This is a genomic window from Micromonospora sp. NPDC048835 (assembly GCF_040649995.1).
Classification (GTDB): Bacteria; Actinomycetota; Actinomycetes; order Mycobacteriales; family Micromonosporaceae; genus Micromonospora.
This window is the reverse complement of sequence record NZ_JBEZGM010000012.1, coordinates 1,550-115,489: the sequence shown is the minus strand read 5'-3', so window position 1 is coordinate 115,489 and position 113,940 is coordinate 1,550. Positions and strand designations below refer to the sequence as shown.

The 113,940-nt window shown below is 71.4% G+C and carries 108 protein-coding genes and 1 pseudogene (1 of these 109 running past the window's edge); 49 read left to right on the top strand and 60 right to left on the bottom strand.

Annotation, left to right across the window (positions count from 1 at the left end):
• On the top strand, nt 1-2 hold a 2-nt sliver of the coding sequence (locus AB0C15_RS16830) for a S8 family serine peptidase (protein WP_357352747.1). Its footprint begins 3,295 nt before the window's first position; only 2 of the gene's 3,297 nt are visible here; the start codon falls outside the window, past its left edge; the stop codon is cut by the window's left edge — 2 of its three bases fall inside, at nt 1-2.
• Nucleotides 3-115: 113 nt separating this feature from the next.
• On the opposite strand, the gene AB0C15_RS16825 is transcribed toward AB0C15_RS16830, so the two are convergent.
• Nucleotides 116-550, bottom strand: coding sequence for a hypothetical protein (locus AB0C15_RS16825; RefSeq protein WP_357352745.1), 435 nt, complete (start codon nt 548-550; stop codon nt 116-118).
• Between the two features lie 40 nt (nt 551-590).
• On the bottom strand, nt 591-1,577 hold the full coding sequence (locus tag AB0C15_RS16820) for a 4-hydroxy-3-methylbut-2-enyl diphosphate reductase (RefSeq protein WP_238661615.1): 987 nt from the start codon (nt 1,575-1,577) through the stop codon (nt 591-593).
• Nucleotides 1,578-1,730: 153 nt separating this feature from the next.
• Between AB0C15_RS16820 and xseA the strand changes: the two genes are divergently transcribed.
• Both xseA and AB0C15_RS16810 read left to right on the top strand, forming a co-directional pair.
• The gene (gene xseA, locus AB0C15_RS16815) at nt 1,731-2,963 is read left to right on the top strand and encodes an exodeoxyribonuclease VII large subunit (RefSeq protein WP_357352743.1); all 1,233 of its coding nucleotides are present in this window, start codon (nt 1,731-1,733) and stop codon (nt 2,961-2,963) included.
• 45 nt (nt 2,964-3,008) lie between these two features.
• Nucleotides 3,009-3,230: an exodeoxyribonuclease VII small subunit gene (locus AB0C15_RS16810; RefSeq protein WP_357352741.1), complete on the top strand. Its 222-nt coding sequence runs from the start codon at nt 3,009-3,011 to the stop codon at nt 3,228-3,230.
• A gap of 58 nt (nt 3,231-3,288) precedes the next feature.
• Here the strand turns inward: AB0C15_RS16810 and AB0C15_RS16805 are convergent, their stop codons facing one another.
• Together AB0C15_RS16805 and AB0C15_RS16800 are read right to left on the bottom strand one after the other, a co-directional pair.
• On the bottom strand, nt 3,289-4,140 hold the full coding sequence (locus AB0C15_RS16805; RefSeq protein WP_357352739.1) for a hypothetical protein: 852 nt from the start codon (nt 4,138-4,140) through the stop codon (nt 3,289-3,291).
• Between the two features lie 205 nt (nt 4,141-4,345).
• Nucleotides 4,346-4,993: a DUF4245 domain-containing protein gene (locus AB0C15_RS16800; RefSeq protein ID WP_357352737.1), complete on the bottom strand. Its 648-nt coding sequence runs from the start codon at nt 4,991-4,993 to the stop codon at nt 4,346-4,348.
• A gap of 159 nt (nt 4,994-5,152) precedes the next feature.
• Here AB0C15_RS16800 and glpX point away from each other — a divergent pair, with 159 nt between their 5' ends.
• Together glpX and AB0C15_RS16790 are read left to right on the top strand one after the other, a co-directional pair.
• A complete protein-coding gene (glpX, locus tag AB0C15_RS16795) occupies nt 5,153-6,184 on the top strand; it encodes a class II fructose-bisphosphatase (RefSeq protein WP_357352735.1) in 1,032 nt (343 codons plus the stop codon).
• Nucleotides 6,185-6,213: 29 nt separating this feature from the next.
• The gene (locus AB0C15_RS16790) at nt 6,214-7,152 is read left to right on the top strand and encodes a DMT family transporter (protein ID WP_357352922.1); all 939 of its coding nucleotides are present in this window, start codon (nt 6,214-6,216) and stop codon (nt 7,150-7,152) included.
• Between the two features lie 274 nt (nt 7,153-7,426).
• Here the strand turns inward: AB0C15_RS16790 and AB0C15_RS16785 are convergent, their stop codons facing one another.
• The 6 genes from AB0C15_RS16785 to AB0C15_RS16760 all read right to left on the bottom strand — a co-directional run bounded on the left by AB0C15_RS16785 (nt 7,427) and on the right by AB0C15_RS16760 (nt 12,754).
• The gene (locus AB0C15_RS16785; RefSeq protein WP_357352920.1) at nt 7,427-8,395 is read right to left on the bottom strand and encodes an NAD(P)/FAD-dependent oxidoreductase; all 969 of its coding nucleotides are present in this window, start codon (nt 8,393-8,395) and stop codon (nt 7,427-7,429) included.
• A 106-nt stretch (nt 8,396-8,501) separates the two neighbouring features.
• The gene (locus AB0C15_RS16780; protein WP_357352733.1) at nt 8,502-9,155 is read right to left on the bottom strand and encodes a rhomboid family intramembrane serine protease; all 654 of its coding nucleotides are present in this window, start codon (nt 9,153-9,155) and stop codon (nt 8,502-8,504) included.
• A 105-nt stretch (nt 9,156-9,260) separates the two neighbouring features.
• Nucleotides 9,261-9,938, bottom strand: coding sequence for a lytic transglycosylase domain-containing protein (locus tag AB0C15_RS16775; RefSeq protein WP_357352731.1), 678 nt, complete (start codon nt 9,936-9,938; stop codon nt 9,261-9,263).
• A 277-nt stretch (nt 9,939-10,215) separates the two neighbouring features.
• The gene (locus tag AB0C15_RS16770) at nt 10,216-11,631 is read right to left on the bottom strand and encodes a PhoH family protein (protein ID WP_357352729.1); all 1,416 of its coding nucleotides are present in this window, start codon (nt 11,629-11,631) and stop codon (nt 10,216-10,218) included.
• Between the two features lie 411 nt (nt 11,632-12,042).
• A complete protein-coding gene (locus AB0C15_RS16765; RefSeq protein ID WP_030328854.1) occupies nt 12,043-12,378 on the bottom strand; it encodes a hypothetical protein in 336 nt (111 codons plus the stop codon).
• A 31-nt stretch (nt 12,379-12,409) separates the two neighbouring features.
• Nucleotides 12,410-12,754: a hypothetical protein gene (locus AB0C15_RS16760; protein ID WP_354995764.1), complete on the bottom strand. Its 345-nt coding sequence runs from the start codon at nt 12,752-12,754 to the stop codon at nt 12,410-12,412.
• A gap of 264 nt (nt 12,755-13,018) precedes the next feature.
• Between AB0C15_RS16760 and AB0C15_RS16755 the strand changes: the two genes are divergently transcribed.
• From AB0C15_RS16755 to otsB, 3 genes are all read left to right on the top strand, one after another.
• The gene (locus AB0C15_RS16755; protein ID WP_357352727.1) at nt 13,019-13,462 is read left to right on the top strand and encodes an XRE family transcriptional regulator; all 444 of its coding nucleotides are present in this window, start codon (nt 13,019-13,021) and stop codon (nt 13,460-13,462) included.
• A gap of 162 nt (nt 13,463-13,624) precedes the next feature.
• Complete coding sequence (locus AB0C15_RS16750) at nt 13,625-13,978, top strand: hypothetical protein (RefSeq protein WP_357352725.1); 354 nt, start codon at nt 13,625-13,627, stop codon at nt 13,976-13,978.
• A gap of 67 nt (nt 13,979-14,045) precedes the next feature.
• On the top strand, nt 14,046-14,870 hold the full coding sequence (gene otsB / locus AB0C15_RS16745) for a trehalose-phosphatase (protein ID WP_357352723.1): 825 nt from the start codon (nt 14,046-14,048) through the stop codon (nt 14,868-14,870).
• A gap of 44 nt (nt 14,871-14,914) precedes the next feature.
• Here the strand turns inward: otsB and AB0C15_RS16740 are convergent, their stop codons facing one another.
• The 4 genes from AB0C15_RS16740 to AB0C15_RS16725 all read right to left on the bottom strand — a co-directional run bounded on the left by AB0C15_RS16740 (nt 14,915) and on the right by AB0C15_RS16725 (nt 20,138).
• Nucleotides 14,915-15,685: an isoprenyl transferase gene (locus AB0C15_RS16740; RefSeq protein WP_357352721.1), complete on the bottom strand. Its 771-nt coding sequence runs from the start codon at nt 15,683-15,685 to the stop codon at nt 14,915-14,917.
• A gap of 31 nt (nt 15,686-15,716) precedes the next feature.
• Nucleotides 15,717-16,859, bottom strand: a complete 1,143-nt coding sequence (locus tag AB0C15_RS16735) for a geranylgeranyl reductase family protein (protein ID WP_357352720.1) — start codon at nt 16,857-16,859, stop codon at nt 15,717-15,719.
• Nucleotides 16,860-17,398: 539 nt separating this feature from the next.
• On the bottom strand, nt 17,399-18,256 hold the full coding sequence (locus tag AB0C15_RS16730) for a hypothetical protein (protein WP_357352719.1): 858 nt from the start codon (nt 18,254-18,256) through the stop codon (nt 17,399-17,401).
• A 37-nt stretch (nt 18,257-18,293) separates the two neighbouring features.
• Nucleotides 18,294-20,138, bottom strand: coding sequence for a phosphoenolpyruvate carboxykinase (GTP) (locus AB0C15_RS16725; RefSeq protein WP_357352717.1), 1,845 nt, complete (start codon nt 20,136-20,138; stop codon nt 18,294-18,296).
• Between the two features lie 135 nt (nt 20,139-20,273).
• On the opposite strand from AB0C15_RS16725, the pseudogene AB0C15_RS16720 reads away from it, so the two are divergent.
• From AB0C15_RS16720 to AB0C15_RS16710, 3 genes and pseudogenes are all read left to right on the top strand, one after another.
• Nucleotides 20,274-21,112 (top strand): annotated as a pseudogene (locus AB0C15_RS16720) (GtrA family protein).
• A gap of 63 nt (nt 21,113-21,175) precedes the next feature.
• Nucleotides 21,176-21,883, top strand: a complete 708-nt coding sequence (locus tag AB0C15_RS16715) for a GtrA family protein (RefSeq protein ID WP_357352715.1) — start codon at nt 21,176-21,178, stop codon at nt 21,881-21,883.
• The gene (locus AB0C15_RS16710; protein WP_357352713.1) at nt 21,880-22,635 is read left to right on the top strand and encodes a MaoC/PaaZ C-terminal domain-containing protein; all 756 of its coding nucleotides are present in this window, start codon (nt 21,880-21,882) and stop codon (nt 22,633-22,635) included. The genes AB0C15_RS16715 and AB0C15_RS16710 overlap by 4 nt, the downstream gene beginning before the upstream one ends.
• A 44-nt stretch (nt 22,636-22,679) precedes the next feature.
• Here AB0C15_RS16710 and AB0C15_RS16705 read toward each other — a convergent pair whose 3' ends face one another.
• Nucleotides 22,680-23,252: a PH domain-containing protein gene (locus tag AB0C15_RS16705; RefSeq protein WP_357352711.1), complete on the bottom strand. Its 573-nt coding sequence runs from the start codon at nt 23,250-23,252 to the stop codon at nt 22,680-22,682.
• A gap of 173 nt (nt 23,253-23,425) precedes the next feature.
• Nucleotides 23,426-24,301 (bottom strand): biotin--[acetyl-CoA-carboxylase] ligase, encoded by an 876-nt coding sequence (locus AB0C15_RS16700; RefSeq protein WP_357352709.1) that lies wholly within the window; start codon nt 24,299-24,301, stop codon nt 23,426-23,428.
• An 84-nt stretch (nt 24,302-24,385) separates the two neighbouring features.
• On the opposite strand from AB0C15_RS16700, the gene AB0C15_RS16695 reads away from it, so the two are divergent.
• Complete coding sequence (locus tag AB0C15_RS16695; protein WP_357352707.1) at nt 24,386-25,969, top strand: acyl-CoA carboxylase subunit beta; 1,584 nt, start codon at nt 24,386-24,388, stop codon at nt 25,967-25,969.
• Between the two features lie 221 nt (nt 25,970-26,190).
• Here AB0C15_RS16695 and AB0C15_RS16690 read toward each other — a convergent pair whose 3' ends face one another.
• From AB0C15_RS16690 to AB0C15_RS16675, 4 genes are all read right to left on the bottom strand, one after another.
• Entirely contained in the window at nt 26,191-27,045 is an 855-nt protein-coding gene (locus AB0C15_RS16690; protein WP_357352705.1) for a hypothetical protein, read from the bottom strand.
• Entirely contained in the window at nt 27,038-27,538 is a 501-nt protein-coding gene (locus tag AB0C15_RS16685; protein WP_357352703.1) for a SigE family RNA polymerase sigma factor, read from the bottom strand. Before AB0C15_RS16685 ends, AB0C15_RS16690 begins: the two co-directional genes overlap by 8 nt.
• A 61-nt stretch (nt 27,539-27,599) precedes the next feature.
• A complete protein-coding gene (locus AB0C15_RS16680) occupies nt 27,600-28,583 on the bottom strand; it encodes a 2-dehydropantoate 2-reductase N-terminal domain-containing protein (protein WP_357352701.1) in 984 nt (327 codons plus the stop codon).
• 161 nt (nt 28,584-28,744) lie between these two features.
• Nucleotides 28,745-29,488: a M50 family metallopeptidase gene (locus AB0C15_RS16675; RefSeq protein ID WP_357352699.1), complete on the bottom strand. Its 744-nt coding sequence runs from the start codon at nt 29,486-29,488 to the stop codon at nt 28,745-28,747.
• 101 nt (nt 29,489-29,589) lie between these two features.
• On the opposite strand from AB0C15_RS16675, the gene AB0C15_RS16670 reads away from it, so the two are divergent.
• Nucleotides 29,590-30,141, top strand: a complete 552-nt coding sequence (locus tag AB0C15_RS16670; protein ID WP_357352697.1) for a Uma2 family endonuclease — start codon at nt 29,590-29,592, stop codon at nt 30,139-30,141.
• 124 nt (nt 30,142-30,265) lie between these two features.
• The gene (locus AB0C15_RS16665) at nt 30,266-31,018 is read left to right on the top strand and encodes a GH25 family lysozyme (protein ID WP_357352694.1); all 753 of its coding nucleotides are present in this window, start codon (nt 30,266-30,268) and stop codon (nt 31,016-31,018) included.
• An 84-nt stretch (nt 31,019-31,102) separates the two neighbouring features.
• Here AB0C15_RS16665 and AB0C15_RS16660 read toward each other — a convergent pair whose 3' ends face one another.
• Nucleotides 31,103-31,330 carry a hypothetical protein gene (locus AB0C15_RS16660; protein WP_357352692.1) on the bottom strand — a complete coding sequence of 76 codons (228 nt, stop codon included), beginning with the start codon at nt 31,328-31,330 and terminating at the stop codon, nt 31,103-31,105.
• Nucleotides 31,331-31,395: 65 nt separating this feature from the next.
• A complete protein-coding gene (locus AB0C15_RS16655) occupies nt 31,396-33,435 on the bottom strand; it encodes a serine/threonine-protein kinase (RefSeq protein WP_357352691.1) in 2,040 nt (679 codons plus the stop codon).
• Nucleotides 33,436-33,526: 91 nt separating this feature from the next.
• Between AB0C15_RS16655 and AB0C15_RS16650 the strand changes: the two genes are divergently transcribed.
• Complete coding sequence (locus AB0C15_RS16650; protein ID WP_357352689.1) at nt 33,527-33,721, top strand: acyl-CoA carboxylase subunit epsilon; 195 nt, start codon at nt 33,527-33,529, stop codon at nt 33,719-33,721.
• A gap of 91 nt (nt 33,722-33,812) precedes the next feature.
• Nucleotides 33,813-34,271, top strand: a complete 459-nt coding sequence (locus tag AB0C15_RS16645; protein ID WP_357352687.1) for a hypothetical protein — start codon at nt 33,813-33,815, stop codon at nt 34,269-34,271.
• A gap of 74 nt (nt 34,272-34,345) precedes the next feature.
• Here the strand turns inward: AB0C15_RS16645 and AB0C15_RS16640 are convergent, their stop codons facing one another.
• Nucleotides 34,346-34,630, bottom strand: a complete 285-nt coding sequence (locus AB0C15_RS16640; protein WP_357352685.1) for a hypothetical protein — start codon at nt 34,628-34,630, stop codon at nt 34,346-34,348.
• A gap of 1,049 nt (nt 34,631-35,679) precedes the next feature.
• On the opposite strand from AB0C15_RS16640, the gene AB0C15_RS16635 reads away from it, so the two are divergent.
• The 3 genes from AB0C15_RS16635 to AB0C15_RS16625 all read left to right on the top strand — a co-directional run bounded on the left by AB0C15_RS16635 (nt 35,680) and on the right by AB0C15_RS16625 (nt 38,514).
• Nucleotides 35,680-36,810, top strand: a complete 1,131-nt coding sequence (locus tag AB0C15_RS16635; RefSeq protein ID WP_357352683.1) for a S8 family serine peptidase — start codon at nt 35,680-35,682, stop codon at nt 36,808-36,810.
• 302 nt (nt 36,811-37,112) lie between these two features.
• Nucleotides 37,113-37,790, top strand: a complete 678-nt coding sequence (locus AB0C15_RS16630; RefSeq protein ID WP_357352681.1) for a Maf family protein — start codon at nt 37,113-37,115, stop codon at nt 37,788-37,790.
• A 70-nt stretch (nt 37,791-37,860) separates the two neighbouring features.
• A complete protein-coding gene (locus AB0C15_RS16625; protein ID WP_357352679.1) occupies nt 37,861-38,514 on the top strand; it encodes an O-methyltransferase in 654 nt (217 codons plus the stop codon).
• A gap of 158 nt (nt 38,515-38,672) precedes the next feature.
• Here the strand turns inward: AB0C15_RS16625 and AB0C15_RS16620 are convergent, their stop codons facing one another.
• The 3 genes from AB0C15_RS16620 to AB0C15_RS16610 form a co-directional block, all read right to left on the bottom strand.
• Nucleotides 38,673-39,428, bottom strand: a complete 756-nt coding sequence (locus AB0C15_RS16620) for an ABC transporter permease (protein ID WP_354995437.1) — start codon at nt 39,426-39,428, stop codon at nt 38,673-38,675.
• A gap of 18 nt (nt 39,429-39,446) precedes the next feature.
• Nucleotides 39,447-40,406 carry an ATP-binding cassette domain-containing protein gene (locus AB0C15_RS16615; protein WP_357352677.1) on the bottom strand — a complete coding sequence of 320 codons (960 nt, stop codon included), beginning with the start codon at nt 40,404-40,406 and terminating at the stop codon, nt 39,447-39,449.
• A gap of 122 nt (nt 40,407-40,528) precedes the next feature.
• Nucleotides 40,529-41,140, bottom strand: coding sequence for a PadR family transcriptional regulator (locus tag AB0C15_RS16610; RefSeq protein ID WP_357352918.1), 612 nt, complete (start codon nt 41,138-41,140; stop codon nt 40,529-40,531).
• Between the two features lie 150 nt (nt 41,141-41,290).
• Here AB0C15_RS16610 and AB0C15_RS16605 point away from each other — a divergent pair, with 150 nt between their 5' ends.
• Nucleotides 41,291-43,042 (top strand): biotin carboxylase N-terminal domain-containing protein, encoded by a 1,752-nt coding sequence (locus AB0C15_RS16605; protein WP_357352675.1) that lies wholly within the window; start codon nt 41,291-41,293, stop codon nt 43,040-43,042.
• 28 nt (nt 43,043-43,070) lie between these two features.
• On the opposite strand, the gene AB0C15_RS16600 is transcribed toward AB0C15_RS16605, so the two are convergent.
• A complete protein-coding gene (locus AB0C15_RS16600) occupies nt 43,071-43,964 on the bottom strand; it encodes a LysR family transcriptional regulator ArgP (protein ID WP_357352673.1) in 894 nt (297 codons plus the stop codon).
• A gap of 70 nt (nt 43,965-44,034) precedes the next feature.
• On the opposite strand from AB0C15_RS16600, the gene AB0C15_RS16595 reads away from it, so the two are divergent.
• From AB0C15_RS16595 to AB0C15_RS16575, 5 genes are all read left to right on the top strand, one after another.
• Entirely contained in the window at nt 44,035-44,631 is a 597-nt protein-coding gene (locus tag AB0C15_RS16595; protein WP_357352670.1) for a LysE/ArgO family amino acid transporter, read from the top strand.
• Between the two features lie 208 nt (nt 44,632-44,839).
• Nucleotides 44,840-46,279: a GuaB1 family IMP dehydrogenase-related protein gene (locus AB0C15_RS16590; RefSeq protein ID WP_357352668.1), complete on the top strand. Its 1,440-nt coding sequence runs from the start codon at nt 44,840-44,842 to the stop codon at nt 46,277-46,279.
• Between the two features lie 216 nt (nt 46,280-46,495).
• Entirely contained in the window at nt 46,496-46,978 is a 483-nt protein-coding gene (locus tag AB0C15_RS16585) for a MarR family transcriptional regulator (RefSeq protein WP_357352666.1), read from the top strand.
• Nucleotides 46,972-48,705 (top strand): ABC transporter ATP-binding protein, encoded by a 1,734-nt coding sequence (locus tag AB0C15_RS16580; protein WP_357352664.1) that lies wholly within the window; start codon nt 46,972-46,974, stop codon nt 48,703-48,705. The genes AB0C15_RS16585 and AB0C15_RS16580 overlap by 7 nt, the downstream gene beginning before the upstream one ends.
• Before the next feature lie 191 nt (nt 48,706-48,896).
• Nucleotides 48,897-50,816, top strand: a complete 1,920-nt coding sequence (locus AB0C15_RS16575; protein ID WP_357352916.1) for an ABC transporter ATP-binding protein — start codon at nt 48,897-48,899, stop codon at nt 50,814-50,816.
• Nucleotides 50,817-50,820: 4 nt separating this feature from the next.
• Here AB0C15_RS16575 and thrS read toward each other — a convergent pair whose 3' ends face one another.
• Complete coding sequence (thrS, locus tag AB0C15_RS16570) at nt 50,821-52,038, bottom strand: threonine--tRNA ligase (protein ID WP_357352662.1); 1,218 nt, start codon at nt 52,036-52,038, stop codon at nt 50,821-50,823.
• A gap of 508 nt (nt 52,039-52,546) precedes the next feature.
• On the opposite strand from thrS, the gene AB0C15_RS16565 reads away from it, so the two are divergent.
• Entirely contained in the window at nt 52,547-53,176 is a 630-nt protein-coding gene (locus AB0C15_RS16565; protein WP_357352660.1) for a DedA family protein, read from the top strand.
• Nucleotides 53,177-53,310: 134 nt separating this feature from the next.
• Nucleotides 53,311-53,961 carry a DUF998 domain-containing protein gene (locus AB0C15_RS16560; protein WP_357352658.1) on the top strand — a complete coding sequence of 217 codons (651 nt, stop codon included), beginning with the start codon at nt 53,311-53,313 and terminating at the stop codon, nt 53,959-53,961.
• 40 nt (nt 53,962-54,001) lie between these two features.
• Here the strand turns inward: AB0C15_RS16560 and AB0C15_RS16555 are convergent, their stop codons facing one another.
• Entirely contained in the window at nt 54,002-55,405 is a 1,404-nt protein-coding gene (locus tag AB0C15_RS16555; protein WP_357352655.1) for an NAD(P)H-quinone dehydrogenase, read from the bottom strand.
• A 106-nt stretch (nt 55,406-55,511) separates the two neighbouring features.
• Between AB0C15_RS16555 and AB0C15_RS16550 the strand changes: the two genes are divergently transcribed.
• Complete coding sequence (locus AB0C15_RS16550) at nt 55,512-55,967, top strand: gamma-glutamylcyclotransferase (RefSeq protein ID WP_112588201.1); 456 nt, start codon at nt 55,512-55,514, stop codon at nt 55,965-55,967.
• Nucleotides 55,968-56,042: 75 nt separating this feature from the next.
• On the opposite strand, the gene AB0C15_RS16545 is transcribed toward AB0C15_RS16550, so the two are convergent.
• From AB0C15_RS16545 to AB0C15_RS16525, 5 genes are all read right to left on the bottom strand, one after another.
• Nucleotides 56,043-56,324, bottom strand: coding sequence for a GNAT family N-acetyltransferase (locus AB0C15_RS16545; protein ID WP_357352653.1), 282 nt, complete (start codon nt 56,322-56,324; stop codon nt 56,043-56,045).
• On the bottom strand, nt 56,264-56,623 hold the full coding sequence (locus AB0C15_RS16540) for a hypothetical protein (RefSeq protein WP_357352651.1): 360 nt from the start codon (nt 56,621-56,623) through the stop codon (nt 56,264-56,266). Before AB0C15_RS16540 ends, AB0C15_RS16545 begins: the two co-directional genes overlap by 61 nt.
• A 16-nt stretch (nt 56,624-56,639) precedes the next feature.
• Nucleotides 56,640-57,374: a hypothetical protein gene (locus tag AB0C15_RS16535; protein WP_357352649.1), complete on the bottom strand. Its 735-nt coding sequence runs from the start codon at nt 57,372-57,374 to the stop codon at nt 56,640-56,642.
• A gap of 104 nt (nt 57,375-57,478) precedes the next feature.
• Entirely contained in the window at nt 57,479-58,486 is a 1,008-nt protein-coding gene (locus tag AB0C15_RS16530) for a hypothetical protein (RefSeq protein WP_357352647.1), read from the bottom strand.
• Nucleotides 58,487-58,490: 4 nt separating this feature from the next.
• The gene (locus AB0C15_RS16525; RefSeq protein ID WP_357352645.1) at nt 58,491-59,123 is read right to left on the bottom strand and encodes an MBL fold metallo-hydrolase; all 633 of its coding nucleotides are present in this window, start codon (nt 59,121-59,123) and stop codon (nt 58,491-58,493) included.
• Between the two features lie 93 nt (nt 59,124-59,216).
• Here AB0C15_RS16525 and AB0C15_RS16520 point away from each other — a divergent pair, with 93 nt between their 5' ends.
• A complete protein-coding gene (locus AB0C15_RS16520) occupies nt 59,217-60,176 on the top strand; it encodes a DUF4349 domain-containing protein (protein ID WP_357352643.1) in 960 nt (319 codons plus the stop codon).
• On the opposite strand, the gene AB0C15_RS16515 is transcribed toward AB0C15_RS16520, so the two are convergent.
• On the bottom strand, nt 60,133-61,392 hold the full coding sequence (locus AB0C15_RS16515) for an amidohydrolase (protein ID WP_357352641.1): 1,260 nt from the start codon (nt 61,390-61,392) through the stop codon (nt 60,133-60,135). The genes AB0C15_RS16520 and AB0C15_RS16515 overlap by 44 nt on opposite strands.
• 457 nt (nt 61,393-61,849) lie before the next feature.
• On the bottom strand, nt 61,850-63,433 hold the full coding sequence (locus AB0C15_RS16510) for a methylmalonyl-CoA mutase family protein (RefSeq protein ID WP_357352639.1): 1,584 nt from the start codon (nt 63,431-63,433) through the stop codon (nt 61,850-61,852).
• Nucleotides 63,434-63,639: 206 nt separating this feature from the next.
• Between AB0C15_RS16510 and AB0C15_RS16505 the strand changes: the two genes are divergently transcribed.
• Nucleotides 63,640-65,703 carry a serine/threonine-protein kinase gene (locus tag AB0C15_RS16505; RefSeq protein WP_357352637.1) on the top strand — a complete coding sequence of 688 codons (2,064 nt, stop codon included), beginning with the start codon at nt 63,640-63,642 and terminating at the stop codon, nt 65,701-65,703.
• A 48-nt stretch (nt 65,704-65,751) separates the two neighbouring features.
• Complete coding sequence (locus AB0C15_RS16500; protein ID WP_357352635.1) at nt 65,752-67,419, top strand: phospho-sugar mutase; 1,668 nt, start codon at nt 65,752-65,754, stop codon at nt 67,417-67,419.
• Nucleotides 67,420-67,593: 174 nt separating this feature from the next.
• Here AB0C15_RS16500 and AB0C15_RS16495 read toward each other — a convergent pair whose 3' ends face one another.
• Both AB0C15_RS16495 and upp read right to left on the bottom strand, forming a co-directional pair.
• Nucleotides 67,594-68,271: a GPP34 family phosphoprotein gene (locus AB0C15_RS16495; protein ID WP_357352633.1), complete on the bottom strand. Its 678-nt coding sequence runs from the start codon at nt 68,269-68,271 to the stop codon at nt 67,594-67,596.
• A 54-nt stretch (nt 68,272-68,325) separates the two neighbouring features.
• Nucleotides 68,326-68,958 (bottom strand): uracil phosphoribosyltransferase, encoded by a 633-nt coding sequence (upp, locus tag AB0C15_RS16490; protein ID WP_357352631.1) that lies wholly within the window; start codon nt 68,956-68,958, stop codon nt 68,326-68,328.
• A gap of 133 nt (nt 68,959-69,091) precedes the next feature.
• Between upp and deoC the strand changes: the two genes are divergently transcribed.
• From deoC to AB0C15_RS16440, 10 genes are all read left to right on the top strand, one after another.
• Nucleotides 69,092-70,051 (top strand): deoxyribose-phosphate aldolase, encoded by a 960-nt coding sequence (gene deoC / locus AB0C15_RS16485; RefSeq protein ID WP_357352629.1) that lies wholly within the window; start codon nt 69,092-69,094, stop codon nt 70,049-70,051.
• A 6-nt stretch (nt 70,052-70,057) separates the two neighbouring features.
• Nucleotides 70,058-71,488 (top strand): aldehyde dehydrogenase family protein, encoded by a 1,431-nt coding sequence (locus tag AB0C15_RS16480; RefSeq protein ID WP_357352627.1) that lies wholly within the window; start codon nt 70,058-70,060, stop codon nt 71,486-71,488.
• Nucleotides 71,481-72,305, top strand: coding sequence for an aldehyde dehydrogenase family protein (locus AB0C15_RS16475; RefSeq protein WP_357352625.1), 825 nt, complete (start codon nt 71,481-71,483; stop codon nt 72,303-72,305). The genes AB0C15_RS16480 and AB0C15_RS16475 overlap by 8 nt, the downstream gene beginning before the upstream one ends.
• Before the next feature lie 332 nt (nt 72,306-72,637).
• Complete coding sequence (locus AB0C15_RS16470; RefSeq protein ID WP_357352623.1) at nt 72,638-73,111, top strand: BlaI/MecI/CopY family transcriptional regulator; 474 nt, start codon at nt 72,638-72,640, stop codon at nt 73,109-73,111.
• A 10-nt stretch (nt 73,112-73,121) separates the two neighbouring features.
• The gene (locus AB0C15_RS16465; RefSeq protein WP_357352621.1) at nt 73,122-74,027 is read left to right on the top strand and encodes a M56 family metallopeptidase; all 906 of its coding nucleotides are present in this window, start codon (nt 73,122-73,124) and stop codon (nt 74,025-74,027) included.
• A gap of 911 nt (nt 74,028-74,938) precedes the next feature.
• Nucleotides 74,939-76,192 carry a cytochrome ubiquinol oxidase subunit I gene (locus AB0C15_RS16460; RefSeq protein ID WP_357352619.1) on the top strand — a complete coding sequence of 418 codons (1,254 nt, stop codon included), beginning with the start codon at nt 74,939-74,941 and terminating at the stop codon, nt 76,190-76,192.
• Nucleotides 76,193-76,202: 10 nt separating this feature from the next.
• A complete protein-coding gene (locus AB0C15_RS16455; RefSeq protein ID WP_357352617.1) occupies nt 76,203-77,210 on the top strand; it encodes a cytochrome d ubiquinol oxidase subunit II in 1,008 nt (335 codons plus the stop codon).
• Complete coding sequence (gene cydD, locus AB0C15_RS16450; RefSeq protein ID WP_357352615.1) at nt 77,207-78,883, top strand: thiol reductant ABC exporter subunit CydD; 1,677 nt, start codon at nt 77,207-77,209, stop codon at nt 78,881-78,883. The genes AB0C15_RS16455 and cydD overlap by 4 nt, the downstream gene beginning before the upstream one ends.
• Entirely contained in the window at nt 78,880-80,685 is a 1,806-nt protein-coding gene (gene cydC, locus AB0C15_RS16445; protein ID WP_357352613.1) for a thiol reductant ABC exporter subunit CydC, read from the top strand. Before cydD ends, cydC begins: the two co-directional genes overlap by 4 nt.
• Before the next feature lie 71 nt (nt 80,686-80,756).
• Nucleotides 80,757-81,449, top strand: a complete 693-nt coding sequence (locus AB0C15_RS16440; RefSeq protein WP_357352611.1) for a permease prefix domain 1-containing protein — start codon at nt 80,757-80,759, stop codon at nt 81,447-81,449.
• Nucleotides 81,450-81,566: 117 nt separating this feature from the next.
• Here AB0C15_RS16440 and AB0C15_RS16435 read toward each other — a convergent pair whose 3' ends face one another.
• Nucleotides 81,567-81,905: a helix-turn-helix transcriptional regulator gene (locus AB0C15_RS16435; RefSeq protein WP_112680778.1), complete on the bottom strand. Its 339-nt coding sequence runs from the start codon at nt 81,903-81,905 to the stop codon at nt 81,567-81,569.
• 158 nt (nt 81,906-82,063) lie between these two features.
• Between AB0C15_RS16435 and AB0C15_RS16430 the strand changes: the two genes are divergently transcribed.
• Nucleotides 82,064-83,017 (top strand): DNA primase, encoded by a 954-nt coding sequence (locus tag AB0C15_RS16430; protein ID WP_357352609.1) that lies wholly within the window; start codon nt 82,064-82,066, stop codon nt 83,015-83,017.
• Nucleotides 83,018-83,056: 39 nt separating this feature from the next.
• The gene (locus AB0C15_RS16425; protein WP_357352914.1) at nt 83,057-85,525 is read left to right on the top strand and encodes a transposase; all 2,469 of its coding nucleotides are present in this window, start codon (nt 83,057-83,059) and stop codon (nt 85,523-85,525) included.
• Nucleotides 85,526-85,796: 271 nt separating this feature from the next.
• Here AB0C15_RS16425 and AB0C15_RS16420 read toward each other — a convergent pair whose 3' ends face one another.
• The 4 genes from AB0C15_RS16420 to AB0C15_RS16405 all read right to left on the bottom strand — a co-directional run bounded on the left by AB0C15_RS16420 (nt 85,797) and on the right by AB0C15_RS16405 (nt 90,943).
• The gene (locus AB0C15_RS16420; protein WP_007455465.1) at nt 85,797-86,390 is read right to left on the bottom strand and encodes an ATP/GTP-binding protein; all 594 of its coding nucleotides are present in this window, start codon (nt 86,388-86,390) and stop codon (nt 85,797-85,799) included.
• Between the two features lies 1 nt (nt 86,391).
• Nucleotides 86,392-86,769, bottom strand: a complete 378-nt coding sequence (locus AB0C15_RS16415) for a DUF742 domain-containing protein (protein ID WP_030329021.1) — start codon at nt 86,767-86,769, stop codon at nt 86,392-86,394.
• Between the two features lie 98 nt (nt 86,770-86,867).
• On the bottom strand, nt 86,868-87,272 hold the full coding sequence (locus AB0C15_RS16410) for a roadblock/LC7 domain-containing protein (RefSeq protein WP_030329023.1): 405 nt from the start codon (nt 87,270-87,272) through the stop codon (nt 86,868-86,870).
• Nucleotides 87,269-90,943 carry a nitrate- and nitrite sensing domain-containing protein gene (locus tag AB0C15_RS16405; RefSeq protein ID WP_357352606.1) on the bottom strand — a complete coding sequence of 1,225 codons (3,675 nt, stop codon included), beginning with the start codon at nt 90,941-90,943 and terminating at the stop codon, nt 87,269-87,271. The genes AB0C15_RS16410 and AB0C15_RS16405 overlap by 4 nt, the downstream gene beginning before the upstream one ends.
• 502 nt (nt 90,944-91,445) lie before the next feature.
• Between AB0C15_RS16405 and AB0C15_RS16400 the strand changes: the two genes are divergently transcribed.
• The gene (locus tag AB0C15_RS16400; RefSeq protein WP_231392511.1) at nt 91,446-91,739 is read left to right on the top strand and encodes a hypothetical protein; all 294 of its coding nucleotides are present in this window, start codon (nt 91,446-91,448) and stop codon (nt 91,737-91,739) included.
• Nucleotides 91,740-91,741: 2 nt separating this feature from the next.
• On the opposite strand, the gene AB0C15_RS16395 is transcribed toward AB0C15_RS16400, so the two are convergent.
• The gene (locus AB0C15_RS16395; protein WP_357352604.1) at nt 91,742-92,815 is read right to left on the bottom strand and encodes an adenosine deaminase; all 1,074 of its coding nucleotides are present in this window, start codon (nt 92,813-92,815) and stop codon (nt 91,742-91,744) included.
• 9 nt (nt 92,816-92,824) lie between these two features.
• Entirely contained in the window at nt 92,825-93,289 is a 465-nt protein-coding gene (locus AB0C15_RS16390; RefSeq protein WP_357352602.1) for a PPOX class F420-dependent oxidoreductase, read from the bottom strand.
• A gap of 57 nt (nt 93,290-93,346) precedes the next feature.
• Between AB0C15_RS16390 and AB0C15_RS16385 the strand changes: the two genes are divergently transcribed.
• Nucleotides 93,347-93,835, top strand: a complete 489-nt coding sequence (locus AB0C15_RS16385) for a MarR family transcriptional regulator (protein WP_357352600.1) — start codon at nt 93,347-93,349, stop codon at nt 93,833-93,835.
• A gap of 1 nt (nt 93,836) precedes the next feature.
• Nucleotides 93,837-94,739: a putative RNA methyltransferase gene (locus tag AB0C15_RS16380; protein WP_357352598.1), complete on the top strand. Its 903-nt coding sequence runs from the start codon at nt 93,837-93,839 to the stop codon at nt 94,737-94,739.
• A gap of 2 nt (nt 94,740-94,741) precedes the next feature.
• On the opposite strand, the gene AB0C15_RS16375 is transcribed toward AB0C15_RS16380, so the two are convergent.
• The 9 genes from AB0C15_RS16375 to AB0C15_RS16335 all read right to left on the bottom strand — a co-directional run bounded on the left by AB0C15_RS16375 (nt 94,742) and on the right by AB0C15_RS16335 (nt 104,702).
• Entirely contained in the window at nt 94,742-95,422 is a 681-nt protein-coding gene (locus AB0C15_RS16375; protein ID WP_091394559.1) for a DUF4272 domain-containing protein, read from the bottom strand.
• Between the two features lie 110 nt (nt 95,423-95,532).
• The gene (locus AB0C15_RS16370) at nt 95,533-96,813 is read right to left on the bottom strand and encodes a thymidine phosphorylase (RefSeq protein WP_357352912.1); all 1,281 of its coding nucleotides are present in this window, start codon (nt 96,811-96,813) and stop codon (nt 95,533-95,535) included.
• 82 nt (nt 96,814-96,895) lie between these two features.
• Complete coding sequence (locus AB0C15_RS16365; RefSeq protein ID WP_357352596.1) at nt 96,896-97,600, bottom strand: cytidine deaminase; 705 nt, start codon at nt 97,598-97,600, stop codon at nt 96,896-96,898.
• Between the two features lie 139 nt (nt 97,601-97,739).
• Nucleotides 97,740-99,020: an ABC transporter permease gene (locus tag AB0C15_RS16360; protein WP_357352594.1), complete on the bottom strand. Its 1,281-nt coding sequence runs from the start codon at nt 99,018-99,020 to the stop codon at nt 97,740-97,742.
• Between the two features lie 3 nt (nt 99,021-99,023).
• Entirely contained in the window at nt 99,024-100,400 is a 1,377-nt protein-coding gene (locus tag AB0C15_RS16355) for an ABC transporter permease (protein WP_357352592.1), read from the bottom strand.
• A 22-nt stretch (nt 100,401-100,422) separates the two neighbouring features.
• Nucleotides 100,423-101,970, bottom strand: a complete 1,548-nt coding sequence (locus tag AB0C15_RS16350; protein ID WP_357352910.1) for an ABC transporter ATP-binding protein — start codon at nt 101,968-101,970, stop codon at nt 100,423-100,425.
• Between the two features lie 250 nt (nt 101,971-102,220).
• Nucleotides 102,221-103,288, bottom strand: coding sequence for a BMP family ABC transporter substrate-binding protein (locus tag AB0C15_RS16345; protein WP_357352908.1), 1,068 nt, complete (start codon nt 103,286-103,288; stop codon nt 102,221-102,223).
• A gap of 278 nt (nt 103,289-103,566) precedes the next feature.
• On the bottom strand, nt 103,567-103,908 hold the full coding sequence (locus AB0C15_RS16340) for a hypothetical protein (protein WP_357352590.1): 342 nt from the start codon (nt 103,906-103,908) through the stop codon (nt 103,567-103,569).
• Nucleotides 103,909-103,979: 71 nt separating this feature from the next.
• Entirely contained in the window at nt 103,980-104,702 is a 723-nt protein-coding gene (locus AB0C15_RS16335) for a glycosyltransferase family 2 protein (RefSeq protein WP_357352588.1), read from the bottom strand.
• 171 nt (nt 104,703-104,873) lie between these two features.
• On the opposite strand from AB0C15_RS16335, the gene AB0C15_RS16330 reads away from it, so the two are divergent.
• Together AB0C15_RS16330 and AB0C15_RS16325 are read left to right on the top strand one after the other, a co-directional pair.
• Entirely contained in the window at nt 104,874-105,920 is a 1,047-nt protein-coding gene (locus AB0C15_RS16330) for a LacI family DNA-binding transcriptional regulator (protein ID WP_357352586.1), read from the top strand.
• A gap of 32 nt (nt 105,921-105,952) precedes the next feature.
• Nucleotides 105,953-107,584, top strand: a complete 1,632-nt coding sequence (locus AB0C15_RS16325) for a glycoside hydrolase family 13 protein (RefSeq protein WP_357352584.1) — start codon at nt 105,953-105,955, stop codon at nt 107,582-107,584.
• A gap of 145 nt (nt 107,585-107,729) precedes the next feature.
• Here the strand turns inward: AB0C15_RS16325 and AB0C15_RS16320 are convergent, their stop codons facing one another.
• The 6 genes from AB0C15_RS16320 to AB0C15_RS16295 all read right to left on the bottom strand — a co-directional run bounded on the left by AB0C15_RS16320 (nt 107,730) and on the right by AB0C15_RS16295 (nt 112,615).
• Nucleotides 107,730-108,167 (bottom strand): hypothetical protein, encoded by a 438-nt coding sequence (locus AB0C15_RS16320; protein ID WP_030486628.1) that lies wholly within the window; start codon nt 108,165-108,167, stop codon nt 107,730-107,732.
• Between the two features lie 114 nt (nt 108,168-108,281).
• Nucleotides 108,282-108,668: a GntR family transcriptional regulator gene (locus AB0C15_RS16315; RefSeq protein WP_357352582.1), complete on the bottom strand. Its 387-nt coding sequence runs from the start codon at nt 108,666-108,668 to the stop codon at nt 108,282-108,284.
• Nucleotides 108,668-109,594: a YhjD/YihY/BrkB family envelope integrity protein gene (locus AB0C15_RS16310; protein ID WP_357352580.1), complete on the bottom strand. Its 927-nt coding sequence runs from the start codon at nt 109,592-109,594 to the stop codon at nt 108,668-108,670. Before AB0C15_RS16310 ends, AB0C15_RS16315 begins: the two co-directional genes overlap by 1 nt.
• A 185-nt stretch (nt 109,595-109,779) precedes the next feature.
• Complete coding sequence (locus AB0C15_RS16305; RefSeq protein WP_357352906.1) at nt 109,780-110,349, bottom strand: 2'-5' RNA ligase family protein; 570 nt, start codon at nt 110,347-110,349, stop codon at nt 109,780-109,782.
• A gap of 25 nt (nt 110,350-110,374) precedes the next feature.
• Nucleotides 110,375-111,400 carry a tryptophan--tRNA ligase gene (trpS, locus tag AB0C15_RS16300; RefSeq protein WP_357352578.1) on the bottom strand — a complete coding sequence of 342 codons (1,026 nt, stop codon included), beginning with the start codon at nt 111,398-111,400 and terminating at the stop codon, nt 110,375-110,377.
• A gap of 33 nt (nt 111,401-111,433) precedes the next feature.
• Nucleotides 111,434-112,615 carry a hemolysin family protein gene (locus AB0C15_RS16295; protein ID WP_357352576.1) on the bottom strand — a complete coding sequence of 394 codons (1,182 nt, stop codon included), beginning with the start codon at nt 112,613-112,615 and terminating at the stop codon, nt 111,434-111,436.
• A gap of 249 nt (nt 112,616-112,864) precedes the next feature.
• On the opposite strand from AB0C15_RS16295, the gene galE reads away from it, so the two are divergent.
• Nucleotides 112,865-113,794, top strand: a complete 930-nt coding sequence (galE, locus tag AB0C15_RS16290; RefSeq protein WP_357352904.1) for a UDP-glucose 4-epimerase GalE — start codon at nt 112,865-112,867, stop codon at nt 113,792-113,794.
• Nucleotides 113,795-113,940: the final 146 nt, after the last annotated feature.

The window sequence follows — 113,940 nt, the reverse complement described above, 5'->3', positions numbered from 1 at the left end:
GATCACCGCGTGACAGAGGCAGGAGCCCGTCCCCGGATCCGGGGACGGGCTCCTGTTCGTCAGCGCGAGGGGTTGCCGGTCAGGACACCGCGGGCCCGGGCCGCGCCCAGCGGCCTCAGGATGGTTGGGCGGCCGAGACGACGAGCGGGGTGCCCTGCTGGCAGGTCGTCATCATGCCGGGCTCCACCCGACCGGTGACCTCGACCCGCGCGCCGGGCTTCAGCACGTCACGGGGACCGCCGATCAGCAGGTAGCCGTCGAGCAGTACGCAGCCGGGCTCCACGCCGCCCTGCACGGTGCCGCTGAGGGTGGTGGCCCGGACGCCCGGCGGGGTGCTCGGGCCGCCCGGCTTCGGAGTCTTCCCACCGGGCGGGACGGTGGGGGTGACGGTCGCCGGCGCGGGGGTCGGGTCGGGCGTGGGCTGGCTGGTCACCGGCTGCGCTCCCGTCGGGGTCGGGGTGGGTGTGCCGTCCCCGCCGCCCTGGCCGCCGCAGGCGCTCAGCGCCACGCAGACGGCAAGCGCGGGGACGGCGAGCCGAAGAGTCCTCATGCCAGATCTGACGTACGCCGGCCCGGGTTCGTTCCCGTGCTCAGCCGCGCGCCGCGGCGGCCTTCATGTCCCGCTTCAGCTCCTGCGGAAGCGAGAACGTGAGCCGCTCGTTTGCGGTGGTGATCTCCTCGACGTCGGCGAAGCCGCGCGCGGCGAGGTGCACCAGCACCTCCTGGACCAGGTCGTCCGGGACGCTCGCGCCCGAGGTCAGGCCGACCGTCGTGGCCCCCTCCAGCCAGGCGTCGTCGATCTCGTGCGCGAAGTCGACCAGGTGGCCGGCGCGGGCGCCGGCGTCCAGGGCGACCTCGACCAGGCGGACCGAGTTGGAGGAGTTCGTCGAGCCGACCACGATCACCACGTCACAGTCGGCGGCGATCTCCTTGACCACGTGCTGGCGGTTGGAGGTGGCGTAGCAGATGTCGTCACTTGGCGGGGACTGCAACAGCGGCAGCCGCTGCTTGAGCCGGGCCACCGTCTCCAGCGTCTCGTCGACCGAGAGCGTGGTCTGGGAGAGCCAGACCACCTTCTCCGGGTCACGTACGGTGATCTTGTCGGCGCCGTCCGGGCCGTCCACGAGTTGGATGTGCGCCGGCGCCTCACCTGCGGTGCCGATGACCTCTTCGTGCCCCTCGTGGCCGATGAGCAGGATGTCGTAGTCCTCGGCCGCGAAGCGCCGCGCCTCGTGGTGCACCTTGGTGACCAGCGGGCAGGTCGCGTCGATCGCCTTCAGCGAGCGCGCCTTCGCCTGCTCGTAGACCTCCGGTGCCACGCCGTGCGCCGAGAAGATGACCGTGGCGCCCTCCGGCACCTCCTCGTTCTCCTCCACGAAGATCGCGCCTTGGGCCTCGAGGGTCTGCACCACGTGCTTGTTGTGCACGATCTGCTTGCGCACGTAGATCGGTGCGCCGTAGAGCTTCAGCGCCTCCTCCACGGTCTGCACCGCGCGGTCGACACCCGCGCAGTAGCCGCGGGGCTTGGCCAGGAGCACGCGCTTGCCGGTCCGGTGAGTCGCCTGAGCCTCAGTCACCACCCCATCGTACGTGCCACCCCACCACCCGCCACCGGGCCGCAACCCACCCCTCACAGCGTTGATCATGAAGTTGTTGCCTCGACACGCCGACGCAGAGGGCAATAACTTCATGATCGACGGGCCAGGTGGGGTGGGTCGTAGGGTGGGCGGGTGACTGAGGGTGGGCGGGTGGGCGGGGGCGGGGCCAGCAGCGCGGAGGAGCCCTGGCCGGTGCGGGTGGTCAGCCAGAAGGTGGGGGCCTGGATCGCCAAGCTCGGCTGGGTGTGGGTGGACGGGCAGGTGGCCCAGATCAGCCGCCGCCCCGGGGCGAGCACCGTCTTCCTCACCTTGCGTGACCCGTCGGCGGACCTGAGCCTGACCGTCACCACGAACCGGGACGTCCTGGACGCCGGTGCGCCGGAGCTGCGCGAGGGCGCCCGCGTGGTGCTGCACGCCAAACCGGAGTTCTACGCCGCCCGGGGCACGCTGAGCCTGCGGGCCGACGAGATCCGCCAGGTGGGGCTCGGGGAGTTGCTGGCCCGACTGGAGAAGCTCAAGAAGCTGCTCGCCGCCGAAGGGCTCTTCGACCGCGCCCGCAAGCGTCGACTGCCGTTCCTGCCCGGCCGGGTCGGGCTCATCACCGGTCGGGCGTCGGCGGCGGAGCGCGACGTGCTGACGAACGCCCGACGGCGCTGGCCGGCGGTGGAGTTCCGGACGGTGAACGTCGCCGTGCAGGGCCCGTCCGCGGTGCCGCAGATCGTCGACGCGCTCAAGGTGCTGGACGCGGACCCGAGCATCGACGTGATCATCATCGCCCGGGGCGGTGGCGGCATCGAGGACCTGCTGCCCTTCTCCGACGAGGCGCTCTGTCGAGCGGTGTTCGGCTGTCGTACGCCGGTGGTCAGCGCGATCGGCCACGAGACGGACGCGCCTCTGATCGACTACGTCGCCGACGTCCGCGCCTCCACGCCCACCGACGCGGCCAAGCGGGTCGTCCCCGACCTCACCGAGGAGGTACGCCTCATCGGTCAGGCCCGGCACCGCCTCGAACGGGCGGTGCGCAATCTCGTCGACCGGGAGACACACCGGCTCGACGGGCTGCGGTCCCGCCCGGTGCTGTCCCGACCCCAGGTGATGGTGGAGCATCGGGCGACCGAGCTGACCGCGTTGCGGCAGCGGGCCGGCCGCTGCCTGGAGCATCGGCTCGCCGCCGCCGAGGACGACCTGCGGCACACCCTCGCGCGGCTGCGCGCGCTCTCCCCCGCCGCCACCCTCGACCGGGGGTACGCGATCGTGCAGCGCGCGGACGGTCACGTGCTCCGCGCGGCGACGGAGGTGGGCAAGGGCGACCCGTTGCGGGTACGACTTGCCGACGGTGAGCTGGCCGCCACTGTCGATGGCTGAGTGGCGACGCGGTGCGGTGGGGAGTGGTGTGCTGAGATGAACGCGATGACTGACGACACGAAGGCCGGGCCGGACGAGCGGCTCAGTTACGAGCAGGCCCGCGCCGAGTTGGCCTCGGTGGTGGAGCGGCTGGAGGCCGGCGGCACGTCCCTGGAGGAGTCGCTGGCGCTCTGGGAGCGCGGCGAGGCGCTGGCGGTGATCTGTCAACGCTGGCTGGATGGTGCGCGGGCGCGGATCGACGCCGCCCGGCAGCAGCCGGCTTCCTGACCGTCGCCGCGACGATCGTGATCGGGTGGGGCGGCTCGGGCCGCCCCACCCGCGTACCTCAGTTGAACAGGCTGTACAGCTCGGCGGGCGCCTCGACGACCTGGTCCGCCGGCGGCTTCTGCGCGGCGGTGGCGGCGCCGTAGTCGGAGTACGTCATCTTGACCTCCTGTGCGGCGGTCTGCCCGGCGGCCGGCAGTTGCAGCACCAGCTCGCTGAGCCGGCCCTGCGGGTCAACCTTCGCGGTGAACGGGACGGTCTTCGCCTGGGTGCCGAGCGCGGCGATCGTGGCGGCGTTCAAGGAGCCCGCCTCGGCGGCCTTGGTCACGTCGATCGTGCCGGCGTACGCGCCGGTGCCGGTGCTGCGGACCTCGGTGATGCCCTGGGTGAGCACCGCACTGCCGGCCGGGTCGACCTTCTCGAAGTCGAAGCCGAGGCTGCGGTTGCCCTTGATCCGGGTCTGGTCGAGGTGCTGGTACTTGCCCAGGTTGAGCTGCTTGATCGCGGGCAGGCTGTTGGCGGTGGGGCCGCTCAGCTCCAGCTTGACCCAGCTGTCCGGCTTGAAGTGGATCACATCGAGCTTCATCGCCAGGTCGGACGAGGGGCCACCGATCGAGATCTTCATGGCCGCGCTCTGGCTCGGCTGGTGCACCAGCCCCTCCGCCGTCGAGCCGGCACCGGCGAGGGTGAACCGGAAGTTCCCGTTGCTGATCTCCTTGGTGGAGTCGAGCAGGGCCTGCTTGGCGTCGCCCGCCACCGGGGCACCGGACGGGCTGGCCGCCCCGGACGCGGTCACCGTCGGGGACGGCGTCGACCCGGCGGTGCCGGTGCCGGTTCCGCTGGCGCAGGCGGCAAGTGCGGGCGTGATCAGGGCGGCGGCTACCAGGCCGGCGCCGAGTCGTCGAACAGTCATACGTGTCTCCCAAGGGGGTCACCCGACGACCTGGTCGGCGCCGGAAACTCCGGCGACGCAGCAGCACCGTCGGCTGCGTCGCGCGATCCGGGCCGAACAGCGCGCCAGGATCACCCCCTCTCTGTTCCCTGTCGACGCGTCGGACAATCACCCTTCGGGCCGGTTGCCCAGATTCGCCGCCGACGGGCCCCGACTCCCGGTCCGGTCAGCCCAGCGAACCGGCCAGTTCGCGGAGTTCGTTGTCCCGGGCGTCGCCGATGACGATCACCGTGCGGGTCGGCTCCAGCAGGACCAGCGCCTGCTGGTTGCCCCGGGCCGTGTAGAGCTGCCAGGTGCGCCCGGCCAGCTCGGTGGGGCCCTGCGGCTGACCCTGACTGGTCAGCTCGGCGGGGAGCAGCCGGTCCGCCGGGACGCTGCTCTGCAGCAGCTGGACGCCGCGCCCCTCCGGCGTGAGGTAGCCGAGTCGCAGGTTCGCGCCGCCCTCGACGGTCTGGTAGCGGGCGCTGACAGTCGTCCAGTCGGAGCTGAGCCCCCGCGGCTGGCTCACCGGAAAGACGTTCGCCGACCGGGCCTGCTCGATGGCGGGCGCCGGGTCGACGGTGGTGGCCTGGTCGCCGCCGAGGAATCCCCGGTAGAACGCCAGCAGGAGCGCGATCGGGACGAGCAGCACCAGCAGCGAGATCGCCATGTCCTTCGGCGACCGTTCGGACTTGCCGGACCCCGTCGGCGGCGGTGGGGTCGGCTCGGTCGCGGCGGGCTCACCACCAGGGCCGGCGGGGACGTCGGCCGGCGGCTGACCGTCGGGCGGCGTGCGGTCGGCGGGTACGCGATCGGCTGGCTGTGCGGGTTCCACCCCTCCATCTTCGCAGCCGCCCGACCGGCGGTATCCGGGCCATCACCGCCCCGCGCCGACGCCCGGTCGGCCATCGTGTGAGGATCAGCGACAAAGCCGGCAGTGGGGGCCTCCCTGCCGCCGGTCGTCCCCGCACCGTCGCGAGGAGGAGTAGCCGTCATGACGAACACCAGGACGCGGATCCCGCAGGATCTCGACCGAAACCTTGCCCTCGATCTGGTCCGGGTCACCGAGGCTGCCGCGATGGCAGCCGGCCGGTGGGTAGGGCGGGGCGACAAGGAGGGCGGCGACGGGGCCGCGGTCGACGCGATGCGCAAGCTGATCAACTCGATCCAGATGCGCGGTGTGGTGGTGATCGGCGAGGGCGAGAAGGACAACGCCCCGATGCTCTTCAACGGCGAACACGTCGGTGACGGCACCGGCCCGGAGGTGGACGTCGCGGTCGACCCGGTGGACGGCACCACCCTGATGAGCAAGGGCATGCCGAACGCCGTGGCGGTGCTGGCCGTCTCCGAACGGGGAGCGATGTTCGACCCCAGCGCGGTGTTCTACATGGAGAAGCTCGCCGTCGGGCCGGCGTACGCCGACGTGATCGACATCAACGCCGGCGTCGCCGAGAACCTGCGCCGGATCGCCAAGGTCAAGGGCACCGACGTCTCCGAGGTGACGGTCTGCGTGCTGGACCGCAGCCGCCACGACGATCTGGTGACGCAGATCCGCCGGACCGGGGCGGGTATCCGGTTCATCTCCGACGGTGACATCGCCGGCACCATCGCGGCGGCCCGGGGCGAGTCCGACGTCGACGTGCTGATGGGCATCGGCGGCACCCCGGAGGGCATCATCTCCGCGTGCGCGCTCAAGTGCATGGGCGGTGCCATGCAGGCCAAGCTCTGGCCGCAGGACGACCAGGAACGGGAGAAGGCGATCGCCGCCGGGCACGACCTGGACCGGGTGCTGGCCACCGACGACCTCGTCACCGGCGACAACTGCTTCTTCGTGGCGACCGGGGTCACCTCCGGCGACCTGCTGCGCGGGGTGCGGTACCGGGCGGGTGGCGCGTACACCCAGTCGATCGTGATGCGCTCGAAGAGCGGCACCATCCGGGTAATCGACTCGTACCACCGGCTGGAGAAGCTGGCCCTCTACTCCGCTGTCGACTTCGACGGTCGTCCGCTGGCCGAGCAGGAGTGACACCAACCGACACGGCGACCCCACAGATCCTGTCGGCCACCCGCCGGATCACCGGCGTCGCGCTGGCGTCGGCCTCCGGGGTCGCGGTGGCGGTGCAGTCGCGAATCAACGGCGAGTTGGGGGTACGCCTCGACGACGGCTTCGCCGCCGCGGTGGTCTCGTTCGGCATCGGCCTGCTGGTGCTGCTGGTGCTGGTACCCGCGACCCCCGGCGGCCGGCGCGGGCTGATCGCGACCCGGCAGGCGCTGCGGACGGGCGCGCTACGGCCGTGGCAGTGCCTCGGCGGAATGTGCGGGGCCTTCCTGGTGGCCACCCAGGGGCTCACCATCGGCACGCTCGGCGTGGCCGTGTTCACCGTGGCGGTGGTGGCCGGCCAGACCGGCAGCAGCCTCGCCGTGGACCGGGCCGGGATCGGGCCGACCGGCCGACAGCCGATCACCAGGCAGCGGATGGCCGGCGCCGTGCTCACCGTGCTGGCGGTCGGCTTGGCGGTCGGGGACCGCTTCGGCGACCTGGGCGCGCTGGCGCTGGCCCTGCTGCCGCTGCTCGCCGGGGTGGGAATCGCCTGGCAACAGGCCGTCAACGGCCGGGTGCGGGCAGCCGCCGACAGCGCGTTGACCGCCACCCTCGTCAACTTCGGCGTCGGCACGCTCACCCTCCTCGTCGCGTTCGCGATCGACATCGCCGTACGCGGCTGGCCCACCGGTCACCTACCGACCGAACCGTGGCTCTACCTCGGTGGCCCGATCGGCATCGTCTTCATCGCGATCGCCGCCGCGATCGTGCGCTTCACCGGTGTGCTGCTGCTCGGCCTGGCCACCATCGCCGGTCAGATCGTCGGCGCCGTCCTGCTGGACCTGATCCTCCCCACCGCGGCCTCGCACCCCGGGGTGAACACCCTGCTCGGTGCGGCGCTGACCATGGTCGCCGTACTGATCGCCGCCCTGGCACCCCCAGCCCGCCGCTAACCGCCCCCGCCCCCACTAACCCGCCCCGCCCCCGCGCCCCCGCGCCCCCGCGCCCGCCCCCGCCCCCGCCCCCGCGCCCGCGCCGATCTTGCATTTAGTGCTGCGGCAATTCGGACCTAAAGGCGCGTTTCGACAACACAAAGTGCAAGATCGGCGCGGGCCAGGGCCCCGCGGGGCAGGGGCCGGCGGGGCAGGGGCCCGCGGGGCAGGGGCGGCGGGAGCCGGGGCGGCGGGAGCCGGGCCGGGGCCGGGGCCGGGGCGAGAGGCTCGACGGTCAGCCGGCGTCGGAGGAGTGGCCGGGGAAGAGGTGTGCGCTCGGGTCGATCGCCACGGCGGCGTTGTTGACGGCCGTGGCCGCCTCGCCGAAGCCTGTCGCGATCAGTCGGACCTTGCCCGGGTACTCGGTGATGTCGCCCGCCGCGAAGACCCGCGGCAGGTTGGTGGCCATCGCGCTGTCCACCAGGATGTGCCGGCGGTCCAGCCGGAGCCCCCACTCGGCGAGCGGGCCCAGGTCGGCGGTGAAGCCGAGGGCGGCGACCACGACGTCCACCGGCAACGTCTCGGTCGCGCCGCCGCGTACGGTCACCTCGACGCCGGTCACCGCGCCCTCCCCGAGCAGCCTGGTGACCTCCGCGTTGACCACCACCCGCACCGGCAGCGAGAGCACCCGGGCGACAGTCGAGGCGTGGGCCCGGAACTTCTCCCGTCGGTGCACCAGGGTCACCGACCGGGCCAGCGGTTGCAGGGCCAGCGCCCAGTCGAAGGCGGAGTCGCCGCCACCGACGATCAGCACGTCCCGACCGGTCAGCTCGGTGGGCTCGGTCACGAAGTAGACGATCCCGGAGCCGGGGGCCCCGTCGGCGCACGGCAACGGCCGTGGGCTGAAGCTGCCGAGGCCGCCGGTGACCACGACCGCGCCGCACCCGAGTTGCTCGCCACCGGCCAGGCCGAGCACCGGGCGGCCGTCGGCGTAGGCGAGCTTCTCGGCCCGGGTGCCGAGCAGGTACTGCGGATTGAACGGGGCAGCCTGCGCCACCAGATTGGCCACCAGGTCACGGCCCTTGACCGCGGGGAAACCAGCGACGTCGAGGATCAGCTTCTCCGGGTACATGGCGGTGACCTGGCCGCCCGGCTCGGGCAACGCGTCGATGAGCGCCACCGACAGCCCCCGGAACCCGGCGTAGTACGCGGCGAAGAGGCCAGCCGGACCGGCCCCGATCACGGCGACATCGACCTCGCGCATGGCGTACCGTCGCTTTCCGCTCACGGATCAACGCGTGCTGATCTCGACCGTAGGCGGGCGGCGACGGTCGGGCAAGCACGTCCCAGGGGCGCGCCGGAGAATCGGGTCAGGGCAGGCTGAGCGTCGAACCGGTGTAGTCGGGGCCGTCCACCGCCGGTCGCCGCCGACGGAACAGGATCGCCGCCACCACCCCGCCGAGCAGGCCGAACAGGTGACCCTGCCAGGAGATCCGCTCGTCGGTGGGGAGGATGCCGACCAGTTGCCAGCCGTAGAGCAGACCGACCAGGAGGAAGACCGCGAAGTTCCACCAACTGCGCTCGACGATGCCCCGGGTCAGCAGGATGCCCAGGTAGCCGAAGATGACGCCGCTGGCGCCGACCACCACCGAGTTGGGTGAGCCGGTGAACCACACGCCGAGCCCGCTGACCAGGATGATGACCAGGGTCGACCAGAGGAACCGGCGGGCGCCGGCGGCGAGGACGAAGGTGCCCAGCAGGATCAGCGGGATGCTGTTGCTGTAGAGGTGGTCGAAGCCGTGGTGCAGGAACGGGGAGAAGAACACCCCGTCCAACCCGTCGATCCGTTGCGGGATGATGCCGGCGGTGGCGTCCAGGCCGAACGCGAGCCCCTGGTCGACGGCCTCGATGAGGAAGAGGAACGGGACCACCGCGCACATGGCGACGAAGGCCCGGCCGAGCGAGGCGTAGAACGCCTCGGTGCCGAACCGGAACGGGTCGCCGCTTGGCGGGTGCAGGCTCACTCCACAACTGCTATCAGCAAAAGCGGCCGACCGCCACTCACGTCCCGTCCGGGTACGCGCGAAGGCGGGGCGGGTGGTCATCACCCGCCCCGCCTTCGGACGCCGTCAGTAGTGGCCGTTGTTCTGGAAGTAGGTCCAGGCGCCACACGGTGACTTGTACTTGCCCTTGATGTAGCCCAGGCCCCAGATGATCTGGGTGGCCGGGTTGGTGCGCCAGTCGGACGCGACCGTGCCCATCTTGCTGCCCGGCAGGGACTGGGGGATGCCGTACGCCCCGGAGGACGAGTTGCTGGCCTTGTGGTTCCAGCCGCTCTCCTTGGTCCAGAGCTTCTCCAGACACGGGAACTCGGCGATGGCGAAGCCCTTGTCGATCATCAGGGCGCAGCCGACCTTGCGGTTGCCGCTGAACTCGGCGCAGGACGCCGGGATCTTTCCGGTGTACGGCTTGGCGGCCGCGTTGGCCGCGTCGCGCTCGCGCTTACGGGACGCCGCTGCGGCCTCGGCCTTGCGGGCCCGCTCGGCGGCTTCCTTGGCGGCCTGGGCCGCCCGCAGCTTGGCCTGGTACTCGGCGGCCCGCTGCTTGGACGTCTGCACCTGGTGGGCGGCCTGCCGCTCGCGTAGGTACGCGAAGTCGGCGCGGTCGACCTCGACGCTGACCTTGTCGGTCAGGCCCTGTTGCTGGGTTTCCCGGTCTTCGCCCAGGTAGAAACCACCGGCAACGCCCACGGACAGCAGCGCTACAGCAGCCGTACGGGCACCCAACCGGCTCCACAGCCGACTCACGAAGTGGTCCCTTCGTCGGGAGCAAGGACGTGGCGCGGCGCGGCCACCGTCGGGCCGTCAGCCGTGCCACGAGCGCCCCGACCGGATGCCGGTCGCACCGACGCACCGACCGGCGCCGATGTCGTTCGTCGCGGAACGAACGATTACCGACGATTCCAGTGGTGCGTGGGCGCTCGTGGGACACGATTGCGCACAGTGAGTCTGTTGGGAAACCGACCAGCCTGATTGTGATTTGGGCCACATCAAGAATCAGGACAAAGGCCCCCAAATCATCCACTCAGCTCGGGATGTCCTCCAGGAGATCGGTGACCATGGCGGCGATCGGCGAGCGCTCCGAACGGCTGAGGGTGACGTGCGCGAAGAGCGGATGACCCTTCAGCGCTTCGATGACGGCCGTCACCCCGTCGTGCCGGCCCACCCGCAGATTGTCCCGCTGGGCCACGTCGTGGGTGAGCACCACCCGGGAGCCCTGCCCGATCCGGGAGAGCACGGTCAACAGCACTCCGCGCTCCAGCGACTGGGCCTCGTCCACGATCACGTAGGCGTCGTGCAGACTGCGCCCCCGGATGTGGGTCAGCGGCAGCACCTCCAGGATGCCCCGCGAGGTGACCTCCTCCAGCACGTTCTCGTGCACCACCGCGCCGAGCGTGTCGAAGACCGCCTGGGCCCACGGCGACATCTTCTCCGACTCCGAGCCCGGCAGGTAGCCCAACTCCTGGCCACCGACGGCGTACAGCGGGCGGAACACGATCACCTTCTTGTGCCGACGGCGCTCCATCACCGCCTCCAGCCCGGCGCAGAGCGCCAGCGCCGACTTACCGGTGCCGGCCCGACCACCGAGCGAGACGATCCCGATCGACTCGTCCAGCAGCAGGTCGAGAGCGATCCGCTGCTCAGCCGAGCGGCCGTGCAGCCCGAACGCCTCCCGGTCGCCCCGGACCAGACGCACCGACTTGTCCGGCAGCACCCGACCGAGTGCGGAGCCACGCCCCGAGTGCAGCACCAGGCCGGTGTGGCAGGGCAGCCCGGCCGCCTCGTCGAGGTCGAGCGTCTCGCCCGCGTACAACTGGCCGATCTGCTCCTCGCTCAACTCCAGCTCCGACATACCGGTCCAGGTCGGGTCGCTGGCCTGGCCGTGCCGGTACTCGTCGGCGCGCAGACCCACCGAGGCCGCCTTGACCCGCAGCGGCATGTCCTTGCTGACCAGGGTCACCTCCCGCCCCTCGGCGGCGAGGTTGAGCGCGACGGAGAGGATCCGGGCGTCGTTGCTCTCGGTGCGGAACCCGGGCGGCAGGACGCCGTCGTCGGTGTGGTTCAGCTCCACCCGCAGGGTGCCGCCGACGTCGTTGGCCGGCACCGGCCGGTCGAGCCGGCCGTGCCGGACCCGCAGGTCGTCGAGCATCCGCAGGGACTGCCGGGCGAACCAGCCCAGCTCCGGATGGTGGCGCTTGCCCTCGAGTTCGGTGATGACCACCAGAGGCAGCACCACCTCGTGCTCCGCGAACCGGTGGAACGCCGCCGGATCGGAGAGCAGCACCGACGTGTCCAGGACAAATGCCTGGCCGGCTGGTCGTGGCTCCTTGGGGTCGGCCGGCTCGGCGGCCGCCGAGCGGCGGCTCCTGGTGGCGCGGCGGGTCGTGGCAGTCGCGGCCGGGGTCTGGTCGGCACCGGCAGGGGTACGGCGAGTCGTCACAGGCCTGCTCCGACGGATGGGCACCCGCCACCCGCGTTCCGCCTCCTCCGGTGCCCGGGGACACGGGGTCGGATGCGGAACCCCGTGCGCGAGGTCGCAGATCCGGGCGGACCGGCTGGCTCGGGAGAACCCCGTGCCATGCCTAGACGCTAGCCCCGCCGGACCCGTCCGGCTAGAGGCCGAACGTGGATCTCCGCAGTCGGATGCGCGAACAGCCGCCCGCCGTGGCTGTCACCAGCGCTTCCGTCGTGGCGGGCCGGTGTGAACCGGCCGGGATGCATGCCCCCTGCGCGCATCCCGGCCGGTGGGGCCACCGTCACCGGTCTGACGTGACCCCGACGGTGCGTGTCCGCCGCGGACGACGCACCGCGTTCGTGGCGCCGGTCGGCGGGCGTGACCCGCCGCCCGACCTCACCCGGTACGTCGGACGAGCGTGCCGGTCGGGTGCCGCCCGGTGATCGGGGCGGCCGGCGCGCTGAACGACGAGCCGGTGTACGTGGTGCCGGGGCGGGCGACCGCACCGGCGGAGCGGACCACCCCGGCCGGCGAGACCGACAGGGCCGAGGCGATGGCCGCCTGGGCGTCCCGACGACGTCGGTTCCAGGCGCCCCGGTCACCGTCGAAGTAGCCCTGTCGGTAACCGAAGCGGTAGCCGATGCGGTAGCTGAGCTGGCCGTGCAGCCGCCCGGCCGCGTAGCTGGTGGCCCCGAGCACCAGCACGAGGAACACCGCGAGGAACGGGCTCATCGGGCAGCTCCGGCCCAGCCCGGACGCCAGGTCATCGCTCCTCCGGCTCGATGGTGGTGGGGTCGGCGACGAGTAGCCGGTCCAGGTCGTCGGTGCTGACCTCCTCGACCAGTTCGACGCTGATCCGGCAGCCGTCGAGCACGATTTCGGCGACCGAGGACCGGCGGATCTCACCGCCGGCGTCGTAGACCCGGACGCTCAGCTCCGGGCAGCCGAGATGGGTACGCCAGGCGTTCCACTCGGCACGGTCGCCGACGCTCAGCGACAGGTAGCGGCAGCCTCGGGCGAGGTAGAGGCGCCAGGGGGCGGTGAGCCCTGCGGCGACCCCCTCGGCGATCAGCCCGAAGGCCTGGGCGCGGGTGGCGAGCTCGGTCACCTCGACCCCCCGGCACCGGGGGCGTGACGCACGCGAGCACCAATCGTCTCATGCACGTGACACACCGTAGATTGTCCCATGGGCGTGACAGTATCAGCTTTTCGTCCGCTTACGTTTGCCACTACGTTCATCTATTCTGCCCGCGTGACACCCCTCAACAGTGACACTGACTCGTTTACCGGAAATCCGAAGCCTTCGTCACGTCCGCGTGACAGTGGCGAGCCGGGGCGCGCAGCCGCAGTCGGCTGGCCGTACCGTCACGGGGTGACCGAGACGGCCAATGCGCGGAAGATCGCCTTCGCCACCTTCGTCCGACGGGCCCTGGACGAGGCACGGGCGACCCGAGCCTGGAGCGGCACCGAGGTGTCCCGGCGTACCGGCGTCTCCCGGCAGACCATCAACCGCTGGGTCCGCGGCGACTGGGCCAGCGACCCGGAGGCCGAACGGGTGGTCGCCTTCTGTGAGGGCCTGGGCCTCAACCCGGCCGCCGCCTTCGCCGCGCTTGGCTGGGACCGCACCGCCGCCGGCCCGCGGACCGGCCAGGCCGCCCCTCCGATGGACCCGGACGTGGAGGCGTTGCTGCGCCGGCTGATCGATCCGCAGGTGTCGGATGCGGAGAAGTTCCACATCCGCGAAACCATTAGATACCTCGCATACCGCCCAACGTTGCCGGTCGATGTCCGAAAAAGGGGCAATCAGGCAGGCTAGTTCCTCAGATGGCGAAAGAACGCCTGGTCAGGTTCATTCGTTTGCCTCCGGGGTCGGAACGGGCACGCTAGCGTCCCTATTCGTACTGCTTGGGCTCGTCATCGGCGGGGGGACGGGACAAGGCCGAACCCAGCCCTGCGGGACAGAAGGAGGGGTCTGTCCATGACCCTGAAGTGGTTGGCAGTCGTGGTCGCAACGGTGTCGTTGACACTCTGGGCGACCGGCAACACAGTGACCTTCGCGGTCGACGGCGGGCAGCTTCCGCTGCTCGTCAACCTCTTTGCGCTCATCACCGCCGGCACCGCGGTCGTCCTGGCCGTCGTCGCCGAGCTGCACGAGCGTCTGAACAACCGGCTCAGCGCGCTCACCGAGTTCCTGGTGGCCCGGCTCAACGAGATCGAGAACCACACCGGCGATCGCAACACCGGGTTCGTCGAGGGTTACCTGTTGAGCCACGGCCAGGAGGCGGCTGTGGTGCCGTTCGGCCGGCGCGGACGAGGAGCCGCCGAACGCTGATCGCGTACCGCGAAACGGGTTCACTCGGCCAGGAATGAGCCTGGATCGCCGGGGTACGCTGACGCGCGTGCCGCCGTTGAATCTGGGCAATCAGCAGCCGAGGACCCCGTTGAACGCCGACCACGCCTGGCGGATAACCGCCAGTCGGGCGGCCGGAACCGTGCTCTTCTTCGACTTCGACGGCACGCTCGCGCCAGTCGACGACGATCCGACCGCGGTCCGCGCGGCGCCCTCGGCGTTGGCTGCGATCGAGGCACTCGCCCCGGTCGTGCAGCGGGTCGCGATCGTCTCCGCCCGACCCGTCGAGTTCCTCCGGGACCAGCTCGGCGGGCTCGTCGGCGTGGACCTCTACGGGCTCTACGGGCTGGAGCACAGCCACTCCGGTGGCGAGACGGTCACCGAACCGGCCGCGCTGCCCTGGGTGCCAACCATGGAGGAGCTGGCCGACCTGGCTCGGGCGGAGCTGCCGCCCGGCACGCTCGTGGAGTACAAGCGGCTCTCCGTCGCGCTGCACTGGCGTACCGCCCCGCAACTCGGCGCGACCGTGCAGCAGTGGGGGCAGGCGCAGGCCGACCGCCTGGGGTTGCGCTCGCAGGCCGGGCGGATGGTGCTGGAGCTCAAGCCACCTGTCGACCGGGACAAGGGCATGGTGATCGGCGAGGCGATCAAGGGCGCCACCGGCGCCTGGTACTTCGGCGACGACGTCTCCGACATCAAGGCCTTCGCCGCGCTGCGCGCCCGCGCTGCCGCCGATCCGGACTTCCTCGGCGTCTGTGTGGCGGTGGCCAACCCGGAGACCGGACAGGAAGTGGCCAACGCCGCCGACCTGACCATCGAGTCGCCGGCAGCCTTGGGCGACTTCCTCACCCGGGCGCTGACCCACCTGCCCTGACCGACCTTGACCGGCGGCGACAGACGGACGACGTCGCCGCCGGGTCAGGCGCCGTAGCGGCGTTGTCTGGTGGCGTACGAGCGCAGCGCCCGCAGGAAGTCGATGTGCCGGAAATCCGGCCAGTTGAGCTCGCAGAAGTAGAACTCCGAGTGCGCGGACTGCCAGAGCATGAAGCCGGACAGCCGCTGCTCACCACTTGTGCGGATGACCAGATCCGGGTCGGGCTGACCTCGGGTGTAGAGGTGCTCGGCGATGTGCTCGACGTCGAGCACCTCGGCCAACTCCTCGAGCGTGCCGCCGGTGGCGGCGTACTCCAGCAGCAGCGACCGGACCGCGTCGGTGATCTCCCGGCGACCGCCGTAGCCCACCGCGATGTTGACCTCCGCGCCACCGGTGCGGTCACGGGTGCGCTCCTCGGCGCCCTTGAGCGCCGTGGCGGTCTGTGCCGGCAGCAGGTCGAGCGCCCCGACGATGCGCAGCCGCCACGGGTTGCCCTCCTCGGACAACTCCACCACCAGATCCTCAATGATCTTGAGGAGTGGGTCCAGCTCGCTCGCCGGGCGACGCAGGTTGTCGGTGGCCAGCAGATATAGGGTCACGTGCCCGACACCGGCCTGGTCACACCAGCCGAGGACATGCTTAATCTTCGCCGCGCCGACCCGGTGCCCGTCGTTCGGGTCGACGAAGCCCATCTCCCTCGCCCAGCGACGGTTGCCGTCACACATCACCCCGACGTGCCGGGGCACCGGCTTACCCGCGAGCTTCGCCGTGAGCCGGCGCTCGTACACGGAGTAGATAAGGTTCCGCAGCGTCATCACCTAGCAGCGTAGCGACCCACGCCCCAGTTCACTGCCTCGGAGCCCCATCCCCGCCGCGCAGACCGATGCCGATCATCGCCAGCGTACGTCCGGTGAGCCGGCCGTCACCCAGACCCAGCTCGACCACGTCGTAGAACACCCGGTCGTCCCGACGGGCGGCCCGGACCGCCGCGTCCACCACCCGACGCCGCCGGGCCAGCCAGGCCGCGACCGAACTGTGCCGCAGGTGGGTGCCGAGGCGGCGACGCAACCCGTTGGCGTATTGCCCGGCGGCGCTCTCGGGCGAACGGGCCGCCGCCGACCCGGCCAGCGCGCCGGAGAGCAACGCGTAGAAGATCCCCTCGCCGGTGAACGGATTGATCAGAGACAGCGCGTCCCCGGCCAGCAGGGTGCGCCCCCGCCCCGGCGTCGGCCGGTGGGTGGAGAGCGGCAGATGATGGGCGCGCAACGCGGTCACGGTCGCCAGGTCGGTGCCGGGCAGCAGCGCGGCCAGCCGGTCCAGCAGGTACGCGCGGCTCAGCGGCTCACCGCGCAGCACCTCCCCGTACCCGACGTTCGCCCGACCGTCGCCGATCGGGAACGACCAGGCGTACGCCGGCCAGCGTGCCTTCGACGTGACGATGAGCTGCTCGGACGGGCCCGGCAGCGCCGGAGCGTAGCCCCGGATGGCAAGCGCGAGATGCCGGTCCGGGTTCTGCTGGTGGCCGAGCGCCCGACGTACCACGGACCCGGCGCCGTCCGCGCCGATCACCACCCGGCCGGACACCTGCCCGTCGAGCACCACCCGGTCGGCGCGCGGCTCGACCTGGCGCACGGTGTGCCGACGCAGCTGCGCGCCCGCTGACACGGCGGCCGCCACCAGCCGGGCGTCGAAGACCTCCCGGGGCACGGTGTACGCGGGCCGGGGCAGCGCCCGAGCCACCGCACCGCCACCCGGCGCGATCATGCGTAACGCCGGCAGCGGCGCGTACCCCGCCACGGCCTCGGTCACCCCCAGCTCGGCGAGCACGTCCACCGAGTGCGCGGCGATCCCGTCACCACACGCCTTGTCCCGGGGAAAGTCGGCCCGGTCCAGCAGTAGCACGCTGGCCCCCGCCCGGCGTGCCGTCAGCGCGGCAGCCGCCCCTGCCGGCCCCGCCCCCACCACCACCACGTCGAACTCGTCGTCCACCGCGCGCCTCCCTCCGGTCCGACGCGGCGCGGCCGCTCCCGTCGAGCGGTCCGGTCGGCCCTCCGGCCGCCCGCCCGCCGATCTCCGAAGCCGCCCCGACGCCGAGCGCTGTGACCGGCGCCACCCGCCATCCTGCCCCCTGCCCGCCTGTGAAGGCCGCTGCCGCACGGGACCGAAAGGACTGACGACCGCCCTTTGCTCTGCACCCGCATACGCGACGGTTACCGTCCGTGACCGTCGCCTATATGGGTGCAGAGCAAAGGGCGGTGCAGAGCAAAGGGGTGGCTGGGCAGGGGCTGGTCAGGGCCCGGGCTGGTCAGGGCCCGGGCTGGTCAGGGCCCGGGCTGGTCAGGGCCCGGGCTGGTCAGGGCCCGGGCTGGTCAGGGCCCGGGCTGGTCAAGGCCCGGCTGGTCAAGGCCCGGGCTGGTCAAGGCCCGGGCTGGTCAGGGCCGGGCCCCGCGCGGGGTGCCGGGCTGGGTCGGCCGCCGGGGCGCCGGCCAGTGGCATCGATGGGGTCCCCGCCCGGTCAGGGTTGGGGTTCAGGCTGGTGTGGCGTCGGGGGTGCGGGCGGCTCGGCGGAGGCCGTAGAGGGCCAGCCCAGCGGCCGCCACCAGCGGGGCGCCGTCGCGGATGAGGCCGTCCACGCCCAGCAACCACCAGCACAGCGGCAGATCCACGGCGAGTACGACCACAGTGACGACGACAAGCAGGCGGCGCGCCCAGTCCTTGCCTCGCATCAGGAACGCGGTACAGAACAGCACGGCGTAGCTGGCCGTGATGCCCGCGCCGAACCAGAGGAGCACGGCCGGCACCGCGGTCAGTCGACCGTCCAGGATGGACCCACCGGCGACCAGGGCCGGCACCAGCATCAGCGGGCTGTAGGTGAAGGCGGCCACCCGGCTGGTCAACAACCAGGCGCTGGCCTGTGGTCGGCGTGGTGGGGTTTCCCGCCAGGAGATGCCGTCGGAGTCGATGACGAGGCGTGGACGGTGCCGGACCAGGTGCCCGGCCAACGCCGACGAGCGGTAGAGCAGCCAGACCACCGCGACACAGAGGGCCGTGAGGATGGCGAAGCCGAGCAGGCCGGGCAGCGGCGGCACCCCCTGCCGGGGCACGATGAGCCGGCCGACCGCGAAGATCGTGGTGACCGCGAGGATCAGCCCGAACGGGCGGGCCACCGTACGACCCCGTCGGACATGCCCGATCAGCAGCAGGAAGCCGAACGAACGCAGCATGGCCCAGCCGGTGCGGACGGCCAGCCCGAAGCCCTGCTCTGGGGCGTACCACCAGTTGAGCAGCTCGACCACGACGGTGGCCGCCGCCGTCGTCGCCAGCAGGATGGTGAGCACCCGGACGGCGGACGGCCGCCGGACCTGGGTCTCGGCGGCCGTCGTCATGACATCCGATGTTGCCCGCGAGGGGGCTCGTTCACACCTATCGCTGCGGTTGCGCGGCGTCCAGGCGTGCCCGCAGCGCGTCCAACTCGGCCCAGAGCACGCCGGGCAGCTTGTCACCGAACTTCTCGAACCACTCGGTGATCATCGGCAGCTCGTTGCGCCACTCGTCCGGGTCGACCTTCAGCGCGATCCGCACGTCCTCCGGGGTCATGTCCAGGCCCTCGACGTCCAGGGCGTCCGGCGCGGGGACCATGCCGACGGGCGTCTCGACGGCGTCCGCCGTGCCCTCGATCCGCTCGACGACCCACTTGAGCACCCGGGAGTTCTCCCCGAAGCCCGGCCAGAGGAACGAGCCGTCCGGGTCCTTGCGGAACCAGTTGACGTAGTAGATCTTCGGCAGCTTCGACTCGTCGCCGTCGGTGCCCTTGCCCATCTCGATCCAGTGCCGGAAGTAGTCCCCGGCGTGGTAGCCGATGAACGGCAGCATCGCCATCGGATCCCGCCGGACCACGCCGACGGCGCCGGACGCGGCGGCGGTCGTCTCCGAGGAGAGCGTCGCACCCATGTAGACGCCGTGCACCCAGTCGCGGGCCTCGGTGACCAGCGGGACGGTGTCCTTGCGGCGGCCGCCGAAGAGGATCGCGTCGATCGGTACGCCGTTGGGGTCGAAGTACTCGTCGGCGAGGATCGGGCACTGGGTGATCGGGGTGCAGAACCGGCTGTTCGCGTGGGAGGACAAGCTGTCGCTCTCCGGCGTCCAGTCGTTGCCCTTCCAGTCGACCAGGTGCGCCGGCGGCTCACCCATGCCCTCCCACCAGATGTCGCCGTCGTCGGTGAGGCCGACGTTGGTGAAGACGGAGTTGCCCCGGTCCAGGGTGCGCATGGCGTTGGCGTTGGTCTTCCAGTCGGTGCCGGGCGCGACGCCGAACAGGCCGTACTCCGGGTTGACCGCGTAGAGGCGGCCGTCCGGGCCGAACCGCATCCAGGCGATGTCGTCGCCGATGGTCTCGACCTTCCAGCCAGGAATCGTCGGCTCCACCATGGCGAGGTTGGTCTTGCCGCAGGCGGACGGGAACGCGCCGGCGATGTGGTAGACCCGCCCCTCCGGCGAGGTGATCTTGAGGATCAGCATGTGCTCGGCGAGCCAGCCCTCGTCCCGGCCCATCACGCTCGCGATCCGCAGCGAGTAGCACTTCTTGCCCAGCAGCGAGTTACCGCCGTAACCGGAGCCGTACGACCAGATCTCCCGGGTCTCCGGGAAGTGCGAGATGTACTTGGTCTCGTTGCACGGCCAGGCGACGTCCTGCTGACCGGGCGCGAGCGGCGCGCCGATCGAGTGCAGGGCGTGCACGAAGTCCGCGTCGTCGCCCAGGGCCTCGAGAACCCGGGTGCCCATCCGCGTCATGATGCGCATCGAGGCGACCACGTACGGGCTGTCGGTGATCTCGACACCGAACATCGGCGACTCCGCCTCGACCGGGCCCATCACGAACGGAATGACGTACATCGTGCGACCGCGCATCGAGCCCCGGTACAGATCCGTCATCGTCCGCTTCATCTCGGCCGGCGCCATCCAGTTGTTGGTGGGGCCGGCGTCCGCCTCGTCGACGGAGCAGATGTAGGTGCGCTCCTCGACCCGTGCGACATCGGACGGGTCGGTACGCGCGTAGAACGAGTTCGGCTTCTTCTCCGGGTTGAGCCGGATCAGCGTGCCGGCCTCGACCAGCTCGTCGGTGAGGCGACGCCACTCCTCGTCGGAGCCGTCCACCCAGACGACACGGTCGGGGGTGGTCAGTTCCGCGACCTCACGGACCCAGGCGAGCAGTTTCGGATGGGACGTCGGGGCCTGATCAATACCCCGCACAACAGCCGGAGCAACCATGACACATCTCCTTGTGGTCGACGCTGACCGATCTATGGGATGCACGAGACTCGGCGGCGCTATGCGTCGCCTTCGTGGAACCTGGGATTGGCCTCAGCGTAAACCGGGCAGCCTTCCGAGTCAGTGGGACAGGTTGTGAAGAACTGCACAAGCTACGGCCTCGCTGCGGCATCACGAGCTGATACCCGCTTTCCCGCGCAGTTTCACGCAAATCTTGTTGTGCACCCCGGCGGACGCTTGTTGCGGTCGGGCCGTGGACCTGCCCCGCCGACCGATGCGGGGATTCCCGTTCCGTGCCGGCTCAGTCCTCCCAATTGGCTACGCTCTGTGCAACGGTTACGCACGTGGCGCTGGGCTCTTCGGGAGACCACGCCCGCTTGCCGTTGCTACCCCTGCGACTGGCCGGCAGCCGGTAGGCTCCCTCCGTGGCCGCCACGATGACCGGGGAGCAACCGGGTCCCCGGCAGACCCGACGGGGTCTCGTCGGCATGCTGCTCGACCGCTTCGGTCACCTGCTCCGCGAGATGAGCAAATTCGCCACCGTGGGTGGCTTCGCCTTCCTCGTCGACTTCGCGCTCTTCAACTACCTGACGAGCAAACACGGCGTCGAGGAGCTGACCGCCAAGACGATCTCCACGGTGATCGCGGCCACTGTCGCCTTCGTCGGCAACCGGTTCTGGACCTGGCGGCACCGCCAGCGCAGCAACGCGGCCCGCGAGTACGCTCTCTTCTTCTTCTTCAACGCGGTCGGGCTCGGCATCACGGTCGCCTGCCTCGCGCTCAGCCGCTACGGTCTCGGAGCCATCTGGCCGGCCGTGTTCCAGACGCGCCTGGCGGACAACCTCGCCAGCTACATCGTCGGCACCGGCTTCGCCACGCTGTTCCGATTCTGGTCCTACCGGCGGTTCGTCTTCGTCGAAGCGGGAACCCCGACCGTTCCGCAGGTGAATCCCGACCCTGACCACAGGGCGTGACCTGCCGCCCATCTCGTTCGGCCGGTGATCGCCGGCCGCACCGACTGCCCTAAGGTGTTTCGCATGCGTCTTGTCCGTCTGCTGCCTGAGCGCTGGCAGAAGTTCATCCACGAGGCGCTCAAGTTCGGCATCGTCGGCGGCATCAACACCGTCATCAATTACGCGGTGTTCAACGCCCTCGCACTGACGGTTTTCGTCAATGGGCAGTTGAAGGCGACGGTGATCGCGACCATCGTCGCCACGATCACGTCGTACCTCATGAATCGGCACTGGACGTACCGTGATCGCCCGAAATCAGCGCTTCGCCGGGAATATCTCCTTTTCTTCCTTTTCAACGGCGCTGGTCTGCTCATTGAGCTGGGTGCCGTGGCGGCGGCCAAGTACGGCCTCGGCGTACACGGTCTGCTGGCGCTGAATCTGGCCAAGACCGTCGGCGTCCTGCTCGCCACGCTGTTCCGGTTCTGGTCGTACCGGACCTTCGTCTTCCAACCCGTCGCACCGCCCCAGGACGAGGCCGCCAAGCCCGAGGACACCTGGCACAGCATTCCGCGGGACGAGTGGGACACCATGGCCGAGATGGACCCGGTCGCCGAGTTGGCGGAGTCCGTGTCCGAATTGGAGGAGTCGGAGTCCGCGCAACGCGCCGACCCTCCACCCGGCGCACCCACTCAGGGCCGACCCACCCGACTGAGCGTCAGCCCCGCCGCCGATCTGGACGCGGAACTCGCCGCGGAGCTTCGCGTCAGCACCCGCCGCGTGCCCCGCCGGTGACGACGCCCGACACCCGCTCCGGCACGGGGCGACCGGCAGAGCTGTTCTTCGAGGACCTCGTCCCCGGGCTCACCGTCGACCTCGGCGTGGTCACCGTCGACGCCGACGAGATGGTCGCGTTCGCCCGCCGCTTCGACCCGCAGTGGTACCACGTCGATCCCGATCTGGCCGCGGCGAGCCGACACGGCGGTCTGATCGCCAGCGGGTTCTACACGGTCAGTCTGTTCATGCGCGCCTACGTCGACCACCTGCTGTCCCGGGCCGCCGCCGACGCGTCCCCCGGTCTGGAGGAGCTGCGCTGGCTCGCCCCGGTGCGGGCCGGCGACCGGCTCGCGGTCCGGGTGGACGTGATGGGCGCTCGACCGTCGACCGCCCGCCCCGGGCTCGGCACCGTCAGCCTCACCGGCACCATGCTGCGCCTCGGCCCGGACGACCGGCCCGAGCAGGAGGTGCTGCGGACCCGCTTCCGTGGCTGGTTCGCCGTGCGCCCGGTCGAGGCGGACCCCGCCGAGGCAGACCCCACCGCGGCAGATCCCGTCGAGGCAGACCGCGCCGAGCCCGGCCCCGCCGAGCCCGGCCCCACCGAGCCCGGCCCCACCGAGGCCGGTTCCGCCGAGGCCGGTCCCGCCGACACCGCCGGTGCTGCCCCGACCGACGCTGACCAGCTCGACAGCGGCCCGCTCGCGGCGGAGCCGTCCCCCGTCGGTTCGTCCGACGGCAGCCCGACCGGCCGCAGCGGCTCACCCGGCTGACCCGCCCCCGGCCTCGCGGCAGGGGCGGGTCCTTACCGGCCCGTTCAGCTCGTGGTGTCGCGCAAGGACTTGCCGTCCTGCATGTCGGCGAGCATGTCGCGCATCTCGCCGTCGCCGAGCGAGTGCTTGTCGTGCTGCGCCTCGACCAGCTCGTACAGTTTGGTCTGCACCCTGCCGACGTCCGGCACGTCGGCGAGCACCGACTGGCCGCGCTCACCTGCCGACTCGATGGTGAGCGTCCCGCAGCCGAGCAGGCGCTCGACGAAACGCTGGTTCATCGAGTGGTCATTGACCCGGGCGAGCGGGAGGTCCCGCCGGTCCCGGGAGAAGACACCCTGCTGGAGCAGGACCCGCTCGTTCGTGAACAGGTAGTGCGTGGTGCGCCAGACCAGGAACGGCCACAGACCGAGCCAGAGCACCGCGACCAGGGCGACCGCCCCGATCACGGCCAGCGCGATCGAACCACCGCCGCTCTGGGGCAACAGGAGCACGCCGACCACCACCGCGGCGATGGCCAACACCAGCACCGCGATCGGCCGTATCAACGCCTTCCAGTGCGGGTGCAGGTGCAGCACGACATGCTCATCCTCGGTGAGCACGTCTTCGGGAAACGCCACGGGAACCTCCAACGCGATTTTCTGGACGCGCAGACGGTAAACCCCCCACTCCCCCGCACAACATCCGCCACGCGGCCCCACCCGCTGTCCGTGATCCTGCACTTGCGGTGGTCGTTGCGCGGCCTTCACCCGATCCGCCGGGACAGCGACCGCAAGATCGCGGGGTGGGATGGTCAGCGGAGGTGCAGGACGTCACCGGCGGCCAGGGTTCGGGTGCCGGTCGGAGTGGTGACCATCAGTTGGCCGTCCGGGTCCACCCCGGTGGCGGTGCCAGTCAGCGAGTCGCCGTCGGGCAGCAGGACGCGTACCTCCCGGCCCACCGTCGCGCAGGCCGCCAGGTAGGCGTCGCGCAGGCCGCTGGCCACCGCGTCGCCGCCCGCCGAGCGCCAACGGTCGTACCAGTCGGCGACCGCCCGCAGCAACGCCCGCAGCAGCGGATCCCGATCGGTGGCCACCGCACCGGCAAGCTGGAGTGAGGTGGCCGGCAGCCCGGTCGGATTCACCGGTAGCTCATCGGCGCGCAACGTCACGTTCAGCCCGATGCCCAGCACGATCGCCGGCGGTTGGTCGGGCGACCGTCCGGGCACCGCCTCGGCCAGCACGCCCGCGCACTTCGCGTCGTCGATCAGCAGGTCGTTCGGCCACTTGAGGGTGGCTTCCAGCTCGGCCAGCCGGGCCACCGCCTCGACGAGCGCCACGCCGGCCAGCAACGGCAGCCACCCGTACCCCGTGGGGGCCGCCGGCAGCCAGCCGCGCTCCGGCACGGCCTCGCCGGGCCGCAGCAGCACGCTCGTCGCGATGCCGGCCCTCGCCGGCGACTGCCAGACCCGACCGCGCCGGCCACGCCCCGCGGTCTGCCGCTCGGCGACCACGACCAGGCCCTCGGGCTCGTCGGCGCGGGCGGCCTCGGCCACGTCGGCGTTCGTGGAACCGGTCTCGGCGTGCAGCTCCAACCGGGCCCAGGGCCCGTTCGGCGCGACCAACGCGCGGCGCAGCCGGGCCGCCGACAGCGGCGGGCGGTTCAGATCGGTGTACGGGGAGCCCGGCATTCCGCCAGCCTACGGCGGTGCCCCGGTCGACACTGAGGCGTACTGCACAGCGGCACCCACCTGAACCATCGTTATATTCCCTGGGTGACTACCGAGACCGGGACCAACATGCACAGCACCGCGGGCAAGCTGGCGGACCTGGAGCGCCGGGTCGACGAGGCGGTCCACGCCGGGTCGGCCCGTGCCGTGGAGAAGCAGCACGCGCGCGGCAAGAAGACCGCCCGCGAGCGGATCGAGATGCTGCTCGACGAGGGCTCCTTCGTCGAACTCGACGAGCTGGCCCGGCACCGGTCCACCGCCTTCGGGCTGGAGCGCAACCGCCCGTACGGCGACGGCGTGGTCACCGGCTACGGCACGGTGGACGGGCGGCAGGTGTGCGTCTTCGCGCAGGACTTCACGGTCTTCGGTGGCTCACTCGGCGAGGTCTTCGGCGAGAAGATCGTCAAGGTGATGGACCTGGCCATGAAGATCGGCTGCCCGGTGGTCGGCATCAACGACTCCGGCGGCGCACGCATCCAGGAGGGCGTCGTCTCGCTCGGCCTCTACGGCGAGATCTTCTTCCGCAACGTGCGGGCCTCCGGCGTCATCCCGCAGATCTCACTGGTGATGGGGCCCTGTGCCGGCGGCGCGGTCTACTCCCCGGCGGTCACCGACTTCACCGTGATGGTCGACAAGACCTCGCACATGTTCATCACCGGCCCGGACGTGATCAAGACGGTGACCGGCGAGGACGTCGGCATGGAGGAGCTGGGCGGCGCGCGGACGCACAACTCCCGCAGCGGCAACGCGCACTACCTCGCCAGCGACGAGGAGGACGCGGTCGACTACGTCAAGGCGCTGCTGTCGTACCTGCCGTCGAACAACCTCGACGAGCCGGTGGTGGTCGAGGCAGCCGCGTCGCTCGAGGTCAGTGACGAGGACCGCGAACTGGACACCCTGATCCCGGACTCGGCCAACCAGCCGTACGACATCCGCACGGTGATCGAGCACGTCCTCGACGACGCGGAGTTCCTGGAGGTCCAGCCGCTCTACGCGCAGAACATCGTGGTCGGCTACGGCCGGGTGGAGGGGCGACCCGTCGGTGTGGTGGCCAACCAGCCGATGCACTTCGCCGGCACCCTGGACATCGCCGCCTCGGAGAAGGCCGCCCGGTTCGTGCGCACCTGCGACGCGTTCAACATCCCGGTGCTGACCTTCGTGGACGTGCCCGGCTTCCTGCCCGGCACCGGTCAGGAGTGGGACGGCATCATCCGCCGCGGCGCCAAGCTCATCTACGCGTACGCCGAGGCGACAGTCCCCAAGGTCACCGTGATCACCCGCAAGGCGTACGGCGGGGCGTACGACGTGATGGGCTCCAAGCACCTCGGCGCGGACCTGAACTTCGCGTGGCCGACCGCGCAGATCGCCGTGATGGGCGCGCAGGGCGCGGTGAACATCCTCTACCGCTCCGAGCTTGCCGACGCCGAGGACCCGGCGGCGGTCCGGGCCGAGAAGATCGCCGAGTACGAGGACACCCTGGCCAACCCGTACGTGGCCGCCGAACGCGGGTACGTCGACGCGGTGATCCCGCCGCACGAGACGCGCAGCCAGATCGTGCGGGCACTGCGCGTCCTGCGGACCAAGCGGGAGACCCTGCCGCCCAAGAAGCACGGCAACATCCCGCTGTAGAGCGCTGCCCAGCCCGCCCGCCCTGGCCTGCCCGCCCTGGCCTGCCCTGGCCTGGCCTGCCCTGTGGCCTGGGTCTTGTCCGCGCCTGGTCCCAGCAACATCGGATCATGGCCACCAGGCGGGGCCTCCGCCGCGCGGGCGGGCCTCCGCCGCGCGGGCGGGCCTCCGCCGCGCGGGCGGGCCTCCGCCGCGCGGGCGGGCCTCCGCCGCGCGGGCGGGGGTCAGCAGGGCGGGTTGGCGGCGGCGCACATCCGCGCCGCGGAGACCACGGCGAGCTGCACGAGTTCCGCCTCGGTGCCCCCCGTCCAGGGGTGGAGCACCGAGACGCTGTCGCCGACCCGGACGACCGCCAGCAGGATGGGCGACGGATCGTCGGCGAGCGCCTGCCCGGTCTGCACGTCCCGGGGGGCGCTGAGCGAGTCCCGCAGGATGGCGGCGTCGTCCCCGGCGAAGTCCCGCTGCACCACCGCCCACCGGTGGACCGCCTCCATCGTGCGGATGCCCTCTGCCGTCTTCACCGGCCCGACGCTGCGCCACTCGGCGCAGGGTGCGACCAGTTCGTCCAGCTCGGCGAAGAGCTGCGTGGCCGCTTCGGGCACCATCCGGAAGAGATCCTGCGTGAACACGCCTTTGCTTTGCGTGGCAACGCTCGGAGACTGCTTGTGCACCAGGGTCTGCGAGCGGGACAGGATGGACATCTTCCGGCCGTCCGAGCGCCCCTGGCTCGTCCGGCAGTAGTCGAGGCCGTGATCCAGTTGGACCGGCTCACCGAGCCCGGACTGGCTGAGCTGCACATCGACCTGCTGCGGCAGGTCGGCTGGCTGGAGCAGGGCGTCGGTGCTGATCTCGTGCCGGGTCGGCGAGGCGGACGCGACCGGCAGGGCCGGCGACGGGGAGTTCCGCGGAGCCGCGACCGCGACGGCGGAGGCACCGGTGAGCGCCAGCACGACGGTGGCCACCACGATCCTGCGCTGGCTGCGACGACGGCCCCGGGCGCGGATCTCCTCCGGGCCGAGCCAGCGCACGTCCTGCAGGTCCCGCTGGATCTGTTCGACGAGGGTCGGATCGTCACGCATCGGTAGCCTCCTCCAGGTCAGAGACGGCGAGCAGACCGGCGAGCGCGGCACGCCCCCGGGAGAGACGGGCCTTGACCGTGCCCACCGGGGCCGCGGTCTCCCGCGCCACCTCGGCGACCGGCATACCCATCAGGTAGTACAGGGCAATCGCGACGCGTTGCTCCTCGGGCAGCAGACGCAGCGCGGCGACCACCTCGACGGTGTCGGTGCCCGGCCCGGGAACCGACTCGGTCGCACCGTGCCGCAGGTAGGCACGGGCCCGACTGCGCAGGCTGCGCCACCGGCTGACAGCGATCCGGCTGGCCACCACCCGCACCCACGCCTCCGGGTCGTCGTACGCGCTCACCGTCGACCAGCGCTGCCACGCCCGGACGTACGCCTCCTGCACGGCGTCCTGCGCCTCGCCCCGATCGCCGGTGAGGGCGTAGACGAACCCGAGAAGTCGTTGCCGGCTCCCCCGGTAGAACTCGTCGAACCCGTCGACGTCCGGCACCCGAACCTCCCCGTGTCGGTCGCTGGGAACACGCACCGGACCGGGTCGCCGGTTGCCCCGATCAGGCGATCATCTTCTCCAACTCGGTGCGCGGGAACGTGCCGGCGGCGATCCGCTCCCGGACCGCCAGGCGTACCGCGTGCTGCACGGCGACGTTGGCCGGCGTCGGCACGCCGTGCAGCCTGCCGAGCAGCGCGATTTCCCCGTTGAGGTGGTCGACCTCGGTGGAGCCGGTGCCCCGGGCCAGGCTCTGCCAGGTGGAGCCGCCGGAGCGGGCCTCGCCGTCGACCGGGCGCTGCCCGACCAGATCGCCCCGTTCGGCCTTCTCCTCCTCCGGCGAGGTGTGCGCGATGCCAGCGGCGGCGAGCGCGGCGACACCCTCGGCGCGTACCCGCTGGACAAGCGCGTCCGGGATGTCCCGGCCGAGCAGCGCCTGTAGGCCGTTGCCGAGGTTGCTGAGCAGCTTGCCGTACTTCCAGCGCAGCACGTCGGTGCGGACCGGGGCGACGAAACCGGCGGCGGTCAGGTCGGCGGCGACCGCCCGGTCGGTGTCGTCGACGCCACCCGGGTACCTACCGATGTGGAGCATCCCGGGGTGCGGGTACCCGTTGGCGACGACTACGCCTGGGTCCAGGTGGGTGGCCGGCAACCAGACGCAGACCGGGTGCACGTCGGCGAAGAGCCGCAGCGCGGCCCGCTCGTTGGCCACCCCGTTCTGCGCGGTCACCAGTGGCAGGCGCTCGCCCGCCGTGCCCCCGCCGACCACCGGGGCGTCCACCCAGGCGGCCAACGCGGCGGCGGTGTCCTGCGACTTCACGGTGAGGACCAGCACGGTGTCCGGCGGCAGTGGCTGGTCACCGGGTCGGTCCACCGCCGCGAGCCGGGCGGTGATCTCACCGTCGGGCTGTCGCAGGGTCAGACCCCGCGCGCGGATCGCGTCCAGGTGAGCACCGCGGGCCACCACTGTCACGTCCCGGTCGGCCTCGGCCAGCCGCACGCCGATGGTCCCGCCGACCGCGCCCGCCCCGATGATCACGTATCGCATGACCCCATTCTGCCCGCCCGCACCCCGCCGGCCCTTGCCGTGCCCGTCCCGCCGCCCCGCGTCGTCGATCATGGAGTTGTGGTGCCCGAATGTATCCGAATTAGGGCTTTTGCGGCCCACCACAACTCCAAGATCGACTGAGAGGGGAAGGAGCGAGAGCCTCAGACGGTCGGGCCGGTTTCGGGGAGGAACGGGCCGGCGAGCAGGAGCGCGCCGGCGATCAGCGCCGCCACGTTGACCAGGGCGAAGACCCCCACCCAGAACAGCGGCGGGAACGGGGTGAGCCCGGCGAGCTGGTCGGCGTCGGAGGCGGGCATCCGGCCCCGCGAGCGCAGTCGTTGCAGCTCGACCACCGGCCGCACCCCACCGAGCAGCAGGAACCACACCCCGGTGTACGCGAACGCGGCCTGGACCTGTGGCGTCGCGTACCACGAGACGGCGAACACCAACGCCCCGGTGACCAGCAGCGACACCACCCCGAAGGCGTTGCGGATCAGGACGAGCATGGCCAGCAGCAGCGCCACGGCCACCCAGAGCAGCAGGGTGATCCGGTTGCCGCCGAGCAGCCAGGCGCCGGCCAGGCCGACAAGCGGCGGCGCGACGTACCCGGCGAGCAGCGTGAGGATCATGCCCGGCCCGGTGGGGCGGCCGGCGGAGAGCGTCAGCCCGGACGTGTCCGAGTGCAGCCGGATGCCGCGCAGCTTGCGGCCGGTGAGCAGGGCGACCAGGGCGTGCCCGCCCTCGTGCGCGATGGTGATGGCGTTACGGGCGATCCGCCACGGCAGCCGGGTGGAGACCACCACGAGCGCGACCACCCCGGTGATCAGCACCAGTAGCGCGGGCGGGTCCGGCTGCGCGCCGAACAGCGTGTCCCACAGGTCGCTCAGCCCGTCGATCGACATCATGGGGCGCGAGCCTACCGGCGGCGTTCCGTGTCGCTCCCGAGGCACCGGCTCGTATCCTGTGAAACTGATCGGGTGGCGAGTGAAGCGGGAGGTGAACGTCGGTGAGCACTGCACCTCTGGAGCCGCACATCGGTTTGTGGACCGAAGCCGACTACTTCGCCCTGGGCGAGACGCCGGACCGGATCGAACTGCTCGACGGGAGCCTGCTGGCGAGCCCTGCCCCGAGCCGACGGCACCAGCGGGTGTCGCGCCGGCTGGCGAACAGCATCGAGGCCGCAGCAGAGCCTCGCGGCTTCCTGGTCTACGACGCGATCAACGTTCGGCTCGGCATCGACCGGGTCGTCATCCCGGACCTCGTCGTGACCGACGACGACGAGGAGGGCACCTTCCTCGACGCTGACCGGGTGCGCCTGGTCGGGGAGGTCGTCTCGCCGGGTAACGCCGCCGCCGATCGTCTGCTCAAGATGCAGCTCTACGCCATCGCGCGAATCCCCTGGTATCTGCTTGTCGAGCAGGACGGGGAGGGGCACTCGTTGCGGCTGTACCGGCTGGACGGTGAGCACTACGTCGAGGACCAGGTCGCCAAGGCTGGCGAGACGTTGAGCATCGTGGAGCCGTTCCGCTGGCAGCTCGACCCGGCCACCCTGCGCTGATCCGTTCCGCCTCGGCAGGGTTTCTGCACGCCCCACTGTTGAAGCTTTTTTCAACCGCACTTGCGATCTAGGGCACTTACCTCCAAAGATGGATGTCGATAGAGCGACGTCCTTGGAGGCACTCATGGCCCGTACCTCATCATCGCTGCGCCGCGCGCTCGCGGCCGGCCTCACCGCCCTCGCCACCGCGGCGGCGGCCCTGGTCGCGACCGCCGGACCGGCGGCCGCCGCCACCACCGCAGGCATCGACGTGTCCCGCTACCAGGGCAGCATCAACTGGACCAGCGTCCGCAACGCCGGCATCGAGTTCGCCTTCATCAAGGCGACCGAGGGCACCAGCTACAAGGACCCGAACTTCAACGCCAACTACGTCAACTCGTACAACGCGGGGGTCATTCGCGGGGCGTACCACTTCGCCCGCCCGAACATCTCCGCCGGCTCGACCCAGGCCGCCTACCTGGCCTCCAACGGTGGCGCCTGGTCGGCGGACAGCCGCACCCTGCCCGCCGCGCTGGACATCGAGGCGAACCCGTACAGCGGCGGCTACTGCTACGGGCTCAGCACCACCGGCATGCGCAACTGGGTGCAGGACTTCCTGAACACCTACCGCTCCCGCACCGGCAGGTACGCGGTCATCTACACCACCACCAGTTGGTGGAACCAGTGCACCGGCAGCTGGACCGGCCCGTGGGCGAACCACCCGCTCTGGCTGGCCCGCTGGTCGAGCACGCCCGGCGCGCTGCCGGCCGGGGCTTCGGTGTGGAGCTTCTGGCAGTACACCAGCACCGGCGTGGTCTCCGGGATCAGCGGCAACGTGGACCGCAACTACTGGAACGGCGACCGGAGCCGCCTGATCGCGTTGGCCAACAACACCTGACCGGGCCGTTGGCGGCAGCGGGATCGACGGTCACCAGCACGGTCGACAATCGGTCCGGCTGCCGCCACACCACCGGGGTACGGGTCAGGCCCGTCGCCGGCTCAGGGCCGGCACCACAGCGTCCTCACGAGCCAGCGTGCCCCTGCGGGTCAACCGCCAGGCGGCCACACCAAAGCCGGCAACCATCACGACGCCGAGCAGTGCGACGAGCACCGAAACCCCCGCGCTGACCAGCAGCAGGATCGCGTCGCCGAGCGCCACGAGCATCCACAGTGCCAGCCGGGGCCGAGCGTCCCTCCGTCGGTAACCCATGTCGTGCCTCCTTCCGTCGTCGAAGGTCAATTACCCACGACGACGGAAGGTCATGCGAATGAGTTTCAGTCCTTACGGTCCGGCACGAAGCCCTTGGCGATCCGGTCGAAGTTCGGCAGGTTGGCCTGCCAGTCCTTCTCCGCGATCTCCCAGCGCAGGGCGTACCCCCGGTTCTTGGCCGTCACGAACCCCCGGTTACGGACGTGGATCCGCTGCCCGTCCCGAGTTTCCAGCCACTCCCAGTCCGCACAGGTCTTCCAGAAGGTGCAGCGCACGATGCCGATCTTCTGGTAGTTGACGACTTCGTTCTTGCGGCCGCCCTCGATGCTCAACCAGTCGGCGTATGCGTCCTTCTTCGGCGTGGGGGTCCACTGGACGAGCAGCTCCCCCGGCCCGTCGGACTCGTCGAAGACGACAGTGTTCCGACCAGCGTCGCGGCGCACCCAACCATCGGGAATCGGCAGGGAGAAGCCTTCGGGGTCCTTGTGCAGCTTCCAGCCCGCCGGCAGCGCGTTCGGGTCGACCGAGGGGGTGGCCGAGGCCGACGGGCTGGGCGCACCGGTGGTCGGCGGCGGCGGTGCCGCCGCAGCGGAGGTCGGCGCGGCCCCCGAGGTCGCGCCGGCCCCGGTCGGGTTCGCCTGCGGGCTCTTGTCGTCGTCCTTGGTCAGCATCGGCACGACCACCACGAGGCCGATCAGCAGCAGGGCGACCACCGCCCCGATCAGCACGTTGCGGCGGGTGTTGTTCGGCTTCGTGCCATCCGACGGCGGCACCGGCGCACGACCCGCCGGGCTCAGCGGCGGCATCAGCGACGTCGGCGTGGTCGGCTTGCGCTGCTCCGGAGCCACCGGCGGGCCGTCGACAACCGTCGGCTCGTCGTCGACGTTCGTCGTACCGTCGCCGCTCGTGTCGGGCGCGGCGGTGACCTTCGCGGTCGGGTCGGCCTCAGACGACTGGGCCTCGGACGACTCGGCCTCGGACTGACGGTCGATCGTGGCGGTCGGCTCGGCCGGCGCCGCTGCGGTCGACCCGCCCGACACCAACGCGGTCGGGTCGGCGGCCGCACCGGAGGAGACCACGGCCGTGGGCGTGGCATCGGCGGCGGGAGTCGCGGCAGCGGAGGTCGCGGCGGCGGAGGTGGTCGCGGCGGCGGCCGGCGGTGGCGACACCGGCCGGTCGACGCTCTCGGCGGGTCGCGGGGCCGGCACCACCGGTGGGCGCGGCTCGCGCGGGCCGTTCGGCCCCGGCCGGCGTACGCCATCGAGCAGTGAAATGCCGCGCGACCGCTTGCCCCCGGCGCGGCGCAGCAACCGCTCCGCCACCTCGGCGGTGATCCGCTCGTTCGGGTCCTTACGCAGCAGCCCGTTGAGGACGGCCTTCAACGGACCGGCGTTCTTCGGCGGCGGAATCGGCTCGGTGGCCAACGCGGCCAGGGTGCCGATCGCCGACGGCCGGGCGTAGGGCGACTTGCCCTCGACCGCCGCGTAGAGCGTCGCGCCCAACGACCACAGGTCGGCCTCCGGCCCGGCGGTGCCGTCCCGAGCCCGCTCCGGCGAGATGTACGCGGGTGAGCCGAGCACCATGCCGGTGCGGGTCACATTGGGGTCGCCGGGGATCGTGGCGAGACCGAAATCGGTAAGCACCACCCGGCCGTCCTCGCCGAGCAGCACGTTGCCGGGCTTCACGTCGCGGTGCATGACGCCCGCCTTGTGCGCGGCGCTGAGCGCACCCAGCACACCCAGGCCGATCTCCACCGTGCGGGCAACCCCCACCGGGCCGTCCTCGGCGAGAGTGTCCTGCAACGACCTCGACGCCACGTACTCCATGACGATCCACGGATCACCATCGGTGCGCAGCACGTCGAAGATACGGACGACGTTCGCGTGGTTGAGCCGGGCGATGGCCCGGGCCTCCCGCAACGAGCGCTCGCGCATCTCGCGGCGCTCCTCGTCGGTGAGGCCGGGTGGCGGCACCAACTCCTTGATCGCGACATCCCGGTGCAGCACCTCGTCGCGCGCCTTCCACACCCGACCCATGCCACCCTGGCCGAGCGGCGACAGGAGCCGGTATCGGTCAGCGACAAGTTGGGGAAGCGCGTTCGACATCGGTGAGACGGTACCCGGACCGGCTGACGCTCACACCGCCGGCACGCCACTGTGCGCTCCGGGTAACTTCGAGCCCGCGTACGCTGGCAGCATGTCTGCCGAAGAGCCGCTGTTCCGGGTCGTCCGCGGCGTGCCCACCGCCGAGGAGTTGGCCGCTCTGGTGGGGGCGATCATCATCCGGTCCCGTCCCGCCACTGCGCCCGTGCCCGCGACCACGTCCGCCTGGGCGCGCAGCGGTCGACCGGGCACCTCCCGTGGGTGGCGCGCCTCCAGCCTGCCCCGCTGACCTCGAGACCTGCTGTGCGGGGGCTGCCATGGTGGCGTTGAGCCGTTAATCTCACTCAGGGAAACGGTGCCGTTACGGGTAGGGAGGATCCATGATCCCCGAGGAGGACCGGCCAGCACCCTGGCTACGCGGTTACGGCGGCATCGAAGCCGACATCAGCCAGCTCAGAGAGTTCGCCGACCGGCTCGCCGCCGAGGTCGAGGGCAACTACGCGCCCCACCTGTCGTACATCGCCGAAGACATGTCCGCGAAGCTGCCCAACCCGTGCGACGCCTTCATCGAGCTGGTCACCTTCCTGCACGCTCACCACGAGACACAGCAGGCCACCGCCGACATGGTTTACGCCGTCCGAGGTGCCACCGGCCACCTCGCCGCCGCCGCCGACCAGGTCGCCACCCACTACGCCGACAGCGACGCCTTCACCGCCGCCCGCGTGGTGGACGTACAACGAGCCCTCGCCAACCCGGCAAGCGTCCTCCCCGGCGGCCCGACGCCGACGCTTAACGACCCGACCAGCCCCGACACCGAAGGGCCGGTGATCCTGCCGTGATCGATCGGGGCAGTGGCCGCACCTCCGGCCTCACCGACTGGCAACTCATGGACGTCAACAGCATGTGGGCCTGCCTACAGGATCAGGACACCGCCAACCACTGGAAGCAGGTCGCCGGCTGGCGCAAGGTCTGCGACCTGGCGCAAACCCACCTCGGCCGACTCCAGCAGTACCGACGCGGGCTCGCCGAGGCATGGCCCCCCGAAACCAGCGCCGCCTCCCGCACGTACCTCGCCGAACTCGACGAACTCATCGACAAGGTGCAACGCACCCACGACGCCGCCGCCGCGAACTACACCGCACTCTCCGCCGCAACCCAGGCCATCGGCACCACCCGCGCCGCACTCCACAAGATCCATGAGGAGTACGCGACAAAGGTCCAACAAAAGCAGGCGTACGAGTCGATGGTCGCCGACCCCAAAGCGGTCATGGGCAACCGCGCCACCGAGCCTCCGGTCGCCGACGGAGAGTTGGAGCGGCTGAACGCTCAGGCCCGGTCGATGATGTTCAACTTGAGCGGCGAACTCCAACAAGCCCAAGCAACTCTCCAAAAACCACCACCGCCGCCTCCCCAGGTCGGCAAGGACATTTCGAACCCAGATGTGTACGGCAACGCTACAGCGCCCATCATCCCGCCAATCTTGCCAGCACCTATGCCGTCGGGGGCGACTGCACCACCGGCGGCTACTAAGCACACTGCAGCCGCACCAGTGTCCATGACGACAGGGCTTGGACCGACTCTAAATGGGGTTGGAGCGGGCTCCCCGCTAAACCCACCCATCATGGCGCATCCCAACCCTGCATCCAATGCATCGCATCCCCCTTCATTGCCTGGCGTACCACCCGTCTTTCCGCCACCTGCCGCTACCGCACCGGTGAATACCCAGCCGGCCGTTCCGATCGGGCGGCCTGGATCGAATGGCTCGAACGGCCTGTCCCGCGGACCCGGGCTAGACCCAACACGAGCGATGCCGCCGGGAGGGGTTATCGGTAGCGTTCCCGGATCACTGCCCCGTCAGCCCGACAGCAACAGCGTTCCCTCGCGCCGAGTGAACCCGATCGGAGGCGTAATTGGAGGCGGTGGGGCCGGAACTGCGCCTACCGGCGCGGCCGGATCACGTCCTTCCGCCGGCAGAGGCTTTACTGGTGCACACGGAATGCCTCCGATCGGCGGGGCACCGGGACTCTGGAGTTCCGGGACCAGCGGGACTAGCCACCCGAGACGGAACGACGGCGACACGACCGAGCCGCATCGCTGGGATCCGGATAACCCTTGGGAGATGCAACAGGGAGTTCGCCCAGTGGTTCGCCCTCCCGATGACGAGGAGCCAATAGACCCAGGGCCAGCAATCGGCATCGACCGGTGAAACGATCTAACATAAACGTATCCCTGGCGATCCTGATGCTCGTGGCGGTTATCGCCTCATCCCCCGACCCTATCGCCGCGAGGCAGCCCAGCCTGCCGCCACCGAATGATAGTTCGAACCGCATCCGCGCGGACCAGTGGCATTTAGTAGCCTTGAACTCCGACGCGGCAAACAAAATTAGCCAGGGCGAGGGCATTACTGTGGCAGTTCCGGACACAGGGGTTTACCCGCATCCTGATCTGGCTGGCAATCTTCTTCGCGGCATCGACCTGACCAATGGAGGAGGGGGCGGCGACGGCAAGGCCGATCAGAATAGTCACGGCACCGGCATGGCCGGCCTTATCGCCGCCCACGGTCAAGAAGGGGGCCGAGGAGCTAAAGGTATAGCACCAAAAGCTAAGGTATTGCCGATTGTTTCCTCGGGAGCTGACAACCAGAGCAGCGCAGACATTCTAGGCAGGGCGATTGAATATGCGGTTTCGTCTGGCGCTGGCGTCATCAGCATTTCTAGTGCAGGAGGCTCCAGCCCTGCCCTACGTCGTGCGATCAGGGAGGCCCTTCTCGCGAATGTCGTTGTCGTCGCCGCTGCAGGTAATCGACCAGGGGACACGGAGGTTGGCTACCCCGCGTCTGAAGATGGCGTCCTAGCCGTGGGAGGAGTCGACAAATTCGGCGTCCACGCAACAGTCTCCGTCACTGGACCGGAGGTCGACGTGGTTGCGCCTGCGGTCGACATCTACAGCACGAGCATCGACGGCAAGTACCGCAAGGGCACTGGAACCTCTGACGCGACGGCGATCGTGGCGGGTGCGGCTGCGTTGATCAGGTCTAAGTACCCGCACCTGCCGGCTCGAGAGGTGGCGCATCGACTGACCGCTACCGCCATCGACAAGGGCGCTCCCGGACGCGACGACGAGTACGGCTACGGCGTAATCGATCTCGTGGCGGCGCTGACGGCAGACGTACCGCCGCTGGGGTTTGAATCGGTGAGCGCTCCGGCCGGTGCTGGCTCAGCCACAGCGACTGGCAATCGGCCGAGTGATGAGAGCGATGGTGCGACTGCGCGGGGCCTGGTCACCTTCGGGGTGATCTTGGCTGCCGGGGTCGGGTGGGCGGTATTAGCGCGGCGACGCCGGCGTGGTGATGATCCGCCGCCCAGGATCAGCCGCTGATCGATCAACGAAGCGGTGATCCACTCGGGTTTCTTGATGTCGGGCTGTCCAGGGCGGCGGGATGACCCGAAATCCCGCCGGCAAGTCGATTTCCGCGCGGAGCGAGTGCGGAAAGCCCTTGATCCACTCGCCCTTCAGGAAATCGCGGTGTCCAGCTTGATGGGACACCGCGATTTCCTGGAAAGCGAGTGGATCAAGGGCAGCCGGCCCGCTATGGCGCACCGCGGGCACGGGGCACTAACGGGCGGGGTGCTGGGCGGGGTGTCCGCAGTGGTTCGGGGATGGGCGGTAACGTCGGGCTCGTGTCTGAGACCTTGCCGCTCCGCCTCGTGCTCGCTTCGGCTAGCCCTGCCCGTCGTAAGTTGCTTCAAGCTGCCGGTGTCGAGCCAGAGGTGCTGGTCAGCGGGGTGGACGAGTCCCTGGTGATGGCCGAGCGGGCTGAGGAGTTGTGTCTGGAGTTGGCCCGCATGAAGGCGCAGGCGGTGTTGACGCGGCTGAACCCGGTTGCCGGCCAGCGCACGTTGGTGATCGGCTGTGATTCGGTGCTCGCCTTCGACGGGGAGATTCTCGGCAAGCCGACGGATGCCGCCGACGCGACCCGGCGTTGGCTACAGATGCGGGGACGCAGCGGGGTTCTGCACAGCGGGCACTGCCTGGTCGACATCGACGCCGGGCGGCGTGCGGAGGCGGTCGCGTCGACCACGGTCCACTTCGCTGACGTCAGTGATGAGGAGATCGCGGCGTACGTGGCCACGGGTGAGCCGCTGGCGGTGGCCGGGGCGTTCACCATCGACGGGCTGGGTGGGCCGTTCGTGGAGCGGATCGAGGGTGACCCGGGGACGGTGGTCGGGCTGTCGATGCCGCTGCTGCGCCGACTCCTGGCCGAACTGGATCTGCGGATCACCGACCTGTGGACAAAGGTCGCGCCGGGCGGCCAATCCGTCGAGCCGGGTAGCCAATCCGTCGCGGCGGGCGGCTGATCCGCCGAACGCACGACCAACCCGCCGTGGCGGGCCGCCGATCCGTCGCGCCAGTCGGTAACGTCCGGTCATGACCACCAAGTCGATCCCGCTCACCAACGAGCTGCACGCCTATCTGGTCGCACACGGTTCCCCGCCGGACCAGATCATCCGGGATCTGGCCGAGGAGACCCGGTCGGTGCTGCCGGAGCACGCCACCATGCAGGTGGCCCCGGAGCAGGCCGCGTTCCTGACGTTCCTCACCCGGCTGCTCGGCGTGCGGCAGGCCGTCGAGGTCGGCACGTTCACCGGGCTCTCGTCGCTGGCGATCGCCCGCGGGTTGCCCGAGGGCGGGCGGCTGACCTGTTTCGACATCTCCGAGGAGTTCACCGGCATCGCTCGGCGCTACTGGGCGCGGGCTGGCGTGCAGGAGTTGATCGACCTGCGCATCGGCCCGGCCGCTGACGGGCTGCGGGAGCTGCCGCACGAGCGGCACCTGGACTTCGCGTTCATCGACGCGGACAAGACCGGCTACCCGGTCTACTGGGCGGAGCTGGTGCCGCGGATGCGTCCGGGTGGGGTGATCGCGGTCGACAACGTGCTGCGTGGTGGGCGGGTGATCGCCCCGCAGGATGCCGGCGACCGGGCCATCGCCGCGTTCAACGACGAGGTCATCGCCGATGTGCGGGTGGACCCGGTGATGCTGCCGATCGCGGACGGCCTGACCCTCGCCCGGGTCCGCTGACCGTCGGCGCTCCTCAGCACGCCGGCCGCCGAGGGCCGGCAACCCCACCGCCGCACGGAGGCAACGAACGCCCTCAGCACCCGGCAGCCGGTCCAACAAGACGAAGGTCGGGGTGCCCCCGCCAAGGGGGGCACCCCGACCGTCACGAACACCTGACGTCAGCGGACGCTGCGGGCGAACTGGCGGGCGGCCCAGTAGACGCCGAGCGCGGCGAGGACCGCGGTGATGCTGAGGCCCTGCCAGACCTTGTCGCTGCCCAGGTCACCGGCGAACAGTGCCCGGGTGCCGTCGACCGCCCAGGAGAACGGGTTCCAGTTGGCGACACCCTGCAACCAGCCCGGCGCGAAGGTCAGCGGCAGCAGGATGCCGGAGAGCAGCAGCACCGGCTGCGCCACCGTGTTCATCAGCGGGGCCAGCGCGTCCTCGCTCTTGACCTTGAGGGCCACGCCGTAGGAGACGGCCGAGGTCATGAGGGCGATCAGGGCGAGCATCAGGTACGCCAGCAGCAGGTCCCCGATGAACACCCGCAGGTCGAACAGGAGCGCCAGCAGCGTGATGATGACGGCCTGCACGATGAGCGAGACCACGTCGCGCAGCGAGCGGCCGAGCAGCAGGGCGAGGCGGCTGATCGGGGTGACCCGGGAGCGTTCGATGACGCCGGCTCGTAGCTCGGCGATCAGGCCGAAGCCCTGGAACAGGCCGCCGAAGATGGCCAGCAGCACCAGCAGACCGGGTACGAAGATCTTGTAGGCGGCGGCCTGGGTGGGTGCGTTCAGTGCGGGCTTGAGTAGCGGGGCGAAGAGCAGCAGGTACATGACCGGCTGGAACACGCCGACGAAGACCCAGACCGGGTTGCGCAGCAGGAGTTGGGTCTGGCGCTGGAAGATCAGCCACGTGTCGCGGGCGAATTTCATGAGAGTCGTCTCCGGTGGTCAGGACTCGCGCAGCGAGCGGCCGGTCTTGGTGAGGAAGACGTCGTCCAGGCTGGGTCGGTGCAGCTCGATCGAGCGCAGCTCCAGCCCGGCGTGGTCGAGTCGGCGGAGCACCTGCGGGATGGCGGTGGCGCCCTCGTCGACGTAGAGGCGCAGGCCGCCCTCGTCGGCGGTTTCCAGCTTGTTGACGTACGGCTCGCCGTCGAGTGCCTTGGTGGCCTGCTCGGTGGCGGTCAGGTCGAGGCCGACGAGCACCACGTCGCCGGAGATCTCCCGCTTGAGTTCGGCCGGCGTGCCCTCGGCCACCAGCTCGCCGTTGTCCATGATCGCGATCCGGTCGCAGAGAGCGTCGGCCTCGTCCAGGTAGTGGGTGGTGATGAAGACGGTCATGCCGTCGGCGCGGAGCCGCCGGATCTCGTCCCACATGTGGGCGCGGCTCTGCGGGTCGAGGCCGGTGGTCGGCTCGTCCAGGAAGACGATCTTCGGCTCGTGGATGATGCCGAGGGCGATCTCCACGCGGCGGCGCTGGCCGCCGGAGTAGGTCTTGCACGTGCGGTCGGCGTACTCGGTGAGCTGGAACGCGTCCAGCGCGCGGACGGCGCGCCGCTGCGCGTCGGCCTTGCTGATGCCGTACATCCGGGCGTGCAGCACCAGCTCCTCGCGGGCGGTGGACTCGTCCCAGGTGCTGCCGCCCTGCGGGACGTACCCGATGCGGCGGCGCACCTCGGCGGGGTCCTTGCGCAGGTCGGCACCCGCGATGGTGGCCTCGCCGCCGTCCGGCTCGATGAGCGTGGCGAGCATCCGCAGCGTGGTGGTCTTGCCGGCGCCGTTCGGGCCGAGGAAGCCGAAGATCTCGCCCTTGGCCACGTCGAGGTCGACGCCCCGAACGGCGTCCACCGTCTTCGTCTCTCGACCCGCGCGGGAGCGGAACGACTTCCGCAGCCCCCTGGTCTCGATCATTTCTGCTCCTGGTCGGTCGGGCCGGTCGGGCCGGCCGTCGAGTGGGACGACGCCAAGACGGCGCACTCCCCCGATGTACCGCCAGCAGGCTAACGCGATATAGCTTCTTTAGTCAACGTTGATTATTCCGTGTCGGTGGCGGGCGGCTCCACGCCGTCCCTCCACCCCGACCAACCCTGCTCTTCGTCCAGCTCAGCAGGCAGGTACGACACTCCGGAATCGATCCGCTCGGCGATCCGCTCGCACCAGGTCATCTCCGCCTCCGCCCGTGCCGACCACAGCTCGAACATCCAGCCCACGTGCGTCGGCTTGCGGTTGCGCACCCAGTCGGAGCCCAACGAGGCACGCATCGAATCGACGCCGGCACGCAGCAGATTCGCCCGGTTGCGCAGGGCGGCAGCGGCCTCGTCCCGCGGCATGGCCGGCAGGAAGGAGAAGGCCGCCACGAACGGGTCGGTGGGCTCGCTGACGTTCCACCAGTGGTTGCGCAGCAGCGTCTCGAACTCGTCCTCCCCCTTGACCGTCACCTCGTACGTGGTGCGCGCCGGACGGGCACCGACCTGCTCGGTCGCGACGGCGCGGAGCAGTCCTTCCTCGGTGAGCTTGCGGAGGGCGTGATAGATCGATCCGGGCTGCACGTTCGCCCACTTGTCGGCGCTCCAGCTCAACAGCTCGCGGCGCACGTCGTAGCCGTGCACGGGCTGCATCCACCGCACCAGACCGAGGATCATCATCCGAGTCGAAGACACCCGGCGAGCGTAATAGCCAAGTTTGACTAAACCGTACTCGGTCCAGTGCGGCATCCCACACTGAGCGATCGTTAGGGTCGCCGTGGCCGGCCGATACACTCCCCGTCAGTAACCTGCCCGGGAGGAGCCACGAAGGTGCGCAAGGTACTCATCGCCAACCGCGGCGAGATCGCCGTCCGGGTGATCCGCGCGTGCCGCGACGCCGGCCTGGGCAGCGTCGCCGTGTACGCGGACTCCGACCGCGACGCCCTGCACGCCACCCTCGCGGACGAGGCGTACGCGCTCGGCGGGGACAGCGCGACCGAGACCTACCTGCGCATCGACAAGCTGCTCGACGTGGCCGCTCGGGCCGGTGCCGACGCCGTACACCCGGGTTATGGCTTTCTCAGTGAGAACGCCGACTTCGCCCAGGCCGTCATCGACGCCGGGCTGACCTGGATCGGCCCCACTCCGCAGGCGATCCGCGACCTGGGTGACAAGGTCACGGCCCGGCACATCGCGCAGCGGGCCGGCGCTCCGCTGGTCCCCGGCACTCCGGACCCGGTGGCAAGCCCGGACGAGGTGATGGCGTTCGCCGTCGACCACGGCCTGCCGGTGGCCATCAAGGCCGCCTTCGGTGGCGGTGGCCGCGGCCTCAAGGTCGCCCGCACGATGGAGGAGATCCCCCAACTGTTCGAGTCGGCCACCCGCGAGGCGGTCGCGGCGTTCGGTCGGGGTGAGTGCTTCGTCGAGCGGTACCTGGACCAGCCCCGTCACGTGGAGGCGCAGGTCCTCGCCGACCAGCACGGCAACGTGATCGTGGTGGGCACCCGGGACTGCTCGTTGCAGCGACGCCACCAGAAGCTCGTCGAGGAGGCGCCCGCGCCGTTCCTCACCGACGCCCAGCGCGCGCAGATCCACGAGAGCGCCAAGGCGATCTGCCGCGAAGCCGGCTACCACGGTGCCGGCACCGTGGAGTACCTGGTCGGCGTCGACGGCACCATCTCCTTCCTGGAGGTCAACACCCGGCTCCAGGTCGAGCACCCGGTCACCGAGGAGACCGCCGGTATCGACCTGGTCCGCGAGCAGTTCCGGATCGCCGACGGGGAGAAGCTGCGGATCACCGAGGACCCGACGCCGCGCGGGCACGCGATCGAGTTCCGGATCAACGGCGAGGACCCGGGCCGCAACTTCCTGCCCGCCCCGGGCACCGTCACCGCGCTGCGCCTGCCCAGCGGGCCGGGCGTGCGGGTCGACACCGGCGTCTCGGCCGGTGACGTGATCGGCGGCAACTTCGACTCCCTGCTCGCCAAGGTGATCATCACGGGTGAGACGCGTACCGAAGCGCTCGAGCGCGCCCGCCGCGCGCTCGACGAGATGGTCCTCGACGGCATGGCCACCGCGCTGCCGTTCCACCGGCTCGTCGTGCGGGACGAGGCGTTCACCGCCGAGCCGTTCACCGTGCACACGCGGTGGATCGAGACCGAGTTCCACAACACCGTGCCGGCGTTCACCGCCGCCGCCGGCGCCGCCGAGGCGCCGGCCGAACGCGACACCGTCGTGGTCGAGGTGGGTGGCAAGCGCCTCGAGGTCAGCCTCCCCGCCGGCTTCGGCGGGAGTACGACCACCGCGGCACCCGCCCCCCGCAAGGCGACCCGACGCAGTGGCAGCGCCAAGGCGGGCGCGCCGGTCGGAGGCGACGCGCTCACCTCGCCGATGCAGGGCACCATCGTCAAGATCGCGGTGGCGGACGGCGACACCGTGGCCGAGGGTGACCTGGTCGTGGTGTTGGAGGCGATGAAGATGGAACAGCCGCTGCACGCCCACAAGGCGGGCACGGTCAGTGGTCTCAGCGCCGAGGTCGGTGCGGTGATCACCTCCGGCGCGGCCATCTGCACCATCGCCTGACCCGCCCTGGGTCGGGCCGGCAGGGTGGTCAGCGCAGGGCGTCGGCGGCGACCGCGCGGACGGCGGTGGTCAGGGCGTTCAGCACGTCGGACTCCAGCCGCCAGTGCTGCCAGTACAGCGGGACGTCCAGGTGCCGGCCCGGCGCGAGGTCGATCCAGCGGCCGGCGGTGAGGTCGGCCCTGGCGATCTGTTCCGGCACCAGACTCCAACCCAACCCGAATCGAATCGCCTCGCTGATCGCCGGCACCGACGGCACGTAGTGCACCGGTGGATCCAGCGGCCGCCCGGCCTCCGACCGGATGAAGCGGTGTTGCACCCGGTCCTTCCGGTCGAAGAGGATCAGCGGCGCGCTCACCAGCGCCGCGGTGGTGAATCCGCCGGCGAAGTGCGACGCCGCGAATTCCGGCGTCGCCAACGCGTGGTAGCGCATGGCTCCGAGCCGCAGCACCCGGCAGCCCTGCACGGCCTCCCGCTGTGCGGTGACCGCCGCCGTCACCGAGCCGTCGCGGAGCAGCTCGGCGGTGTGGTCCTGGTCGTCCTGCCGCAGGTCGAACGAGAGCCCGGCCCGCTGCGGCAACCGGGCCAGCGCGGCGGGGAACCAGGTGGCAAGTGAGTCGGCGTTGACCACCACGGCGACCCGGGTCCGGCCGCCGCCGGCCAGCGGGCCGCGGGCATCGGCGAGCGCCTCCCGTTCGAGCAGCGTGAGCTGGCCGGCGAGGCGCAGCAGCGGGCGGCCGGCGTCGGTCGCCACGCACGGTCGCGCGCGGCGGACCAGCACCTGGCCGACGGTCTCCTCCAGCGCCTTGATCCGTTGGCTCACCGCCGACGGCGTGACGTGCAGCAGCCGAGCCGCGGCGTCGAAGCTGCCCTCCGCCACCACCGCCGCGAGCGTCCGCAGCTGTGCCGAGTCGAGGCCATCCATAAGCTGAGCTTAAGTTACGTCAGAATCTTTAGTTGGACTGGTGACTGTGGGCGACCCTAGCGTCGAGGGCGTGCTCACCTCCGCCGTCGCCGGCTTCTCGATCTCCATCGCTCTCATCGTCGCCATCGGCGCCCAGAACGCCTTCGTCCTGCGTCAGGGTCTGCGCCGCGAGCACGTCGTACCCGTGGTGCTCACCTGCGCCGCGTCGGACGCGCTGCTGATCATGGCGGGGGTGGCCGGGGTCGGCTCGCTTGTGGCCGACCGACCGGGCCTGCTGACGGCGATCCGCTGGGGCGGCGCGGCGTTCCTGCTCTGCTACGCGGGGCTCGCGGCCCGCCGCGCCCTGCGCCCCGGCGCCCTGGTGCCGACCGACCGGCCGCCGGCCACGCTGGGGACGACCCTGCTCGCCTGCGCCGCCTTCACCTACCTGAACCCGCACGTCTACCTGGACACCGTGCTGCTCCTCGGCGGGGTGGCACAACAACACCCACACCGGTGGGTGTTCGGCGCCGGCGCCGTCCTGGCCAGTGCGGTCTGGTTCACCGCGCTCGGCGTCGGCGCGCAACGCCTCGCGCCGCTGCTCGCCCGTGCCGCCGCCTGGCGGGTGCTGGACGCGGTCATCGCCGTCGTGATGGCCGGGCTCGCCGTGGCGCTCCTGCTGGGCTGACCGGGCCGCGCTGGCAGGGCTCGACCTACCGCTCCTGCTGGGCCGACCGGGTCGCGCTGGCGGGGCTCGACCTGCCGCTCCTGCTGGTTTCGACGGGTCGCCCCGGCGGGCACCGACGACGCCGCCGGGACCAGGACCCGCGCGGCGAGGTGAGTGTTTTCCGCGACCACCGGCGGTGGAACCGGCCGGGAGCGGGAATGATTGCCCGGTGCGCTTCCTTCACGGCGCGGTTCCCGCGCACGACCTGACCTATACCGACGTCTTCATGGCGCCGGCCCGCTCCGACCTGGGCTCCCGGCTCGACGTCGACCTGTCCACCAGCGACGGCACCGGCACCACCATTCCCCTGGTGGTGTCGAACATGACCGCGGTCGCCGGGCGGCGGATGGCGGAGACGGTCGCCCGGCGGGGCGCCATCACGGTGATCCCGCAGGACATTCCGATCGAGGTGGTGGCGAACGTCGTCGCCTGGGTCAAACAGCGTCATCTGGTCTACGACACGCCGATCACGCTGGGCCCCACCGAGACCGTCGGCGACGCCATCCACCTGCTGCCCAAGCGCTCGCACGGTGCGGTGATCGTGGTCGACGACGCCGGCCGGCCGATGGGTGTGGTCACCGAGGCGGACACCACGGGCGTGGACCGGTTCGCTCAGCTACGGCACGTGATGTCCACCGAACTGCACACCGTGCCGGCGGACGCGGACCCGCGTACCGGGTTCGACAGGCTCTCGGCGGGCCGTCGCCGGCTCGCCCCGGTGGTGGACGCCGAGGGCCGGCTGGTCGGAGTGTTGACGCGGCAGGGCGCGCTGCGGGCCACCCTCTACACGCCGGCCGTGGACGACCGGGGTCGACTCCGGATCGCGGCGGCCGTCGGAATCAACGGGGACGTGACCGGCAAGGCCGCCGCGCTGTTGGAGGCAGGAGTGGACACGCTTGTCGTGGACACCGCGCACGGCCACCAGGCCCGGATGATCTCCGCACTCCAGGCGGTCCGCAAGCTGGACCCGGGGGTGCCGGTGGCGGCCGGCAACGTGGTCACCGCCGAGGGCGTACGCGACCTGGTGGAGGCGGGGGCGGACATCATCAAGGTCGGCGTCGGCCCTGGCGCGATGTGCACCACCCGGATGATGACCGGCGTGGGCCGACCGCAGTTCTCCGCCGTACTCGACTGCGCGGCCGCCGCCCGCCAACTGGGCCGGCACGTGTGGGCCGACGGCGGGGTGCGGCACCCGCGGGACGTGGCGCTCGCGCTCGCCGCCGGCGCGTCGAACGTGATGATCGGCTCCTGGTTCGCCGGCACCTACGAGTCCCCCGGGGACCTCTACACCGAGCCGGACGGCCGGCGGTACAAGGAGAGCTTCGGGATGGCCTCGGCCCGGGCGGTAAGCGCCCGAACCGCCGACGACAGCCCGTACGACCGGGCCCGCAAGGCGGTGTTCGAGGAGGGCATCTCCTCGGCCCGGATGCACCTGGACCCGGCCCGCCCCGGTGTCGAGGACCTGATCGACGAGATCATCGCCGGGGTACGCAGCGCCTTCACCTACGCCGGCGCACGAAACCTGACCCAGTTCCACGAGCGGGCGATCGTCGGCGTGCAGAGCGCCGCCGGCTTCACCGAAGGAATGCCCCTCCCCACCAGCTGGTAACCCCACCACCCCACCCGCGTTGATCATGAAGTTATTGCCAGGCGCGGCGGCGTGTCGGGGCAATAACTTCATGATCACCGGCGCGGTGGGCGAGACGGGCGCGGTGGGCGCGGTGGGGCGCTTGGTGGTGGGTGGGTGATTCGGTGATCGCCCTCGTGGGCGGCGCTGCGGGTAATTCGTTTGGCCCCTTACTATCAGGGGGCTAATCTACGAGTCGTGGAACTCGTGACCCTTCAGGACGTGCCGCTCGGCCGGCTGCTGGTGGTGGCCGGGCACCTGGTCGGGCAGCGGTGGAACCGCTACCTCGCCGAGGAGCACGGGCTCACCCAGGCCGGCATGATCACCCTGATGACGCTCGCCCGGCACGGCGAGCTGCCGCACCGGGCGGTCGCCGAGAAGGGGTTCGTCCGGCCGGCGACCCTGACCGGCATCGTCGACACGCTCGAGCGCGACGGCCTGGTCGAGCGGCAGCGCGACGACAACGACCGGCGCAGCATCCGGCTCGCCATCACCCCCGCCGGGCGGGAACGGGTCGCCGCACTCGGCGCGCTCATGCACTCCGGACGGCCCCTCACCTCGGTCGACGCCGACCCGGTGAAGGCCCAGGTGATCCGGGAGTTCCTGCTTGAGGTCATCGGCAGCGGCGACGACCCGCGGATGACCGGACGCCCTACCGAGATGAAGGACCCGGCGTGCTGATCCGACTCCTGCGCGGCCAACTGCGCACCTATCAGAGACCGTTGCTGGCGGTGGTACTGCTCCAGTTCGTGGGCACCATGGCCTCGCTCTACCTGCCCAGCCTCAACGCGGACATCATCGACCAGGGTGTGGCCCGGGGCGACACCGACTACATCGTGCGTACCGGCGGCTGGATGCTGCTGGTCAGCCTGATCCAGATCGTCTGTTCGATCGCCGCCGTCTACCTCGGCGCCCGGGTCGCGATGGGCTTCGGTCGGGACGTCCGCGCCGAGTTGTTCGGGCACGTGAACCGCTTCTCCGCCCGCGAGGTGGCCCGGTTCGGTGCGCCGTCGCTGATCACCCGCAACACCAACGACGTGCAGCAGGTGCAGATGCTCGTGCTGATGAGCTGCACGATGCTCGTCGCCGCACCGATCATGAGCGTCGGTGGCGTGTTCATGGCGCTGCGCGAGGACATCGGATTGTCCTGGCTGATGCTTGTCAGCGTGCCGGTGCTGGCCATCGCGCTCGGCGCGATCATCCGTCGGATGGTGCCCGGTTTCCGGCTGATGCAGACCCGCATCGACACGGTCAACCGGGTGCTGCGGGAGCAGATCACCGGCATCCGGGTGGTCCGCGCGTTCGTCCGTGAGCCGTACGAGACGGACCGTTTCGGTGTCGCCAACGCCGACCTGACCGCCACCGCGCTGCGTACCGGCCGGCTGCTGGCACTGATCTTCCCGGTGGTCATGCTGGTGCTGAACGTCTCCAGCGTGGCGGTGCTCTGGTTCGGCGCGCAGCGGGTGGACGCCAACGCGATCGAGATCGGCGCGTTGACTGCCTTCCTGGCCTACCTGATGCAGATCCTGATGGCGGTCATGATGGCCACCTTCATGCTGATGATGGTCCCCCGGGCTGCGGTGTGCGCGGAGCGGATCGTGGAGGTGCTGGACACCGACTCCTCGGTGGTTCCGGCCAGCGCGCCCGTCACCGAGCTGCCCAGCCGCGCCGAGTTGGAGCTGCGCGGGGTGCGTTTCCAGTACCCGGGCGCGGTGGAGCCGGTGCTGCGCGACATCTCCTTCCGGGCGACACCGGGCACCACCACAGCGATCATCGGCAGCACCGGCGCGGGTAAGACGACCCTGCTGTCGCTGATTCCGCGGCTTGTCGACGTCAGCGCCGGCGCGGTGCTCGTCGACGGGGTGGACGTGCGGGAGTTGGCGCCTGACGAGCTGTGGCGGCGGATCGGTCTGGTGCCACAGCGGCCGTACCTGTTCACCGGGACGGTCGCGAGCAACCTGCGCTACGGCAACCCGGACGCCACCGACGAGGAGCTGTGGACGGCGCTGGAGATCGCCCAGGCCCGGGACTTCGTGGCCCAGATGCCCGGCGGGCTGGACGCCCCGATCGCGCAGGGCGGCACCACCGTCTCCGGTGGGCAGCGACAGCGCCTGGCCATCGCCCGGGCCCTGGTCCGGCAGCCGGAGATCTACCTGTTCGACGACTCGTTCTCCGCGCTCGACCTCGGCACCGACGCGCGGCTGCGAGCGGCCCTGCGGCCGGTCACCGCGCAGGCGGCGGTGGTGATCGTGGCCCAGCGGGTCTCCACGATCATCGACGCCGACCAGATCATCGTCCTGGAGAACGGAGGGGTCGTCGGGGTGGGACGGCACGCGGAGTTGGTGGAGAGCTGCCCGACGTACGCCGAGATCGTCGCCTCGCAGCAGACGGCGGAGGTGGCGGCATGAGCGAGCACGACGAGCCGCGCACCGCGGCCGTACCCAGTCAGAAGCCGGCCGGCGACGGTCGGACACCCGGCGGCGAGGCCGCGCAACAGCCCGGCGGCGAGGCCGCGCAGCAGCCCGGCGGCGACGCACGGACGCCGAAGCGGCTGCCGCCGGGTCGCCCGGGTGGTGGTCCGGGGTGGATGAGCGCCGGGATGCCCGCCGAGAAGTCGATGAACTTCGGGCCGTCGGCCCGGCGGTTGCTCGGCCGGCTGCGCCAGCACCGGCTGCACCTGGCGGCGATCATCACCCTCGCCGTGGTGAGCGTCGGTTTCAGCGTGGCCGGGCCGAAGATCCTCGGCCACGCCACCGACCTGATCTTCAACGGGGTGATCGGCCGGCAGTTGGAGCCGGGCACCAGCACCGAGCAGGCCGTCGCGGCGGCCCGGGCCAGCGGCAACGACAGTTTCGCCGACATGCTGGCCCGGATGGACGTGGTGCCCGGGATGGGCATCGACTTCGGCGCCCTGGGTCGGGTGCTGCTGCTGGCGCTCGGGCTCTACGTGGCGGCGAGCCTGCTGTCCTGGTGGCAGGGGTGGCTGCTCAACGGGGTGGTCCAGCGCACCGTGCTGCGGCTGCGTGCCGAGGTGGAGGAGAAGCTCAACCGGCTGCCGCTGCCCTACTTCGACCGGCAGCCGCGCGGTGAGCTGCTGAGCCGGGTCACCAACGACATCGACAACATCTCCACGACCCTGCAACAGACCCTCAGTCAGCTGCTCACCTCGCTGCTGACCGTCGTCGGCGTGCTGGCCGTGATGTTCTGGATCTCGCCGGTGCTGGCGCTCGTGGCTCTGGTCGCGGTGCCGCTGTCGGTGCTCGTCACCCAGCGCATCGCCAAGCGCTCGCAGAAGCAGTTCATCGCACAGTGGACCCACACCGGTGAGCTGAACGGTCAGATCGAGGAGGCGTACACCGGTCACGAGCTGGTGAAGGTCTTCGGCCGGCAGCGTGAGGTGGAGGCCGCGTTCCACGCGAAGAACGAGGAGTTGTTCCGGGCCAGCTTCGGCGCGCAGTTCATCTCCGGGATCATCATGCCGTCGATGATGTTCATCGGAAACCTGAGCTACGTGGCGATCGCCGTGGTCGGCGGGCTGCGGGTCGCCTCCGGCACGATGAGCCTCGGCGACGTGCAGGCGTTCATCCAGTACTCCCGCCAGTTCACCCAGCCGCTGACCCAACTCGCCTCGATGGCCAACCTGCTCCAGTCCGGGGTGGCGTCGGCCGAGCGGGTCTTCGCGGTGCTCGACGCGGACGAGCAGACCCCCGACCCGGTCGAGCCGGCCCGGGTCACCGACCCGCACGGTCGGGTCCAGTTCGAGCACGTCTCGTTCCGCTACGAGCCGGACAAGCCGCTGATCGACGACCTGTCGCTCGTCGCCGAGCCGGGGCACACCGTTGCGATCGTCGGCCCGACCGGCGCCGGCAAGACCACGCTGGTCAACCTCGTGATGCGGTTCTACGAGCTGGACGCCGGCCGGATCACTCTCGACGGGGTGGACATCACCACGATGCGCCGCGACGACCTGCGCGGCCGGATCGGCATGGTGCTCCAGGACACCTGGCTGTTCGGCGGCACCATCCGCGACAACATCGCCTACGGGCGGCCGGACGCGACCGAGGAGGAGATCCTCGCCGCGGCCCGGGCCACCTTCGTGGACCGGTTCGTGCGCAGCCTGCCGGACGGCTACGACACGGTCATCGACGAGGAGGGCAGCAACGTCAGCGCCGGCGAGAAGCAGCTCATCACCATCGCGCGGGCGTTCCTCGCCGAGCCGTCGCTGCTGATCCTCGACGAGGCCACCAGCTCGGTGGACACCCGCACCGAGGTGCTGCTGCAACGGGCGATGGCCGCGCTTCGCTCGGACCGGACCAGCTTCGTCATCGCGCACCGGCTCTCCACCATCCGCGACGCCGACCTGATCCTCATGATGGAGAACGGTCGGATCGTCGAGCAGGGCACCCACGAGCAGTTGCTCGCCGCCCAGGGCGCGTACCACCGGCTCTACCGATCACAGTTCACCGGGGCGGTGGTCGACGAGGAGCCGGCCACCGCCGCCCAACCGGCGTCGGTCTGACGTGTCAGTCCGGGGGGAGCAGATCCGCCGAGCGGGCCGCGACCTGCCCGCCGATCAGGGCGAGCGCGGCGTCGGCCGGCATCGGGGCCAGGGCACGTCCGCCGCGCAGGCGCAGCGCGAGGTGCCGGTCGGCCACCTCCCGGGCACCCAACACCCCGAGGTACGGGACGCGGCGCCGAGCCGCGTCCCGGACCCGGGCGCCGAGCGAGCCGGCGGCGTCGACCTCGACCCGCAGGCCGGCGTCGACGGCCCGCCGGGCCAGCTCGGCCGCCGCGTCGGCCTGCCCGTCGTCGACCGGCAGCAGCACCAGCTGAACGGGCGCGTACCAGGCCGGGAACGCACCCTCGTGCACCTCGATGAGGTACGCGAACAGCCGCTCCATGCTGCCGACCAGGCTGCGGTGCACCATGACCGGCCGACGCCGGCTGCCGTCCGAGTCGGTGTACGACAGGTCGAACCGCTCCGGCTTGTCGAAGTCCAGCTGGATGGTGGAGATGGTCGACTCCCGGCCGACCGCGTCGACGATCTGGATATCGATCTTCGGACCGTAGAACGCGGCCTCCCCCGGCGCCTCGACGTACTCCACCCCGGCCAGCGCGGCGCGGAGCAGGTCCTCCGCACGGGCCCACTGGGCGTCGTCACCGACGTACTTCTCGTCCGGCCCGCGCAGCGACAGCCGGAACCCCGCCGGCCGGACACCGAGCGCGGCGTGCGCCTCCCGGATCAGCCCCAGGATCTCGGCGACCTCCGCGCCGACCTGCTCGGGGGCGCAGAAGGTGTGCGCGTCGTTGAGCGAGATGGCACGGACCCGGGACAGCCCGCCGAGCACTCCGGAACGCTCCGAGCGGTACATCCCGCCCAGCTCCGCGATCCGCAACGGCAACTCCCGGTAGGAACGCCCCCGCGCCCGGAAGACCAACGCGTGGTGCGGGCAGAGCGCCGGCCGGAGCACGAACTCGTCGTCGGCGCTCAGCCGCATCGGCGGGAACATGTCGTCGGCGAAGTAGCCGAGATGGCCGGAGAGTTCGAAGAGTTCCCGCTTACCAAGCGGCGGCGAGTAGACGTGCTGGTGGCCGGAGCGGCGCTCCAACTCCCGGACGTACTCCTCGACGGCGTGCCGGGCAGCGGCGCCGGCCGGCAGCCAGATCGGCAGGCCGGCACCGGCCAGCGGGTCGGAGATGAAGAGGTCCAGCTCACGGCCGAGCCTACGGTGGTCGATCATGTCGGGCTCCTGGATCGGGTACGACCCGGAGGCGACCTGGGCTCCGAACGGCGCACTGCCCTCGGGGGCGGATCGCCCCGGGGCCTGGTCGACGGTGGTTACGTCAGAGCGGCGCGCCGGGGACACCCGGCGTCGTGGTCATCATTACCGCGCTGCGCATACGGCGACAGTAGCCCCGCGCCGAGCGGGGACGCACCTGGATTTGCGGCGGAGGGGTGGGCCGCCGGCGCGGGACCCGCCGGCGGCCCTGGCGGCCGAATCGTCAGGAACGGGGGACCCGACGGGCGTGGCCGCGCCGACAACGGTACGCCGACGAACGCCGTTCTGCCGCCCGCCCGGGGCCGACGGGCCAGCCTCCCAACCCGTCACCCGGCAGCGAACAGCCTCGTTGTAACCGGGTGGCCCAGTCGTGTCGACGGTCACGACGGGCCAGGGCCGTCCACCGTGACGCCGGACACGACGTCAGGCTCAAGACACCCAATCGGCCGCATCCGGCGAGGTGGCAGGCGTGCCCGAACTTCTGACTGACGTCGCGTCGCCGACGTGGGCGTACCTGGTGCTGCTCGCGCTGCTGATCGCGGACGCCTTCGTGCCGGTGATTCCCACCCAGATCGTCATGATCACCAGCGGTGCGCTCACCGTTTACGGCGGGCTCAGCCTGCCGGTCACGATCGCCGTGGGCGCGCTCGGCGTCTTCGCCGGTGATCTGGTCTGCTACCTGCTGGGGCGCAGCGCACCGGACCGCCGGCAACCCCGGCACGCCGAGCTGAGCCGCGCTCGCCGGATGGCCAGCCGGGTGACCCAGGGGCTGCGACAACCCGGGCCGCTCGTCATCCTGCTCTGCCGGTTCGTGCCGGGCGGGCGGATGGCCGCCTGCTTCTCGGCCGGGCGCAGCCGCTACCCGTACCGCCTGTTCGTGCTCTACGAGGCCATCGCCGCGCTGGGCTGGGCGACCTACGGCGCGCTGGTCGGGCACCTGGGCGGCACCGCGCTGACCGAGTCGGCCTGGCGGCTGGCCATCATCGCCACCGCCGCGGCGGCCGGCTTCGCCGCAGCCGGATGGGCGATGACCGTGGTGAGCGCCCGCCACGCCCGCGCCGCCGCCGCAGTAGCCGCGGTCGACGTCCCCATCGACTGAGTGTCGCCAGGCCTGCGGGTGTGAGCTGCACTTATATTGGCAGCACCTACCGGGGCCTCTAGGGGTGGTCCCGGGGGCCGATTTCGGTGGCTGTCCCGGATTCGGCTGGGGTGTTCACGGCGGCAGGCTGAGGCATGCCTGGAACCCGGAACACCGGCCTGCTGGCCCTGGGCGGGATCGCCCTGGCGGCGCTGCTCACCGTGATCGGCCACCTCGAAGTCAACGACGACCTCAACCCGTGGGCGTTGACCATCAGCGACTTCGCGGTCTCCGACCGGGGCGGCGTCATCGACGTCGCCATGGTGGTGCTGGCGCTCTCCTCGGTGGCGTTGCTGCACGCGTTGCGCCACGTCGGCCCACCCCGGCCGCGCTCCGGGCGAACGGCCGAGCTGCTGCTCGGCGCATGGGTGGGTGGGCTGCTGCTGGCCGCCGTGGTCCCGACGAACGAGCCGGGCACCGCCATGACCACCGCCGCCTACCTGCACCGGTACGCGTCGGTGGTCGCCTTTCTGGCGTTGCCGGTGGCCGGTTGGCTGCTCGCCCGCCGACCCGACCTGACGCCCGCCGCCCGGACGCTACGCGCCCTGGTCCTGCTGAGCCTGACCCTGGCGGCGGCGATGATCTGGTCCGCCTACCCCGGGGACCGGATGCTCATCGGCCTGGCCGAACGCCTCCTGATCCTCGCCGAGGTGGCGGTCCTGGTGACGGTGGCGACAACCCTGACCCGGCCCGTACGCGTCGATCATGGAGTTGTGGTGCCTCACAAAGGGGGTGTGGCCGCGTGAAACGGCCACCACAAGTCCATGATCGACGAGAAGGGTCGGGTCACTCCAACTCGTGCAGCATGAGCTGGCGGGCCGCCTCGGTGATCGAGCCGGAGAGGCTCGGGTAGATGGTGATGGTCTGGGCCAGCTCGTTGACCGTCAGGTTGTTCTCCACCGCCATGGTGATCGGCAGGATCAGCTCGCTGGCCTTCGGAGCGACCACCACACCACCGATCACCTGACCGCTCGCGGGGCGGCAGAAGAGCTTCACGAAACCGTCCGCTAGGTCGTCCATCTTCGCCCGAGCGTTGCCCGACAACGGCAGCATCACCTGCCGGGCCGGCACCTTGCCCGCGTCCACCTCGTCCTGCGAGACACCCACCGTGGCCAACTCCGGGTCGGTGAAGACGTTCGCCGCGACGGTACGCAGCCGCAGCGGGCGGACCGCCTCGCCGAGCGCGTGCCACATCGCGATCCGGCCCTGCATGGCGGCGACGCTCGCCAGCAGCAGGACGCCCGTGCAGTCCCCGGCGGCGTAGATGCCCGGCACGTTGGTCCGGGAAGCCCGGTCGACCGTCACGTAGCCGCCCCGACCCAGCTCCACCCCGTACTCGGCCAGGCCCAGGTTGGCCGTGTTCGGGATCGAACCGACGGTGATCAACGCGTGTGAGCCGGTCACCTTACGGCCGTCGGAGAGCTCCACCTCGACACCGTCGGCGGTACGCCGGACCGCGTCGGCCCGGGAGTTGTTGAGGATCTCCATGCCCCGGTTGCGGAACACCCGCTCGATGGCGGACGCGGCGTCGGCGTCCTCGTGCGGCATCACCCGGTCCCGGCTGGAGACCAGGGTCACCTCGACCCCCATCGCCAGGTACGCGCTGGCGAACTCGGCGCCGGTCACGCCGGACCCGACAACGATCAGGTGCTCGGGCAGCTCCGGCAGGTCGTACACCTGTCGCCAGGTCAGGATGCGCTCACCGTCAGGTACGGCGGTGGGCAGCTGGCGAGGCGTCGAGCCGGTGGCCACCAGCACGGTGGACGCGTCGATCGAGTATTCCTCCGCACCGTCGGCGGGGGTCACGACGACCCGGTGGGTGTGCCCGAGGGAGTCCTCACCGAGCCGGGCGGTGCCGGCCACGAAGGTGACCCCCGCCTTGAGCAGCTTGGCGTGGATGTCCGCGGACTGCGCCAGGGCCAGCCGCTTGACCCGCTCGTGCACCGCCCGCGCGTCGACGGTGACCGCCTCGAGGCCGTCCGAGTGGACTCCGAACTCCTCGGTGTCGCGGTAGCCGGTGACCACCCCTGAGCTGGCGATGAAGGTCTTCGACGGTACGCAGTCGGAGAGGACGCAGGCGCCGCCCGCGCCGTCCGCCTCGACCACTGTGACATCGGCGTCGAGCTGGGCGGCGACAAGTGCCGCCTCGTACCCGGCCGGCCCCCCGCCGATGATCACGATCCGGCTCACAGCGTTCGCCCTTCGTTGATGCTCACGGTGACTTTCTTCTCCCCAGCGCATTCGACACGCACTGTCGTATTCTCCCCCACCCGTCGGCCGGGCTATCGTCATCGCCGTGCGTCATCACGCCGCCTACGGCTCAAATCTCGATCCCGCCCGGATGCGCGCCTACTGTCCGCATTCGCCGATGGTGGGCACCGGCTGGCTGGAGGGCTGGCGGCTGACCTTCGCCGGGGCCGACGTGATCGGCTGGGAGGGTGCGGTGAGCACCCTCGTCGAGTCGCCCGGCGACCGGGTCTTCGTGGCGCTCTACGACATCCACCCGTACGACGCGGGTCAGCTCGACGAGATCGAGGGGGTGACCGCCGGCACGTACCGCAAGCTGCACGTGCGGGTCTCCACCCTCGACGGCGACGTGACCGCGTGGATCTACGTCTTCAACGGGTACGAGGGTGGCCTGCCGACCTCGTGGTACCTGTCGGAGATCGCGAACGCCGCCGAGAAGGCGGGCGCCCCGGACGACTACGTCACCGAGCTGCGGGCCCGCCCCACCGGCACCGCGTCGGCGTAGCAGCGCGTATCGCACCCCTTCAGTGTGCTACCGCTGTCGAGCGGAGCGCCGGTCGGGCCGCACCAGGGTCGGCAATCACACACCGGCCGCTGGAACGGCACGTTCGTACATGTCGGTCCACCGGGTCTCCCGCAATCCCACCGAGCGGTAGAGCGACAGCGGGGCGGTCGGGTTGGTGAGGTCGACGCCCAGGCCGACCGACCGCCGCCCCTTCTCGGCGTAGCGGGCGAAGGCGCGGCGCAGCAACGCCGCACCCACACCCCGGCGACGGTACGCGGACCGCACCGACAGTGTCTTCACCCAGCCCGACTGCTGGTCGAGCGCCTGGTCCGAGGAGTGCAACGCGCCGACCGGCACCCCGTCCGGCTCATCCGGACGTACCGCTCGACCAGGGCGAACCGAAGCTCACGCAGGGAGTGTTCCCAGTCACGTTCCGGGGCGAAGACCGCGCAGCGGACGGTGAGCGACGGCAGCCCGCGCTCGCCGGCGCGCTCGGCGACCCGGTCCAGTTGGCGGACCAGCGACGGCGCGCGGACGGTGGCGGCCCGTACCGGGTCGACGTAGACCTCCACGAACTCCCGGCCCTCCCCGGTCGGGTTGTCCACCGTCGCCCAGCCGACAACCGTGTCGTCCGGGCCCGCCCGGGCGCCGCCCATTTTTCGGCCTACGGAGTCAGGCCAGGCCGGCCCGGGTGCGGTGCAGCACCTCCACCAACTCCGCGCCGTCGGCCGGGCCGAGGGCCGTGAACGCCGGCGCGGCCAGCCGGTTGGTCACCGCCTCCGCCCAGAGTCGGCGACGCACCAGCGGCCCGATCGGCGGGTACGGCGGCGGCCAGCCACAGGCGACCGCCCCGGCCTCGCCCTCCGGCCCGGCCAGCACGGCCTCCAGCGGGCTCATCCCGGCGGCGCGTACCGCCAGGAGGTAGGCGCCGGTGAAGTGTTCCCGGAGCAGCCGCAGCCCGGCGGCGCTACGGGCCCCCGCCGAGAGATCCGGCAGGGGCATGGCCCGCCACGCGGCGAAGAGCGGCATCCCGCTGGCCTCGGCCGCCACCACGGCCCGCTCGACGAGCACCGACAGACGCTCGGTGTCGGGTAGGGGGCCGAGCTGCTGCGCACCCCACCGGCAACACTCGGCGAGGCTCGCCGCCGCCACCTCGATCGGCGGGACCACCCGCGCGGCGGCGTCCCACCCGTCGGCGACCGCGTCCGGGGCGATGAAGCCGAGGGCGGCGGCGACCGTCTCGGCGCGCACGTCGCCGAGGGCCCCGGCCCGGCCGCTGATGTAGAACGCCCAGCCGGAGATGCCGAGCAGTCGGGCTCGGCGCAACGTGGTCGGGTCCCGGCTGAAGGCGTCGCCCAGGTCGAGCACGACGGGCTTGCTTGCCGCGGCGACCTGCTCCGGAGTCACCGCGCTGCGCCGCTCGGGTGAGTCGGCCCGCCGCGCACGACCACGAGCCGGCCCGGCGCCACTCGCCGTGTACGGTCCGCACACTCGTCGTCGTCCATCGATGGTCAGTCTGCCGCGCCGACGCCCGCGTCCGCATCCCCCTCTTCGGCTGCCAGTGCCTCGACCGCCGCCTCGACCTCGCCGGCACGCCGCCGGGCCACGATGACCGCCCGCTCGGCGGCACGCCGAGCGAGCTTGGCCCGGCTGAGATCCTGCTCGGCGACCGCGCGCCGTCGCTCCAACTCGGCCAGCTCGGCCTCAAGACCATCGAGTACGGCCGCGCCGTCGCGCTCCTGCCCGGTCGCCTCGGTCAACTCCGCCTCGGCCCGCTCCTGGTCGGCCTGGGCCTTCGCCAGCTCCCGGTCCAGGGCGCGGCGCCGCCGGGCCCACTCGGCTCGGGCCGCCCGTTGCGCAGCCCGTTCGGCCTGCTCAGCACGTTCGGCGGCCCGTTCCTCGGCGCGTTCGGTCGCCCGGCCCGTGCGAGGTGCCGCCTCGGGACGGCCCCGCTGCGCGCCGGGTCGACGGGCTTGGCGTTCCTCCCCGTGCTCCTCGTCATCGTCGGTGACCAACCGCAGTTGCGGCCTGGGCACCTCACCGAAGCCGGCGTAGCTTGCCGCCCGCAACAGGCGGCCCGCCCGCACCTGTTCGGCTACCTCCGTGTCGGAGAACGCCGCGTTCAACGTCGCCTCGACCTCGGCCAGCGGCAGCCGGCTCGCCGGTGGCGCGTCCGGCTCGGCTGCGGCGAGCTTGCGGACCTCGGCGACCAGCGCACCCACCACCGCCCGGCGCTGCGCGGACAGCTCCCGCAGCCGGGGCCCACGCAGCTCCCGCTGGGCGGAGCGCAGGGCATCGGCGAGCTGCACCAGATCGGCGACCAGCTCCGGACGTCGGATGGCGAGCAGGTTCACCAACCAGGCGGCCACCGTCGGGCGACGCAACCGGGCCAGTTGCCGGGCGGTGGTCGGGTCACCGGCCCGGCGGGCCTCGGCCACAGCGGCGTCCCGGGCGGCCACGAACCGGTCCGGTGGGGTGCGGTAGAGCTGCTGCACCAGCTCCGCGGAGAGGCCCGGCATCGGGTCAGACGTCCACCCGGCTACCGGGCTCCAGCCGCTGGTACTCGGTGCGCGACAGCGCGGTGTACTGCCGGTCGAGCACACCCAACCCGTTGTCGTTGAGCAACGCGTCGTGCAGGGCGTACGCGCGCCGCGGTGCGACCGCGCGGATGAAGTCGACCACCTCGGAGAACTTCGACCAGGGGGCATGGACCGGAGCGAAGAGCGTGTCGACGGGTGTCTCGTCCGGCACCACCAGGGAGTCGCCGGGGTGGTAGACCACGTCGTTGATCAGGTAACCGAGGTTGTCGACGACCGGGATGTCGGGGTGGATCACGGCGTGCCGCCCCCCGTACGCGCGCACGGCCACCCCGGCTGCGGTGAACGACTCGCCGACGTCGACCGGGCGCAGCACGTCGGCCGCGTCGCCCAGGGGCCCGGCGAGCGAGGCGGGCCCGTGGATCGTCAACGGCTGCCGGTCGAGCTGCAGGCGCACCGCCGCCACGTCGAGGTGGTCGGGGTGTTCGTGGGTGACCAGCACCGCGTCCGCACCGTCAAGTGCCGCCGCGGCATCGCTGAACACCCCGGGGTCGACGACGAGCACTCCCCCGTCGTGTTCCACCCGGAGGCAGGAGTGGGCGTACTTGGTGAGCCGCATCGTGACTCCTCGATTATCGAATCGTGACGTCCTCAGCGCAGTCTGCCGGAACCAGCCGGTGTGCGCGTCGCGTCCGAGCTATCGCCACACCGGTTGACGACGATGGGAGCGGGGATGGACGGACAGGTGGGACGACGCCGCGGTGCGCTGCTGGCGGCGACGACAGTTGCGGCGGCGCTGGCGCTGACCGGATGCGGTGCCGGCGACAGCGGAGCGAAGGACACCGCCGGCTCGGCGGCCGAGGCGCCGGCGGCCAACGGTGGTGCGGGCCGGGACGCCGCCGCGAACGCACCGGAGGGCACCGGTGCCGGCGCACCGGACCTGCGGGTCGACCAGCGGGCGATCATCTACACCGGAACGATGCGGGTGCAGGTGGACGATGTGGACGCGGCCGCCCGCGAGGCTGCCGCCGTGACCACTCGGGCCGGTGGCTTCGTCGGCGGGGACCAGCGGCACAGCGCCGACGACGACGCGGTGGCCGAGTTGGAGCTGCGCGTCCCGGCAGCGGAGTTCGCCGGCGTGGTGGAGGAGATCACGAAGCTCGGTCGGCAGCAGAGCCGTGAGATCAACACTCAGGACGTCACCGAGGAGACCGTCGACCTGGAGGCCCGGATCACCAGTCAGCGGGCCCGGGTGGAGAGCGCCCGCCGGTTGCTGGCCCGAGCCACCTCGATCACCGACCTGGTGTCGCTGGAGAACGAGTTGGGGCGCCGGGAGGCCGACCTGGCATCGCTGGAGGCCAAGAAGCGACGCCTGGCCGACCTGACCGCCCTCTCCACGATCACCGTGTCGCTGGCCGGTCCGAAGGCGAAAGCCACCGAGGAGAAGGCCGAGACCGGCTTCCTGGTTGGCCTCAGGGGCGGCTGGAAGGCGTTCGTCGTCTCGATGACCGTGCTGCTCACGGTGCTCGGCGCGTTGCTGCCGTGGCTGGTGGCGTTCGGCGTACCGCTGGCGGTGTTGCTTGTGGTGTTGCGCCGGCGGCGCAAGACCCCGGCCCTGGTCGGGCCGGTCAGCGCGCCGCCGCCAGTGCCCGCAACGCGGTCTGCACCATGACCCGGACGCCGACCGGGATGGCCCGCTCGTCCACGTCGAAGCTCGCCCGGTGCAGGTCGACGTTGGGGCCGGAACGACCGACGCCGAGCCGGGCGAGGGCGCCGGGGACGTATTCGAGGTACCAGGAGAAGTCCTCGCCGCCCATGCTCTGCGGTGTCTCGGCGACCCCGTCCGGGCCGAGCGCGGCGGCGGTGGCGGCGGTCAGCACCTGGATGGCGCGGGCGTCGTTGCTCACCGGCGGCCGGCCGCGCAGGTACTCCAGGTCGACAGTCGCGCCGGTCGGTGCGATCACGTCCCGCACCACCTGAGCGACGATCTTCGGCGCCTGCTCCCAGGTGTCGCGGTCCATCACCCGGAGGGTGCCGGAGGCGCTCGCCTCGGACGGGATGACGTTGTAGCGGGTGCCGGCCGACGCGTGGCCGAAGACCAGCAGCAGGCCACTGTTGGCCGGCACCCGGCGGCTGACCAGGGCGGGCACCTCGGTGATCAGCCGACCGAGCGCGTCGACCATGTCGACGGTCAGGTGCGGGCGGGCGGTGTGCCCGCCCGGGCCGGAGAGTCGGACGGTCACGTTGTCGGCGGCCGCGGTGATCGGGCCGACCCGCAGGCCGACCTGGCCCACCGGCAGGTTCGGGTCGCAGTGCAGCGCGAAGATCTGCACCACGTCGTCCAGGCCGCCGGCCTCGATGACCTCGAGCGAACCGCAGGGCAGGATCTCCTCGGCCGGCTGGAAGATCAGCCGGACCCGGCCGTCCAACTCGCCGAGGTCGGCGAGCTGGGCCAGCAGCATGCCGACGCCGAGCAGGATCGTGGTGTGCACGTCGTGCCCGCAGGCGTGGCAGACGCCCTCCACGGTCGACCGGTACGGGACGTCCTTCGGGTCGTCGAGCGGCAGCGCGTCGATGTCGGCGCGCAGCGCCACCACCGGGCCGTCCGGCCTGCCGTTGACGTCGCAGATCACGCCGTTGCCCTTGGGCAGCAGACGCGGGTTCAGCCCGGCCAGCGACAGCTCACGGGCGATCAGCGCGGCCGTCTCGAACTCGGTGCCGGAGAGCTCGGGGTGCGAGTGGAGGTGACGGCGCGTAGCGATGAGCCCCGGTGCCCGGAGCGCGAGGAGGTGGTCCAGCTCACGGGGCAGGGGCTCGGATCCGGGTGGCGTCTCCGGCCAGGACGACGCCAGCAGGCCACCAGTGGGCAGCGTCAACGCACTCGTCACGTCGAATTCTCGATCACTAGGAATGGATGGATCATCGGGGACAGCAGACAGCCTAGACCTCCGACGGTGACGCTGCGCAACCTCGTTACGGTAGTGATCGGACCGCACAGAGTCACGTATGCCCTGCTGGGAGCGCTCGTCGAGGCGGGGGACAGCAGGTAGATCACGGTCGAACGCCGTCATCAGCCCCTCACCTCCTACAACGCGTGACCGATCGCGGTGGTCGCGAATCCCGGCATCAGTCGGAGACTCGTTGCCAAATTGTCGCATTAGTCGGGGTGATGAACTGACACTCCGACAATTAGCCGACCACACTCCGCAACGAGCCGGATAAGGACGCTCACACGCACCCACACAGCCCGGGCGCACACGGTGTGCGTCCCGGCCTCAACCGACCGGATACCCGCTCGACCCGTCGGACACACCGCACACCCGAGGCGCAGCGGCGGCCCCGCGCTCAGAAGCGGTCGGTGGGTCGGTAGAGCCCCCACACCTCGCGCAGCGTCCCGCAGACCTCACCGACGGTCGCCCGGGCCCGCAGCGCCTCCTTCATCGGGTACAGCACGTTGTCCGTGCCCTCGGCGGCGGTCCGGAGATCGGCGAGCGCCCGCGCCACCGCGTCGGCGTCCCGCTCGGAACGCAGCCGGGCCAACCTGTCGGCCTGGGCCGCCTCGATCGACGGGTCGACCCGCAGCGGCTCGTACGGCTCCTCCTCGTCCACGGTGAACCGGTTGAGACCGACCACCACCCGCTCGCCCGAGTCGATCTCCTGGGCGATCCGGTACGCGGACTGCTCGATCTCCCGCTTCTGGAACCCGGCCTCGATCGCGTCCACCGCCGAACCGTGGTCGGCCACCCGCTCCATCAACTCGACGGCTGCGGCCTCGATCTCGGCGGTCATCGCCTCCACCACGTACGAGCCGGCGAACGGGTCGACGGTGGCGGTCAGGTCCGTCTCGTAGGCCAGCACCTGCTGGGTACGCAGCGCGAGCCGGGCCGCCTTCTCGGTGGGCAGCGCGATCGCCTCGTCGAAGCTGTTGGTGTGCAGCGACTGGGTGCCGCCAAGCACCGCGCCCAACCCCTGCACCGCCACCCGGACCAGGTTCACCTCCGGCTGCTGGGCGGTGAGCTGCACGCCGGCGGTCTGGGTGTGGAACCGCAGCATCATCGACTTCGGATCCTTGGCACCGAAGTCGTCCCGCATCAGCCGGGCCCAGATCCGCCGGGCGGCGCGGAACTTCGCCACCTCCTCCAGCAGGGTGGTGCGGGCCACGAAGAAGAACGACAGCCGGGGCGCGAAGTCGTCGACGGCCAGCCCGGCGGCAAGTGCCGCACGTACGTACTCCACGCCGTTGGCCAGGGTGAACGCGATCTCCTGAGCGGGCGTCGCCCCGGCCTCCGCCATGTGGTAGCCGGAGATGGAGATGGTGTTCCACTTCGGCACCTCCTTGCGGCAGTACGCGAAGGTGTCGGCGACCAGGCGCAGCGACGGCTTCGGCGGGAAGATGTACGTCCCCCGGGCGATGTACTCCTTGAGGATGTCGTTCTGGATGGTCCCGTTGAGCGCCGCGCCCGGCACCCCGTTCTCCTCGGCGACGAGTTGGTAGAGCAGCAGCAGCACCGAGCCGGGCGCGTTGATGGTCATCGAGGTGGACACCTTGTCCAGTGGGATGTCGGCGAAGAGCAGCCGCATGTCCTCGATGGAGTCGATCGCCACGCCCACCTTGCCGACCTCGCCGTGCGCGATCGAGTCGTCGGAGTCGTAGCCCATCTGGGTCGGCAGGTCGAACGCGACCGAGAGGCCCATCGTGCCGGCCCGTAGGAGCTGGTGGTAGCGCGCGTTGGACTCGGTGGCGGTGCCGAAGCCGGCGTACTGGCGCATGGTCCACGGGCGGGAGGTGTACATCGTGGGGTAGACACCCCGGGTGTACGGGAACTCGCCGGGGCCGCCGAGCCGGGAGTCCAGGTCCTCCGGAAGGTCGGCTTCCGTGTAGACACTGTTGATCTCGAAACCGGACTCACTTGACCGCCGTTGGTTCATCCCCGGATGGTAGGCCGCCCCGGCACATCGTCGGGTGAGGGATACCGCACAGCGCGTCCCGACCTGTCGACACGAGGTGAACGACAGGGCACGTTCCGTCGACTTCGACAAACGTCCGTCGCGTCGGCTTTCGCATCGGGCGTCGGAACCAGCAAGATAGGGGGGTTGTGTCCCAGCCCCCCTCGATTTCCCCCGGTGGCTTTTCTGTGACTCAGATCCCGACGTGGAGCGGCGGACCGGTCAGTCCCGCCAACGGCCGAGCGGCGCCCGGCACCACCATTGGTGGCCGATACTCGCTGCGGTCCTCGGTGGGCAACGGCGGCATGGGCACGGTGTGGCGCGCCACAGACACGCTGCTCCGCCGTGACGTGGCGGTGAAGGAGGTCGTCCTGCCTCCGGGGCTGGCCCCCAGCGACCGCGACGCGATGTACGAGCGCACCCTGCGCGAGGCCCGCGCCGCCGCCGCCATCCAGCACCCCGCCGTGGTGCAGGTGTACGACGTGGTCACCGAGGCCGGGCGGCCGTGGATCGTGATGGAGCTGCTGGACGCCCGCAGCCTCGCCGACATGGTCATCGAGGACGGCCCGGTCGCACCCCGGGCGGTCGCCAAGATCGGCATCGCGCTGCTCGGCGCGCTGGAGGTCGCGCACGCCATCGGCGTGCTGCACCGCGACGTCAAGCCGGCAAACGTGCTGATCTGCTCCGACGGGCGCTGCGTGCTCACCGACTTCGGTGTCGCCCGGATGCCCACCGACGTGCAGCTCACCACCCCCGGCATGGTGCTCGGCTCACCGCACTTCATCTCGCCCGAGCGGGCCATGGGCCAGGAGTTCGGCCCGCCCAGCGACCTCTTCTCGCTCGGCGTGACGCTTTACACCGCGGTCGAGGGGCGGCCCCCGTTCGACAAGGGCGACCCGATCGAGACCATGCACGCCGTGGTGGAGGACCCGCCCGCCCCGCCGCAGCGCAGCGGGCCGCTGACCCGGGTGCTGATGGGCCTGCTGGAGAAGGACCCGGCCCGCCGGCTCGACGTGCACACCTCCCGGGCGATGCTGCGCGAGCTGCTCGCCGGCCCGCTGGGCAGCACGGCGACGGCGGTGCACTCGGTCACCGACCCGTACGCCGTGGTGCCGGTGCAGCAACGACCCGTGCCCGTCCTCCCGCCGCCCCAGCCGGAGCCGAAGCCGGACAGCCAGATCGGTGGCAAGGCGATGCTGGCCCCGGGCGAGTCGCTGACCGACCGGCTGGCCGCGCTGCGCCGGGGCGAACGCCCCCAGGCAACTCCCGCGGCCGGCGCCACCGGCGCGCTCGACGAGACCAGCGCCGACGCGCTCGCCGGCCCGCTGCACACGCCGACCGGCGCGATGCCGGCCCCCGGTCGACAGGTGGCCGGGCGCACCTACGGCGGCACCGCGGACGTCACCCAGCGGGTGGACGCCGGCGGGCACCCCGACGCCACCCAGCGGGTCACCTACGCCGGCGCATCCGACGCCACCCAGCAGGTCGGGTACGGCGGCGCACCGGAAGCCACCCAGCGCATCGGCGGCACCTACGGCGGCGGCAACCAGTGGTCGGTGCCGGGCACCGGCCAGCCCTGGGCCACCGCGCCCGCCGCTTCGGGCGGCAGTGCTCTGGACAAGGTCCGGGCCACCGGTGGTCAGCTCGTCACCACGGTCAAGGGCTGGCCGCGCAAGGTGCAGCTCGCCGCGGCCGGCGGCCTGGTCGTCGTGCTGGTGCTCGCCGTGGTGGCGCTCTCCGGCGGCGACGAACCACCACCGAGCGCTCCGGCGGCACAGCCCACCACCGCCGCCCCGGCGGCTCCCACGGTCGAGATGCAGGAGCACACGGCCCGCGGGATCCAGATCATGGTGCCGAAGGGCTGGAAGAAGGCCACCGGCGGCTCGTACACCGACTACGTCGACCCGGAGGACGACGGTCGCAAGATCCGGATCCTCAACGAGAAGTGGAACGGGACGCCCACCCGCTGGGCGGAGAGCGCGCAGAACTTCCTCCGCACCAAGAGCACCAACTGCAAGAAGCCGTACAAGCAGGTGGCCATCGCCGAGCAGCAGTTGGCGGGCAGCCCGGGCGTCGAATTCGAGTACACCTGCGGCGCCGGTGACGAGATGCGCCACGGGGTGTGGCGAGCGGTCGTCAAGGACGGCAAGTCGTACTCGTTCTACCTCTCCGCCACGGAGAGCCTGTTCGCCGAGAGCAAGCCGATCTTCGACGAGATGGCGAAGACGTTCCAGCTCACCGGAGACGGCTGAGCCGGAGGGAACCCACAGGGGTGATCCGTCGCCGTGCTATCAAGGGGCATGGCGGCGGACACCACTGACATCGACGACATTCGCGAGCAAGCCCGGCGCTGGTTGGCCGACGACCCGGACCCGGCCAGCCGGGACGAGCTGACGGCGGTGCTCGACGCGCTGCCCGCGAGCGCCCCGGACCTGGCTGACCGGTTCGCCGGCCCGTTGACCTTCGGCACGGCGGGCCTCCGCGGCCCGCTGCGCGCCGGCCCGAACGGCATGAACCTCGCCGTGGTCACCCAGGCCGCTGCCGGCCTGGTCACCTGGCTCGCGGCCCAGGGCGGCAGCGGTCCGCTGGTGATCGGGTACGACGCCCGGCACGGCTCCCGGCAGTTCGCCGAGCGCACCGCCCAGGTGGCGACAGGTGCAGGCCGCCCGGCGGTGCTGCTGCCGCGCCCGCTGCCCACCCCGGTGCTGGCGTACGCCGTGCGGCACCTCGGCGGCGTCGCCGGGGTGATGGTCACAGCCAGCCACAACCCGCCGCAGGACAACGGCTACAAGGTCTACCTCGGCGCGGAACTGGGCGGCGAGTTGGGCGTCGGCGCGCAGATCGTGCCCCCCGCCGACGCCGGCATCGAGGCGGCCATCCGATCGGTCGGGCCGCTGACCCAGGTGCCGTTGGGTGAGCCCGGTCAGGTTGTCGGCGACGACCTGGTCGCCTCGTACGTGGAACGGGCCACCGCGGTGATCGACCCGGACGGGCCACGGGACCTGACGGTGGCGTACACCCCTTTGCACGGCGTGGGCGCGGCGGTGCTCACCGCCGCCTTCGCCCGCGCGGGCTTCCCGACCCCTGGCGTGGTGCCGGACCAGGCCGAGCCGGACCCGGCGTTCCCCACCGTGTCGTTCCCCAACCCGGAGGAGCCGGGCGCGGTGGACCGGCTGATCGCCCTGGCCGACTCCACCGGCGCGGATCTCGCCATCGCCAACGACCCGGACGCCGACCGTTGCGCCGTGGTGGTCCGGGACGACCGTGACGGCTGGCGGATGCTGCGCGGCGACGAGGTGGGCGTACTGCTCGCCGACCACCTGATGCGTCGGGGGGTGACCGGGCTCTACGCCACCACGATCGTGTCGTCGTCACTGCTGCGGGCGATGTGTGCGGCCCGGGGGCTGCCCTACGACGAGACGCTGACGGGCTTCAAGTGGATCGTGCGGGCCGGCGGCGGGAGCGCGCCACTGGTCTTCGGCTACGAGGAGGCGCTCGGCTACTGCGTCGCCCCGGAGCAGGTGCGGGACAAGGACGGCATCACGGCCGCGCTGACCGTGGCGGAACTGGCGGCCGGCCTGAAGGCGCAGGGCCGGACCCTGACCGACCGGCTGGACGAGTTGGCCGCCGAGTTCGGCGTGCACCACACCGACCAGCTCTCCGTACGCGTGGACGACCTGCGGATCATCGCCGACGCGATGGCCCGGATCAGGGCGGACACCCCTGCCACCCTGCTCGGACACCCGGTGGACAGCGTCCGGGACCTGCTGCCCGAGTCGGACGTGGTGATCCTGCGTACCGGGGTGGCCAGGGTGGTGATCCGCCCCTCCGGCACGGAACCGAAGCTCAAGGCGTACCTCGAGGTGGTGGAGCCGGTCACGGACGGCGACGTCGGGGCGGCCCGCAGCCGGGCGGCGCAGGCGGTTGCCGGGCTGCGGGCCGAGGTCGGCGCCGCCCTCGGTATCTGAGCCACGCAGGACCCAACTACCCGGCAGGTCCCCTTTGCTCTGCACCCGCGGATGCGCCACCCGGCGCCGCTCGGTGCTCTGCACCCGCCGAAGCGCCAGAAGAGGCGCGGGGCGCGGGTGGTGCATTTGCGGGTGCAGAGCAAAGGGGACGGCAGGGCCTTGTTGGCCTCCCGGTCAGGCGCGCTTGCCGAGAGCCTGGTCGACGGCCTTGGCCAGGGCGGCGACGACCAGGCCGACCGACGGGCGGACCACCGAGTCGTCGGTGCTCACCTCGCCGGAGAACCCGGCGCCGGTGGCGATCTTCGTCAACCGGCGGCGGGCGTCGGCGGCTGCCTCACCGCTCACCCCGAGCGCGGACTCCATCCGCAGCACCACGACCAGGGTGGCGAGCGCGGCGGTGCGCTCGTCCGGGGCCGCCGCGCCGGTCAGCGCCTCGGCCAGCCGCTGCCGGGTCTCCGCCTCGACGGAGGTGTCCAGCACCGGGTAACGGTGCACGTGGATGAAGCCCAGCTCGGTCTCGTCGACGTCGCGGACGACGCCCTGTCGGCACAGGTCGGCCAGGATCCGGTCGCGCAGACCGTGCCGCAGACGCTGCACCCAGGACGCCGGGGTGTGCGGGGTGTCGGCGGCGATCCGGCTGAGGACGTCGTCGCTGAACGGCTCACCTGTCGGCGTCGGGTCGATCACCGTCAGGGAACCGTCGGCGTACGCGACCCGGCCGGCCAGGGCCAGCTCGACCAGCACCGCTGCGGCCATGCCCAGGTCCAGGCTGATCCGCGGCATGGTCGCCTTGCCGGTCGTGTCGTCGTAGGCGAGAAGCAGCAGCTCCTCGGCGAGCGCAACACCAGTCATGGCCGAAGACGGTAGCCGGTCCGTGCGCCAGCGCGCGCGGACCCGCCACACGTCTCAGAAACGGGGCATTCCACCGAACTGCCGGTCGCCGGCGTCGCCGAGCCCGGGAACGATGAACATGCGGTCGTTGAGCCCCTCGTCGATCGAGGCCGTGACCAGGCGCAGCGGCAGGCCGGAGCGCTCCAGCCGTTCGATGCCGACCGGAGCGGCGAGCACGCAGAGCACGGTGATGTCGGTGCAACCGCGCTCGGCCAGCAGTTGGCAGCAGTGCTCCAGCGAACCGCCGGTGGCCAACATCGGGTCGAGCACCAGCACCGGCAGCCCGGCCAGGTCGCGCGGCAGCGACTCCATGTAGGCGCGGGGCTCGTAGGTCGCCTCGTCGCGGGCCAGGCCCACGAAGCCCATCGAGGACTCGGGCAGCAGGCCCAGCGCGGCGTCCGCCATCCCCAGCCCGGCGCGAAGCACCGGGACCAGCAGCGGCGGGTTCGCCAGCCGGGTGCCCTCGGTGCCGGTGACGGGCGTCTGCACCGGGTACCGCTCGACGGGGAAGGAGCGCGCCGCCTCGTACACCAGCATGGTGGTCAGTTCGTGCAGCGCCGCCCGGAACGTCGAGGAATCGGTGCGCGCGTCCCGCATGGCAGTCAACCTGGACTGGGCCAGCGGGTGGTCAATGACGTGTACGTCCACGATCGCTCAACCTACCTGTCCGTAACGCGTGGCGGTGCGGGTGCGGTCGGACCAGGGACGCCGCTCACGTCGACGCGTCACCGTCCCCTCGTGAGCAAGATCACTCGGCGGTCCGGTGCGTAGACTTCTCGGCATGACGGCGACAACGACGTCGGCCCGGTCGGACCTCTCCGAGCTGGGACGATCCGAGACCGCTCTGCGGACCTTCCTGCACGGCCTGCCCGGCGTGGACCAGGTCGGCGCGGAGCAGCGGGCGGCACAGCTCGGCACCCGCTCCATCAAGACCACCGCCAAGGCCCAGGCGATCGACCTGGCGATCCGGATGGTCGACCTGACCACGCTGGAAGGGGCCGACACCCCGGGCAAGGTGCGCGCGCTCGCCGCGAAGGCGCTGCGCCCGGACCCGGCCGACCCGTCCTGCCCGCACGTCGGCGCGGTCTGCGTCTACCCGGCGATGGTCCCGTACGTGGCCGAGGTGCTGCGCGGCAGCAACGTGCACCTGGCCAGCGTGGCGACCGCGTTCCCGTCGGGCCAGGCGCCGTTGGAGATCAAGCTGGCCGACACCCGCGCCGCCGTGGCGGCCGGTGCCGACGAGATCGACATGGTGATCAACCGGGGTGCGTTCCTGGCCGGGCGCTACCAGGAGGTCTACGACGAGATCGTGGCCACCAAGGAAGCCTGCGGGGACGCACATCTCAAGGTGATCCTGGAGACCGGCGAGCTGGCCACCTACGACAACGTGCGCCGTGCGTCCTGGCTGGCCATGCTGGCCGGCGGTGACTTCATCAAGACCTCCACCGGCAAGGTTCCGGTCGCGGCGACGATGCCGGTGACCCTGGTGATGCTCGAAGCGGTCCGCGACTTCCGCGAGGCGACCGGGCGGCAGGTGGGCGTGAAGCCCGCCGGTGGCATCAAGAACACCAAGGACGCGATCAAGTACCTGGTGATGGTCAACGAGACCGTCGGCCCGGACTGGCTCGACCCGGACTGGTTCCGCTTCGGCGCGTCCAGCCTGCTCAACGACCTGCTGATGCAGCGCACCAAGCTGACGACCGGGGTCTACTCCGGTCCCGACTACTTCACCCTGGACTGATAGCCGATGTTCGAATACGCCCCCGCCCCCGAGTCCCGCTCGGTGGTGGACCTCAAACCCTCGTACGGGCTGTTCATCGACGGTGAGTTCGTCGACCCCACCGACGGTGGCAGCTTCAAGTCGATCAACCCCGCCTCCGAGGAGGTGCTGGCCGAGGTCGCCGAGGCCGGCAGCCAGGACGTGGAGCGCGCGGTGCGCGCCGCCCGCAAGGCGTACGAGAAGGTGTGGGGTCCAATGCCGGGCCGGGACCGGGCGAAGTACCTGTACCGGATCGCCCGGCTCGTCCAGGAGCGCTCCCGCGAGCTGGCCGTGCTGGAGTCCCTCGACAACGGCAAGCCGATCCGGGAGTCGCGCGACGTCGACCTGCCGCTGGTGGCCGCGCACTTCTTCTACTACGCCGGCTGGGCCGACAAGCTGCCGTACGCCGGCTTCGGTGCGAACCCGCAGCCGATCGGTGTGGCCGCACAGGTCATCCCGTGGAACTTCCCGCTGCTCATGCTCGCCTGGAAGATCGCCCCGGCGCTCGCCGCGGGCAACACGGTGGTGCTGAAGCCCGCCGAGACCACGCCGCTGACCGCGCTGCTCTTCGCCGAGATCTGCCAGCAGGCCGAGCTGCCGGCCGGTGTGGTCAACATCCTCACCGGGGCCGGTGACACCGGCCGCGCCCTGGTCGAGCACCCCGGCGTGGACAAGGTCGCCTTCACCGGCTCCACCGACGTCGGTCGGGCCATCGCCCGGTCCGTCGCCGGCACCCGCAAGAAGCTCACCCTGGAACTGGGCGGCAAGGCCGCCAACATCGTCTTCGACGACGCGCCCGTCGACCAGGCCGTCGAGGGCATCGTCAACGGCATCTTCTTCAACCAGGGGCACGTCTGCTGCGCCGGCTCCCGACTGCTGGTCCAGGAGAACGTGGCCGACCGGGTGCTGGAGTCACTGAAGCGACGGATGGCCCAGCTCCGGGTCGGCGACCCGCTGGACAAGAACACCGACGTCGGCGCGATCAACTCCGCCGCCCAACTGGAGCGGATCCGCGAGCTGTCCGACGCCGGCTCCGCCGAGGGCGCCGAGCGCTGGTCGCCGCCGTGCGAGCTGCCCGACCGCGGCTTCTGGTTCGCGCCGACCATCTTCACCGGCGTCACCCAGGCACACCGCATCGCCCGCGAGGAAATCTTCGGCCCGGTGCTGTCGGTGCTCACCTTCCGCACCCCGGCCGAGGCCGTGGAGAAGGCAAACAACACGCCGTACGGGCTGTCGGCCGGAATCTGGACCGACAAGGGCTCCCGGATCCTGTGGATGGCCGACCGGCTGCGTGCCGGTGTGGTCTGGGCCAACACGTTCAACAAGTTCGACCCCACCTCGCCGTTCGGCGGGTACAAGGAGTCGGGCTACGGTCGCGAGGGCGGCCGGCACGGGCTGGAGGGCTACCTCAATGTCTGAGCGGGTCGCGGTACGCAAGACGTACAAGCTCTTCATCGGCGGGAAGTTCCCGCGCAGCGAGTCGGGACGGTCGTATCTCGTGCAGTCCTCGAATGTGTCACTGGCCTCCCGCAAGGACGCCCGGGACGCGGTGGTCGCCGCCCGCGCCGCCGTGAAGGGCTGGGCCGGCGCGACCGCGTACAACCGGGGTCAGATCCTCTACCGCGCCGCCGAGATGCTCGAGGGCCGCCGCGAGCAGTTCGTCGCCCTGGGCATCCCCGGCGACGAGGTGGACGCCGCGGTCGACCGCTGGGTCTGGTACGCCGGTTGGGCCGACAAGCTCGCCCAGGTGTACGGCGGCGCCAACCCGGTCGCCGGCCCGTACTTCAACATCTCCGCGCCCGAGCCGACCGGGGTGGTCGCGGTGGTCGCGCCGGAGCGCCCGGCGCTGCTCGGCCTGGTCAGTGTCATCGCTCCGGCGATCGTCACCGGCAACACGGTGGTGGTGGCGGCCTCCCCCGCCGAGCCGTTGGCGGCGGTGACGCTGGCCGAGGTGCTGGCCACGTCCGACCTGCCCGGTGGGGTGGTCAACATCCTCACCGGCGCGATCACCGAGACCGCGCCGACGTTGGCGGCGCACATGGACGTCAACGCGATCGACCTGACCGGGGTGGCCGACGCCGCGCTCGCCACCGACCTGGAGGTCAAGGCGGCGGAGAACCTCAAGCGGGTGCTCCGACCGGCCCCGGCCGACCACGACTGGACCGCGGATCCCGGTCTGGCTCCGATGACCGCGCTCCTGGAGACGAAGACGGTGTGGCACCCCAAGGGGGTGTGATTCGTTCCCGCGGCCTCTGGGGTTTCCCGGGGGAGCCCGCCCACTCCGGGCGGTCAGGCTTGATCCCTGCGTGGTCGGGCTCCCCCGGAAAACCCTGACGTGGGCCGGGCTCGTCGGTCGGGTCAGCTTGCGGGTTCCGCCTTGGGTTGGGTCGCCAGACGACGGGGCCCTGCTCCCGCTCCCGCTCCCGCTTCAAGATCGCGCAGGTTCCATGATGTAGTGCCCTCCTGGTGGTCGGAGGGCACTACAATCATTGTTCTTGTGCGGATCTTGGTCCGGCACGGGCCTGGTGGGGTGGGTGGGGGGTCTACTACCGGGGGTAGGATTGGTACGTGACTCGGTTGGGTGATCTTGAGCGTGCGGTGATGGACGTGCTGTGGGACGTGGTTCCCGGCACGTCGGACGGGGTGACCGTGCGCGAGGTGGCCGACGCGCTCGATGGCCGCGAGCTGGCCTACACCACGGTGATGACCGTGCTGGACCGACTCGCCGGCAAAGGCATGGTGCAGCGGGAGCGGGAGGGCCGGGCCTGGCGGTACCGTCCGGCCGCCAGCCGCGAGGCACACATCGCCCAACTCATGCTCGACGCCCTCGACCTGGGCGGCAGCCGGGACGCCGCACTGGTGCGCTTCGCCCGCTCGGTGACCGGCACCGAGGCCGAGGTGCTGCGGGCGGCCTTGGGCAGCGAGGCCGGCCTGACCGGGCCGGGCTCCACCGGCGGCGACACGGCCGGGGCCAACACCCTGACCGATCGGGTGGACGGGCCGGCGGGCCGACGACCCGCCGGCGAGGCAGCGGAGCGGTAGGGCGTACGCCATGGCCTACGCCGTGCACTTCGCCGCCACGATTCTGGCCTGCTATCTGACCGCCCAGGTGTTGGCCCGCTCCACCTGGACGTGGCGCAGCCCACGGGTGGCCATCGTCTGCTGGCAGGCCGTCGGGCTGGCGCTCGGCCTCTCGGCGATGGGCCTGCCGATGGCGCTCGGGCTGAGCGCGTACGACCGGCCGACCGGTGGCGCACTACTCGCCCTCGCCAACGACCTCGCCCACGGCGCCCTGCCGATCGGAGTGGGCACGTTCCACCTGGCCGGCGTCGGCGTGGGCTTCGGCATCGGGGCGGTGCTGGTCACGACGACCGTGCGCAGCATCCACGGCACCGTACGCGCCCAGCGCCGCCACCGAGACCTGCTCTCGCTCGTCGCCCGGAACGACCCCGCCGCCCCGGGCGCGCTGGTTTTGGATCATCCGAGTGCCGCCGCGTACTGCCTGCCGGGCGTGAAGCCGCAGGTGGTGGTCAGCGCCGGCACCCTGAGCCTGTTGGACCGCGCCGAGTTGGCCGCGGTGCTCAGCCACGAGCGAGCGCACGCGCACGAGCGGCACGACCTGGTCCTGCTGCCGTTCACCGCACTGTGCCGGGCGCTGCCCTGGTTCGGCTGGGTACGCGACGCGCACGAGCGGGTCGCCCTGCTGGTCGAGATGCGCGCCGACGACAAGGCCCGCGAACTGCACGCAGACGCCCCGCTCGCGGGTGCGCTGCGCCGGTTTGCCGCCGCCGGGCACCGGATCACCCCGGCCGGCGCGCTCGGCATGGGCGACCGGGATCTCGACGTACGGATGCAGCGCCTGCTGGTCAGTGACCGGCCGCCCCGGGTACTCGGCGCCACCGCCCTCGCGGTCGCCACCACGCTTGTCGCCCTCCCGGTAACCCTCTTCCTGAGCTGACGCCCACCGGGCACATCGGAGACGGCGAGCTACGGCGGGGCTGGCGCGCGCCCGTTCCCGTCAGCAAAGCCCCGCGCCCCGTGCCCGTGCCCCGTGCCCCGTGCCCTGCGCCCCGTGCCCTGCGTCCCGTGCCCGTGCCCCGCGCCCCGTGCCCTGTGCCCTGCGTCCCGTGCCCGTGCCCCGTGCCCTGTGCCCTGTGCCCTGTGCCCTGTGCCCCGTGCCCCGTGCCCGTGCCCCGCGCCCCGCGCCCCGCGCCCATGCCCTGTGCCCTGTGCCCTGCGCCCGCGCCCGCGTCTGCGTCTGCGTCTGCGTCTGCGTCTGCGTCTGCGTCGATCTTGCAGTTTCGGTCGTCGAAAAGTGCCGAATGCTCCTTATGTTGGGACAGAAAGTGCAAGATCGCGACCCAATCGAGTCGATCATGGAATTGTGGTGCCTGCCTTAGGCCTATAAAGCGCCTTTATCCCCCACCACAACTCCATGATCGAAGAGGCAGTGCGGGCCGGGCAGGCCGAGGGCAGGCCAGGGCAGGCCAGGGCAGGCCGAGGCAGGTCGGGGGTGGGCCTGGCACGGGCGGGACCGGGCCTCGACGGGCCCAGGCAGGACTGACGCGGGCGGGCAGGGCGGGCTTCGACGGGCTTCGACGGGCCGAGGCGGGGCGGGACAGGCCGGCGGGAGCGGAACGGGCCGCGCAGCGGGGCGACGTGGGACGACGTAGGACGACCTGGGGCGACGTGGGGCGAGGGACAGCCGGTCGCTGGGTGCGGCGGCTTGAGGTACAGGCCGAGTGCGACCCCTTCAGTACTACATGACGTAGTAATATTTCCTACGACGGGCCGTAGTAGGTCTTACCTGTAGGCAAACTACGTGTAGGGTGGCTACGACAAGGGAGCCAACGCTTTGGAGGGCTGGTCATGGACACCCTGCTCCTCGCCCGCCTGCAGTTCGCCACCACGACCTCGATCCACTTTCTGTTCGTGGTCGTCACGCTCGGACTGGTCACTCTGCTGGTCGGCATGCAAACGGCCTGGGTGCTCACCGGCAACCCGAAATGGGAGCGGCTGACGCGCTACTGGGGTCAGCTCTACGTGATCAACTACGCGCTCGGCATCGCCACCGGGATCGTGATGGAGTTCCAGTTCGGGCTGAACTGGAGTGGCCTGTCGCGCTACGTCGGCAACGTCTTCGGGGCACCCCTGGCCATCGAGACGCTTGTGGCGTTCTTCCTGGAATCCACGTTCCTCGGGATGTGGATCTTCGGCTGGCACCGGCTCCGCAAGGGTGTCCACCTCGCGTTGCTCTGGGGTGTGGCGATCACCGCGTACGCCTCGGCGTTCTGGATCATGGTGGCCAACTCCTGGCTGCAGAACCCGGTCGGCTACGAGGTGCGCGACGGGATCGCCCACCTCACCGACTTCGGCGCGCTGCTCACCAACCCCAGCCTCGGCATGGCGTTCGGGCACGTGGTCTCGGCCGCGCTGCTTGTCGGCGGGGTGCTGATGGCGGCGGTCAGCGCCGGGCACCTGATTCGGCGTACCCCTGACTTCGCGCTCTTCCGCACCTCGCTGCGGATCGGCCTGGTCACCGCGGCACTGGCCATCACGATGGTGCAGGGCTTCGGTTTCGCCCAGTTCGGCCCGGTGGGCTCGGTGCAGCCGACCAAGTTCGGCGGCGACAGCCCGGAGAGCCAGGCGCTGATCGCCGAGTGGACCGCCCGGTTCGGCCCCGGCGACTACACCCCGCCGGTGCTGGCAAGCGTCGGGTTGGGCTTCATGATCCTGATCGGCTTCACCCTCGGCTGCCTGTGGTTGCTGCTGCCCCTGCTCTTCCGGGACTGGATCATCCGGCTGCGCTTCCCGCTCTGGCTGATCCTGTTCGCCCTGCCGCTGCCGTTCGTCGCGGTGATCCTCGGCTGGATCTCCCGGGAGGTCGGCCGTCAACCCTGGGTGGCGTACGGGCTGCTCCCCACCGAGCAGGCCGTCTCCACGGTCAGCGCACCACTGATGCTCACCTCGCTGATCGGGTTCAGCCTGCTGCTGGGCACCCTCGCCGTGACCAACTGGGTGCTGCTCGCGAGGTACGCCAGACGCGGCGCGTCCGACCCGGCGCTCGGCCGCCCACCGGCGCCGCCGAGCGAGCCGGCCCACCCCGAACCCGCCCTCGCCTGAGGAGTAGACCGTGGACCTCGCCTGGTACGCCGTGCTCGGCCTCTTCTTCGCCGCCTACCTGGTGCTCGCCGGCTACGACTACGGCGTCGGGCTGCTGCTCGCCCGCGGGGTCGGGCCGGCCGGGCGGCGTGAGACGCTCACCGCCCTCGGGCCGTTCTTCCTCGGCAACGAGGTCTGGCTGGTTGCCGCCATGGGCATTCTCTTCGGCGCGTTCCCGCTGTTGGAAGGCGAGTTGCTCGCCGGCTGCTATCCGGCGGTCGTCGGCGCCCTGGTCGGTGTCATCCTGGTCACCGTCGGGGTGCAGCTGCGCAGCCGACCCGACGACGAGCGGGGCCGCGCACGCTGGGACCGCGTCGTGGTGGTCGGCAGCGCCCTCGCGGCGGTGGGCTGGGGGGTGCTGCTCGCCGCGTTGTTGCAGGGGGTGCCGCTGCGAGCCGACGGGCACGTCGCCGAAGTGACGCACCTGGCCACCCCGTTCGCGGCAGTCGCCGGGCTGACCATGGTCACCCTGGTCGCGGTGCACGGGGCGACCTTCCTCACGCTGCGCCTGCCGACCGAGGCCGCCGCCGTGGTCGGCGTCACGGCCCGCCGGCTGGTGCCGGTGGCGCTCACCGCGGTCGCCCTGACCACCGTCGTGGGCCTGCTCTCCGCCCGGGTACGCGACGCGGTGCAGCGGCCAGCGGTGGCCGTACTCCTGCCGGTGCTGCTCGTGGTGGCGCTGCTGGCGGCCCGCGCGGCGCTGGCGCGGCGGCGGCCGGGGTGGGCTCTGGTCGCCACCGGCGCGGCCCTGGCGCTGCCGGTGGTGCTGGTCGGAGCAGCTCTCTGGCCCTACGTGCTGGTGTCCACGACCGACCCGGACGCCTCGCTGCTGGTGGCCGACGCGGCCGCGAGCGCGCCGACCCTGCGGCTGCTGGGCTGGGTGGCGCTGCCGCTCCTTCCGGCCCTACTAGGCTTCCAGGCGATGTGCTGGTGGGTTTTCCGAGGACGAACCGACGGTAGGGCACCGGTGTACTGGTGAGACGCCGTCCGTTCGACCCGCGTCTGCTGCGCCGGGTCCCTGCGGCCCGGGGCGACCTTGTCGTGCTCGCGCTCCTGGGGGTGCTGGCCGCCGGGTTGATCGTGGCGCAGGCCACCGCGCTCGCGGCGTTGCTCGCCACCGCGATCGACGGTCGGCTGGATCGGCAGGCGCTCGCCGGTTTCGTGGCGGCGGTCGCCGCCCGCTCCGCCCTGGTCTGGGCGCAGGGCACGGTTTCGGCACGGGTCGCCGCCACGGTCAAGGCCACGCTGCGGGCCGACCTGCTCGGCGCGGTGGGCCGGCACGGGCCCGGTTGGGTGGCCGGGCAGCGGGCCGGTGAGATCGCCACTCTGGCCGGGCGCGGGTTGGACGCCCTGGACGCGTACTTCACCGGGTACCTGCCGCAGTTGGTGCTGAGCGTGACGGTGCCCGTGGCGGTGCTGGCCCGGGTCGTCTTCGCCGACTGGAGTTCGGCGGTGATCATCGCGCTGACCCTGCCGCTGATCCCGGTCTTCGGCGCGCTGCTCGGCTGGCAGGCGCAGGCCGCCACCGAGCGGCAGTGGCGACGGCTCGCGCTGCTCGGTGGGCACTTCCTGGACATGGTGGCCGGGCTGCCCACGCTGCGCGCGTTCGGGCGGGCCCGGGCACAGACCGACGTGGTGCGCCGGATGGCCGACGGTCACCGCGTCGCCACCATGAAGACGCTGCGGATCGCGTTCCTCTCCGCGCTGGTGTTGGAGCTGGTCGCCACCCTCTCGGTGGCGCTCGTCGCGGTGCCGGTCGGCATCCGGCTGCTCGGCGGCGGGCTGGCCCTGCAGACCGCGCTGCTGGTGCTGCTGCTGACCCCGGAGGCGTACCTGCCGCTGCGGGCCGCCGGCAGCCGCTTCCACGCCAGCATGGAGGGGCTGGCCGCGCTCGACGAGGCGTTGACCGTCTCCGCCGCGCCCACCGCCCCCCGGGCGGCCGAGGGCGCCTCAGTTCCGGACGCGCGGGCCGAGATCCGGTTCGAGGGGGTGACCGTGGCGTACGAGCGGACCACCGCGCTGCGCGACGTGACCCTGACCATCCGGCCCGGTGAGCGGATCGCCATCATCGGGCCCAGCGGCGCCGGCAAGAGCACCCTGCTGGGCCTGCTGCTCGGCTTCGTGGCGCCGACAAGCGGCCGGATCACCGTGGACGGGGTCGACCTCGCCACCGCCGACCCGGACGCCTGGCGTCGGCAGCTCGCCTGGGTGCCGCAGCGGGCGCACCTCTTCGCCGCCTCGCTTGCCGACAACATCCGCCTCGGCGCACCGGACACCCCGGCCGACGCACTCGCCGCCGCGGTGCACGACGCCGCCCTGGACGACGTGGTGGCCGGGCTGCCCGACGGGCTGGGCACCCTGCTCGGTGAGCGCGGCCACGGCCTGTCCAGCGGGCAACGGCAGCGGGTGGCCCTGGCCCGGGCGTTTTTGCGCGCCGCCCCGGTGGTGCTGCTCGACGAACCCACCGCCCGGCTCGACACGGCGGCCGAGGCGGTGGTGCTCGACGCCACCCGCCGCCTGGTCGCCGGGCGGACCGCGCTGCTCGTCGCGCACCGGCCGGCGCTGCTCGCCGACGCCGACCGGATCCTGCGCATCGAGGACGGTCAGGTCACCGAGTTGACGCCCGAGCCGACCGGAAAGGCTTCCCGATGAGCGCGGCACCCGCGCCGGGCCCGGCAGACGCGACGCCGGTCACCGACCCGGCGCCGCGCGGGCGGGCCGCCGCCGAGCGGACCGTGCTGCGCCTGGCCCGGCCGTACCTGCGCCGCCTGGTCGGCGCCGGGCTGCTGGCGGCCGCCACCGAGTTCGCCGGGCTCGCCCTGATGGCCACCGCCACCTGGCTGCTGATGAGCGCCGCCGGCCAACCTCCGCTGGACCGCCTCACCGTGGCCATCGTCGCGGTCCGGGCGCTGGCGATCAGCCGGGGCGTGTTCCGCTACACCGAGCGGCTCGCCGGCCACGACGCGGTGCTCCGCATGATCACCGACGTCCGGGCCCGGGTCTTCGCCACCCTGGCCGCCCGCCGGGGCACCGCACACCGCTCGGGGGACGTGCTGAGCCGCCTGGTCTCCGACGTGGAGGCCGTCCAGGACCTGTTGCTGCGGGTGCTGGTGCCCGCCGCGGCGGCGGCCCTGGTCGGCGTGCTGGCGGTCGCCGTGGCGGCGCTGATCTCACCGCCGGCGGCCGGGGCGCTCGCCGTCGGGCTGCTGGTCGCCGGGGTGGCGCTGCCCGTCCTGGCCACCGCGGTGACCCGTCGCAGCGCGGCCGAGGTGGCCCCGCTCCGGGGCGCGCTTGCCACCGACGCGATCGACCTCACCCACGGCGCCGCCGACCTGGCCGCGTTCGGGGCGACCGACGTCACGCTGCGCGCCGCCGAGCAGCGCGCCCACCGGCTGGCCCGGCTGGAACGTCGGCTGGCCGCCACCGGGTTCGCCGTGGACGCGGCCGGCGTGCTGACCGCCGGCGTGACCGCCGCGGCGGTGGTGCTGGTCGCGCTCGCCGCCGACGTGTCGGGGGTGCTGGTGGGCGTCCTCGCCGTCGGCACACTTGCCGCCGTCGAGGTGACGTTGGCGCTGGTCGCGGCGGCCCGACAGTGGACGCAGCTACGTCCCGGCCTGGCCCGGGTGGCCGACCTGCTCGACGCCGACCCGTCGAACCCGCCGGCCGCGACCGGCCGGGCGGACCTCGCCGGCCCGCACGAGCTGCGCTTCGTCAACGTGACCGTGCGGTACCGGGACGGCGCGGCACCCGCCCTGGACGGCGTCAGCCTGGCCCTGCCGGCCGGACGCCGGATCGCTGTCGTCGGCCCGAGCGGCGCCGGCAAGAGCACCCTCGCCGCCGTGCTGACCGGCACCGTCCGGCCCGAGTCCGGCCAGGTCACCCTCAACGGCCACGACCTCTCGGCGTACGCCGAGGAGGTGTTGCCGCGCGCGGTCGGCGGGCTGCTGGCTGAGGCGTACGTCTTCCACGCCACCGTGCGGGAGAACCTGCTGCTCGGGCGGGCCGGGGCAAGCGAGGAGGAGCTGACCCGGGCCACCGAGGCCGCCGGCCTGCTGGACTGGGTCCACGCCCAGCCGGCGGGCTGGGACACGCTCGTCGGCGAGGAGGGCGGGCAGCTCTCCGGCGGCCAGCGGCAGCGGCTGGCGCTCGCCCGGGCCCTGCTGGCCGCGCCGCAGGTACTGGTGCTCGACGAGCCCACCGAGGGTCTGGACCCGGCCGCCGCGGACGCGGTGCTCGCGTCCGCTCTCGCGGCTACCCCGGCCGGGCACTCGGTGCTGCTGATCAGTCACCGGCTCAGCGGGCTCGACGGGCTGGACGAGATCGTGGTCCTGGACGGCGGCCGGGTGATCCAGCGCGGTCGGCACGCCGACCTGGTCACCACCCCCGGCTGGTACCGGGACCAGTGGCAGCTCCAGGCCGCCGCCGAACGGGGGTACCTGGCGCTCGCCCCCTGACCGCCGCCCTCGGGGACGGACCAGGGTTCTCCCGGACGTCGACTGGTCGGCGTCCGTGGCAGTGTGGTGCCATGGCGCGTGCTGAGGATGTGGTGGTCGACGAGCACCTGCGGGCGCTTGCCGCACGTTTGCGGGGGCCGGCACGACTCAAGTCCGACCTGCTGACCGAGGCCCGGCACGGGCTGCTGGACGCCGTCGAGGCGTACCGCGAGAGCGGGATGCCGCCCACCGAGGCGCAGCGCCGCGCGGTGGCCGAGTTCGGCTCGCCGTCGCAGTTGCTCCCCTCCTGGCAGGCTGAGCTGGCGGTGGCCGCCCTGCGTGGGCTCTCCCTGCGGATGCTTGCAGTTTCCGGGGTGGGGGTGGCCGTCGGCGATCTGACCTGGCGCGGGGCGAGCTGGAGCGACGGCCCCCGCCCGCCCGCCGGGTATCTGCTGCTCTCCAACTCGGTCGACTGGATCTGGATGAGCACGCTGCTGCTCTCGGTGGCCGGCCTGCTGGTGATCGCGGCGGGCGCCCGCGTGCCACGACCCGGTCTGGCCGTGGCACAACGGGTGGTGGGCATCGGCCTGACCGGCCTGGTGGCGCTCGGCATGCTCACCGGCTGCGCCCTCTTCACCTGGTCGCTCACCCTGTGGGACGCGGCGCTGAGCTGGCCCCCGATGCTCGTCGGTGTGGTGGTGGCGGGCGGCGCCTACTTCTCGCTGACTCGCGCGGCGCGCGGCTGGGTGCTGGCCACCGCCCGCCGACCGGCCACCTTGCGTTGACCGCCGACCGCCGAGCGGCCACCTTGATCCACTCGTGGTTCTGGAAGTCGGGGTCTCCCGCGCTCCGGAAGGCCCGACTTCCTGAAGCGCGAGTCGATCAAGCCCCGGCGGGCCGGGTCAGGCCGGGGTGGGCGGGCTGCCGGGGTCGAGGAACCGGCCGACGGTCAGTTGGAACTCGCGCCAGCCGGCGCGCTCCCCGGCCAGCGCCCGCCGGCCGGAGTCGGTGAGCTGGTACGTCCGCCGTTCCCGACCGCTGACCGTGCTCCAGGTGCTCGCCACGTGGCCGGCGCGTTCCAGCCGACGGAGGGCCGGATAGATGGTGCCGGTGGGCAGATCAAGGTTGCCGTCACTGCGGGCGCGCAGCGCCTCGATGATCGCGTAGCCGTGCAGCGCGCCCTGTTCGAGCACGGCGAGCAGCAGAGCGTCGAGATGGCCGTGCAGCGCCTGGGCCTTCATACGTAGCTACGCTACTTGTCGAGCGGCCGCTTCGCCAGCGCTGGCGACCAGCAGGTCGGACCCGCGCGACAACCGGCCACCGGGGTGCGGGCATCGGTCACCCAGGGCCGCCGACTAGGGTGTGTGCCCAGAGTCACTCGTCGGTCAGACCCCGGCGGGTGGGCAACCCGAAGCACACGGAGGTCAGCGTGGCCCGCCAGTCGCCCCAACGGCCCGACGCCGACGAGCCCGAGCTCGACGACACCACCGGCGCGGCCGAGCCAGACGAGACCGATCGCCCGTCGGCGTCGGTCGACCGTTCACTCTGGGACGAGCTGCGCATCGACCCAGTGGAGATCGCGCTGCCCGCCGGCACCGGCTTCACGCTGCGGGCGTACCGGCCGGCCAGCTCGCTGACCCCGACCGACGTGACCGAGCGCGACCAGGACGACCCCTTCCTCGCCCGCCGTCAGGCGATCGAGGAGGAGGAGGACGACGAGACCGTCGTCATCCTCGACGAGGAGCTGGCCCAGGAGTTCGCCGCCGAGGACGAGGACGAGGAGTCGACCCGCCGCCGTCGCGACGGCGCCGCCACCGACGAGGCCGACGAGGCCGCCACGGACGAGGCGGACGAGGAGGTGGACGACGAGGAGGTGCCGGTCTTCCTCAGCCACCGGGGCAAGCTGCTGCTGTTCAAGACCCCCGAGTCGCTCGTCAGTTTCATCCGATCCGGTGCGCCGAACGATCTGTCCCAACTGGACAGCTGGAATGAATTGTCCGAACGGGTGGAGCCGGCAGATATCGCGCCGCTCGACGAGGACACCTACGAGCTGGACCTCGTCGTGGAGAACCTGCGCGGCGGGCACGACACGTGGGATTCCACCCTGCTGATCGAGGCGGGCGAGGCTGCGCGTGACCTCTCGTACGCGTTGCGGCTGCCTGCGGTACTCGACATGCTCTCCGCCGGCTCCAGCCTCGACGACCTGGACGAGGCGCTGCGTGCCACCGCCAACGGTGGGATCGGCGCGTTCATGGGTCGGCGACGGCTGAAGAAGATCGGTGCGCAGACCGCGAGTTTGGGTTGGCGCACCATTGTCGGCAAGATCTCTGCGGTGGTGGACTGGCGCGACTGACCCGTACCGGGGAGCATCAGTTGCTGGCAGAGGAAAGACCTGTCCCGGGAGGAGGACGACGCCGTGGCGCTCGTGCGCGTTTACTGCGGTCTGGCCTCGGCGGATCCGGCTGACCGACCGGCCTCCGCCGGTTCGACGCTGACGTCCGCTGTGGTCGACGACGCAGGCCGTCTGCTGCATGTCTGCGAGATCAGCGATGACGCCGCTGGCTACGCCCAGCTCGTCGCGCTGCTCGTGGAGCGGTCGGGCGGGCCGAGCGGTGCGGCCATCGCCGCCGACAGCGACGACCACACGGTCACCTCGCTGCTGAGCGCGGCGGGTCGACCCCTGGCGATCGCCGACGACGACTCGGTGGACGACTTCGCCGAACGGTTCGCCGATGACGACTCCCTCGAGGAGATGCAGTCGCCCCCGGCCGAACGACGGGCGGTCGGTCTGGCCCGCGCGTTGCAGGCAGGGGCGCTCTCCGCCGTCACCCTGCCGGCACCCCGGGACCTGGCCGGCTACAAGCAGGTGCTCTCCGCGCACGCCGCGCTGGCAAGCGGTCGGCATTCGGCCGCCGTGGCGCTACGCGAGGTTCTGCGGGAGCTCTACCCGGCGGCCCTGCGCGCGTACCCGGATCCGGCCGAACCGGTCTCGCTGGCGGTGCTGGACGCGCTGCCCGAGCCGGGCATGCTCGGCGGCACCGTGGCCCGGGGCCGCGAGGTGTCGGTCGCGGCGGACGCCATCGCCGCGCACCTCGCCGCCGACGGGGTCGCCGACGCCGAGGAGATCAACGAGGCGGTCACCGCCCTGCGGGTCGCCATCTCCGAGACACCGCGCCGCGCCGCCGTCAACCGGGCGCTCACGTCGGCGGTGGCCGAGACGGTCCGTCAGGCCGTCGCCTCCGTGCGGGCGTGTGACGCCGGCTGTGAGGCGCTGGTCAGTGCGCTCAGCTCACGGGTCAGCACGCCGGCCCAGGCACCCGGCCGCCGTGCCGCTGCCCGCCGCGGCGAATCCGTCGGTGAGCTGACCGGCACCAACACCGGGTTGACCGGCCTCGCTGGCACGAACGCCGGGTTGACCGGCCTCGCCGGCGCCAACGCCGGGTTGCGCTCGGTCCGCCCGACCCCGCCGGCCGCCGAGCCGGCACCCACCGGCGGGCGGCGCAGCCGTCCCGAGCCGGTCCCGGGTAACGCGCCGTTGGCGTCGCCCCGCCCGCTCGGGCCACCGCCGGTCGCCCCGGCGCCGGTCACGCCACCGCCGGTCGCACCCGCGCCGATGATGACCCCGGCGGCGTTGGCTGGTCCGCCGGCGTCCACGCTGCCCAGTCGCAGCGAGCCGCTTCCCAGCCGGATCGACGGCCCGACCAACCGGCCCGTCTCCGCACCGCCGCCTCCGCCGCCCGGGATCACCCCGATCGCGCCGGCGCAGCGGGGCATGGTGCCTCCGGCCGAGGCCGGCGAGCCGTTCCGGCCGACGTTGACCACCGCCGCGATCAACAACGCGCGGGCCGAGCGGCAGCGTACGGTCATTCCACCCCGCCCCAAGACCAACGGTGAGCCCCGGCCGAGCCACCTGCAACGCCCGGTCGACGAGGCACCCACCGGCGGGTTCAGCGCCACCGATCTCAGCATCCCGGTGCCGACCCCCCGGCCCGGGCAGGAGGCCGCGCCGCCCGGCTCACGAGCCAACTGGCCGCTGGTCAACAACCCGGAGGACCCGTCCGACAGCTCACCGAACAACCCGGTGGCCTACTCGTACGGCGGCAGCCGCGGTGTCGACGCCCCGACCGACCCGGGGCGGGCCGACGGCCGGGTCACCCCGCCCTGGTTGGCGGACGACCTGCCACCGGAGCCGCCGATGCTGCGGCTGGTGGAGCCGCCGCCGCTGGCCGACCGTGCGCTGCGCGAGGGGCTCAACCCTCCCACCGACCAGCACCTGGAGACTCCTCCGCTGCGCCTGGTCGACCGGGAGCAGGCCGCACGTAACGGTCGGGTCGCCGGCCGTACCGAGCGGGCCGCCGAGCACCGGCCGCCGCCTCCGGTCGAGCACCGGCCCCCGCCGATGGAGCACCGTCCCCCGCCGGTCGCCGACGAGGGTGACGGCGATCTGCTGATCTTCGCGCAGGCCAAGTCGGCCTGGTTCGTCGGGCAGGCCGAGGAGTCCGACCTGGACTGGTCGACCACTGCCGACACCGGCTGGCAGGCCGCCGAGCAGGCCGCTCGCCCCGCGGTGGGCGCGGAGACCAACGCCGGGCTGCCGAAGCGCGTGCCGCAGGCCAACCTGGTGCCGGGCTCCCCGCTCCGCGAGGAGCGCCCGCTGCGCATAGTGCGTGATGCGGCAAGCCTCGCGGAGAACACGACCGGCTACTTCCGTGGCTGGCGTCGCGGCCAGGAGATCGGCGGTTTCGCGGTGGGTGGTCGGCCCGGTCGCGAAGCGGCCGGCGGCTGGGACTTCAGCCGCGACCACGGAGACCGTGACGACGACCGGGAGTACGAGTACCGCTCGGCTGGCTACCAGTCCTGACCCCCTTTCAACACGCGCAAGCGCCCCCAGCCAGCCGGCTGGGGGCGCTTGCGCGTCAGCAGGGCGATCCCCGGGCACGCAGAAGCCGCCTCGCGAGGACCGAGGGAGAGCCTCTGCCCCGGGTAGGGACTGCGGCTTTCAGGTCGTCAGGAGGCGGCTGGGCGGCGCGCCGGCTCATCGAGGTGACGAGCCAGCGCGGAGGCACTCACCGGGGCGGCCGGCAGCGCCCGGTGGCGGCCAGAGCCACCACCGGGGGCGTGCGGTGCCGCGGTCAGGCCGGGGCGACGGCGCGCGTACGGCGCATCGTCAGCACGTACTCGACGAGCGAGATCAGCACGTGCTTCGTCGACTCCCGGTTACGGGCGTCGCAGGCCACCACCGGCACGTCGCTCGAGATCGCCAAGGCGTCCCGGACGTCCTGCGGGTCGTGGTACTGCATACCGTCGAAGCAGTTGATCGCCACCAGGTACGGCAGGCGTCGGTGCTCGAAGAAGTCGATCGCCGCGAAGCAGTCGGCCAGCCGGCGGGTGTCCACCAGCACGACCGCACCGATCGCGCCCCGCACCAGTTCGTCCCACATGAACCAGAAACGAGTCTGACCCGGCGTACCGAACAGGTACAGGATCAGGTCACGGTCGATCGAGATCCGGCCGAAGTCCATGGCCACCGTGGTCGTCGTCTTGCCCGGCACCTGCCGGGTGTCGTCGACGCCCACGCCAGCGGAGGTCATGATGGCCTCGGTGGTCAGCGGCGTAATCTCCGAGACCGAGCCGACCAGCGTCGTCTTACCGACGCCGAATCCACCGGCGATAACGATCTTCGCCGACGTCACGCGGCCGCTCGGGTTCGGCGGGCGGTGCGACATGTCAGAGCCTGCGAAGTCCACTCAGCACCCTCTCCAGCAGTTCAGTGCCCACCGCGTCGTCGGAGTCGTCCAAAATGGTCGGCTCGTGAACCGCGACCAGGCCGTCCGTCGCCATGTCGGCGATGAGCACCCGGGCCACACCGAGCGGGAGCTGCATCCGCGCCGCGATCTCCGCGAGCGATTGCACGCGTCCGTCACACAGCGCGGCGATGTACTGGTGTTCGCGGCCCTGGCCGCCGTTGCCATTGGCAGCGGCCCGGCCGCGCACCGTCGTCTCGACGAGCGCCTCCAGCGCGATGTCGAGCCGGGGACGGGTGCGACCACGGGTCACGGCGTATGGACGGACCAACGCTCCGGTTGGTTCGTCACGATCGGCCATCTCGCCGCTCACCTCCTTCGCACCCGCTACCGGCTCCCACCGGTGAAACCCGTCGTTGTCGTTGTTGCAGTCGTGCCGACCTCACGATCGGCGAGACGTCAGCCAAGCATTCCCGCAGCCGCGCGCGGCTGCGGGGTCAGCGCGTCGCCCACCCGGTCGACGAGCAGCGCCATCTCGTAGCCAACCTGGCCCACGTCTGAGCTGCGCGCTGCCAGCACGGCGAAGGACGAGCCGTCTGAGATGGACATCAGGAACAGGAAGCCATTGTCCATCTCCACGACGGTCTGCAACACCGCGCCTCCCTCGAAGCAGCGAGCTGCCCCCTGGGTCAGGCTGACCAGACCCGACGAGATCGCGGCGAGCTGATCTGCCCGGTCGCGCGGCAGATCCCGTGACGACGCGAGGAGTAGGCCGTCTGCCGATACGGCGACCGCATGCGCGACGCCGGGCACCCGGTCGGCGAAGTTGGCAAGCAGCCAACCAAGATCCTGCGTAGTTGTCATCCTTCTTGCTCCTTCTGCCCGCTCCCGGCCACCGGGCCTGAGCCAGACTGCGAGGATTGCCCTCCCGGAGTCGCCTCCGGGCTGGTCGGGTTGTCCGAGGTGCTACGCCCTCGCTGCACGCCCCGGTGGTAGGCGGAGAGCAGGCCACGGACCGCCTCCGGGGAGCGCCGCTGGACCGAGGTGGTGGGCTTCTCCACCGCGCCGGGCACCAGCTGCGCCATCGGCTTGCGTTTCGGCAGACCGGTCGTGGTGGTCTCGCTCACCGGCGCCGCGCCGGCCGCTGCGGAGGCAGCACGCCAGCCGTCGTCGGCGGCGGTCTGCCAGCCGTTGCTCTGCGGTTGGGGCCGGCGGTTCGGCAGGCTCTCGGCGAGGCTGGGGCGGTTGCCCTCGTTCGCTGTGGAGCCGTTGTCCCGCGGCGCGCCTCCGACCGTCGGAGTGTCTGCCATCGGTGTGTTACCTGTCGTCCCGGGTGGTGTCTTGTGGACTGCCCGACCGCTGGCCTCGACCGTGGCGAACTGCTGGGTCGCGGAGTCGCCGTTCGTCGCCGGCTGGGCGCCGGCGGCGGTCTCCTCGGAACCCGGGCGACGAGTACGGAACCAGGCCGACTCGAGCTCCCGGAAGATCGGCAGCTCCATCGTCTCGTCCGCGTACCGCTGACGGTTCTGCGCCTGCGGCTGCTGCGGAGCCGGTCGAGTCTGTGGAGCCGGAGCCGGAGCCGGAGCGGGAGCCGCTGCCGGGGTCGGCGCTGGGGCGGGAGGGTGCGCCGCGGCCGGCTGCTCGCCGGGCCGCGGAACCCGCGGCAGCTCCGTCGTCATGTCCAGGGCGGCGGCGAGCCGCTCGGGCACCGGCGGGGTGGCAGTGTCCCGGTCGCCACCCGGCACCGGCGGCCAGGCCGGTGGTGCCGGGGCGTTGGTTGCCGGCGCGGGCGGTGCCGATCGGGGCGCGAACCCGCTGAACGACTGGCCGGAGGCGGGCGGCGCCGAGTACGGCTGACCCGAGTACGGCTGACCGGACGCGGGCGACGCCGACACGGGCGCCGCGGAGACCGGCGGACCGGCGTACGGCTGCCCGGAGGCCGGAGCGGCCGACACCGGCGCACCGCCGTACGGCGCACCCGAGTAGGGCTGGCCGGAGTAGGGCTGGCCGGAGGCCGGCGAGGCGGAGACCGGCGCACCCGAGTAGGGCTGCGCGGAGACCGGCGGCGCCGAGTACGGGGGCGCTTCCGGGCTGCTCGGCAGCTGACGCGGGATGGGCGGCTGCTGGCCGGTGGCCGGCGTCTCGTCCCCGGCCCGGCGCTGCGGCAGCGGGTCGGTCCCCTGGCCGTTTGCCGACCGCGGGGTGAACCCGTCGCCGCCGTTGACGCCGTTCGCGCCCGCCGCACCGGTCAGGTCGGACCAGGCCGGCATCGAGCGGTACGCGCCGCCGTTGGCGGGGGTGCCGGCACCGTTGCGCGACGCGGGCTCGAACGGACGACCGCCAAGGGTGACCTGGTTGCCGGACTCGCTCGGGCGAGGACCGTTGCCCAGCGCGGGCAGTGCGCCGAAGACCGGCGCGGGCCCACCGGACTGCGGACCTCCGAACTGCGGGGCACCGGACTGCGGGGCACCGGACTGCGGACCACCGAACTGGGGGGCACCGGCCGCCGGCAGCGCCGGAGGCTGCTGCACCCGGCCGGAGAGCGCCCGGGGCACCAGCACCGAGGTGGGCAGGGTCACGTCGGCGACCGTGCCGCGATCGTTGCCGGGGCGCAGCTCGACCCGGACACCGTGCCGGGACGCCAGCCGGGCGACCACGACCAGGCCCATCATCCGGGACACGGCCACGTCCACAAGCGGTGGCGTCGCGAGCCGCTCGTTGAGGTCGTGCAGCTGCTCGGCGCTGATGCCGATGCCGCGGTCCTCGACGTACAGCGAGGCACGATCCCCGACGCGGCGGGCCTCGACCATGACCTGCGAGTCCGGTGGGGAGAACGCGGTGGCGTTGTCGAACAGCTCCGCGACGAGGTGCACCAGGTCGTTGACCGCGTGCGCGGCGACCTCGATGTCGCGGTCGATCACACCGAACTCGATGCGGGTGTAGTGCTCGACCTCGGACTGCGCGGCGCGCAGCACGTCGATGAGGGCGGCCGGCTCACGCTGCACACGGGTGGAGTCGGCACCGGCGAGCACCAGCAGGTTCTCGTCGTTACGGCGCATCCGGGTGGCCAGGTGGTCGAGCTGGAACAGCTCGGCCAGCCGGTCCGGGTCCTCCTCGCCGCGCTCCAGCCGGTCGAGGTGCCCGATGAGGCGGTCGACCAGGATCTGGGAACGGCGGGCCAGGTTGACGAACATGGTCGCGACGGAGGCACGCAGCGCGGCCTGCTCGGCGGCCGTCCGGACGGCTTCCAGGTGGACGGCGTTGAACGCCTCGGTCACCTGACCGAACTCGTCCCTGCTGCGCACCGGCAGCGGTTCGGCGATCTGGTTGGCGAGCTGCACCGGGGTGAGCTGCCCGACCACCTGCGGGTCGCGCAGGCGGGCCACCGCCTGCGGCAGGCCGTACTGGGCGACGGAGAGCGCGCCCTGCCGCAGCTCACGCAGCGAGCGGGCCATCGAGCGGGCGACCAGGTATGCGAAGAGGATCGCCAGCAGCAGCATGCTGAGCAGCAGACCGGTCTCCAGGAAGACCTGGCGCTGGACGTCCGAGCGGATCTCGTCGGCCTGGGCGACCACTTCACGGTCGAGCTTCGTCTCGACGGTGCGGATCAGCTTGGCGTTGGCCGTCATGGCCGCTTCCCACTGGTCCGGGCCGAACGGCGCACCGCGCATGTCGCCGTTGTTGTTGCTGTCGATCCAGCCGATGTAGTTCAGGGCCTGCCGACGGTCGCCGCCGGCGACCGTCTGGTCGTGGAACTTGGCGTCGTCCGGGGTGGCGACTGCCTTGAAGCTCTGCAGAGCCTGCTGCTGGCCGGTGTCACTGGCGATGTAGTCCCGGCGCAGTGTCGGGGTCAGGCGCTTTCCGCCCTTCTCGCCCAGCGCGCGGTGCACCACGACCCGTCGTGCGGAGAGGAACTCCTTCTCCCGGGCGACCGCCGCGGCGGCGCGCATCCGGTCGCTCAGCTGGTTGTCACCGGCGAGCTGGGTGGACGAGTCGCGGATCGCGAGCAGGTCGTCGATCAGACCCTCGTACGCCTGCACGGTCTCGGAGAGCGCGAGCTTGCCGTTGAACACCTGACTGCGTACGCCAGAAAGGTCCTGCAGGTTCTGGTCGATGCTGTCGAGCAGACCTTCCAGGCTGCTCGGCAGGTCCTCGATCTCGGTCCGCTGCTGGCGGTAGGGGCCCGCCTCCTGATCCACCCGGGCGTTCACCCGGTTGTACGCCTCCTGGTACTGCGCCGTCGGCTGCGTCCCGTTCGCGCCGAGCAGCAGCACTGCGGCGGTCCGCTCGTCCTGCAGAGCGTCGACCAGATCACCTGAGTAGCTCGACAGGTTCGCCAGATCGCCAGCTCGGTTGGCATTGTTGAGCGTCTCCACGTGGTCGATGAGACCACTGGTACCCACCACGACCGTGGCGATGGTCGGCACGATCATGATGAGACCGAGCTTGGACCAGATCGGCATGTCCCCGAGCCGGCTGGCCGGCTGGCGCAGCCGAGACAGGAAGGAGCCCGCCGGCTTTGGCCGTTTGCTCACGTCACCGTCCTCGCGATTACAGCTTCAACGCGTTGCCCCGGGCAACGCCCAGCGACCGACCCGGCGGGTCGGACCCCCGAGATTCCATCACGCCGGTCGGCAAGAAGAAAGCCCAGGTTGTCCTCGACCGAAGGTGTGATGAGATGTTGATGCGATTTGATAGCAGTCCGTCTGGCCGGAGTAACTGAAGGTAATGGAACATCCGCACCGCGTTGTCCTGCTGGCAGGCCCCTCTGGGTCAGGAAAGTCGTACATAGCGCAGCAAACCGGCCTGCCGGTGCTCTGTTTGGACGACTTCTACAAAGACGGCGATGACCCTACGTTGCCGAGACGAAACGGCCAGGTGGATTGGGAATCACCGCAGTCCTGGGACGCCCCCAGTGCGGTGGAAATCATTGCCCAACTCGCCCGTGAGGGCAGAGCCGATGTGCCGGTTTATGCGATCGGCGCTGATCGACGGGTAGCCACCCGGCCATTTGATGTCGCCGGATCGCCACTTTTCGTGGCCGAAGGGATTTTCGCGGCCGAGATCGTCGAGGAGTGCCGTCGCCGCGGCCTGCTCGCCGGGGCGTACGCGCTGCGCCGTCCACGCGGGGCGACCTTCCTGCGCCGACTCGCCCGTGACCTGTCCGAGCAGCGCAAGGCACCTCGGGTGCTGGTTCGGCGCGGGGTGGCGCTGCTGCGGGCCGAGCCCGCGGTGCTGCGCCGGCAGATGGGCCTGGGCGCGGAGGCGGCCCGAGCCCGGGAGGTGCTGCGCCGGGTGGCCGGCCTGCTCGCCGGCCACCCGCACGGCTGAGGTCAGGCCAGCAACTTCGCGTACGCCGGCTTGATCACCTCGTCGATGATCCGCAGCCGCTCGTCGAACGGGATGAAGGCGCTCTTCATCGCGTTGATGGTGAACCACTGCAGCTCTTTCCAGCCGTAGCCGAACGTCTCCACCAGCAGCGACATCTCCCGCGACATCGAGGTACCGCTCATCAGCCGGTTGTCGGTGTTGACTGTCACCCGGAAGCGCAGGTCCCGCAGCAGGCCGATCGGGTGGTCCGCGATCGAGGCCACCGCGCCGGTCTGCACGTTCGACGAGGGGCACAGCTCCAGCGGGATCCGCTTGTCCCGGACGTACGCGGCCAGCCGACCGAGCGAGCCGTCGGCGGCGATGTCGTCGACGATGCGCACCCCGTGGCCGAGTCGGTCCGCTCCGCACCACTGGATGGCCTGCCAGATCGACGGCAGACCGAACGCCTCGCCGGCGTGGATGGTGAAGTGGAAGTTCTCCCGCTGGAGGTACTCGAAGGCGTCCAGGTGCCGGGTGGGTGGGAAGCCCGCCTCGGCGCCGGCGATGTCGAAGCCGACCACCCCGGCGTCCCGGTGTCGCACGGCAAGCTCGGCGATCTCCTGGGAGCGGGCGGCGTGCCGCATCGCGGTGAGCAGGGTGCCCACCCGGATGGTCAGGCCCGCCTCGACCGCCTGGGCGGTGCCCTCGGCGAACCCGGCCAGCACCGCCTCGACCACCTCGTCCAGGCTGAGGTCACGTTCCAGGTGCTGCTCGGGGGCGAAGCGCACCTCGGCGTAGACCACGCCGTCGGCGGCCAGGTCCAGGGCGCACTCGCGGGCCACCCGACGCAGCGCCGACGGGGTCTGCATGACCGCCACGGTGTGCGCGAACGTCTCGAGGTAGCGCTCCAGGGAGCCGGAGTCCGCCGCCTCCGCGAACCAGCGTCCGAGCGCTTCGGGGTCGGTGGTGGGTAGTTCGTGGCCCACCTCGGCGGCCAGGTCGACGATCGTCGCCGGCCGCAGCCCACCGTCGAGGTGGTCGTGCAGCAGCGCCTTCGGAACCTTGACGATGTCCTCGTACCGGATAGTTGCGACCATGCTCAGACCCTAGTCAGCGGCCCTGGCGGGCCGGGACGGGACCGGCCGCCAGCCGTACACCCGGTGCACCTGGAGGCGGATCACGAGGCGTCCGTCCGCGACCATGGCCGCGCGGTAGTCCGCCCAGTCCGGGTGCTCGCCGCGGATCCGCCGGTAGACCTCGACCAACTCGTCGACCGTCTCGTCGGTGCTGGCCGCGGCCGGCTCGGTGAGGGTCGCCACCCCGTCGGCGACCGCGTACGCGCCACCGTCCGGTGTGCTCACGTGGAAGCTCGCCCGGGGATCGCGGCGCAGGTTGCGCGCCTTCGCCCGGTCACCGGTGGTGGAGCAGCGGATCAGGCCCGGCTCGGCCAGGTAGTCGAGGTTGGACAACTGGGGTCGGCCGTCCCGGCGCAGGGTGACCAGCACCCCACGCCCCCGCTCACCGAACAGCTCCCAGAGGGCGGGGTCGCCGTGGACCGATTTCGTTGACATGTCACCGAATCTAGGCGGCAAATCGATGACGTGTCAACGAACCGCTAGACTTGCCCGATGGACGCAACCCGGTGGTTGGACGAACGGGAGGACCGCGCCTGGCGCGGCTACCGCCGTATGCGTCGGCTGCTCGACCTGGAGCTGGCCCGCGAGCTGACCCAGGACGCCGGCCTCTCCGAGGCGGACTACGACGTGCTCTCCGACCTCTCCGAGACACCGCAGGGGCGGCTGCGCCTGCGGGAGCTGGCCGACCGCATGCTCTGGTCGCGCAGCCGGCTCTCCCACCACCTGACCCGGATGCAGCAGCGCGGCCTGGTGACCCGCACGGAGTGCGCCGACGACGCCCGGGGCTCGGTCGTCGTCCTCACCCCCGCCGGGCGGCAGGCCATCGAGTCCGCCGCCCCCGGTCACGTGGCCGCCGTCCGCCGGCACCTGATCGACCTGCTCACCCCGACCGAGATCGACGCCCTGGGGGCGCTCACCCACCGGGTGGTCGACCAGCTCGGCGGGCGGGCCTCCCATCCACGGCACGACCCGGAGGTCTGACGTGGACCCGCGCGTCCTCGACCGGCTGCGCTGCCCGGTCTGCGGCGAACGACTGGCCGAGGAGACCGTCGGCACCGCCCGGGCACTGCGCTGCCCGCGCCGGCACAGCTTCGACATCGCCAGGCAGGGGTACGTCAACCTGCTCGCCGGCCGCGCCCCGCACGTCGGCGACACCGCCGAGATGGTGGCCGCCCGGGCGGACTTCCTCGCCGCCGGGCACTACGACGTCATCTCCGCCGCACTCGCCACCGCCGCCACGGACGCCCTGGGTCGTCTCGGCGCCCCGGACGCCCCGCCCCCGATCGAGCCCTCGGTGCCCGACTTCGAGGCGTACCCCCTGGTGGTGGATGCCGGCGCGGGCACCGGCCGGTACCTCGGCGCGGTGCTGGCGGCGCTGCCGGACGCCGTGGGTCTGGCCCTGGACGTCTCCAAGCCGGCGCTGCGACGCGCGGCCCGCGCGCATCCCCGGGCCGCCGCCGCGCTCGCCGACACCTGGCAGCGGCTGCCGCTCGCGGACGCCTCGACCGCCGTCCTGCTGAACGTCTTCGCCCCGCGCAACGGCGCCGAGTTCCACCGGGTGCTCCACCCGGCCGGCACGCTGCTGGTGGTCACACCCGACACCGGCCATCTCGCCGAGTTGGTGAGCGCGCTCGACCTGCTCAGGGTGGACCCGGACAAGGCCGACCGGGTGACCGGCAGCCTGGGCGGGCACTTCACCCTGGTCAGCTCGTCGGCGCACCGGGCGGAGCTGACCCTGGGTCGAGCGGAGGTCGCCTCAGTGGTCGGGATGGGCCCGAACGCCTGGCACACCGACCCGGCCGCGCTCGCCGCCCGGCTGGCCGCCCTGGCCGAGCCGGTCCGGGTCACCGTGGCGGTCCGACTCGACGTCCTGCGACCTCGCTGACCTCAGGTGGAGAGGTCGACCTCTTCCCAGCCGGGCGGCTCGTCGTGGTACGGCCCGCGCAGGATCACCGCCCACTCCAGCGCCCAGCGCCGCTGCCCGATCGCGTTCGCGTCGACCAGGCCCGGTGCACGACGGCCGCCACGCTCGGTCTCCAGGTACGCCCAGTCCAGGCAGTAGTGCAGGTCGAGCAGGGCGGCCGCGTCCGCCGGGTGCTGCGGAGCGGTGAGGATCCGGGAACGCCAGTGCGGAAAGGTCTCCCCCTCGGCGATGTGCGGCAGCCGCTCGACCAGCCGCTCGTCGACGGCGAGCGTGGGGTCGAGCTGTTTGCTCAGCCCGAGCACCCAGGCCAGCGCGAAGAGCGCGTCGTGGTGCAGCACGAACGAGCGGTGGTCGCCCTTGCCGCCCATCACGAACTGCCACTCCGGCGGGGTGACCATGTCGACCAGGTGCGAGCCGAGCAGCCAGCTCATCGCCGCCTGCGGAGGCATCCCGAAGCAGCGCGCCAGGATCAGGTGCAGCACCGCGATCCGTGCCTCGATCTCCCCGGTCGGGCGCAGGTCGATCTGGTCGCCCGGCTCCCAGACGAGAGGAAACTGAGCCGGCGGCAACGGCAGGCCGAGCCGGGACAGCTCGTCCAGGCTCGCCTCGCGCACCTCACGTGGGTCGGGGGCAGCAACGGTCACGGCGGATCTTCCTGTCTGCTCGCGCCGGCGCAAGGCCGGTTGTCCCCCCTTGGCCTGCGACAATAGCGCTCCCAGGTGACCGGCACCACGTCAGGGCGACAGCGGGTCGGTCAGCCGATGCGTTCGATGACCAACGACGTCGCCGCCGGAGCCGTCGGCGCGATCCGCACCGCGTTCGCGGCCTCGGTCAGCGCGGCCGGAATCCGTGCCGGGTCCTCGGCCCGCAGCTCGTAGAGCGGGTCACCGGCCCGCACCTCGTCACCCGGCCGCCTGTGCAACACCACCCCGGCAGGCACGCTCACCGGGTCCTCCTTGCGCGCCCGGCCCGCGCCGAGCCGCCACGCCGCAACCCCCATGGCGTACGCGTCGACGGCCGCGACGTACCCGTCCCGCTCGGCGCGAACCACCTCCACCTCGGGGGCGCTCGGCATCGGCGCGTCCGGGTCGCCGCCCTGCGCCCGGATCATCGCCCGCCAGGAGTCCATGGCCCGGCCGTCGCGCAGCGCCGCCGCCGGATCGGCGTCCGGTAGACCGGCGGCGTCGAGCATCTCCCGGGCCAGCGCCAGGGTCAGCTCCACCACGTCGGCGGGTCCACCGCCGGCCAGCACCTCGACCGACTCGGTCACCTCGACGGCGTTGCCGATCGCCAGACCGAGCGGGGTGGACATGTCGGTCAGCAGGGCGACCGTCCGCACCCCGTGCGCGCCGCCCAGCTCGACCATGGTGCGGGCCAGCTCGCGGGCCTGGTCGACGGACTTCATGAACGCGCCAGAACCGACCTTCACGTCGAGGACCAGCGCGCCGGTCCCCTCGGCGATCTTCTTGCTCATGATCGAGCTGGCGATCAGCGGGATCGCCTCCACGGTGCCGGTCACGTCACGCAACGCGTACAGCTTGCGGTCGGCGGGGGCCAGCCCGGCACCGGCCGCGCAGATCACCGCGCCGACGTCGTCCAACTGGGCGATGAACTCGTCGTTGCTCACCGTGGCCCGCCAGCCCGGGATGGACTCCAACTTGTCGAGCGTGCCGCCGGTGTGCCCGAGGCCCCGGCCGCTGAGCTGCGGTACGGCCGCACCGCACGCCGCCACCAGCGGGGTGAGCGGCAGGGTGATCTTGTCACCGACGCCGCCGGTGGAGTGCTTATCGACAGTCGACCGGCGGACCGCCGACAGGTCCAGCCGCTCCCCGCTGGCGATCATCGCGGCGGTCCACCTGGCGATCTCCGGCCCGGTCATGCCGTTGAGCAGGATCGCCATGGCCAGCGCGGACATCTGCTCGTCGGCGACGACCCCCCGGGTGTACGCGTCCACCACCCAGTCGATCTGCGCGTCCGACAGCACGCCCCCGTCGCGCTTGACCCGAATGACGTCAACAGCAGCAAAACTCATCAGAAGATCTTTCCTAAGTCGTCGAATGGCGGAACCGATGCACTGTCGGTGACCACGTCAGGGCCGGGGCCGACCGCAACCACGATCAACTCCACCGCACCGGGACCTCCACAGGCGGCTCACCCTCGCCGGCCCAGAAGATGGTGCCGGCCGCGTCGACCACCACCACACGCGGTGTCCGGGCCAGGCCCCAGGTGATTGCCTCGGCCGGGTCGTCCCAGCTCGGCGCCTCTTCCAACACACCGGTCTCGGCACCCGCGTCGTCGCCGGCTGAACGCTCCCAGTACGCCGTCCAGACCTGCTGGCCGGCGGACATGTCCGCGTGCACGAAGACGGTGCCGCGCCCGCGCCAGGCGGCCAGTCGCTCGGGGACCACCGGCACCGGAGTCTCCCCGGTGACGGCTTCCAGGTCCTCGACACCGAAGGCGTGCGGCAGCAGCTCGGCCATCCGCAGCGGGTCGCCCTTGGTCTCGATCAGGCACTCCGGGCCGCCGTGCTCCCAGAGCAACTGCCGGCAGCGACCGCACGGCATCAACGGCTCGCCGGTGGCGTCGACGCAGGACATCGCAACGAGCCGACCACCGCCGGTGGCGTGCAGGCTGGACACGACGCCGCACTCGGCGCAGAGCGTCACCCCGTAGGCGGCGTTCTCCACGTTGCAGCCGACCACGATGCGGCCGTCGTCGACGAGCGCGGCGGCGCCCACCGGGAACGTCGAGTACGGCGCGTACGCGTGCCGCATCGCGTCGGTCGCGGCGGCGCGCAACCGCGCCCAGTCAATGTCGCTCATGCCGCCATTCTGCCCAAGTAGCCCAGGTCAGAAGTGAGCAGGGCGGCCAACCACACCCCACCCCTGTTGATCAAGAGCTTTGCGTCACGAACAACGCGCTTCCTGACCGAAACCTCTTGATCGACAGGGGTGGCGGGGGTCAGCCCTTGATGTACGGCTTGCCGTCGGCGGCAGGCGCCCGGACCCGGCCGACCAGTCCGGCGACGGCCAGGATGGTGGCCAGGTAGGGCAGCATGGCCAGGAACTGGCTGGGGATCGAGCTGCTGATCGCGCCCAGGTAGGTGGCGAGTTGGTCGGCGAAGCCGAAGAACAGGGCGGCGAGCAGCGCCCCGGTCGGGTTCCACCGGCCGAAGATCAGCGCGGCAAGTGCGATGAAGCCCTTACCGCCGATCATGTTCTTGGTGAACGAGTAGAGCGCCAGGGTGTAGGACGCGCCGCCGATGCCGGCGACCACGCCCGCCAGCAGCACGTTGCGGTAGCGCACCCGCAGCACCTTGACGCCGAGCGTGTCGGCGGCGATCGGGTGCTCGCCGACCGAGCGGGTCCGCAGCCCCCACCGGGTACGGAACAGCCCGATGTGGATCACCAGCACCAGGAGCAGCCCGAGGTAGAGGAAGATGTTGCCGCGAAACAACGCCGGCCCGAGCACCGGGATGTCCTTCAGCAGCGGGATCTCCCAGTTGCTGAAGCGGGGCGCGCTGTTGTATTTAGCGGCGTCGGTCTGCATCAGCCGCTCGTAGAGGAAGCCGGTGACGCCGACCGCCAGCAGGTTCAGCACGATGCCCATGACGACCTGGTCGACCAGGTAGCGGATGGCGAAGACGGCTAGCAGCAGCGAGATGAACGCGCCACCGAGGGCGGCGGCGACCAGGCCCACCCAGACGCTGCCGGAGATGCTGCCGAACAGGGCCCCGCTGAACGCGCCCATCAGCAGTTGGCCCTCGATGGCCACGTTGACCACGCCGGAGCGTTCGCAGAGCACCCCGGCGAGCGCGCCGAAGATCAACGGCAGGGCCAGGATGAACGTGCCCCGGAGAATGTTGACCAGCGGCATGAAGTTCTGGCCGGCCGGCGCGGCGGACACCTGCCAGCAGAGGAACGACAGCACGAAGGCGACCAGCCCGACGCCGAGCACGGGGAGGAACCAGCGCTTCGGCACCCCGGCGAGCAGCGCCGCGCCGGCCGCGATCGTGATGATCCCGAACAGGATCGCCCCGATCGTGCCGTTGATCTCCAGTGCGGCACCTGCCGCGTCGTCGCTGAGCGTGAACCGGGCCTGCTGGTCGGTGGCGAGCGCGCCGAAGAGCACCGCGGACAGCAGGCCGAGCCCCAGCAGCGTGAGGCCGACCTTGCGGCTGCGGGTCCAGAAGCCCTCGTCGACGGGGGCGACGGCGATGTCGGGGACAGCCATGGTGGACATGAGTTACCAGCCCTTCGCCAGGCTCGTCTGCAACCGGGCTGCGCGTGCGGCCCGGAGCTGGAAGATCGCCTTCACCAGGGCCGGCGCGGCGATGAAGATGACGATCAGCGCCTGGAGCACTGTCACCAGCTCCAGCGAGATTCCGGAGTACGACTGCATCCGGTTACCCCCGGCCTGCAGCGCCCCGAACAGCAGCGCGGCGAGCAGCACCCCCCAGGGCTTCACCCGCCCCAGCAGCGCCACCAGGATGCCGTCGAAGCCGATCTGCGCGACCACCAGCGGGGTCAACGCGCTGGCGGTGGAGCCGAGCACCATGTTCGAGCCGCCGAGACCGGCCAGGATGCCGGCGAAGACCATGATCAGAATGTACGTGCGGGTGACGCTGATACCCGCGGTCCGGGCGGCGTCCGGGTTGGCACCGACCGCCCGCAGTTCGAAGCCGAGCGTCGAGCGGTTGAGCAACCAGGCGACCGCCCAGGTGGCCAGCACGGCGAGCAGGATGCCGGCGTGCACGCGCAGGTTGTCGCCGAGCAGTCGGGGTAGCTGAGCGGAGGTGTCCACCGCCTTGCTGATCGCGTCGGTACGGGTCGGGTCCTGCACGCCGTTCTGCACGATCAGCCAGGTCAGGAAGTAGGTGGCCACGTAGTTGAGCATGATCGTGTTGATCACCTCGTGCGCGCCGGCGCGGGCCTTGAGGATGCCGGGGATGAAACCCCAGATCGCTCCGCCAAGCGCACCGGCAAGCACCGCCACCAGCAGGTGCAGGCCGGGGGGCAGCGGCAGCAGGAAGCCGGCCAGCGCCGCCATGATCACACCGATGGTGGCCTGGCCCTGGGCACCGATGTTGAACAGGCCGCCCCGGAAGGCCAGCGCCACCGACAGGCCGGTGAAGACAAGCGGCGCGGCGTACGTGAGCGTCTCCGAGATCGGCGCGAGCACCGCCTGCCAACCGCCGGTGCCGTTCAGCCAGGCGGAGAACGCCTCGGGGTCGAAGACCGAGCCCTTGAACAGGTTCGCGTACGCCTCGCTGACGAGCGTCCAGCTGGAGTTGATCGCGTCGGACGGGCGGGAGGTGATGTACGAGTAGGTGGAGAGCACCGCGGGATCAGAGATGATCATCAGCACGGCGCCGACCACGATCGCCAGCACCAGCGACAGCAGGGTCACCGTGAAGGTGTTTGCCGCCCAGAGGTTGTCCATGAACAACCGGCCCAGGCTCGGCTTCGCCTCCGGCGTCGGGTCCGGTTTCGCCCCCGAGCGGTCCGGCTCGGTGGCTACCTCGGCCCGTTCGGTGTTGCCGAGCGCGTTCTGCGCCGCCTGCGCCTCGCTCGCCGGTTCCTTGTCCGGCGAGCCGGACTGCGGGTTGGAAGGGTTGGTCATGCTGTCACTCGCTGGCGCTCGCTCATGCCTTGTCCTCGCTCGCGGAGCCCGCGTCGCTCGCCGGGCTCCCGTCTGCCGCTTCGGGCTCGCCGTCGGCGGGTGCCGCGACGGCTTCGTGGGCCGCGTCCGGGCTGATGCCGGCCATCAGCAGGCCGATCTCCTCACGAGGGGTGTCCGGGCCGACGATGCCGATGATGCGACCGCGGTACATGACCGCGATCCGGTCGGCCAACCCGATCACCTCGTCGAGTTCGCTGGAGACCACCATGACGGCGGTGCCGACGTCGCGTTCGTGGATGATCTGGCTGTGGATGAACTCGATCGACCCCACGTCGACGCCACGGGTCGGCTGGGCGGCGATGAAGAGCTTCAGCGGCCGGGACAACTCCCGGGCCACGATCACCTTCTGCTGGTTGCCGCCGGAGAGGGTGCCGACCGCCGCGTCGGCCGATGAGGTGCGGACGTCGAACTGCTCGATCCGCTCCTTCGCCGAGGCCGCGATCGCGTCCGGCTTCAGCGCGAGCCCGGAACCGAACGGTGGCCGGTCGTAGATGTCCAGCACCAGGTTCTCCGCGACGCTGAACTCCTTGACCAGGCCGTCCACGCTGCGGTCCTCGGGCACGTAGCCGACGCCCGCCCGGAGCACCTTCTTGGGCTTCCAGCCGTCGATCCGGTCACCGGCAAGGCTGACCGTGCCGGCGAGCACCGGGCGCAGGCCCATGATCGCCTCGATCAGCTCGGTCTGACCGTTGCCCTGCACGCCCGCCACGCCGAGCACCTCGCCCGCGCGTACGGTCAGGTCGATGCCGTCGACCGCGCGGATCTGCCGGTCGTCGTCGACGACGAGCCCGGCCACCTCAAGCACCGGCTCGCCCGGGGTGGCCGGCGACTTGTCCACGGTGAGCCGGACGTTGCGCCCGACCATCAACGCCGCCAGCTCGTCCCGACTGGCCTCCGGCGAGGCGGTGCCGACGGTCTTGCCGCGTCGGATCACGGTGATCCGGTCGGCGATGGCCTTGACCTCGCCGAGCTTGTGGGTGATGAAGACGATCGACTTGCCGGCCGCCTTGAGCGACCGCATGACCGTCAGCAGCTCCTCGGTCTCCTGCGGGGTGAGCACCGCGGTCGGCTCGTCCAGGATGAGCAGGTCGACGTCGCGGGTGAGCGCCTTGACGATCTCGACTCGCTGCTGGATGCCGACCGGCAGGTCCTCGATCACCGCGTCCGGGTCGACCCGCAGGTTGTAGCGCTCGGACACCTCGGTGACCTCGCGCCGGGCTCGACGCCGGTCCAGGAAGCCGGCGATTCCGCCCCGGACCTGCTCGGCGCCGAGCATGATGTTCTCGGCGACGGTGAAGACCGGCACCAGCATGAAGTGCTGGTGCACCATGCCGATCCCGGCGCCGATCGCGTCGGACGAGCCCTTCAGCTTCAGCGGCTTGCCGTCGACCAGGATCTCGCCCTCGTCGGGCTGGTAGAGCCCGTAGAGCACGTTCATCAGGGTCGACTTGCCCGCGCCGTTCTCGCCGAGGAGGGCGTGAATCTCTCCAGGCTCCACCGTCAGGTCGATGTGATCGTTGGCGACCAGATCACCGAACCGCTTGGTGATGCCGCGCAGTTCGAGTCTCAGCGCAACCTCCTGGAGTGCGAGCGATGGTGCAGCCTAGCTGCCGTGGACCGGCCGGACCGGGCCGGCCGCCGTGGTGCGCGATCGGCCGCTCCGGCTCCGCGGGGCACCCGCAGAGCCGGAGCGGCCGATCGGTCGTACCTGTCCCCCGCCGACCTTCCCCGATGATCTCACCGGAGGGGCCGGCCGGTTGTCACTTGGTCGGCTGGGCCTTCGAGGTGACGGTGATGGTGCCTGCGGCGATGTCCGCCTTGATCTTGTCGACCTCGGCCTTCAGCTCGGCCGGAACCTTGCTGTCGAAGTCGTGGTACGGGGCGATCGAGACACCGTTGTTGGCCAGGGTGCCGACGAAGCCCGGCGTGGCCGGCAGCTTGTCGCCGGCGGCGGCCTTGACCACGGCCTCCTTGACGGCGTCCGGGATGTTCTTGACCACGGTGGTGACGATCGCGGAGCAGTCCGGGGTGCTCTCGCAGCCGTCGACGTCCACCCAGATGGTGCTGTACTTGCCACCCGACGCCTTGGCGGCGGCGGTGGTGCCGAGGCCGGAGCCGCCGGCGACCGGCATGATGATGTCCGCGCCCTGGGCGACCAGCGCGTCGGAGACCTTCTTGCCCTCGTCCTGCTTGGCGAAGTCGTTGGTGAAGGAACCCTTCTGGGTCTCCTTGTTCCAACCCAGCGCCTTGACGCTCTTCTTCTTGGTGGTGTTGTAGTACGTCACACCGTCGACGAAGCCATCCATGAAGATGGTCACCGGCGGGATCGGCAGACCACCGTAGGTGCCCACGATGCCGGACTTGCTCATCCCGGCAGCCAGGTAACCGGCCTGGAACGCGGCCTGCGCGGTGTCGAACTGCATCGGGTAGACGTTGGCGTCACCCGTGTTCGCATCGACGATGCCGAACTCCTGGTTCGGGTTCGCCTTGGCGATCTTCGAGGTGGCGTTGCCCATCAGGCCACCGACCGCCAGGATGAAGTTGCACTTCTGGTTGACGTACTGCGTCAGGTTCGGCTCGTAGTCGGCCTCGGCCTTCGACGCGACGAACTTGATGTCGATGTTGTCGTTGGCGGCCTTGGCCTCCTGCAGACCCTTCCAGGCCGAGGTGTTGAACGACTTGTCGTCGATGCCGCCGACGTCGGTCACCATGCAGGCGCTGAACTTCTTGGCGCCACTGCCGGCGTTGTTGTCATCCTTGGGGGCCTCGCCACAAGCGGCGGCGGTGAGCGCGAGCCCACCCACCGCGACGATCGAGGCGATCCGCATCCCACGCACCGAGCGCAAGACGTCTCCTTCCCATTGCACACCGCGCCTTGTGCGGTGGCAGCCCATCAGCCGACCTGCGGGTGTGCCGCCGGCTGTCCCACGTTACGGACGGGAGCGTACGCCCGCGCCCACCCACCGGCCGACAATCGTGCACGACTGTTGAGCGCCTGTTACCCGGGTGTAACCCTTGCGTGGGGCACGTCACTCTCAGTGCTGGTAACCGAGTGCCGCAGCGTCCGCAAAGTCCGTTTCTTGGAGGCGTCTTCCTCCCCCGGACGTTACCGCCAAAAGACCGCGACCGCCGCGTTGACCAGGGTCAGACCGACGATCGCGAGGAAATGACCGCGGTTCACCACGTCCCGCTTACGGGAGAAGAAGACCATGACGAAGATCAGTAGCGCGATCACCAGCTTCGTCACAAGTTTGGCCGGCGCCGGCTCGTCCCCGTCGCGCAGGGGCGCGGAGAGGCCGAGCCCGGTCAGCAACTGGATCACCGAACCCCACAGCATGGCCGGGTTGATCCGCAGCCGACCGCTGGCGTACTGGGCGATCGCTCCACCGAGCAGCAGGGCGAACCCGATCAGGTGGACGTAGAGGAGGATGAGTCTGAGAGCTTCCACGGCCGCCATCCTTCCCTATGAACGACGGATCGTAGTAGTCAGAACCGCCGACGGGGACGGATCCGTAATTGTCAGCGGTCAGCGAGAGTCTCGACGCGGCCGACGCCGGGACGCCGGCGGGCCCGCTCCCGGCCCAGGATCCACAACGCCTGCACCCCGTCCCGCCAGGTGATCTTCTTACCCTCGGCGCGGCCCCGCGCCCGGTAGGTGATCGGCACGTCGTAGGGGCGGATCTGTCGGCGCAGCAGCTTGCCCGTCACCTCGGCCTCCATGCCGAACCCCCGGGACCGGACGTCAAGCGACCGGTACAACTCCACCGGCATCAGCTTGAAGCAGGTCTCCACGTCGCCGATGTACGAGTTGAACAGGACGTTCGCCGCCGTGGTGATCCCCCGGTTCCCGACCACGTACCAGAAGCTGTAGGCGCTGTGGCTGCCGAAGGTGCGGCTGCCGTAGACGACCGTCGTGCGCCCCTCCAGCACCGGCGCCAACAGCTTCGGGATGTCCTGCGGGTCGTACTCCAGGTCGGCGTCCAGGATGACCATGTACTCACCCCGCGCGTCGTCCACGGCCGTCCTGATCGCCGCGCCCTTGCCCGCGTTCCGCGGGTGCGTCACGACCCGCAGCCGCGGGTCGTCCAGCCGACCGAGGATCTCCGCGGTCTCGTCGGTACTCCCGTCGTCGACCACCACGATCTCGATCTCGCACGGGTACCGCACGGCGAGGGCCCGCTCCACCGCCTCCGCGACGCGTTCCGCCTCGTTGTAGACCGCCATCAGGATCGACAGTTGCACAGAACTCTCCCTGGAAACGGCAGCATCGGCGCGGCGCCGCAGCACCCTACCCCGGGTCCGCGAAGATCGATCAGCCCCGCTCCCGTCGCCGGGATTTAGCAAGACTTTGCAGACCATGGAAGAGCTTGCAGAGCGCCTCGCAAGAACTTGCCGGTGGGCTACAGTGCCGCCATGCGCGCTCGACTGTCCGACATCGCCCAGCAGGCCGAAGTCAGCGAGGCCACGGTGTCGCGGGTGCTCAACGACCGCCCCGGCGTGGCCGCGGAGACCCGGCAGGCCGTCCTCACCGCCCTCGACGTGCTCGGGTACGAGCGCCCGGCCCGACTGCGCAAGCGCAGCGCCGGCCTGGTCGGCCTGGTGGTGCCCGAGCTGGACAACCCGATCTTCCCGGCCTTCGCCCAGGTCATCGAGTCCACTCTGGCGCAGAGCGGGTTCACCCCGGTGCTCTGCACCCAGACCGCTGGCGGCGTGACCGAGGACGAGTACGTGGAGATGCTGCTCGACCGGCAGGTCTCCGGGGTCGTCTTCGTCTCCGGCCTGCACGCCGACACCGCCGCCAACCACGACCGCTACCGGGCGCTGCTCGCCCGGCCGCTGCCGGTCGTGATGATCAACGGGTACGTGCCGGGCATCGGCGCGCCCTTCGTCTCCTGCGACGACCGGGAGGCGGCCGAGCTGGCGGTCGCCCATCTCGTCGCGCTCGGGCACCGGCGGATCGGCCTGATCACCGGCCCGGACCGGTTCGTGCCGGTACAGCGCAAGGTGGCCGGCTGGCGCTCCGCGATGACCCGGCTCGCCGGCGTCGCCGAAGCCGACCTGGCCCCCCTCGCCGAGCTGTCACTGTTCGGAGTGGAGGGTGGCGAGGCGGCGGCCGGCCGCCTGCTGGACCGTGGCGTCACCGGAGTGGTCTGCGGCTCCGACCTGATGGCGCTCGGCGCGGTCCGGGCGGCCCGCCAACGGGGCCTCAGCGTGCCCGACGACCTCTCCGTGGTCGGCTATGACGACTCCCCGCTGATGGCCTTCACCGACCCGCCGCTGACCACCATGCGGCAGCCGGTCACGGCGATGGCGGTCGCCGCCGTCCGCGCCCTGGTGGACGAGATCAACGGTCACGGCGCCCCGCACTCGGAGTACCTGTTCCGCCCGGAGCTGGTGGTGCGCGGCTCCACCGCTGTCGCACCGAGCGCCGCCCGCCTCTCTTACGCAAGATCTGCTTGACTCTTGCAACGACCGGCCGGCATATTGCACGGATGATCAGCGCCGCCACCCCGTACCACGCCGCCGACGACGACTGGTGGCGCTCCGCGGTCGTCTACCAGGTGTACGTCCGCAGCTTCGCCGACAGCGACGGCGACGGCACCGGCGACCTCCAGGGCATCCGGCAGCGCCTGCCGTACCTGCGCGACCTCGGGGTGGACGCGCTCTGGCTGACCCCCTTCTACACCTCGCCGATGATCGACGGCGGGTACGACGTGGCCGACTACCGGGACGTCGACCCGATGTTCGGCACCCTCGACGACTTCGACGCGATGATCAGCGACGCGCACGCCCTCGGCCTGCGGATCATCGTCGACCTGGTGCCCAACCACACCTCGAGCGCGCACCACTGGTTCACCGCCGCGCTCGCCGCCGGCCCCGGCTCACCGGAGCGGGCCCGCTACCTCTTCGCCGACGGCCAGGGCCCCCACGGCGAGCTGCCGCCGAACGACTGGGAGAGCATCTTCGGTGGCCCCGCCTGGACCCGGACCGCCGACGGCCAGTGGTACCTGCACCTGTTCGACCCCTCGCAGCCGGATCTGAACTGGCGCCACCCCGAGGTCCGCGCCGAGTTCGAGGACGTGCTGCGGTTCTGGCTGGACCGGGGCGTCGACGGATTCCGCGTCGACGTGGCGCACGGCATGATCAAGGCCGAAGGGCTGCCGGACGTCGGCTTCAGCTCGACCACCGGCCAACGCCAGGTCGAACTGCTCGGCAAGGCCCGGCTCCCCTACTTCGACCAGGACGAGGTGCACGAGATCTACCGCGCCTGGCGGCCCATCCTCGACAGCTACCCGGGCGGCCGGATGGCGGTCGCCGAGGCCTGGGCCGAGACGCCGCAGCGCCTGGCCCGCTACATCGGCCCGGACGAGCTGCACCAGGCGTTCAGCTTCGACTTCCTCGACGCAACCTGGTCGGCCGACTCGTTCCGCAAGGTGATCGACACGGCGTTGGCCGAGGCGACAGTCGTGGGGGCGCCGACCACCTGGGTGCTGTCCAACCACGACAAGCAACGGCACGTCACCCGTTACGGCGACGGCGCCGAAGGGCTGCGCCGGGCCCGGGCCGCCAGCCTGCTGATGCTCGCCCTGCCGGGCTGCGCCTACCTGTACCAGGGTGAGGAGTTGGGCCTGCCGGAGGTTCTCGACCTCCCCGACGAGCTGCGCCAGGATCCGGCATTCCTGCGTACCGGCGAGAGCCGGGACGGCTGCCGGGTACCCATTCCGTGGAGCGGCGAGCTAGCCCCGTACGGCTTCGGGCCGGCCGGCAGCGAGCTGAGCTGGCTTCCCGCCCCGGCGACCTGGCGGGCGCTGTCCGTCGCGGCGCAGACCGGCGTGCCCGGCTCCACCCTGGAGCTGTACCGCGCCGCGCTGCGGATCCGTCACGACCATCCCGCGCTCGCCCAGGACGCCGACGAGGTCACCTGGCGGGAGGCCGAGCCGGGCCTGCTGGCCTTCTCGCGTACCGCCGGCGCGACCGTGCTGACCTGCGTGGTAAACCTCAGCGGCGCGCCGGTCCTGATCGACGGGTACGGTCAGCCGCTCGTCGCCAGCGACACGCTCGCCGAGCAGGGCCCCGGTCATCTGCTGCCAATTGACGCCGCAGTCTGGTTGGAACAGCGCTGAACGGGTAACCCGTACTCGACCTGGTCGTTCGTCGTGCCCCGCGCCGGCGGGCGACTGGGCTACCGACCCCTTGTGGTGGGGGGTGAGGTGCCACCGGCGCCGCGCGGAGTCCGCTCCGCGTGGCGCCGGTGTCTGCGCACGGCGTTCACTTCGCGGTGAGCAACGCCGCGATCCGGGTGAAACCAGCGCGTACCTCGGCCTCGTCCGGCGGTTCGACGGGCTCACCGTGGCCGGCCTCGTCGGCTGCCGCGTCCAACTCCTCGTCGATCACGTCCTCGAAGTCCCCGTACAGGTCGGCCCCCTCCACCTGGCGGGCCTCGTCCTCGGCGGCGACCTGCGCGGCGGCGATCTCGCTGCGGATCTCGTCGGCGGACAGCGCCGGCAGCAACGGCTCCACCACCGCCATCAACTGTTCCTCGGCCACCACCGCCTCGGCCAGGGCCAACGCGTGCGGCCGCTCGTACGGCCCGCAGACCACCGGCTCCCACTCGTCGAGATCACCGAGCGGACCGAAGGTGATGATCCACGGCAGGCCGAGGAGCGGGGAGTCCGCCGGCAGGTCCAGTGTCATGAGTGCGCCCACCGGCTCATCATGGCCGGCTGACGCGAGTACCGACGCGGTTCTTCTCGGTTGTCGCCCGTCCGGCGTTCGCGGCCGTCGTCGCCGCCGGGGCCCGCGCGGTCGACCGACGGCCTCTCAGCCGGGGCGGGCAGCATCCAGGGCGGCGCGGACCAGGGCGAGCGCGGTGGCAGGTGACACGCCGAGCCGGGCCGCCTCGGCCGCGTAGCCGGCCGCGGCCCGCTGCAGTCGATCGACGGCGTCGTCCCGCCCGGGGGCGACGAAGCTGCCGTTGCGCCCCCGGGTCTCCAGCAGCCCGGCCGACTCCAACTCCCGGTAGGCGCGGGCCACCGTGTTCGCGGCCAACCGCAGATCACCGGCGAGCTGCCGGACGGTGGGCAGTCGGCTGCCCACCGGCAGCCGACCGTCGCCGATCAGCTCGGCGAGCTGCACACGTACCTGCTCGTACGGGGGCACGGGCGAGTCCGGGTCGACCGAGATCAGCATCTGCGCGCCTTCCGTCATCAGCCCGCACCGCCCGGGGTGCCCGGATCGATGCCCTCGTCGACATCCTTCGGTGTCGCGGGCGGCTCCGCCAGGTCCACCACCCGACCGTTGGTGCTTGTCGCGAGGAGTGCCGCGCCGAACAGCACCAGTTGGTTGAGCAGGTAGAGGTAGAGCAGCAGACCGACGGCGCCGGCCACCACCGTGTACGCCGGGTTCCGCTCGGTCCGCACCACGTAGTACCGCCCGACGGTGTTCAGCAGCGTGATGCCGACCGCCACCAGCAGCACCACCGGGCGCAACCGGGACCGGCTCATCCGCAGCCGAGGCACGGCCAGCAGCAGCGCGGTGGCGAGCACCGTGTTGACGAGGACGCTAAGCACCGCGCTGATCGTGGTCAGACCGACCGACCCGGTGCTGCGCAGCAGGAAGCGCAGCAGCGACTCCAACGCGTCCACCGCGGCGACCGAGACGCCGAGCAGCACGAAGACGCCGATCATCACGCCCAGGTCGACGAGCCGCCGCACGACCAGATTCCCCGGCTGCTGGTTGAGCTGGTACATCAGCCGCTGCGAGGACCGGATGGCCTCCACCCAGCCGATCCCGGTGAAGACCAGGATGACCAGGCCGACCACACCCACCGTGCCGCTCGAGTTGGCGATCTGCTCGGCGTCCAGGAACGGCAGATTCTCCTTGAGGAAGTCGGCCGCCGCCGCGCTGACCTCGTCGTTGTCCTCCAGGATCGCACCGAAGACGGAGAACGCGACAAGAGCGAGAGCGAACACCGCGAAGAACCCGTAGTACGCGATCGCGGCGGCCAGCCGGCCGGCCAGCACCTCGCCGTACAGCACGCCGGCCCGCCACACATGATCGAAGAGTCCCGACCGGTGGCGCGCGGCGCTCACCAAGCGGTCGATGCCCGCCTCGATCCGGCCGATCACGTTCACGCGATCATCCTCGCCGATCTCCCACCGCTGTCGTGGCAACCGGCTCCCGATGCTCGCCGGCCGGCGCGTCGCCGGCCATCAGTCGCCGGCTGTTCGGTCCGCCGACGCGTCAGGTGCCGGCCGTTCGGTCCGCCGACGCTTCAGGTGCCGGCGCTTCAGGTGCCGACCGTTCGGTCGTCGGCGCTTCAGGTGCCGAGGCAGAAGTCGCGCCGCGGCTGCCACCTCGTCTGCCCACTGTGCGAGAAGAGGGTGAACGCGTCGACCTCGAACATCGCGGAGAAGTCGGCCAGATCCTCGTACACCCGGTCCAGAGCCTCCGGTGCCACGTCCTGGGCCACGGTGACGTGCGGGTGGTAGGGAAACCGCAACTCGCGGTGCAGGCCCGGCGCCGCGGCGATGGCCGCGGCCAGCAGCTCGCACTCACTGATCCCGGCGGCCACCGCGACGAACACCACCTGGGTGACCGGACGGAACGTGCCGGTGCCCCGCAGGTGCAGCGTGAACGGCAGGTGCGCGGCGGCGACGGCGGCCAGGTGCCGCTCGACCGCCGGCAGGTTGGCCGTCGGAATCTCGGTGGGCCCGAGCAACGTCACGTGCGCGGGCACGGCAAGCGGATCACCGGCCTCGACCCGCCGCCGGGTGAGCAGGGCACCCCACGGCTCGGGGATGTCCACCGCGATGCCGATCTGGATGGTGTCGCCGGTTGGCGGCACCCCGCCACTGCGATCCACGCTTCGCGCCGCCCCTCCGACCACCGACCCGTCCACCTGAACCGCGGAGCTACTCGCCACGCACGGGCGGAAAGAAACCCACCCGCTCGTACGCGGACCGCAGGGTCGTCGCGGCTACCGCCCGGGCCTTCTCCGCGCCGGCCGCGAGCAGCTTGTCCAGTTGGGCCGGATCGTCGAGGTAGCCGCGGGTGCGCTCCTGGATCGGCCGGACGAAGTCCGTCACCACCTCGGCCAACTCCTTCTTCAGATCGCCGTAGCCGCGGCCCGCGAACGCGGCCACCAGCTCGTCGATGCTGCGGCCGCTGAGCGCCGAGTAGATGGTCAACAGGTTGGACACACCCGGCTTGGTCTCGGCGTCGAAGACGATCTCGCGGCCGGTGTCCGTCACCGCCGAGCGGATCTTCTTGGCGGACCGGGCCGGATCTTCGAGCAGGTCGATGATGCCGGCCGGCGAGGACGACGACTTCGACATCTTCGCGGTCGGATCCTGCAGATCGGTGATCTTCGCAGTGTCCTTGACGATGTGCGGCGCGGGCACCGTGAACGTCGCGCCGAACAGCGAGTTGAACCGCTGGGCCAGGTCCCGGGAGAGCTCCAGGTGCTGACGCTGGTCCTCACCGACCGGCACCGCGTTGGCCTGGTAGAGCAGGATGTCGGCGGCCTGGAGCACCGGGTAGGTGAACAGCCCCACGCTGGCCCGCTCGTTGCCCTGCTTCTGCGACTTGTCCTTGAACTGGGTCATCCGGCTGGCCTCGCCGAAACCGGTGATGCAGCCGAGCACCCAGGCCAACTGCGGGTGCTCGGGCACCTGCGACTGGACGAACAGGGTGCTGCGGTCCGGGTCGAGCCCGACCGCGAAGAGCTGGGCCGCCGCCACCCGCGTCCGCTGGCGCAGCAGCGCCGGGTCGTGCCCCGCCGTGATGGCGTGCAGGTCCACCACGCAGTAGAAGGCGTCGTGAGTGTCCTGCAGCGCCACCCAGTGCCGCACCGCACCCAGATAGTTGCCGAGGTGGAACGAGTCGGCTGTCGGCTGGATGCCGGAGAAGACGCGGGGCCGGGCGGGAACGTCGGACATGGCGATAATTCTGTCAGCAAGCAACCCGGTCCGTCATGACGGGCCGGCCGGTCGGCTCCGGCTCGCCGACGACGGGGTGCTGACCTCCCATGGTTCACGGGTGTCGGCCCGGCGCGTCGGCCCGACCGTCACCCGGCGGTGCTGCCCCGCCACCGTCCGCCGGGCCCGCTCGGAGCCCTCCGTCGTGGCCGGCGCGGCGTCGTCCTCGGCGCCCTGCTCGCGGTGCTGCTCGGCGCCCGGCTCCCGGTGCTGTTCGGTGTCGGGTGTCGGGGAGACGGCGAGGCGGGCCACTCGGCGGCCGTCCAACGTGAGCACCCGCAGCAGCCAGGCAGCCGGAAGGTCGGCCGGATCGGGCGCGCCCACGTCAGCGGGTTCACCGGGCACCGGCACCTCGTCGCCGGTCGCCGGGAGTCGGCCCAGCGCGGCCATGACGAACCCGCCCACCGTCTCGTACGGTCCGGCGGGAAGCGTCACCCCGGTCCGCTCGGCGAAGTCGGCGAGGTTGAGGCGGCCGTCCACCACGGCGGGCAGGCCAGCGTGCACCGGGTCGGGGGTGGCGTCGTACTCGTCGTGGATCTCACCGACCAACTCCTCGATGAGGTCCTCGAGGGTGACGATCCCGGCCGTGCCGCCGTACTCGTCGACCACCACCGCGAGGTGCTGACCCTCGCGGCGCATCTCGGTCAGCGCGGCGAGCACCCGTTTGCTGCCGGGCAGCCGCTTCACCTCCCGGGCCAGTTCGCCGACGGTGACGCACGGGTCGGCGTCCGGGCGCAGCAGGACGTCACGGAGGTGCACGAAGCCGACCACGTCGTCGTGGGTGCCGTCGGTGACCGGGTAACGGGTGTGCGTCTCGGCGCGGACCAGTCGGGCGGCCTCGACGATGGTCAGCCGCGCCGGGAGGAAGACCACCTCGGTGCGCGGCATCATCACCTCGCGGATCAGACTGGCACCGGCCACCAGGACCTCGTCGATGATCCGCCGCTCGTCCGGGTCCAGCACGGTGTTCGCCGCGACCAGATCCCGCAGATCGGCTTCCGAAATGCGCTCCCGGCCTGCCGTCGGACCGGTGCCGAGCAGGTCGGTGACGAGTCGGGTGGCACCGTCCGCGGCTCGGACCAGCACCCGGGCGACCGCCCGGGCGAGCGGGCCGGGGTCACGGCGGGGGTACGCCCGCACGCGTCGCCGGAGCCCGGTACGGGCCACTTCCCGCATGACAGAGATGGTAGACACCGTGGGCCCGCCGCACCGGGGATCACGCGGAGCGGCGTACAGATGTTCGGCTCTGTTTAATCATGAGAGATTATGATGGAATGGGGTTGGCGGTGGCGTTGGCGAGGGCGCCTACCACCGCCCTAGTGTGATCAGCGATGGGCTACGTCCCGGGCGGGCCAGGCAGGAGGAAACGACGTGAAACTGCTCGTCACCGGGGGCGCCGGCTTCATCGGGAGCGTGGTGACCCGGATGCTGCTCGACGCGGGCCACCAGGTGGTCATCCTGGACGACCTGCGCACCGGCCACCGCGAAGCCCTCGCCCCGGACGCCACCCACGTCGAGGCGTCCATCCACGACGCCGCCCGCGTCATCACCGCGGACGCCGGCTTCGACGGGGTGCTGCACTTCGCCGCCCTGATCGCCGCCGGCGAGTCGATGGTCAAGCCGGAGCTGTACTGGCAGAACAACACCGTCGGCACGCTCGCCCTGATCGACGCGGTCCGGGCAGCCAGGGTGCCCCGGATGGTGTTCTCCTCCACCGCCGCCGTCTACGGCAACCCCACCGAGCTGCCCATCACCGAAAACGCGGTCAAGGCACCCACAAACACGTACGGCGCCACCAAACTCGCCGTCGACATGGCACTGACCTCCGAGGCGGTCGCGCACGGCCTGGCCGCGGTGTCGCTGCGCTACTTCAACGTGGCCGGTGCCCACCTCGACGGCGACATCACGCTCGGCGAGCGACACGACCCGGAGACGCACCTGATCCCGATCGCGCTCGACGTCGCCGCCGGCCGGCGGGAGAAGCTCCAACTCTTCGGGGACGACTACCCCACCGTCGACGGCACCTGCGTCCGCGACTACATCCACGTCGCCGACCTGGCCCGCGCGCATCTGCTGGCGTTGGACGCGGCCACCAGCGGCCAGCACCGGATCTACAACCTGGGCAACGGCAACGGCTTCACCAACCGCCAGGTCGTCGACGTGGTCCGCGAGGTCACCGGGCACCAACTGCCCGTCGAGGTCGCCCCGCGCCGCGAGGGCGACCCGGCCGAGCTGGTGGCGTCGTCCGCCCTGGCCCGTGACGAGCTGGGCTGGGTGCCGCAGAAGCCGACCCTGCACGACATGGTCGGAGATGCCTGGGCGTTCTACCGCACGCACATCCTGGGGCACCAGTGAGCGCGAGGAGTGAGCCGGGTTTGCGAGCCCCGCAGCCGCGAACAAGGAGACACCAGTGAGCGCGAGGAGTGAGCCGGGTTTGCGAGCCCCGCAGCCGCGAACAAGGAGACACCAGTGAGCGCGAGGAGTGAGCCGGGTTTGCGAGC

Bases quoted from the DNA above. Each gene is read 5' to 3' on its own strand.
- AB0C15_RS16825 (WP_357352745.1), bottom strand. From the start codon at position 550: ATGAGGACTCTTCGGCTCGCCGTCCCCGCGCTTGCCGTCTGCGTGGCG.
- AB0C15_RS16810 (WP_357352741.1), top strand. From the start codon at position 3,009: ATGACTGACGACACGAAGGCCGGGCCGGACGAGCGGCTCAGTTACGAG.
- AB0C15_RS16805 (WP_357352739.1), bottom strand. From the start codon at position 4,140: ATGACTGTTCGACGACTCGGCGCCGGCCTGGTAGCCGCCGCCCTGATC.
- glpX (WP_357352735.1), top strand. From the start codon at position 5,153: ATGACGAACACCAGGACGCGGATCCCGCAGGATCTCGACCGAAACCTT.
- AB0C15_RS16785 (WP_357352920.1), bottom strand. From the start codon at position 8,395: ATGCGCGAGGTCGATGTCGCCGTGATCGGGGCCGGTCCGGCTGGCCTC.
- AB0C15_RS16765 (WP_030328854.1), bottom strand. From the start codon at position 12,378: ATGAGCCCGTTCCTCGCGGTGTTCCTCGTGCTGGTGCTCGGGGCCACC.
- AB0C15_RS16750 (WP_357352725.1), top strand. From the start codon at position 13,625: ATGACCCTGAAGTGGTTGGCAGTCGTGGTCGCAACGGTGTCGTTGACA.
- AB0C15_RS16740 (WP_357352721.1), bottom strand. From the start codon at position 15,685: ATGACGCTGCGGAACCTTATCTACTCCGTGTACGAGCGCCGGCTCACG.
- AB0C15_RS16730 (WP_357352719.1), bottom strand. From the start codon at position 18,256: ATGACGACGGCCGCCGAGACCCAGGTCCGGCGGCCGTCCGCCGTCCGG.
- AB0C15_RS16725 (WP_357352717.1), bottom strand. From the start codon at position 20,138: ATGGTTGCTCCGGCTGTTGTGCGGGGTATTGATCAGGCCCCGACGTCC.
- AB0C15_RS16715 (WP_357352715.1), top strand. From the start codon at position 21,176: ATGCGTCTTGTCCGTCTGCTGCCTGAGCGCTGGCAGAAGTTCATCCAC.
- AB0C15_RS16700 (WP_357352709.1), bottom strand. From the start codon at position 24,301: ATGCCGGGCTCCCCGTACACCGATCTGAACCGCCCGCCGCTGTCGGCG.
- AB0C15_RS16690 (WP_357352705.1), bottom strand. From the start codon at position 27,045: ATGCGTGACGATCCGACCCTCGTCGAACAGATCCAGCGGGACCTGCAG.
- AB0C15_RS16680 (WP_357352701.1), bottom strand. From the start codon at position 28,583: ATGCGATACGTGATCATCGGGGCGGGCGCGGTCGGCGGGACCATCGGC.
- AB0C15_RS16675 (WP_357352699.1), bottom strand. From the start codon at position 29,488: ATGATGTCGATCGACGGGCTGAGCGACCTGTGGGACACGCTGTTCGGC.
- AB0C15_RS16665 (WP_357352694.1), top strand. From the start codon at position 30,266: ATGGCCCGTACCTCATCATCGCTGCGCCGCGCGCTCGCGGCCGGCCTC.
- AB0C15_RS16660 (WP_357352692.1), bottom strand. From the start codon at position 31,330: ATGGGTTACCGACGGAGGGACGCTCGGCCCCGGCTGGCACTGTGGATG.
- AB0C15_RS16655 (WP_357352691.1), bottom strand. From the start codon at position 33,435: ATGTCGAACGCGCTTCCCCAACTTGTCGCTGACCGATACCGGCTCCTG.
- AB0C15_RS16650 (WP_357352689.1), top strand. From the start codon at position 33,527: ATGTCTGCCGAAGAGCCGCTGTTCCGGGTCGTCCGCGGCGTGCCCACC.
- AB0C15_RS16645 (WP_357352687.1), top strand. From the start codon at position 33,813: ATGATCCCCGAGGAGGACCGGCCAGCACCCTGGCTACGCGGTTACGGC.
- AB0C15_RS16640 (WP_357352685.1), bottom strand. From the start codon at position 34,630: ATGGATCTTGTGGAGTGCGGCGCGGGTGGTGCCGATGGCCTGGGTTGC.
- AB0C15_RS16625 (WP_357352679.1), top strand. From the start codon at position 37,861: ATGACCACCAAGTCGATCCCGCTCACCAACGAGCTGCACGCCTATCTG.
- AB0C15_RS16620 (WP_354995437.1), bottom strand. From the start codon at position 39,428: ATGAAATTCGCCCGCGACACGTGGCTGATCTTCCAGCGCCAGACCCAA.
- AB0C15_RS16615 (WP_357352677.1), bottom strand. From the start codon at position 40,406: ATGATCGAGACCAGGGGGCTGCGGAAGTCGTTCCGCTCCCGCGCGGGT.
- AB0C15_RS16610 (WP_357352918.1), bottom strand. From the start codon at position 41,140: ATGATGATCCTCGGTCTGGTGCGGTGGATGCAGCCCGTGCACGGCTAC.
- AB0C15_RS16600 (WP_357352673.1), bottom strand. From the start codon at position 43,964: ATGGATGGCCTCGACTCGGCACAGCTGCGGACGCTCGCGGCGGTGGTG.
- AB0C15_RS16575 (WP_357352916.1), top strand. From the start codon at position 48,897: ATGCCCGCCGAGAAGTCGATGAACTTCGGGCCGTCGGCCCGGCGGTTG.
- thrS (WP_357352662.1), bottom strand. From the start codon at position 52,038: ATGATCGACCACCGTAGGCTCGGCCGTGAGCTGGACCTCTTCATCTCC.
- AB0C15_RS16560 (WP_357352658.1), top strand. From the start codon at position 53,311: ATGCCTGGAACCCGGAACACCGGCCTGCTGGCCCTGGGCGGGATCGCC.
- AB0C15_RS16540 (WP_357352651.1), bottom strand. From the start codon at position 56,623: ATGGGCGGCGCCCGGGCGGGCCCGGACGACACGGTTGTCGGCTGGGCG.
- AB0C15_RS16530 (WP_357352647.1), bottom strand. From the start codon at position 58,486: ATGCCGGGCCTCTCCGCGGAGCTGGTGCAGCAGCTCTACCGCACCCCA.
- AB0C15_RS16525 (WP_357352645.1), bottom strand. From the start codon at position 59,123: ATGCGGCTCACCAAGTACGCCCACTCCTGCCTCCGGGTGGAACACGAC.
- AB0C15_RS16510 (WP_357352639.1), bottom strand. From the start codon at position 63,433: ATGAACCAACGGCGGTCAAGTGAGTCCGGTTTCGAGATCAACAGTGTC.
- AB0C15_RS16500 (WP_357352635.1), top strand. From the start codon at position 65,752: ATGGCGGCGGACACCACTGACATCGACGACATTCGCGAGCAAGCCCGG.
- AB0C15_RS16495 (WP_357352633.1), bottom strand. From the start codon at position 68,271: ATGACTGGTGTTGCGCTCGCCGAGGAGCTGCTGCTTCTCGCCTACGAC.
- deoC (WP_357352629.1), top strand. From the start codon at position 69,092: ATGACGGCGACAACGACGTCGGCCCGGTCGGACCTCTCCGAGCTGGGA.
- AB0C15_RS16480 (WP_357352627.1), top strand. From the start codon at position 70,058: ATGTTCGAATACGCCCCCGCCCCCGAGTCCCGCTCGGTGGTGGACCTC.
- AB0C15_RS16475 (WP_357352625.1), top strand. From the start codon at position 71,481: ATGTCTGAGCGGGTCGCGGTACGCAAGACGTACAAGCTCTTCATCGGC.
- AB0C15_RS16465 (WP_357352621.1), top strand. From the start codon at position 73,122: ATGGCCTACGCCGTGCACTTCGCCGCCACGATTCTGGCCTGCTATCTG.
- AB0C15_RS16460 (WP_357352619.1), top strand. From the start codon at position 74,939: ATGGACACCCTGCTCCTCGCCCGCCTGCAGTTCGCCACCACGACCTCG.
- cydC (WP_357352613.1), top strand. From the start codon at position 78,880: ATGAGCGCGGCACCCGCGCCGGGCCCGGCAGACGCGACGCCGGTCACC.
- AB0C15_RS16440 (WP_357352611.1), top strand. From the start codon at position 80,757: ATGGCGCGTGCTGAGGATGTGGTGGTCGACGAGCACCTGCGGGCGCTT.
- AB0C15_RS16435 (WP_112680778.1), bottom strand. From the start codon at position 81,905: ATGAAGGCCCAGGCGCTGCACGGCCATCTCGACGCTCTGCTGCTCGCC.
- AB0C15_RS16420 (WP_007455465.1), bottom strand. From the start codon at position 86,390: ATGTCGCACCGCCCGCCGAACCCGAGCGGCCGCGTGACGTCGGCGAAG.
- AB0C15_RS16415 (WP_030329021.1), bottom strand. From the start codon at position 86,769: ATGGCCGATCGTGACGAACCAACCGGAGCGTTGGTCCGTCCATACGCC.
- AB0C15_RS16410 (WP_030329023.1), bottom strand. From the start codon at position 87,272: ATGACAACTACGCAGGATCTTGGTTGGCTGCTTGCCAACTTCGCCGAC.
- AB0C15_RS16395 (WP_357352604.1), bottom strand. From the start codon at position 92,815: ATGGTCGCAACTATCCGGTACGAGGACATCGTCAAGGTTCCGAAGGCG.
- AB0C15_RS16390 (WP_357352602.1), bottom strand. From the start codon at position 93,289: ATGTCAACGAAATCGGTCCACGGCGACCCCGCCCTCTGGGAGCTGTTC.
- AB0C15_RS16385 (WP_357352600.1), top strand. From the start codon at position 93,347: ATGGACGCAACCCGGTGGTTGGACGAACGGGAGGACCGCGCCTGGCGC.
- AB0C15_RS16365 (WP_357352596.1), bottom strand. From the start codon at position 97,600: ATGAGCGACATTGACTGGGCGCGGTTGCGCGCCGCCGCGACCGACGCG.
- AB0C15_RS16360 (WP_357352594.1), bottom strand. From the start codon at position 99,020: ATGTCCACCATGGCTGTCCCCGACATCGCCGTCGCCCCCGTCGACGAG.
- AB0C15_RS16355 (WP_357352592.1), bottom strand. From the start codon at position 100,400: ATGACCAACCCTTCCAACCCGCAGTCCGGCTCGCCGGACAAGGAACCG.
- AB0C15_RS16345 (WP_357352908.1), bottom strand. From the start codon at position 103,288: ATGCGGATCGCCTCGATCGTCGCGGTGGGTGGGCTCGCGCTCACCGCC.
- AB0C15_RS16330 (WP_357352586.1), top strand. From the start codon at position 104,874: ATGCGCGCTCGACTGTCCGACATCGCCCAGCAGGCCGAAGTCAGCGAG.
- AB0C15_RS16325 (WP_357352584.1), top strand. From the start codon at position 105,953: ATGATCAGCGCCGCCACCCCGTACCACGCCGCCGACGACGACTGGTGG.
- AB0C15_RS16315 (WP_357352582.1), bottom strand. From the start codon at position 108,668: ATGACGGAAGGCGCGCAGATGCTGATCTCGGTCGACCCGGACTCGCCC.
- trpS (WP_357352578.1), bottom strand. From the start codon at position 111,400: ATGTCCGACGTTCCCGCCCGGCCCCGCGTCTTCTCCGGCATCCAGCCG.
- AB0C15_RS16295 (WP_357352576.1), bottom strand. From the start codon at position 112,615: ATGCGGGAAGTGGCCCGTACCGGGCTCCGGCGACGCGTGCGGGCGTAC.
- galE (WP_357352904.1), top strand. From the start codon at position 112,865: ATGCTGCTCGACGCGGGCCACCAGGTGGTCATCCTGGACGACCTGCGC.